At 70.4% G+C, this 81,524-nt stretch carries 93 protein-coding genes; 39 read left to right on the forward strand and 54 right to left on the reverse strand.

Annotation, left to right across the window (positions count from 1 at the left end; genetic code table 11):
- Nucleotides 1-496 precede the first annotated feature (496 nt).
- Nucleotides 497-1,330 (reverse strand): M48 family metallopeptidase, encoded by an 834-nt coding sequence (locus VGC13_RS16995; protein ID WP_331126472.1) that lies wholly within the window; start codon nucleotides 1,328-1,330, stop codon nucleotides 497-499.
- 283 nt (nucleotides 1,331-1,613) lie between these two features.
- The gene (locus VGC13_RS17000) at nucleotides 1,614-2,237 is read right to left on the reverse strand and encodes a hypothetical protein (RefSeq protein ID WP_331126473.1); all 624 of its coding nucleotides are present in this window, start codon (nucleotides 2,235-2,237) and stop codon (nucleotides 1,614-1,616) included.
- Between the two features lie 85 nt (nucleotides 2,238-2,322).
- On the opposite strand from VGC13_RS17000, the gene VGC13_RS17005 reads away from it, so the two are divergent.
- On the forward strand, nucleotides 2,323-3,825 hold the full coding sequence (locus VGC13_RS17005) for a class I SAM-dependent methyltransferase (RefSeq protein WP_331126474.1): 1,503 nt from the start codon (nucleotides 2,323-2,325) through the stop codon (nucleotides 3,823-3,825).
- An 81-nt stretch (nucleotides 3,826-3,906) separates the two neighbouring features.
- On the opposite strand, the gene VGC13_RS17010 is transcribed toward VGC13_RS17005, so the two are convergent.
- The 15 genes from VGC13_RS17010 to VGC13_RS17080 form a co-directional block, all read right to left on the reverse strand.
- Nucleotides 3,907-4,752 (reverse strand): prephenate dehydrogenase, encoded by an 846-nt coding sequence (locus tag VGC13_RS17010; protein WP_331126475.1) that lies wholly within the window; start codon nucleotides 4,750-4,752, stop codon nucleotides 3,907-3,909.
- Nucleotides 4,753-5,920: 1,168 nt separating this feature from the next.
- Entirely contained in the window at nucleotides 5,921-6,220 is a 300-nt protein-coding gene (locus VGC13_RS17015) for a chorismate mutase (protein ID WP_331126476.1), read from the reverse strand.
- A complete protein-coding gene (aroF, locus tag VGC13_RS17020; protein WP_331126477.1) occupies nucleotides 6,217-7,266 on the reverse strand; it encodes a 3-deoxy-7-phosphoheptulonate synthase in 1,050 nt (349 codons plus the stop codon). Before aroF ends, VGC13_RS17015 begins: the two co-directional genes overlap by 4 nt.
- A gap of 100 nt (nucleotides 7,267-7,366) precedes the next feature.
- Nucleotides 7,367-7,489, reverse strand: coding sequence for a hypothetical protein (locus VGC13_RS17025; RefSeq protein WP_331126478.1), 123 nt, complete (start codon nucleotides 7,487-7,489; stop codon nucleotides 7,367-7,369).
- A gap of 129 nt (nucleotides 7,490-7,618) precedes the next feature.
- Nucleotides 7,619-9,286, reverse strand: a complete 1,668-nt coding sequence (locus VGC13_RS17030) for an amidohydrolase (RefSeq protein WP_331126479.1) — start codon at nucleotides 9,284-9,286, stop codon at nucleotides 7,619-7,621.
- Nucleotides 9,287-9,592: 306 nt separating this feature from the next.
- Nucleotides 9,593-9,817 carry a hypothetical protein gene (locus VGC13_RS17035; protein ID WP_331126480.1) on the reverse strand — a complete coding sequence of 75 codons (225 nt, stop codon included), beginning with the start codon at nucleotides 9,815-9,817 and terminating at the stop codon, nucleotides 9,593-9,595.
- Nucleotides 9,818-9,921: 104 nt separating this feature from the next.
- Complete coding sequence (locus tag VGC13_RS17040) at nucleotides 9,922-10,146, reverse strand: hypothetical protein (RefSeq protein WP_331126481.1); 225 nt, start codon at nucleotides 10,144-10,146, stop codon at nucleotides 9,922-9,924.
- A 53-nt stretch (nucleotides 10,147-10,199) separates the two neighbouring features.
- The gene (locus VGC13_RS17045; protein ID WP_331126482.1) at nucleotides 10,200-11,378 is read right to left on the reverse strand and encodes a BF3164 family lipoprotein; all 1,179 of its coding nucleotides are present in this window, start codon (nucleotides 11,376-11,378) and stop codon (nucleotides 10,200-10,202) included.
- Nucleotides 11,379-11,629: 251 nt separating this feature from the next.
- Complete coding sequence (locus VGC13_RS17050) at nucleotides 11,630-12,142, reverse strand: hypothetical protein (RefSeq protein WP_331126483.1); 513 nt, start codon at nucleotides 12,140-12,142, stop codon at nucleotides 11,630-11,632.
- 994 nt (nucleotides 12,143-13,136) lie between these two features.
- A complete protein-coding gene (locus tag VGC13_RS17055; protein ID WP_331126484.1) occupies nucleotides 13,137-13,349 on the reverse strand; it encodes a hypothetical protein in 213 nt (70 codons plus the stop codon).
- A gap of 277 nt (nucleotides 13,350-13,626) precedes the next feature.
- Nucleotides 13,627-14,235, reverse strand: coding sequence for a hypothetical protein (locus tag VGC13_RS17060; RefSeq protein WP_331126485.1), 609 nt, complete (start codon nucleotides 14,233-14,235; stop codon nucleotides 13,627-13,629).
- Nucleotides 14,235-15,770: a pyridoxal phosphate-dependent decarboxylase family protein gene (locus VGC13_RS17065; RefSeq protein ID WP_331126486.1), complete on the reverse strand. Its 1,536-nt coding sequence runs from the start codon at nucleotides 15,768-15,770 to the stop codon at nucleotides 14,235-14,237. The genes VGC13_RS17060 and VGC13_RS17065 overlap by 1 nt, the downstream gene beginning before the upstream one ends.
- Entirely contained in the window at nucleotides 15,767-16,180 is a 414-nt protein-coding gene (locus tag VGC13_RS17070; protein ID WP_331126487.1) for a hypothetical protein, read from the reverse strand. Before VGC13_RS17070 ends, VGC13_RS17065 begins: the two co-directional genes overlap by 4 nt.
- 713 nt (nucleotides 16,181-16,893) lie before the next feature.
- Nucleotides 16,894-18,732: a M56 family metallopeptidase gene (locus VGC13_RS17075; RefSeq protein ID WP_331126488.1), complete on the reverse strand. Its 1,839-nt coding sequence runs from the start codon at nucleotides 18,730-18,732 to the stop codon at nucleotides 16,894-16,896.
- Complete coding sequence (locus tag VGC13_RS17080; protein ID WP_331126489.1) at nucleotides 18,729-19,130, reverse strand: BlaI/MecI/CopY family transcriptional regulator; 402 nt, start codon at nucleotides 19,128-19,130, stop codon at nucleotides 18,729-18,731. Before VGC13_RS17080 ends, VGC13_RS17075 begins: the two co-directional genes overlap by 4 nt.
- A gap of 221 nt (nucleotides 19,131-19,351) precedes the next feature.
- On the opposite strand from VGC13_RS17080, the gene VGC13_RS17085 reads away from it, so the two are divergent.
- Nucleotides 19,352-20,620: a hypothetical protein gene (locus tag VGC13_RS17085; protein ID WP_331126490.1), complete on the forward strand. Its 1,269-nt coding sequence runs from the start codon at nucleotides 19,352-19,354 to the stop codon at nucleotides 20,618-20,620.
- A 100-nt stretch (nucleotides 20,621-20,720) separates the two neighbouring features.
- Here VGC13_RS17085 and VGC13_RS33470 read toward each other — a convergent pair whose 3' ends face one another.
- From VGC13_RS33470 to VGC13_RS17095, 3 genes are all read right to left on the reverse strand, one after another.
- The gene (locus VGC13_RS33470) at nucleotides 20,721-20,855 is read right to left on the reverse strand and encodes a zinc ribbon-containing protein (RefSeq protein WP_349264231.1); all 135 of its coding nucleotides are present in this window, start codon (nucleotides 20,853-20,855) and stop codon (nucleotides 20,721-20,723) included.
- A 416-nt stretch (nucleotides 20,856-21,271) separates the two neighbouring features.
- The gene (locus tag VGC13_RS17090; RefSeq protein ID WP_331126491.1) at nucleotides 21,272-21,817 is read right to left on the reverse strand and encodes a zinc-ribbon domain-containing protein; all 546 of its coding nucleotides are present in this window, start codon (nucleotides 21,815-21,817) and stop codon (nucleotides 21,272-21,274) included.
- 176 nt (nucleotides 21,818-21,993) lie between these two features.
- Nucleotides 21,994-22,713: a hypothetical protein gene (locus VGC13_RS17095; RefSeq protein ID WP_331126492.1), complete on the reverse strand. Its 720-nt coding sequence runs from the start codon at nucleotides 22,711-22,713 to the stop codon at nucleotides 21,994-21,996.
- 287 nt (nucleotides 22,714-23,000) lie between these two features.
- Between VGC13_RS17095 and VGC13_RS17100 the strand changes: the two genes are divergently transcribed.
- From VGC13_RS17100 to VGC13_RS17110, 3 genes are all read left to right on the forward strand, one after another.
- Nucleotides 23,001-24,347, forward strand: a complete 1,347-nt coding sequence (locus VGC13_RS17100) for a DUF1343 domain-containing protein (RefSeq protein ID WP_331126493.1) — start codon at nucleotides 23,001-23,003, stop codon at nucleotides 24,345-24,347.
- A 508-nt stretch (nucleotides 24,348-24,855) separates the two neighbouring features.
- Entirely contained in the window at nucleotides 24,856-25,710 is an 855-nt protein-coding gene (locus VGC13_RS17105) for a hypothetical protein (RefSeq protein ID WP_331126494.1), read from the forward strand.
- A 31-nt stretch (nucleotides 25,711-25,741) separates the two neighbouring features.
- Nucleotides 25,742-26,161, forward strand: a complete 420-nt coding sequence (locus VGC13_RS17110; RefSeq protein WP_331126495.1) for a hypothetical protein — start codon at nucleotides 25,742-25,744, stop codon at nucleotides 26,159-26,161.
- Between the two features lie 157 nt (nucleotides 26,162-26,318).
- Here VGC13_RS17110 and VGC13_RS17115 read toward each other — a convergent pair whose 3' ends face one another.
- The gene (locus tag VGC13_RS17115; protein WP_331126496.1) at nucleotides 26,319-27,137 is read right to left on the reverse strand and encodes an SRPBCC domain-containing protein; all 819 of its coding nucleotides are present in this window, start codon (nucleotides 27,135-27,137) and stop codon (nucleotides 26,319-26,321) included.
- Between the two features lie 5 nt (nucleotides 27,138-27,142).
- The gene (locus VGC13_RS17120) at nucleotides 27,143-27,739 is read right to left on the reverse strand and encodes a helix-turn-helix domain-containing protein (RefSeq protein ID WP_331126497.1); all 597 of its coding nucleotides are present in this window, start codon (nucleotides 27,737-27,739) and stop codon (nucleotides 27,143-27,145) included.
- Nucleotides 27,740-28,076: 337 nt separating this feature from the next.
- Here VGC13_RS17120 and VGC13_RS17125 point away from each other — a divergent pair, with 337 nt between their 5' ends.
- The 3 genes from VGC13_RS17125 (at nucleotide 28,077) to VGC13_RS17135 (ending at nucleotide 30,758) form a co-directional block, all read left to right on the forward strand.
- Nucleotides 28,077-29,255, forward strand: coding sequence for a lamin tail domain-containing protein (locus VGC13_RS17125; protein ID WP_331126498.1), 1,179 nt, complete (start codon nucleotides 28,077-28,079; stop codon nucleotides 29,253-29,255).
- Between the two features lie 172 nt (nucleotides 29,256-29,427).
- The gene (locus VGC13_RS17130; RefSeq protein WP_331126499.1) at nucleotides 29,428-30,021 is read left to right on the forward strand and encodes a hypothetical protein; all 594 of its coding nucleotides are present in this window, start codon (nucleotides 29,428-29,430) and stop codon (nucleotides 30,019-30,021) included.
- A gap of 365 nt (nucleotides 30,022-30,386) precedes the next feature.
- Nucleotides 30,387-30,758: a hypothetical protein gene (locus VGC13_RS17135; protein ID WP_331126500.1), complete on the forward strand. Its 372-nt coding sequence runs from the start codon at nucleotides 30,387-30,389 to the stop codon at nucleotides 30,756-30,758.
- A 108-nt stretch (nucleotides 30,759-30,866) separates the two neighbouring features.
- On the opposite strand, the gene VGC13_RS17140 is transcribed toward VGC13_RS17135, so the two are convergent.
- From VGC13_RS17140 to VGC13_RS17185, 10 genes are all read right to left on the reverse strand, one after another.
- Nucleotides 30,867-31,352, reverse strand: coding sequence for a hypothetical protein (locus VGC13_RS17140; protein WP_331126501.1), 486 nt, complete (start codon nucleotides 31,350-31,352; stop codon nucleotides 30,867-30,869).
- 13 nt (nucleotides 31,353-31,365) lie between these two features.
- The gene (locus VGC13_RS17145) at nucleotides 31,366-32,994 is read right to left on the reverse strand and encodes a hybrid sensor histidine kinase/response regulator (protein WP_331126502.1); all 1,629 of its coding nucleotides are present in this window, start codon (nucleotides 32,992-32,994) and stop codon (nucleotides 31,366-31,368) included.
- The gene (gene cheB / locus VGC13_RS17150; RefSeq protein WP_331126503.1) at nucleotides 32,994-34,052 is read right to left on the reverse strand and encodes a chemotaxis-specific protein-glutamate methyltransferase CheB; all 1,059 of its coding nucleotides are present in this window, start codon (nucleotides 34,050-34,052) and stop codon (nucleotides 32,994-32,996) included. The genes VGC13_RS17145 and cheB overlap by 1 nt, the downstream gene beginning before the upstream one ends.
- On the reverse strand, nucleotides 34,049-34,891 hold the full coding sequence (locus tag VGC13_RS17155; protein ID WP_331126504.1) for a protein-glutamate O-methyltransferase CheR: 843 nt from the start codon (nucleotides 34,889-34,891) through the stop codon (nucleotides 34,049-34,051). Before VGC13_RS17155 ends, cheB begins: the two co-directional genes overlap by 4 nt.
- Complete coding sequence (locus tag VGC13_RS17160; RefSeq protein ID WP_331126505.1) at nucleotides 34,891-36,759, reverse strand: HEAT repeat domain-containing protein; 1,869 nt, start codon at nucleotides 36,757-36,759, stop codon at nucleotides 34,891-34,893. Before VGC13_RS17160 ends, VGC13_RS17155 begins: the two co-directional genes overlap by 1 nt.
- Nucleotides 36,752-38,734 (reverse strand): methyl-accepting chemotaxis protein, encoded by a 1,983-nt coding sequence (locus tag VGC13_RS17165; RefSeq protein WP_331126506.1) that lies wholly within the window; start codon nucleotides 38,732-38,734, stop codon nucleotides 36,752-36,754. The genes VGC13_RS17160 and VGC13_RS17165 overlap by 8 nt, the downstream gene beginning before the upstream one ends.
- The gene (locus VGC13_RS17170; RefSeq protein ID WP_331126507.1) at nucleotides 38,731-39,150 is read right to left on the reverse strand and encodes a chemotaxis protein CheW; all 420 of its coding nucleotides are present in this window, start codon (nucleotides 39,148-39,150) and stop codon (nucleotides 38,731-38,733) included. Before VGC13_RS17170 ends, VGC13_RS17165 begins: the two co-directional genes overlap by 4 nt.
- Nucleotides 39,147-39,533: a response regulator gene (locus VGC13_RS17175; RefSeq protein ID WP_331126508.1), complete on the reverse strand. Its 387-nt coding sequence runs from the start codon at nucleotides 39,531-39,533 to the stop codon at nucleotides 39,147-39,149. The genes VGC13_RS17170 and VGC13_RS17175 overlap by 4 nt, the downstream gene beginning before the upstream one ends.
- On the reverse strand, nucleotides 39,523-41,445 hold the full coding sequence (locus tag VGC13_RS17180) for a chemotaxis protein CheA (RefSeq protein ID WP_331126561.1): 1,923 nt from the start codon (nucleotides 41,443-41,445) through the stop codon (nucleotides 39,523-39,525). The genes VGC13_RS17175 and VGC13_RS17180 overlap by 11 nt, the downstream gene beginning before the upstream one ends.
- A gap of 459 nt (nucleotides 41,446-41,904) precedes the next feature.
- Nucleotides 41,905-42,036 carry a hypothetical protein gene (locus tag VGC13_RS17185; protein ID WP_331126509.1) on the reverse strand — a complete coding sequence of 44 codons (132 nt, stop codon included), beginning with the start codon at nucleotides 42,034-42,036 and terminating at the stop codon, nucleotides 41,905-41,907.
- A gap of 62 nt (nucleotides 42,037-42,098) precedes the next feature.
- Here VGC13_RS17185 and VGC13_RS17190 point away from each other — a divergent pair, with 62 nt between their 5' ends.
- The 11 genes from VGC13_RS17190 to VGC13_RS17240 all read left to right on the forward strand — a co-directional run bounded on the left by VGC13_RS17190 (nucleotide 42,099) and on the right by VGC13_RS17240 (nucleotide 48,650).
- Nucleotides 42,099-42,329 carry a hypothetical protein gene (locus VGC13_RS17190; protein ID WP_331126510.1) on the forward strand — a complete coding sequence of 77 codons (231 nt, stop codon included), beginning with the start codon at nucleotides 42,099-42,101 and terminating at the stop codon, nucleotides 42,327-42,329.
- 267 nt (nucleotides 42,330-42,596) lie between these two features.
- Nucleotides 42,597-42,950 (forward strand): metalloregulator ArsR/SmtB family transcription factor, encoded by a 354-nt coding sequence (locus VGC13_RS17195; RefSeq protein WP_331126511.1) that lies wholly within the window; start codon nucleotides 42,597-42,599, stop codon nucleotides 42,948-42,950.
- Nucleotides 42,931-43,449, forward strand: a complete 519-nt coding sequence (locus tag VGC13_RS17200) for an SRPBCC domain-containing protein (RefSeq protein WP_331126512.1) — start codon at nucleotides 42,931-42,933, stop codon at nucleotides 43,447-43,449. The genes VGC13_RS17195 and VGC13_RS17200 overlap by 20 nt, the downstream gene beginning before the upstream one ends.
- Complete coding sequence (locus tag VGC13_RS17205; RefSeq protein ID WP_331126513.1) at nucleotides 43,449-43,955, forward strand: SRPBCC family protein; 507 nt, start codon at nucleotides 43,449-43,451, stop codon at nucleotides 43,953-43,955. Before VGC13_RS17200 ends, VGC13_RS17205 begins: the two co-directional genes overlap by 1 nt.
- Nucleotides 43,956-43,998: 43 nt before the next feature.
- Entirely contained in the window at nucleotides 43,999-44,472 is a 474-nt protein-coding gene (locus VGC13_RS17210) for an SRPBCC family protein (RefSeq protein ID WP_331126514.1), read from the forward strand.
- 478 nt (nucleotides 44,473-44,950) lie between these two features.
- Nucleotides 44,951-45,403 carry a DoxX family protein gene (locus tag VGC13_RS17215; protein WP_331126515.1) on the forward strand — a complete coding sequence of 151 codons (453 nt, stop codon included), beginning with the start codon at nucleotides 44,951-44,953 and terminating at the stop codon, nucleotides 45,401-45,403.
- A 60-nt stretch (nucleotides 45,404-45,463) separates the two neighbouring features.
- On the forward strand, nucleotides 45,464-45,931 hold the full coding sequence (locus VGC13_RS17220; RefSeq protein ID WP_331126516.1) for a MarR family winged helix-turn-helix transcriptional regulator: 468 nt from the start codon (nucleotides 45,464-45,466) through the stop codon (nucleotides 45,929-45,931).
- Between the two features lie 61 nt (nucleotides 45,932-45,992).
- Nucleotides 45,993-46,751, forward strand: coding sequence for a DUF899 domain-containing protein (locus VGC13_RS17225; protein ID WP_331126517.1), 759 nt, complete (start codon nucleotides 45,993-45,995; stop codon nucleotides 46,749-46,751).
- 30 nt (nucleotides 46,752-46,781) lie between these two features.
- Complete coding sequence (locus VGC13_RS17230; RefSeq protein WP_331126518.1) at nucleotides 46,782-47,045, forward strand: hypothetical protein; 264 nt, start codon at nucleotides 46,782-46,784, stop codon at nucleotides 47,043-47,045.
- Nucleotides 47,046-47,455: 410 nt separating this feature from the next.
- Nucleotides 47,456-48,280: an alpha/beta hydrolase gene (locus tag VGC13_RS17235; protein WP_331126519.1), complete on the forward strand. Its 825-nt coding sequence runs from the start codon at nucleotides 47,456-47,458 to the stop codon at nucleotides 48,278-48,280.
- Nucleotides 48,273-48,650 (forward strand): nuclear transport factor 2 family protein, encoded by a 378-nt coding sequence (locus VGC13_RS17240; RefSeq protein WP_331126520.1) that lies wholly within the window; start codon nucleotides 48,273-48,275, stop codon nucleotides 48,648-48,650. Before VGC13_RS17235 ends, VGC13_RS17240 begins: the two co-directional genes overlap by 8 nt.
- 103 nt (nucleotides 48,651-48,753) lie before the next feature.
- Here the strand turns inward: VGC13_RS17240 and VGC13_RS17245 are convergent, their stop codons facing one another.
- Nucleotides 48,754-50,049 (reverse strand): PQQ-dependent sugar dehydrogenase, encoded by a 1,296-nt coding sequence (locus VGC13_RS17245; RefSeq protein ID WP_331126521.1) that lies wholly within the window; start codon nucleotides 50,047-50,049, stop codon nucleotides 48,754-48,756.
- A gap of 363 nt (nucleotides 50,050-50,412) precedes the next feature.
- Between VGC13_RS17245 and VGC13_RS17250 the strand changes: the two genes are divergently transcribed.
- The 10 genes from VGC13_RS17250 to VGC13_RS17295 all read left to right on the forward strand — a co-directional run bounded on the left by VGC13_RS17250 (nucleotide 50,413) and on the right by VGC13_RS17295 (nucleotide 57,597).
- Nucleotides 50,413-50,844, forward strand: coding sequence for a YciI family protein (locus tag VGC13_RS17250; protein ID WP_331126522.1), 432 nt, complete (start codon nucleotides 50,413-50,415; stop codon nucleotides 50,842-50,844).
- Nucleotides 50,845-51,029: 185 nt separating this feature from the next.
- Nucleotides 51,030-51,383: a YciI family protein gene (locus tag VGC13_RS17255; protein WP_331126523.1), complete on the forward strand. Its 354-nt coding sequence runs from the start codon at nucleotides 51,030-51,032 to the stop codon at nucleotides 51,381-51,383.
- Nucleotides 51,384-51,807: 424 nt separating this feature from the next.
- Nucleotides 51,808-52,269, forward strand: a complete 462-nt coding sequence (locus VGC13_RS17260; protein ID WP_331126524.1) for a hypothetical protein — start codon at nucleotides 51,808-51,810, stop codon at nucleotides 52,267-52,269.
- Nucleotides 52,270-52,473: 204 nt separating this feature from the next.
- Entirely contained in the window at nucleotides 52,474-52,890 is a 417-nt protein-coding gene (locus tag VGC13_RS17265) for a YciI family protein (RefSeq protein ID WP_331126525.1), read from the forward strand.
- Nucleotides 52,891-52,983: 93 nt separating this feature from the next.
- Nucleotides 52,984-53,391 carry a VOC family protein gene (locus VGC13_RS17270; protein ID WP_331126526.1) on the forward strand — a complete coding sequence of 136 codons (408 nt, stop codon included), beginning with the start codon at nucleotides 52,984-52,986 and terminating at the stop codon, nucleotides 53,389-53,391.
- 25 nt (nucleotides 53,392-53,416) lie between these two features.
- Complete coding sequence (locus VGC13_RS17275) at nucleotides 53,417-53,944, forward strand: SRPBCC family protein (protein ID WP_331126527.1); 528 nt, start codon at nucleotides 53,417-53,419, stop codon at nucleotides 53,942-53,944.
- Between the two features lie 37 nt (nucleotides 53,945-53,981).
- A complete protein-coding gene (locus VGC13_RS17280; RefSeq protein ID WP_331126528.1) occupies nucleotides 53,982-54,377 on the forward strand; it encodes a VOC family protein in 396 nt (131 codons plus the stop codon).
- A gap of 157 nt (nucleotides 54,378-54,534) precedes the next feature.
- The gene (locus VGC13_RS17285) at nucleotides 54,535-55,728 is read left to right on the forward strand and encodes a hypothetical protein (RefSeq protein WP_331126529.1); all 1,194 of its coding nucleotides are present in this window, start codon (nucleotides 54,535-54,537) and stop codon (nucleotides 55,726-55,728) included.
- A gap of 65 nt (nucleotides 55,729-55,793) precedes the next feature.
- Entirely contained in the window at nucleotides 55,794-57,092 is a 1,299-nt protein-coding gene (locus VGC13_RS17290; RefSeq protein WP_331126530.1) for an RNA polymerase sigma factor, read from the forward strand.
- Nucleotides 57,093-57,165: 73 nt separating this feature from the next.
- Nucleotides 57,166-57,597 (forward strand): organic hydroperoxide resistance protein, encoded by a 432-nt coding sequence (locus VGC13_RS17295; protein WP_331126531.1) that lies wholly within the window; start codon nucleotides 57,166-57,168, stop codon nucleotides 57,595-57,597.
- Between the two features lie 769 nt (nucleotides 57,598-58,366).
- Here VGC13_RS17295 and VGC13_RS17300 read toward each other — a convergent pair.
- The gene (locus VGC13_RS17300; protein ID WP_331126532.1) at nucleotides 58,367-58,891 is read right to left on the reverse strand and encodes a nuclear transport factor 2 family protein; all 525 of its coding nucleotides are present in this window, start codon (nucleotides 58,889-58,891) and stop codon (nucleotides 58,367-58,369) included.
- Nucleotides 58,892-59,128: 237 nt separating this feature from the next.
- Between VGC13_RS17300 and VGC13_RS17305 the strand changes: the two genes are divergently transcribed.
- On the forward strand, nucleotides 59,129-60,271 hold the full coding sequence (locus VGC13_RS17305; protein ID WP_331126533.1) for a zinc-dependent alcohol dehydrogenase: 1,143 nt from the start codon (nucleotides 59,129-59,131) through the stop codon (nucleotides 60,269-60,271).
- Nucleotides 60,272-60,282: 11 nt separating this feature from the next.
- A complete protein-coding gene (locus VGC13_RS33670; RefSeq protein WP_331126534.1) occupies nucleotides 60,283-61,053 on the forward strand; it encodes a hypothetical protein in 771 nt (256 codons plus the stop codon).
- A gap of 122 nt (nucleotides 61,054-61,175) precedes the next feature.
- On the opposite strand, the gene VGC13_RS17315 is transcribed toward VGC13_RS33670, so the two are convergent.
- Nucleotides 61,176-62,288 carry a hypothetical protein gene (locus VGC13_RS17315; RefSeq protein WP_331126535.1) on the reverse strand — a complete coding sequence of 371 codons (1,113 nt, stop codon included), beginning with the start codon at nucleotides 62,286-62,288 and terminating at the stop codon, nucleotides 61,176-61,178.
- Nucleotides 62,289-62,527: 239 nt separating this feature from the next.
- Here VGC13_RS17315 and VGC13_RS17320 point away from each other — a divergent pair, with 239 nt between their 5' ends.
- Nucleotides 62,528-62,779 (forward strand): hypothetical protein, encoded by a 252-nt coding sequence (locus VGC13_RS17320; RefSeq protein ID WP_331126536.1) that lies wholly within the window; start codon nucleotides 62,528-62,530, stop codon nucleotides 62,777-62,779.
- A gap of 270 nt (nucleotides 62,780-63,049) precedes the next feature.
- On the forward strand, nucleotides 63,050-63,448 hold the full coding sequence (locus tag VGC13_RS17325; RefSeq protein WP_331126537.1) for a hypothetical protein: 399 nt from the start codon (nucleotides 63,050-63,052) through the stop codon (nucleotides 63,446-63,448).
- Between the two features lie 219 nt (nucleotides 63,449-63,667).
- On the opposite strand, the gene VGC13_RS17330 is transcribed toward VGC13_RS17325, so the two are convergent.
- The 9 genes from VGC13_RS17330 to VGC13_RS17370 form a co-directional block, all read right to left on the reverse strand.
- Nucleotides 63,668-65,362, reverse strand: a complete 1,695-nt coding sequence (locus VGC13_RS17330; protein WP_331126538.1) for an acyl-CoA mutase large subunit family protein — start codon at nucleotides 65,360-65,362, stop codon at nucleotides 63,668-63,670.
- Between the two features lie 407 nt (nucleotides 65,363-65,769).
- Nucleotides 65,770-66,111, reverse strand: a complete 342-nt coding sequence (locus VGC13_RS17335) for a metalloregulator ArsR/SmtB family transcription factor (RefSeq protein WP_331126562.1) — start codon at nucleotides 66,109-66,111, stop codon at nucleotides 65,770-65,772.
- A gap of 2 nt (nucleotides 66,112-66,113) precedes the next feature.
- Nucleotides 66,114-66,560 carry an SRPBCC family protein gene (locus VGC13_RS17340; RefSeq protein ID WP_331126539.1) on the reverse strand — a complete coding sequence of 149 codons (447 nt, stop codon included), beginning with the start codon at nucleotides 66,558-66,560 and terminating at the stop codon, nucleotides 66,114-66,116.
- Nucleotides 66,561-66,739: 179 nt separating this feature from the next.
- A complete protein-coding gene (locus VGC13_RS17345; protein WP_331126540.1) occupies nucleotides 66,740-67,543 on the reverse strand; it encodes a mycofactocin-coupled SDR family oxidoreductase in 804 nt (267 codons plus the stop codon).
- Nucleotides 67,536-68,090, reverse strand: coding sequence for a hypothetical protein (locus tag VGC13_RS17350; RefSeq protein WP_331126541.1), 555 nt, complete (start codon nucleotides 68,088-68,090; stop codon nucleotides 67,536-67,538). The genes VGC13_RS17345 and VGC13_RS17350 overlap by 8 nt, the downstream gene beginning before the upstream one ends.
- 200 nt (nucleotides 68,091-68,290) lie before the next feature.
- The gene (locus VGC13_RS17355) at nucleotides 68,291-68,437 is read right to left on the reverse strand and encodes a hypothetical protein (protein ID WP_331126542.1); all 147 of its coding nucleotides are present in this window, start codon (nucleotides 68,435-68,437) and stop codon (nucleotides 68,291-68,293) included.
- A 2-nt stretch (nucleotides 68,438-68,439) separates the two neighbouring features.
- The gene (locus tag VGC13_RS17360) at nucleotides 68,440-68,898 is read right to left on the reverse strand and encodes a PadR family transcriptional regulator (RefSeq protein ID WP_331126543.1); all 459 of its coding nucleotides are present in this window, start codon (nucleotides 68,896-68,898) and stop codon (nucleotides 68,440-68,442) included.
- 411 nt (nucleotides 68,899-69,309) lie between these two features.
- Nucleotides 69,310-69,666, reverse strand: a complete 357-nt coding sequence (locus VGC13_RS17365; RefSeq protein WP_331126544.1) for a hypothetical protein — start codon at nucleotides 69,664-69,666, stop codon at nucleotides 69,310-69,312.
- A 33-nt stretch (nucleotides 69,667-69,699) separates the two neighbouring features.
- Nucleotides 69,700-70,197 carry a biotin/lipoyl-containing protein gene (locus VGC13_RS17370; protein WP_331126545.1) on the reverse strand — a complete coding sequence of 166 codons (498 nt, stop codon included), beginning with the start codon at nucleotides 70,195-70,197 and terminating at the stop codon, nucleotides 69,700-69,702.
- Between the two features lie 187 nt (nucleotides 70,198-70,384).
- Between VGC13_RS17370 and VGC13_RS17375 the strand changes: the two genes are divergently transcribed.
- Nucleotides 70,385-70,660, forward strand: a complete 276-nt coding sequence (locus VGC13_RS17375; protein ID WP_331126546.1) for a hypothetical protein — start codon at nucleotides 70,385-70,387, stop codon at nucleotides 70,658-70,660.
- Nucleotides 70,661-70,729: 69 nt separating this feature from the next.
- Nucleotides 70,730-70,936 (forward strand): pinensin family lanthipeptide, encoded by a 207-nt coding sequence (locus VGC13_RS17380; RefSeq protein ID WP_331126547.1) that lies wholly within the window; start codon nucleotides 70,730-70,732, stop codon nucleotides 70,934-70,936.
- A 76-nt stretch (nucleotides 70,937-71,012) separates the two neighbouring features.
- Here VGC13_RS17380 and VGC13_RS17385 read toward each other — a convergent pair whose 3' ends face one another.
- Nucleotides 71,013-71,318 (reverse strand): hypothetical protein, encoded by a 306-nt coding sequence (locus VGC13_RS17385; RefSeq protein ID WP_331126548.1) that lies wholly within the window; start codon nucleotides 71,316-71,318, stop codon nucleotides 71,013-71,015.
- Between the two features lie 110 nt (nucleotides 71,319-71,428).
- On the opposite strand from VGC13_RS17385, the gene VGC13_RS17390 reads away from it, so the two are divergent.
- Nucleotides 71,429-71,620: a hypothetical protein gene (locus VGC13_RS17390; protein WP_331126549.1), complete on the forward strand. Its 192-nt coding sequence runs from the start codon at nucleotides 71,429-71,431 to the stop codon at nucleotides 71,618-71,620.
- Nucleotides 71,621-71,719: 99 nt separating this feature from the next.
- On the opposite strand, the gene VGC13_RS17395 is transcribed toward VGC13_RS17390, so the two are convergent.
- From VGC13_RS17395 to VGC13_RS17410, 4 genes are all read right to left on the reverse strand, one after another.
- A complete protein-coding gene (locus VGC13_RS17395) occupies nucleotides 71,720-73,117 on the reverse strand; it encodes a class I SAM-dependent RNA methyltransferase (protein WP_331126550.1) in 1,398 nt (465 codons plus the stop codon).
- Nucleotides 73,114-74,631 carry an acetyl-CoA carboxylase biotin carboxylase subunit gene (gene accC, locus VGC13_RS17400; RefSeq protein WP_331126551.1) on the reverse strand — a complete coding sequence of 506 codons (1,518 nt, stop codon included), beginning with the start codon at nucleotides 74,629-74,631 and terminating at the stop codon, nucleotides 73,114-73,116. The genes VGC13_RS17395 and accC overlap by 4 nt, the downstream gene beginning before the upstream one ends.
- A 110-nt stretch (nucleotides 74,632-74,741) precedes the next feature.
- Entirely contained in the window at nucleotides 74,742-75,197 is a 456-nt protein-coding gene (locus VGC13_RS17405; RefSeq protein WP_331126552.1) for a type II toxin-antitoxin system VapC family toxin, read from the reverse strand.
- Nucleotides 75,185-75,415: an AbrB/MazE/SpoVT family DNA-binding domain-containing protein gene (locus tag VGC13_RS17410; RefSeq protein ID WP_331126553.1), complete on the reverse strand. Its 231-nt coding sequence runs from the start codon at nucleotides 75,413-75,415 to the stop codon at nucleotides 75,185-75,187. The genes VGC13_RS17405 and VGC13_RS17410 overlap by 13 nt, the downstream gene beginning before the upstream one ends.
- A 152-nt stretch (nucleotides 75,416-75,567) precedes the next feature.
- On the opposite strand from VGC13_RS17410, the gene VGC13_RS17415 reads away from it, so the two are divergent.
- From VGC13_RS17415 to VGC13_RS17425, 3 genes are read left to right on the forward strand one after another with little or no spacing between them, the layout of a single operon-like run.
- Nucleotides 75,568-76,785 (forward strand): serine hydrolase, encoded by a 1,218-nt coding sequence (locus VGC13_RS17415; RefSeq protein ID WP_331126563.1) that lies wholly within the window; start codon nucleotides 75,568-75,570, stop codon nucleotides 76,783-76,785.
- 27 nt (nucleotides 76,786-76,812) lie between these two features.
- Nucleotides 76,813-77,295 (forward strand): MgtC/SapB family protein, encoded by a 483-nt coding sequence (locus VGC13_RS17420; protein ID WP_331126554.1) that lies wholly within the window; start codon nucleotides 76,813-76,815, stop codon nucleotides 77,293-77,295.
- 45 nt (nucleotides 77,296-77,340) lie between these two features.
- Nucleotides 77,341-77,526 (forward strand): hypothetical protein, encoded by a 186-nt coding sequence (locus tag VGC13_RS17425; protein ID WP_331126555.1) that lies wholly within the window; start codon nucleotides 77,341-77,343, stop codon nucleotides 77,524-77,526.
- A gap of 7 nt (nucleotides 77,527-77,533) precedes the next feature.
- On the opposite strand, the gene VGC13_RS17430 is transcribed toward VGC13_RS17425, so the two are convergent.
- The 5 genes from VGC13_RS17430 to VGC13_RS17450 all read right to left on the reverse strand — a co-directional run.
- Complete coding sequence (locus VGC13_RS17430; protein WP_331126556.1) at nucleotides 77,534-78,214, reverse strand: cyclase family protein; 681 nt, start codon at nucleotides 78,212-78,214, stop codon at nucleotides 77,534-77,536.
- Nucleotides 78,207-78,533, reverse strand: a complete 327-nt coding sequence (locus tag VGC13_RS17435) for a type II toxin-antitoxin system RelE/ParE family toxin (RefSeq protein ID WP_331126557.1) — start codon at nucleotides 78,531-78,533, stop codon at nucleotides 78,207-78,209. Before VGC13_RS17435 ends, VGC13_RS17430 begins: the two co-directional genes overlap by 8 nt.
- Complete coding sequence (locus tag VGC13_RS17440) at nucleotides 78,533-78,991, reverse strand: DUF433 domain-containing protein (protein ID WP_331126558.1); 459 nt, start codon at nucleotides 78,989-78,991, stop codon at nucleotides 78,533-78,535. Before VGC13_RS17440 ends, VGC13_RS17435 begins: the two co-directional genes overlap by 1 nt.
- A gap of 279 nt (nucleotides 78,992-79,270) precedes the next feature.
- Nucleotides 79,271-80,821, reverse strand: coding sequence for an acyl-CoA carboxylase subunit beta (locus VGC13_RS17445; RefSeq protein WP_331126559.1), 1,551 nt, complete (start codon nucleotides 80,819-80,821; stop codon nucleotides 79,271-79,273).
- 180 nt (nucleotides 80,822-81,001) lie between these two features.
- The coding region (locus tag VGC13_RS17450; RefSeq protein ID WP_331126560.1) for a S8 family serine peptidase at nucleotides 81,002-81,524 on the reverse strand (523 nt) is incomplete at its 5' end.

Genomic DNA, 81,524 nt, shown 5'->3' on the forward strand with positions numbered 1-81,524 from the left:
GCGACCGAAGGACCCAGCCAGCAGAACAGCGGGGCTGGCTCCGCGACGCAGAGCCGGCCCCGCAGTGCCGGAGAGGAGATCCTTCGGTCGCGCGCAGGCGGTCGGGCTGCTTCAGGTTTCCCGGTGGGCGCTCCCTCAGGAAGTCATATCAAACGTGCGCGTGATTGCCAGGTTTGACATTACCGAACCACTTCATGATCACACCCCGCGAGTGACTTCCTGAGGGAGCGCACCACGTGGATCCATAAGCGGCACAACAGATTGCGCGCGACCGAAGGACCCAGCCAGCAGAACAGCGGGGCTGGCTCCGCGACGCAGAGCCGGCCCCGCAGTGCCGGAGAGGAGATCCTTCGGTCGCGCGCAGGCGGTCGGGCTGCTTCTGGTTCCCGGCGGGCGCTCCCTCAGGAAGTCAGACGTTCGAGTGACGATCCGCACGTCGCTGCTTCTGTGCGATTCACGGAATAGCGAACACCTTATCAGCCTCGTCGAAATCCGTTCACCGCGAGGCGCCGAGCTGGCGGACGCGGGCGCGGAAGGCCTGGTACTCGGGCGTGTCGTCGGTAAGGCGCGCGCGGTCCACGTTCAGGGTGCGGATCATGGTGCGGGCGTTCTGCACGCGCTCTTGGCTGGTGGGATGCGAGGCGAACCAGGTGTCGAGCAGGCCGGGCTCGCGCGCCTGCTGCCGCAGCAGGTCCTCGAAGAACGTAGCCACGCCCTCCGGATCGTACCCCGCGGCGGGAAGCGTCTGCACGGCGCGCTGGTCGGCCTCGCGCTCCGCCTGGCGGCCGTAGCGGGCGAACACCGCCGCGCCGCCGGCCTGGATGGCGACCTGCTCCACCACGCCGGGGTCGCGGCCCAGGACCACGTAGATCAGGGTGACCAGCGTGCCCGCGCCGCGCTGCTTCTTCATCTGCTCGATGCCGTGCCGCTCCGTCACGTGCGCGATCTCGTGCCCCAGAACGCCCGCGAACTCCGACGCCTGGTCGGCGGTCTCAATGAGCCCGCGGTTGACGAAGATGTGGCCGCCCGGGATGGCGAAGGCGTTCACCTCGTCCGAATCCACCAGGTAGAACGTGTAGTCCCGCTCCGTGGCGTCCGCCCGCGCCGCGAGCTGGTCACCGAAGCGGTTGAGGGTGGCGACCGCGGCGGGGTCCGTGATCAGCGTCACCTCGCGCTTTACCTCGGCGGCGTAGGCGGCGCCCAGCTCGGCCTCCTCGCGCAGGCTCATGTCGCCGCCGCACGCGGCCAGCATCGGCGCGAGCACCAGGGCCGCGGACCACGGGCCGCGGGCAGGGATGCGGAAGGGGCGTCGCTTGATCGATGTATCCATCGGCGTGTGATCGCGTTGGGCAGCAAGGGCACGGCATCGCATCTCTTCATGTTGCGCGCCAGCGGGCAAGGATCGGCGCGGAAGAACGACGACGTGCGCCCGGTCCGCGCGGGCCGGGCTTCGTGCTTCTACAGCGGTGGATCCATTCGCTCCCGGAGCCGCCGGCAGGCCGAGGGGCGGACAAGAAGCTTGACACTCGTGGCCGCGGCCACGCATCTAGGGAGGGACGACGCGGGGTGTCGTACCAACCGTTCATGGGATTGCATCTGATGCGCACGACACTTCACGCACCCGCGCGGCGGGAAACGGCGGGAAGCCGCGACCCCGCCAGATCGACGTCGCCCGGTGCGACGCGGCCGGGCGGGCCCACGTGGCAGCCGTCTGGCACGTCCCCGCCCCGCCACGACTTTGGCGCCGTGAGCGTGTGGCCCGCGGAGCGCGAGGCATTGCACGGCGGCCGATACGGATGGGCGGCGGGCGGCGGCGCCTCGGGATCCGGCCGGGAATCGCCTCCCGCGCCCGCCCTTGCCGCGGCTGCCGACGGGCCCATCCAGGCCTGCCGCAAGTGCGACGACGACTCGTGCGTGGACGAGGCCAACTGCAGCCACGAGCACGCGCCGGAGCCGCGGACTGATTCGGCGCCCCGGCCGGCCACGAGCAGCACCAGTGGGCCGATGGACGCGGCAGACGCGGCAGACGCGGCAGACGCGAAGGGCCAAGGCACCAAGCGGCGGCGGGACGAGTCCGACGAAGGCGACTCCTCCAGCGCGGCGGCGCCCGTCATGGCGCTGGCGAAGCCCCGCCAGCCGCGGCCTCCGGATGGGTGGCAAGCGCCCGCCCCCCCACACTCGTCGAGCGCCTCCACCGCCACGCCAGCCACCGCGGCGTCCGCGGCTACGCCGGCCAATCTGCCCCTGCGCGCCCGAGCGCAGAGACGGGCCGAAGCCCGGGCGCGAGCGGCCGAGGCCGCTCCGCAGGAACAGGCCGGTCCCATGGCGCTCCCGCAGCCGGTTTCGTCCAACGCACCCATGGTGACGCCCACCCTCGCCGCGCATGCGCCCGCGTCGGCCGCGACATCCACCCCGGTCGCGCCGCACGGATTCGTTCCGCCGGGGGACGCACCCAAGCGGAAGCCCCGCAAGCGCCGCCGCCGGCTGACCGGCGGCGAGCACGACGCCTCCCGGCCGGTTCCCTCGGAGTCGCTCATGGACCTCACTCCGTCCACCGGCGGCTCCACACCGGCGCCGGGGGCGCATTCAATGGACCTGGGACACGTACCCGCGCCCGAGGACCTGGCCGCCGCGTCCAGTGCTTCCAGCGGTGTGGCGCCACGGCTGCGCATGGTGGAAGTCGGGGCGGGGACCGGCAGGAACAGCGACTACATGCGCGACCTCGTGCTCAGACACCACACGAAGCGGGACCCATCCATTCGCCCGGAAGAGGTTCACTACACGGCCACGGACATCGCAAAGCAGGGAGGGCAGGGCGGGCACTTGATGGAGGCGCCCCATGGCATTGACACGAAGGACCAGGTAGACGCGAACGACCTGGGCAGCCACTTCGAACCCAACAGCCTGGACGCCGTGGTGGGCGCGAACCCATTCGGTGATTGGAAGACACCGGGGGCGAGCTACGGCCTTCGGAAGATCGACAAGCGCCACGCCGCGAATCACGAGATGACGTTCGACCACCGGTTTCTTCAGTCTGCGCACACGGTGCTCCGCGAGGGTGGCAAGGCACGAGTGTTCGCGCGTACGCAGATCCTGAAGCCCTCCACGCGGAACCCGGGGCCTTTCGCGAATGCTTCCGAGAGTGACCTGAGGAAGGCGTCCGAGCTTGGATTTGACGTGCACGTTCGCCGGGTGCACCCGGGCACCGGGCGCAAGTTCCAGCGGCCCGACACCCAGCACCACGACAAGAACCAGGATCTTGGCCCATTCAATACCGAGATGGTTTTCCGAAAGCGCAGCGGTCCTGGCGGCGTGAAGCTGCACCTGAACGAGAAGGAACCCGCAGAGGCCCTCGCCGTGGACAGCGACGAGGAGCTCGAGCCGTCCGGGACGTCGCAGATGCCGTCCTCGCATGCGGCGCCGCCGGCCGCCGCACCGCATGGGTACGCGTCATCGTCGCTCCCGTCGTATCCGCGCGCGTTGTCCTCGCGCGCGCCGACATCGGCGGCGGCAAGCACGCCGTGGCGCGTCAACGATGACCCCGGCTACGGCAGCCAGTATGGCGGCGGGTTCGGAGATGAACACACCGACACCTCACACCCGGCAGCGGCATACCAGGCAACGGCACGCCCGGCACCGGCATCCTCGGCGGCGGCATACGCGGTAGCGGCACACCCGGCGGCGGCATACGGGGCAGCGGCACACCGGGCAGCGGCGGAGCACGTCCAGGCGATGGATATGGAAAAGTCCCCCGAGGAAGAGAACGAGCGGTTCCGGCGACGCGATGCGCAAGACCAGGACGAGCGCGACGAGGACCCGGAGTAGTGACACCGACGCCCTTGCCCGCGTCGGCACGGGATGATGGGATCGATCAGGCAGGGGATGTCGGCCAGTGGAGGCCGGCGCTCAGCCGGCGTGCCATGATCGGCAGCCGGCGAGCAGGTCGCGGAGGCGGGCGTGGGAGCCGCTGTCGATGGCGTGCCGCATGGTCCGCAACTGATCCTCGGCGGCCTGCAGCGCGGCGGAAAGGCCGGCGGCGTTGTCGATGGCGATGTCGGCCCACATCTCCGGCGAGCTGCCGGCCAGGCGCGTGACGTCGCGGCCGCCCGGCCCCAGCTCGCCCCGGGCGATCCCCTGCCCCGCCAGCGCGGCGGCCAGCGCGGACGACACCATCTGCGGAAGATGGCTGGTCCACGCGAGCCGCCGGTCGTGTTCCGCCGCGTCCATCACCTCCGGGCGCGCGCCGGCCATCTCCCACAGCGCCGCCGCCATCCCCATCGCCTCATCCCCCGTCGAGTGCGTGCGGGAGAGGAAGACGCGCGCGCCGGCGAACAATCCCTCGCTCGACGCCGCCCATCCGCTCTGGTGGTCACCGGCCAGCGGGTGCGATCCCACGAACCGCTCCCCGATCCCCAGCCCCTCCGCCGCGCGGATGATCGACTGCTTGGTGCTCCCCGCGTCCGTGATCAGCCGCGCGCCGGGCGCCGCGCGGACCGCGCGCCGCAGCACGTCCGGCGCGGCGAGCACGGGAACGGCCAGCACCACCACGTCGGCCTGGTCCACGCCGCGCAGGTCGTCCGGGAGCGGGTGATGGACGGCGCCCGCATCCCCCGCCGCGCGCAGGCTTTCCTTGTCCGCGTCCCACCCCAGCACGCGAACGCCGCGCGCCGCCAGGTCGCGCGCCATCGATCCCCCGATCAGCCCCAGTCCGATGATGGCGGCGGTGCGGATATCCGAAAGTCGATCGTCCATCTTCTCCGTGAATCAGATGTCCCGCAGAACCGTATCGGCCGCGCCCGGACGTTCCACGCACATGCGAGTCCGCAAGCGTGAACCCGCCGGCCGCGTACCCGGGCGATTGAAATCGGGCGATTGAAATCGCGGCTGGGAAAACGCGATGTCGGCCTTCGCCGACGGGTTCGGGACGGCGGCAGGTGCGGTGCGTGAATCCGACCCCATCTTTCGGTCGCCGCACGGGCAGCGGGATTCGAACGACACCGGAGGATTCGCCCGATCCCCCGTCCCGGGCGATTGAAATCGCGGCTGGGAAAACGCGATGTCGGCCTTCGCCGACGGGTTCCGGGCGGCGGCAGGTGCCGTGCGTGAATCCGCACCCATCTTTCGGTCGCCGCACGGGCAGCGGGATTCGAACGACACCGGAGGATTCGCCCGATCCCCCGTCCCGGGCGATTGAAATCGCGGCTGGGGAAACGCGATGTCGGCCTTCGCCGACGGGTTCGGGGCGGCGGCAGGTGCGGTGCGTGAATCCGACCCCATCGTTCGGTCGCCGCACGGGCAGCGGGATTCGAACGACACCCGGAGGATTCGCCCGATCCCCGTCCCGGGCGATTGAAATCGCGGCTGGGAAAACGCGATGTCGGCCTTCGCCGACGGGTTCGGGGTGGCGGCAGGTGCCGTGCGTGAATCCAACCCCATCGTTCGGTCCCCGCACGGGCAGCGGGATTCGAACGACACCCGGGGGGTTCGCCCGATCCCCCGCCCCCAGGCGATTGAAATCGCGGCTGGGGAAACGCGATGTCGGCCTTCGCCGACGGGTTCGGGGCGGCGGCAGGTGCGGTGCGTGAATCCGACCCCATCGTTCGGTCCCCGCACGGGCCGCGGAATTCGAGCGACACCCGAGGGATTCGCCCGATCCCCGCCCCCGGGCGATTGAAATCGCGGCTGGGAGAACGCGATGTCGGCCTTCGCCGACGGGTTCGGGGGTGGCGGCGGTGCGGTGCGTGAATCCGACCCGCCGGCGTTCACCCGCTCACCCGCTCACCCGCTCACCCGCTCACCCGCTCACCCGCTCACCCGCTCACCCGCTCACCCCTTCACCCCGTCACCCCTTCACCCCTTCACCCCTTCACCCCTTCACCCCTTCACCCGCTCACCCCTTCACCCGCTCACCCGTTCACCCTCAATCCTCCGCCAGCTGCACCCGCCGGCTCAGCCCCACCAGGTGCCAGAACACGTACCGCACGTCCTCGTCGTCCAAGCCTGCCTCGCGGGCCAGCTCGCCGGCGCGGCGGACGATGGCGGCCTCGCGGGGAGGGTCCAGGATCGGCATCCCCAGCGCCTTCTTGGCGGGGCCCACCTGCCGCGCCAGCGCCACCCGCTCGGCGATCAGCCCCACCAGCGCGCGGTCCACGCGCTCGATCTCGCCGCGGATGCGCGCCAGCTCCGCGGCGGGCGCGTCGGGGATGGCGTCCACGCTCATGCGGCCTCCGCGCGTACCACGCGCGGCTCGGCCAGCGTGCGGCCGGCGGCGTGGGCAAAGGGGCGGATCGCGCGCATCAGCGCATCGAAGTTTTGCAGCGTGAGCGACTGGTCGCCGTCCGAAAGCGCTTCTTCGGGGCACGGATGCACCTCCACCAGCAGCCCGTCCGCGCCCGCGGCGATGGCGGCGAACGAGAGCGGCGCCACCAGGTCCGCGCGGCCGCCGGCGTGGCTGGGGTCCACCATCACCGGCAGGTGCGTCTCGGCCTTGAGCACGGGGATGGCGGCCACGTCCAGCGTGTTGCGCGTGGCCGTCTCGAAGGTGCGGATGCCCCGCTCGCACAGGATGACGTCGCGGTTGCCCTGCGCCATCACGTACTCCGCCGCCATCAGGAACTCCTTGAGCGTGGCCGACAGCCCGCGCTTGAGCAGCACCGGCCGCTGCACCCGCCCCACCTCGGAGAGCAGCGCAAAGTTCTGCATGTTGCGCGCGCCGATCTGCAGCACGTCGGCGTACTCGGCCACCAGCTCCACCTGGCGCGTGTCCATCACCTCCGTCACGATGGGCAGCCCGGTCTCGGCGCGCACCTCGGCCAGCATCTTGAGGCCGGCGAGGCCGAGCCCCTGGAAGGCGTACGGGCTGCTGCGCGGCTTGAAGGCGCCGCCACGCAGCATTCCCGCCCCCGCCGCGAGAACGGAGCGCGCCGTCTGCCGCAGCATGTCGCGCCCCTCCACCGAGCACGGGCCGGCGACGATGGCCAGCGCGCGCCCGCCCACCTCCGCCGCGTCGCCCACGCGGACGATGCTGGGCCCGGCCGTGAACTCGCGCGAGGCCAGCTTGTACGGCTTGAGCACGGGATGCACCGACTCCACGCCCGGCAGGCTGAGCAGCGCGGCCTCCTGCAGCAGCGACTCGTCGCCGATGCAGCCGATGATGGTGCGCTGCTCGCCGCGCGACAGGTGCGTGCGCATTCCCAGCGTCTCGATGCGCTCGCGGATGTGGTCCAGCTCGGCGTCGCTGACGCCCGGACGGGTGACGATGATCATCTGCGTTCTCCTGCGTGGGTGCGGCGGTGGCGGATTCGGGGCAAACAAAAAGGGCCCCCGGGATGATCCGGGAGCCCTCGGTTGCCTGTGGCGAGCGATCCTACACGCGCGCGGCAGCCTCCGGAGTCCCGTTGGGGAACCCGTAGTAGCGGTAGCCGCGGTAGCTGGTGCGCGCGTGGATGCTCATGGGATCAAGCGTAACACGGTTCGTGGCGGAGGGCAAGCGGCATGAAACGTGGCAGCCGACGGCCAAGCACAGAGAGCCCAACCTACGCTTCAAGCGGAGGCAGAGGAGAACCGTAAATTACGCCGCTCGTCCGTTTCTAGACTCACAAGTATGCCCGTTCTCCGGCTAACGCCGTTCAGTTACTTGGCCAGACAGTCCGTCGTGGACGACGGTGCCGCCGACGAGCGTGAGCACGCTGGTGGTGCCGGGGAGCGCGGGGGGCGGAATGGTGAAGATATCCTGCGACAGCACGGCCAGGTCCGCCAGCATCCCGGGCGCCAGCGTGCCCTTCTCCGCTTCGGCGAACTCCGCGTACGCGGAGCCGCGGGTGTAGGCGGTGACGGCCTGCTCCATCGTGAGCGCCTCGTCCGGGTGCGTGGGGTGGATGACGGCCAGCATCAGGTTCAGGAACGGGTTGTTGGGCCCGTCTGATCCGAACGCCAGCGGAACACCCGCCTCCAGCACGGAGCGTAGCGGCTGGAAGTCCGCGGGTACCTCGCCAAAGCGCTGCCGCAGCATGGCGGGGTCCAGCGCCAGGTGGGTGGGGTTCTGCACCAGGACGATGCCCAGCCGCCGGGCCACCGGGATCATCTCGCCGCCCAGCCAGTCGCCGTGCTCGATGCGCAGCCGGTGCGAACGCCACACGCTGTCCGGCGCCAGCGACTGCATGGCAGTGAACACCGCCCGCAGCGAGGCGTCGCCGGCCACGTGCAGCATCAGCTGCTCGCGGGTCGCGAGCGCCTCGGCCAGCATGGCGCGGAGGGTATCCACCGGAAAGTTCATCCGCCCGTACCACCCCGGCTGGTCCGCGTACGGCCGGCGCATGAACGCGTTGCGGTCGATGGGTGTTGCGTCGATGATCCACTTGGTCCCGGAGATGACGGAGCCCGGCGCGGGGTTCCGCTCCACGCCCCGCCACTCCGCCGTGCTCCGGCCGGATGCGCTGGTCATCATGAAGGGGATGGCGCGAAAGCGGATGGGGAGGCGCGCCTCGCGCAGCACCCGCACGGTCTTGGCGGGATCGAAGTAGCCGTTCATCGCCTGCACGGAGGTGATGCCCATCCCCGCCGCGCGGGCCGCGTAGCCACGCAGCGACGCCACCACCACGCTGTCGGCGAGCCCGGAGTGCAGCTGGCGGAGCGCCGCCCACTCCGCGTACTCGTGCATGGCGCCGGTCAGCCGCCCCGCCGCGTCGCGCTCGTACCAGCCGCCGGCGGGATCGCGGGCGTCGTCCGCGATGCCGAATCCGCGCAGCGCCGCCGTGTTCACCACCCCGCCGTGCCCCGTCCAGGCCCACAGCAGCACCGGGTGGCGGGGCGCCGCCAAGTCCAGGGCGGCCCGGCGGGCAGCCGTGTCCTGCAGAATGCGCATGCCGATGTCCGTGTGCAGCCACGTCCCCGGCGGGGTGCGGGCCGCAAGCGCGCGAACCGAGTCCAGCACCTGCGCGAACGGCGGGTCCGGCATGGGCGACGGGTCCGCGACGAACCGCGCACCGTACTCGCCGCCGCCCACGTGGTCGTGCGCGTCGTTGAAGCCGGGGACCACGACACGCCCCTCCAGCGCCACGGTTCGCGTGGACGCCCCCGCCAGCCGCCCCACCTCCGCCATCGTCCCCACCGCCACGATGCGATCGCCGCGAATCGCCACCGCCTCCGCCCAAGGCCGCGCCGGGTCGGCGGTGAACACCTTCCCGCCCGTGAGGATCAGGTCCGCCGCGCCCCCCTGCGTCGCGTGCCCCCGCACGCTGCAGGCGGCGAGCAGAACGCAAGCTGCGGCGAGTATCCATGGGCGCATCGCGTACCTCGGGAGGTGGGTGGCCGACGTGGGATGTGCCTGCGTGAGCAGGCGGGGGATGCGCGGAAGGGCACGCCCGGCATCCATCTACACGCTACGGGCGGACGCACAGTAAACCGGCGCTGCCGTCCAGGTCAAACACGGGCGGGGCGGGAGGGCTTTCAGGACGTGAACGCGCGCATGACGTGTCGTGGTTGGATTTTGCCCATCGTCTTGCCCGCCCTGATGTCAAACAAGAAGAAAAGCGAGAGCCCCAGCGCCAAGACGGTGCCGGGGCTCTTATACCATGTCAGCGACGGGGCTGCGTCAGGTTTCCTTGGTGCACCCTTTGGTGCACTTGTAGCCCAGCTTGTCACCATCGGCCTTGGAGCAGATGTGCGCGGACGACACCTCACAAGCCGTCGCCTGGCCGCACGCTTCATTCAGGCGGACCACGCCGTCCCTGCCCTGCAGGTTCAGGGTGAGCGGCGAAACGGCGGCGAGTACGGCGAGCACCGAGGGAAGGGTACGAAAGCGATTGCGCGTTTTCATGTTGGAGTCTTTCCTGGATGCACGGCGGTAGCAGGGCTGGCGGAAATGAGGGGCGAGCCGCGCAGCGGTCGAGTCAGGCGGACCCGGCGAGCGTCAAAGCCGGATCAGCTGGAAGAGGTGCATCCCTTGGAGCAGCGGTATCCCTGATGGTCGCCATGGTAGGTAGAGCAGATGTAGGCACTGGTGGAACGCTCGCACTCCGTTGCCTGGCCACACGCCTCGTTCAGGCGCACAACGCGCGGGCCATCATCGAAACGCAGGGTCACGGGCGCGAGGGCGGCAAGCGCGGTCAGCGCGCCCGCCAGCATCATTCTCGTCGAATTCTTCATTTGGTACTTTCCTCTCGTGAGAAATTGTGGTGTGCGGCTCGCCCTGCTTGCGTTCAGTCGTTCCGGCCGGCTGCATTCCCGGCCGCGGCCTGCGTTGGGGAAAACGGGGGCAGGCGCCACTCCCCTGCACCGGGGTACGGTGCCTCGAAGGTGGCGTAGAGCATTCGGTCATCGTCGGTCACGTCGAGCGCAGTGACCTGACGGTCGAACGCGAGCTCCGCGACAAAGTCCCCGTTCCAATCGAACACGTGGAGGTACGCGGGCATGTTCCCCTGCCCGGGAAAGCAGCCGCAGAACAGGGTGTAGACGTACCGCTCCGTCGCGTCCACCGTCCAGTACGCCATCTCGTTCTCGTCGTCTTCACCCCAGAAGAAGCGGTCCTGGCTGACCCTGAACACCGGCGTAGTCTCTCGCGGCCCTCGCACCGAGCCGATGCGCTCTCCCTGGATGGTGAAGAAATCCACCCGGCTCTTCCACTGGTACGTAAGCGCCAGCCGGGTGCGGGACGGGTTTGCGGCAAGGAAGCTCCGATTCAGCAATCGCCTGCCGGTGGCGTGCGGCATGTCGCGCTCCTTGAACGGCGGGTCCGCCGCCAGCCGTTCGATCACCCGGCCGTCTTGTCCCATGGTGAGGAGCGTGTAATCGGGAAACAGCCCGTTGGTGATGATGCGGTTTCCTGCCCACACGGGCCCGCTCAGCGAAACCCCGGCATCGAGCGGCACCTCGCGCACCACGGGCTGGCGCTGGTTGCCCGGATCGAGCAGGGTAAACCGCCGCCCCCCGAAGTCGTAGACCCACACCCGGTCCGGGTCGGCTTCATCACCCAGAAACCACAGTGGATCCAGCATCTCGCGCGGACCTTTGCCGTTGCGCCCGATCCGCTGCACCAGGCGGCCGTTCGCCAGTTCCCACACGGACAGGTGCGGATCCATGAACCGGTCCGAAACCACCAGGTGGCGCCCGACGCGCCGTACGCCGGTGGGGGTGCCAAAGACCGACGTGTCTCCGAACTGCCGTACCATGCGGAGCGTGTCCCGGGGCGCCGGATCGCCGCGCAGCCGGGGAATCTTGCCCGAGAACGCGTATCCTGCCGCCGATCCCGCCTCCCTCACCGTTGAAGCAGCCTGGGGGCTGGAGTCTATTGCCTGACCGCGTTCGCGCGAATCAGAGCAGCCGGGGAGCAGGGCCATGACTGCGAGTGCAACTGCGAACGAACGGTTCGGACGAGCCATGGAGGGGCGGAGGGAGGGAGCGTGCTGCCAAAGAATGTTCTTTTGTGCGCGGGCGTAGAAGGATGCGCCAGGGTAGGCGCCACTGTCAAGCATCGCGTGCCGAGACTTTGGCGACGCACGTTGAGAGTACGTCATTCTCGATTCTGTTCACGCCGACGGATCAGCACCCTGTTGTGATGCGGTTGATCAGCCGTGTGAGGAGCGAGAGCCCCGGCGCCAGGACGGCGCCGGGGCTCTCTTCACGAGGCGGGCTACGGGTTCGCGGAGCCGGGAGCCGGCGCCTGGGTGGAAAAGGGGACGGACCCGGCCGGCCCCTGCCCGCTGAATGCGGTAACGTCCTGCGGAATGCGCCCGGCCACCGGCGTGCCGCGCATGCAGGGCAGCTGGTCCAGCGCCTCGGCGGGCTGCTCCAGGTCGTAGACGTACTCCGTTCCGTCGTCCGGCACGCGGATCTCCAGGGTGCGCGCGCTCCTGGCGCGCTGGGTAAAGCGGACGACCTCTTCCGGGGGCAGGAACCACCGGCGGTAATCGGTCACCCCCTGCAGCGAGTCCGTCGCCAGGGCATCGTCATCGAACCGCCACTCCACGGGCCGATTCTCTCCGCTGCGGCCGGTGCCGGAGAGAATCACGCCCGCCCACACGCCGCCCCCGTCCGCGCACCGCCACAGGATCTGGCCCGTACGGTTGTCCCCGGTTTGGGCGCGGGGGCGGATGGAGGCTCCGCTGACGTCCTGCTTGGTGAAGTAATCCGTCGCCAACAGCACTTCAAAGCTCCCAACCCGCACCGACCGCAAGGGCTGGACGGTCGTGGCACCCGCCGGCGGCGCGGGACCCGCCGGCCGTACGGGCGCGGCACCCGCCGGCTGTGCGGGCGCGGCACCCGCCGGCTGTGCGTGCGCGGGACGCACCGCAGGCAACGCCAGGAAGAGCGCCGCGAGAGCCGCGCGCTGCACATGCTGCATGAACCATCTCCTCGGAAAAACAAGTTGCGGAAGGAGAGCAAAGGTAACGCGGAGATCCCGCCGGGCAAAGCGGGAACGGCTTATACGAATCTGTAAAAGACTCGTTCTCACACGGAGGGCACAGAGGCCACAGAGGAACCAAAAACCGCGCTCTCCGTGTGAGGCAATCGGTTGCTGATCACACCGGGTGTTTAGCCGGGTTCGGTTTCTGAGCGTGTGTCTAAGATCCCCTGCGCTCGCGCCAGTCTGTCATTTCGAAGGAGGCGCCACACCGCACCATCGGCTCGCATGAAATCTGGCGCGCCGACTGAGAAATCTACTGTCTGCTGCTGGTGGCCCGCTGCACCGCTCCGGTACTGGCCCTGTCCGCCCGTGTCGTAGCCGCAAGGTAAGCACGGGCTACCGCGTCTGCCCTCCAGCAATCCGACGGTAGATTCCTCGGCCCTGCAACCTCTGGTGTTAAGGCAGGCTACGGCGCGGCCGGGCCTCGGAATGACAGCGCTGGTGGATCTGCCTGGATGCGCAGCGTCGGATTCTCAAACACATTCTGAGTGGCTTCGGCCTGGTTCGCCGCGAGGGGCCGCCCGTTTCCGAAAGAGATTCTTCGGTCGGCACAACGGGCTGCGGCGCGTTTCGGACGGCGCGGGACGGGCGCCTTCCTCAGAATGACACGGATCATCCGAACGCAATTTCTGCGCGGATTGCGGTGCAACCGGCGAGAGCCCCGGCGCGCGGATGGCGCCGGGGCTCCCAGGTAAATGGTGATGGCGGCGGGCGGCTGCGCCCCCGCCCTGGCTCAGCAGCCCCCGGTGCCAGGGTAGCTGTACGGAATGGCATCCGGGCAGCGGCTGTACGTCATGCACAGCGCGTCCCAGGTGCAGTTGTTCTGCTGCGTGAACGGCACGCCGCTCATCTGGTAGGCGGGGACGGTGCCGCGCTCCGCAGGCGTGTCGGCGGCGACAAAGCTATCCACCCGCAGGGCATCGAGGTCGAGTTGGAGCTTCTTCATCGTGATCTCTCCATCGGAAGGTGTGTCAGGCCAGGTGGCCGCGGGCACCGGCCATCGGCACCCGCGGATGGAAAGTGGCCCTGCCCCGCGCAACGTCCGAGGGATGGAGCACGAATCCGCCGGATTCCGGAACGGACCGGGAACCCGGCGGAACGAGCCGGAAATCCTCTTCCATGGAACGCGTTCCGGAAGGCGATGCCGGCGATTCATCCGCACAAGCAAGAGCCCCGACGCGCGGACGGCGCCGGGGCTCTCGTTTGCCTTGCGGATACGGACTCTACCGGAAGATGCAGTTGATGCCGGCGAACATGATCTCCAGCTCGCTGGACGTGGTGGAGTCGGAAAAGACGCCGTACAGGTCGCCGGCGGCGAACTCGGTGCCCAAGGAGGTCTGGTCCACCGTGGCGGCGGGATAGGCCGCGCGAACCTGGCTCAGCGTGGAGCCGGGCCCGATCCCCTCCGCGGTGCGCAGGGGCGAATCCGGCTGCGTGGCCCATCCCACGAAGGCGCTGTCCTGAAAGACGAGCTGCACCGCGCCGAACGTGGTCTGGTAGAGCGGGCCGGCGGGACACTCCTCCTGCATCCCCCCGTTCCGCGGCGCGCCCAGCACCGCGCCCGCCTCCGCTAGCACCCGCGCCTGCGGCCCGCCGAACGCGATCAGCCCGGGCGCCGCGCCGCCGGTCACCTGCAGTCCGTCGGGCGCCAGCACGATTTTGGGATTAGCGCCCGCCGGCTGCGCCGTATCCACGGTTGCCGGCGCCGCCGCGGCCGCCACCGGGGCCGAATCCGGCGCGGCACCGCGGGCGGCATCCGCGGACGGCTCCTCCGATCCACAGGCGGCCAGCAGCAGGGCAGCCGCCAGCAGCACGCGCCACGATGCGTTCATCACGAGATCTCGACGTCGGGGGTGGAGTTCACGCGGGCCAGCTGCTCGCGGAGGATCTGGAGCGCCAGGTCGATGGTGCGGCGGTGGGTGCGAAAGGAGAGCGCCGCCATCCGCAGCGTGTACCGCCCGTCCAGCATGGTGGTGGAGAGAAAGACGCGGCCGTCGGCGCGCATGGCGTCGGCCAGCGCCTCGTTGACGGCGTTGGCGCGCTCCACGTCCACCCCCGCGGGCGCCCAGCGAAAGGTGGCGATGGACAGGTCCGGCTCTGGCCCCACCTCGAATCCCATCGCCCGCACCTCGTCGTAGAAGTAGCGCGCCAGCAGCAGCTTTTCTTCCAGCGCGGCGCGAAAGGGCGCGGTGCCCAGCAGCACCAGCGGCAGCCACATCCGCAGCGCCCGCCAGGGCCGCGAAAGCTCCGGCGACACGTCCGCGGGCGAGACCTCGCCGGGGTCGGCGCGCAGGGCGTCCTGCATGTAGCTGCCGGTGCCGGCGTGCGCATCGGCCATGGCGCCCACGTCGCGCACCAGCACCATCCCCGCGCCCCAGGGCAGAAACAGGCTCTTGTGCGGGTCCAGCACCACGGAATCGGAGCGCTCGATGCCGGCCAGCACCGCCCTGCCCTGCTCCGTCATCATGAAGAACCCGCCGTACGCCGCGTCCACGTGCAGCCAGCACCCCTCGCGCCCCGCCACGTCCGCCAGGGCGTTCAGCGGGTCCACCGCGCCCGTGTCCGTGGCCCCCGCCGCCGCGACCACCAGCCAGGGACGCAGCCCCGCCGCCCGGTCCTCGGCGATGGCCCGCGCCAGCGCGTCGGGGCGCATGCGGAAGCGCTCGTCGATCGGCACGTGCCGCACGGGCGCCTCGCCCATCCCGGCGATGCGCAGCGCCTTTTCGACCGCGTGGTGCGCCTGCGTGGTCAGGTAGACGACGGCGGTTGCGTAGTCGGCGCCGCGCAGGCCGTGCGCATCGCGGGCGGTGGTGACGGCGGTGAGAGTGGCCAGGCTGCCGCCGGAGGCGATGGTGCCGCCCGCCCCGGCCGGATACCCTACCAGGTCCGCCACCCAGCGCACCAGCTGGTTCTCCATGCGCACCGGCCCGGGGCCGGTAAAGAAGATCCCCGCGTACTTGTTGGTGACGGCGGCCAGGTAGTCGGCCAGGGCGCTGTGGTAGATGCCGCCGCCGGGGATGTACGCCAGGTGGCCCGGAGACGCGGGATGGCCGCCGGGGCGGATCGCCTCGCGCTCCAGCAGCTCCATCACCTCGTCCAGCGGCGCGGCGCGCTCGGCGATGGGCAGCTCCAGCAGCCCCGCCGCGTCCCCCGGCTGAAAGGCGTGCAGCCCATCCACCCGCCGCAGAAAGCGCTCGGACTGCGCCAGCACCGCGCGCCGCAGACGCTTGCGCACGGTGGTGCCGGGCTCCAGCGCCCGCGACGCCCGCTCCAGCCGGCGGATGCGCGCCAGCAGCTCCGCCCGCGCGTCGTCCGCGCCCCCGGCGGATGCCGCGGCCGGCGACTCCCGCTCGCCGCCCGCGCTCATCGAGGCCTCACGGACAGCTCGACGGGCGAGCGGCGGCCGGCGCCGTCCCACCGAAAGGCCACGGTCCACAGGATGTACATCTGCGCTTCCCAGCTGAATCCGATTTCCACCCGCTCGTACCGCGCATCGCAGAACACGCCGTGCACGTCCGGCCGCCCGCGCCCGATCCCCAGCCGCTCCGCGTCCGCGTACTTCCGCATGTGCTCCACCGCCTCGTCCATAATCGCGTCCAACGAAGAAAGAACCACCCCGGCAAAGGCCACGGACGCGGCGTCCGCCTCGCCCTCCGCGCCCTCAGGAACATGCAGGTCGTATCCCTCGTCCGCGATCGGCGCGAACCAGCGCACCGGGAGACGCGGGTTGCCTGGGTCGCGCTCGGGGCGGAACTGGTCGGCGGATGGGATCTGCATCGGCGGCGTGCGTGGTGGATGCGGAACGCGCGCCGAAGCTAACGCACGCCGTCGCCGCCGCACAATCCGGATCGGGGCCGATGCGAGGCTGGGTTCATGAGCGGCGAGAGCCTGCGGCGCGAGGATGGCACCGGGGCCCGCGGAGGTGTGGCTGTGAAGATCTACCGCATCCGGGGAAAAGCCTGTCATTCTGAGGAAGCGCCCACCCCGGCCTCTCGTGAAAACCGCGGAGCCAGTGGCGCGACCGAAGAATCTCCTTCCCCTCGCGCGGAACCCTCTCCCGGGCATCGCCTGGGAACACACCGTGACGGAAAGATCCTGCCGTTCCCAACAAAGAGTCTTCGGTCGGCGCCACGCTCCTGGGCGAAAGGAGAGCACTGCGCGGCGCCTCCCTCAGAATGACAGGTTTTGTCAGGTCTGGTGTAAACAAACCCCGGGAAACACCTGTCATTCTGAGGGAGCGCCCGCCCGGAATTCCGGGAAAGCCGCGAAGCCAGTTGGCGCGACCGAAGAATCTCCCGCCCCTCGCGCGGAGCCCTTCCCGGGCATCGCCCGGGAACACACCGCGACGGAAAGATCCTGCCGTTCCCGACAAAGATTCTTCGGTCGGCGCCATGCTCTTGGGCGAACGGAGAGCACTATGCGGCGCCTCCCTCAGAATGACAGGTTGTCCAGGTCTGGTATCGGACCGGCACGGACAGAGCACGCGCGGGTCAGCCGGGCAGGAGCGACGGGATGCGGGCGAGGGCGCGCTCGTAGCGGGAGACAGTGTGGATCTGCGCCGCATTGCGCGGGTCCACATCGAAGTTGTGCAGCCGCCGGGCCTCGCGCGCGGTCAGGCCGTGCAGCCCGGTAGCGCCCAGCGCGGCCACGAACTCCGCGGGGACCTTGTGAATGTGCATCTCCAGCACCTGGGCGGGATCGCGGAGGGGCAGGCCGGCGCGCGCCAGCTCCCGCACGTACGCCGGCCGCACGCCGTGGTTGTGCAGAACGCGGACGGGGCCCGCCCGCGACACGTCCACGCCCGCGTCGGCAAGCTCGCGGATGAACGCGGCGGGCACCTTGTGAATCCATAGCTCCACCGCATCGGCGGGCGCGTCCAGCGGCGTGCCGGCGCCGCGCACCTCGCGGACGAAGGCCGGTGTGACGCCCTGGACCCACAGCGAAACCGCCTCCGCCGGCAACTGCAGCCGCAGCCCGGCATCCCGCATCTCACGGACGTAGGCGGGCGTGACCCCCAGGTTCCGGAGCCGCTGGAGCGCCGGCGCGCTCATCTGCTGCAGCCCCGCCGCGGCCAGCTGCCGGCCGTACTCGGGGGTGTCGGTCGCCATACGCGCGTCGCCAGCGGGCACGTTCGGCGTCAGTGCGGTCGTGGCTATGGAGGCGGCTGCATCGGTGGACGGCAACGGGTCGGCATGGTCCGAGGCCGCGGCAGGCGCGGGCACCTCGGGAGATGGATCGGCGCCGGATTCGACACCGGGATGTCCGGCGACGACGCTCGCAACCGCCTCCGGTGCGGAGGAAGGAGACACGGAAGCCGGCCGCAGCGGCACGATGCAGCCGGCCGCCGCGACCAGGGCCAGGGGGAGCGCCGCCAGGGCCCGGCCTCCGCTGTTCGGCATAGCGGCAGCGTCCGTCAGCCGGCGCAGGCGCGCGGCCAGTTCGGAGCGGCCGCGGAAGAACGCGGGGGCCGCGTCGGCCGGCGGGTGCGCGTACAGGCGCGCGGTCTCCAGCAGCGCGCGGGCGTAGGCAAAGCGCTCGGCGCCCGTGCGGAGCACAAGGTCGTCCGCAGCCTGCTCCTGGGCCCGCAGGGCGGCGCGGCGCGCCAGCCACGCGCCGGGATGGAACCAGAACAGCGCGCAGGCGCATTCCGCCACCCCGCACCACAGCGCGTCGCGCCGCCGCACGTGGACGAGCTCGTGGTGCAGCACCGCATCCAGCCGGTCCCCGGGCCACTCCCGGGCCGAGACCGGAAGCACGATCACGGGCCGCAGCACCCCCCAGGTGGCCGGCACCGCATCCCGCACCATCCGCAACCGTGGCGTCCGCATCCCCAGCCGCGCCGCGATCCGCGCCAGCCGCTCGCGGCACGCGTCATCCTCTCCCGCAGCCGCCGCCTCACCGATGCGCCGCCGACGCCACGCGCCCGCCGCGACCCGCACGAACACCAGCACGGCGCCGCATGCCCAGACCGCCAGCAGCACCGTGTCCCACGGGATACGGCTGTACGGCGGAAGCGGCGCACGCGCGTCCGAGGCGTGGTCCGCGGGCGCGGCAGTCTCGACCGGCGGAGCCAGGACGGCGGATGGATGCGGGAGAGCCGGCGTCGCCCACTCCGGCACCGCGGGCGAGCGGAGCCACGCCGGGGTGCGCGCCGGGACGGCCAGGTGCAGGACCGGCAGAAGCATGAGCGCGGTGAGCACGGCGGTCCACAGCGCGTGCAGCACCCACGCGGGCGCGCGCCGGCCCACGCCGGCCAGCAGGGCGCCGGCCGCCAGGATCGCCGTCGCCTTCAGGATGATGAGAGTCAGGTGCACCACCGGCGCGCTCACGCGTCCCCGCCCCGCCGGGCACGCCGCTCGGCTTCGTCGATCTCGGCGGCCAGCCGGTCCAGCTCTTCGGGACGAAGCGCGGGATCGTCCAGGCGCAGCAGCGCGGCCATGGCCCGGCTGCGCGACCCGCCGAACACCGTGCGCACCAGGCGCGAGACGGCCGAGACCTGCGCATCCACCTGCGGCGTGGCCAGCTCGTACACGTAGCGCCGCCCGTCTTCGCCGTACTGCACCAGCCCCTTCTGCCGCAGCACCCGCAGCGCCGCGCGGACGGCATCGCCCGTGGCGCCGGGGAGCGCGCGCGTAATCTCGGCCACGCTGCCGCGCCCCACCCGCTCCAGCGCGTCCAGCACCGAGCGCTCGCGTTCCGTCAGGGAAAAGTAGAGGTCATCGGTCATGTGGATCCACGGACAGGCGGCGGGCGGCGATCGGCCGGACGTACGGCGGCGCCAAACGGCTCCTCGCGCACGCCATCCGCAGTGTGGTGGAAATTCCACCGATACGCAAGAGAGTCCCCGCCCCACGCGGAGATCGTTGACGGACGATCCCACCTGGTGTAATCTCCACCACATGGTGGATTTTCCACCACATAGTCCCACCCGTGGCGGAGAGCACGCGCATGCGGAACGGAATGCGGATGAGATGGGCGTGGATGATGGTGGCCGGCGTGGTGGCGGTGCACGCGGGCGCCGGGCCCGCGGGTGCCCAGGGAGTGCTGGACAGCCTGATCGCCGGCAACGTGCATCCGCTGCGGGTGGAGGCGGATGGACGGCTCGCCGGACCGGGCGCGGAGGTCATCGGGCGCGCGGCGCGGGGCGCGCACTTCGTGGCCGTGGGCGAGAACCACAACACGCGGGCCATCCCGGACTTCACCGTCGCGCTGTTCCGGATGCTGCACGAGCGCGAGGGGTTCGACTACCTGGCGCTGGAGGAAGGGCCGGAGATCGGACGGCTGCTTTCGCGGGCGGTGCGCGGCGGCGGCCCGGACGGGGCGTTCCGCCTGGGACTGCGCTACCCCTCGGCCTTTCACATGTACACGGAGGAGGAGCTGCGGATGATCGACCGCATCGCGGCGGTCTCCACCGCGCCGGCCGACCCGGTGTGGGGGTTGAACCAGGAGTTCGCGGCCGCGCACGTGCTGGAGCGGCTGGTGGCGCTGGCCCCGGACGCCGCCGCGCGGACGGTGGCACAGGCGCAGCACCGGCAGGCGCTGGAGTACGAGGCGGAGCGCTATGCGCAAAACGTCTCGTACCTTTCGGCCGTGGCCACCCCGGCCAGCTTCCAGGCGCTGCGCGAGGCGTTCTGCCCGGAGCCCGGCTCCGAGACGGACGGGCTCATCGGGCAGCTCGCCCTGTCACACCAGGTATGGTCCCCGTACAACACCACGCCTTCGCCCTCCTTTGCCGCGTTCCACGAGTCCGGCTGGCTGCGCGAGCAGAACATGAAGACGCTGTTCGCCACTGCGTACCGCGCGGCGCAGGCCGCGACCGGCCGGGCGCCGCGAGTGCTGGTGAAATCCGGCCACGTGCATCTGAACCGCGGCATCGGCCTCAACAACGAAGTCTTTACCCTGGGCAACTTTCTGTCGGAGCTGGCGACGTTTCAGGGCGGGCACTCGCTGCACCTGTACGTGGTGCTGAACTGGCCGGATCTGCCCGAGAGCTTTCTTGCCCCGTTCGTGAAGCACGTTCCTGTTGGGCAGGACGTGCTGTTCGATCTGCGTCCGCTGCAGCCGTGGACCGCCCACGGCCAGATCCCGCAGCTTGACGCGCGGCTCCGCCGCGTGCTGATGGGCTACGACGCGCTCATCATCCTGCGCGATACCACGCGCGGCTCCGTCGAGGCGCTGCGGACGCCGCGCTTCCGTCCCTACCTCGAAGGGAACTGACATGACACATCCGACGCAGCTGCCCACGTGAGCAGCCAGAGCCCCGGCGCATCCGCGCGCGCCGGGGCTCTCTGGAATGATGTCAGCAGGATCAGCTTGCCTACGGCCTGAACTCCGTATGGCTGCACCTGGGACAGGGCGGAAGCGTGTCCGACGAGTTGTCCAGCACGACTCCCTGCCCGCACTTCTGGCAGGTGTACGTGCCCTTTCCCGGCTTCTCTCCCGTGGTCGACATAGCAGCGTCTCCGTCGAAGTGTCAGACGAGCGGCCGGCAGGCGCAGGACTGGTTCACGCCTGCACTCGTGCCTGCGCACTGCAACTGACGGACAGGTGAGGCGGGAATTCCCGTCGATTCTGTCTTCGTGTTATCTCATCCCGCGCAGGCGCAGCCGCCGGGAGTACGGCAGGTCTTGTTTTTAGCGATACAAGAATCCCCGCAGGGCTGGCCGGTGCGGCACACGCGGCAGCAGCCGGATCCGGTCGGAGTGGAACTGTCGCTGCACGCAGAGAGATTCGGCACCGAGGCTCCCAGCGCCAGGCAGGCGGCGAGCGGCAGGACAAAGCGGAAGCGGCGACGCTGCATGAAGACCTCCAATCATTGTGGTGGAAGTGGAGCCAGGTTCAACCTGAGCAACCTGCCCGAACCGGGAATCAGAACACGAGACTTCCAGCCGCCGCCAGAAAGCCCAGCCACAGCAAAACCGCTCCCGCGCAACCCTGCGGGATCTGCTTGATCGTGACGAGTTTGATATGACGGCCGACGCTCAAGTTCTGAACGATGGTCAGCCGGCCCTGAATGGATGAAAAGGCCGCAAGGTCCTTGGACCGAAGCTCGAAGTCTTCGTTTCGTTTACGGGTGAACTCAATGAGGTCGTCCCGCCCGTCCAGTGTTTCGACTCGTACTGAAAACGAGCGTTGATTCAGCTTCTTTTGGCCGGTGGACCTCTTGGACCGAACGCGAACGACGCTGGTGTCGAACACGTTGCCGCACTCGGCGCACGTGAGCTGGCCAACACCGTGGGACGGCATCGTGAAGAGGGCTTGGCGCTCACAATGGGGACAGATCAGTTGCACGCTCTCGTTGCGAGGGACGACCTGATTTCTGGCCAGGTCGCCCGCCGTTACGGGATCGCCGCACGCGGGGCAGAAGCGGGAGCCGTCCGAAATCGAAGTACTGCAGCGGTTGCAGATCAGCATCGAGTGCAGGGAGCTGGGGGCCGTCTGGTCAGCGCGTCACGTTCGGCTCGCGCACGATCAACAGACGGACGGCGGGTCCGGGAATTCCCCGCGCTCCGAGGAGAGCGACGAGAGCCCCGGCGCGCGGGTGGCGCCGGGGCTCCGTCGTACGCTGTCGGGAAACTGGCGCCGGCGCGCTACTCGCCCTGGCCCGCGGTCTCGGAGGAGATGGGAGGGAGCAGCCGGTCCAGCTCGGCGAGCGCCGCGGCCTCGCACTGGGGGCAGTACCCGTGGGACACGAAGAGGCCGTTGCCCGCCAGGAACTGGATCAACGGCTCCCAGCGCTCCTCGCTCTCCGGCTCCGGCGTGCTGGGCACCCGGTGGCACACCGCGCAGATGCGGAGATGCTCCTGGATCTTCCGGATGTGCCAGTGCGACGTCCGCAGTTCCGCCAGCGTGCTCTCCAGCCGCGCGGCGAGCTTGGCCCGGTCGCGGCTCAGGCGCGCCAGCTCGCTGGTCAGCGCCAGCAGCTCTTCGTTCATCCGCTGCTCGCGCCCCACCGGCTGCTCACCGAACAGGTGGCAAACGTCGCCCATCCAGTACAGGGCGCACGAGAGGGTGAACGCAAAAGTTTCCCCGTCCGTGAACGTCAGCAGGCAGCGGACGGGGTGCGACCGCGCCTCCTCCATGCTGGCGCGGAGCAGCGACGCGCTGTTCTCGGCAAGCAGCCCCCACACCGGCTCGCCGTCCCGCAGCTCCACGTGGCTGCCCAGGCCTGCACGTGCGGCCTGGTTCCACTGCAGAAGGCTGCCGCTGCCCGATAGAACCAGAAGCTGCACGGTTTCCGCGTCCCAGGAGAACTCGCCCACGGGAGAGCGGGCGGTGTGTGGAAGGGAGACGGAAGAATGGAAGGGCATGATGCTGAATCCTTCGCGCCTGCGGGAGGGAGTACCGTCCGGTCAAAAGATAACACATCCATCGGGTCTTCCCAAGAAAAAAGGCCCCTCCCGGCCCGGCCGTACATGGTGGACAAGGCTGCCGGCGGCACCAGGGAGGCAAAGGATCGCTCCGGCACCCGCCCGCGCGCGGCGGCGCGCGATTCGCGGGAAGGGCGATCGATCGCCGCATCCGCGCGGGCGGCATCCGGTTTACGATGCCGCGCCGGACGGACGGCGGCAGCTCTTCACCCAGCGGACGCAGACTGATGCATCGCCAACGACGTTTTCTTTCCCATGCCGGCGTCCTGCTGCTGGCCGCGCTGGCGGCGGGCGCCTGCCGCACCGGGTCGCCGCCGCAGGCCGCCGGCGGCGAGGCGGATTCCGCTTCCGGCCCCGCGCCCGCCGCCGCGGCGGAGCCCACGCAGGCCCGCAGTGAGGGCGTGATCCCGGGGATCGAGGTGCTGCTGCGCGATTCCATGCACCTGGTGCGCGGCAAGCGCGTGGGGCTCATCACCAACCCCAGCGCCGTGACGCGCTCCGGCGAGCTGGGGGCGGACGTGCTGGCGCGCACCCCCGGCGTAACGCTGGCGGCGCTCTTTGGCCCCGAGCACGGCATCCGCGGCGACCTCGAGGCGGGCGCCACCTTCGTGGGCGGCCGCGACACGCGCACCGGCGTTCCCGTCTACTCGCTGTACGACCGCACCCAGCGCCCCACCGCGCAGGAGCTGGCGGGGATCGACGTCCTGGTCTTCGACATCCAGGACATCGGGGCGCGCGTCTACACCTTCGTGTGGACGATGGCGATGGCGATGGAAGAGGCCGCGAAACGGGGCATCCCCTTCGTCGTCCTCGACCGGCCCAACCCCATCACCGACGCGCAGGACGGGCCGGTGATGGACATGGACGTGCGCGAGGTCACGCAGGTGATCACCGGCTACTACAGCGTGCCGCTGCGCCACGGGATGACGGCCGGCGAGATCGCCCGCTACTTCAACGAGACGGCCAACGTGGGCGCCGACCTGCACGTGGTGCCGGTGGATGGATGGCGCCCGGACATGTGGTTCGAAGAGACGGGGCTGCGCTTCATCCCTCCCAGCCCCAACATCCGCTCGGTGGACGCGGAGCTCAAGTTCAGCGGCCTGGTGCTGGGCGAGGGCACCAACGTGCACGTGGGGCGCGGCACCGACTCGCCCTTCAACTACGTGGGCGCGCCCTGGCTTGACGCCAACCGCCTGCGCGACGCGGTGGCCGCCTACAACCTTCCCGGCGTGCGGCTGACCCCGGTACAGATCACCCCCACCCGCGATCCCAAGGTGGATACGCAGTACCGAGGGCAGACCTTTACCACGCTGCGGCTGGACGTGACCGACCGCGCCGCCTTTCGCCCCGCCTACACCGCGCTGGTGCTGCTGAGCGAGGCGAAGAAGCAGAACCCGGCGCAGTTCCGCGTGATGAACGCCGGGTTCACGCAGATGATCGGCTCGCGCTGGGCCCGCGCGGCCTTTGACCGCGGCGACGACCCGCGCGAGATCGACCGCCGCTGGACGCAGGAGCGCACCGCGTGGAACGCCATCCGCGAGCGCTACCGCATCTACCCGCGCGCGACCCGCTGAAAGAGACGCCTCACGCGGAGACGCGGAGAGAGGATGAGCGAGAGCCCCGGCGCAAAAGCGCCGGGGCTCTCGTGTTTTCATCATGCTTTCGATGCCGGTCGATGGCTGGGGTCAAACCAACATCCGCACACGCTTCTTGTTGGCAGATGATAGCCTTGCCTCACACGGGACGGGCATCCGCTCCGGGCCCGTCCCGATCAGCCGATCCAGGGCCCGGCAGGAGCCCGATGCCGGTTCCGCCCTTCTTTTAGTCGAAGAGTGCCCTCCTATCGCCGCTCGTTTTCGCTCTTTAGATTTGGTAAATCCACGGTAGGGGACCGGATGATCCTCAACGCGGCGGAAAAGAGTGGATACGGGGCAGAAAGATGTCGGATGGAGCTTTGCAGTTGAACAACCATTGGCCGGTGCGACGGAGCTACCCATGATACGAGCCATATTCCTCCGACAAGCGGCGATCCTCTTGCCGCTTGTGCTCGCCGCTTGTGGCGATCTACCCACGGCACGCCCGATGCCGGACCTCTCGGACGCCGGGCCGGCGCTGTCGGGCGATTGCACCAGGCAGGCTGACGGGTCGTACCGCTGCCCGCCGATTTCCTCCGACCCCGGGGACGAATGCGATCCATACCACTACGACTGCGGTGGGGATGACTGTATCGCCTCGACGGGGCCGGGCGACCTGGAGGATGCGACCGTGCAGGGCTGCACCGGCGGCGGTGGTAGTGGTGGTGGCGGCACGATCGGCGACCCGAACGATCCCGGCGGGGATGGCGGCGGCGGGGGCGGCGGCGGGGGCGGCGGAACCAGGCCTGCGCCACAATGCCCGGATTGGGATCCTGATTGCGGCTACGAAGAACCTGAACCTGACACGTGTGTAACCAACGATCCGGTAATCAACGATCCGGTCGTCGAAACCGCATTCGCGGAATTGTGGGCGAACAGCAACCCCAGCGCCCCGCAGCACCAGCGGGTGGAGCAAGCAGCGTGGATCGTGCAGACCGCATCCGGGCTGAACGTCGTCACGTGGACGAATGCTGATTTCGGGCCGTGTACGATCTCGCCGCACATCGGGACCTTCTCCATCCCCACGGACGCAATTGCGTGGATTCACACGCACCCGTTTACGGAAGGGGAAGTGCAAACGAGTTGCGAACCGATCGGTTTCGATGCCAATGGCCAACCGATTCACGGAACGTATGACAAGTTTCCAAACGAGGACGACATTGAGCTGGCTGGGCTGATGAACCAGAGCCTCGGACGTAACATCGACGCGTATACCATCGACCAGGGTAACATCGTGCGATTCCTTGCCACGGGTACAACGACGGTGTCGTCCTACGCGCCCTACGGCCGCTGCGGCTACTGAACGCGCGCCACAAATGCCAGGAGAACCAGCGATGAGTCTGCACGTTCTGCTTCTGCTGCTTAGCCTGAGCGCAAGCGCAGACGCTCCGGCGCGCTCCGCGGACAAGGGGTGTCCCGCGGGCTCGCCACGCCAGGCCGCGTATGTGCGGCAGTTCTTCGCCGCCTCTGAGAGCAGGCCCTTCCGCGACCGGTACGGCCTGCTGGGCGTCAGGCCCGGAGACGTGCGCCCGCTCACGGATGAACACGACGCGGAGGTCTGCCGGCAGATGGCACGCGCGGTGACGCTGGCGCAAACAGGGCCGTATCCGAAAACCTGGAGAGGGTATCTGGCGGGCGACTTCTACGTCATGGCGGTGACGCGAGAACTGCCGCCCGGTGTGCTCTACCACGGCGGCGGAACAGGTCTGATCGTGCTGGACGCGGAAATGCGCGTGATCGCGGCGGCATCATAGGCGGTGGGTGGGGCTTCCCCGATGCCCCGCGGTGGGAACCCGCAATGCGCACGGAAGCCCCGCCGGACACGTGTACTGGCGGGGCTTCGATGTTTCCGCTCCTCCTCTCCCGGCGTTCACTCCGTGTGAGGCCGGTTCCTTTTTCAGGATCTCGAGGTCAGGCCGGCACGGCGACCGGGGCGAAGTGCTCGTGGAGCCACGCCTGCCACGCGGTCCCGGCCTCCGCCGCGGCGGCGGGAGCGTCGTCGCCGTACAGGTACAGGCGCATCGTCAGGTACACCTGGCCACCCATGGCGTGCGGAACCAGGTGCGCGATGCCGGGCGCCGGCGCGTCCAGGCGAATCAGCAGCTCCTCGGGCCACGCGGGCTGGCCCGCCCACTCCACCGTCCCCGCCAGGCGCGGCGCATCCGCCGGCGTCTGCACCCGCTGGCCCACCGCTGCGCCGTACAGGCCCAGCGGGCGCGTCCACGCCTCCCACGCGGCGTCCCTGGGCTCCGGCGCGACCCCCATCACCTGCACGGGCGCGCCGGACTGGCCGCGAAAACCGGCCAGGTACAGCCGCAGCACGCGGAAGAACGAGACCCAGCCGTGCGTGTGCCCCTCGTACTGCGCGTCCCACGCGTCGCCGTCCATGAACCAGCGGTGCACCACCCGCACCACGCAGCGGCCGCCGTCGCGCGCCTCCACGATCCACTCCGTGGCCACCGTGGGATCGTCCGGCCCCAGGCCGTCGCGGCTGTCGGCCACGAAGCGCCGGGGCGGGTCCCATTCCGTGATCTTGCTGAGCGAATCCATCCCCGGCCCGAAGTTGCAGACCACCTCGCCGCCCACCCGCCCGTCCACCTGGCTGGGCACGAACCACGACGTGATGCCGGGCCCGGTGGCGATGGCCTCCCACACCTCTTCGGGGGTGCCGGGCACCTCTGCCTCGGCCTGCACGTAGCGGTTTCCGGACTCGTCCTTGTGCACGGGCATGGCGGCTACTCCTGCGGCTGGGGGTCGATGGGAAGCGGGTGCGCCACGACCACCAGCCGGTGCGGCCGGCCGCCGGGCGCGTGCTCGTCGTGGTAGCGCGCGGCCAGCGCGGCCACGGCCTGCGCGAGCTCGCCCGTGAACGCGGCGCGCTCCGCGGGCGAGCGAAAGCGGATCTCGGTGTCGATGGCGAGCGTCGCCAAGTGCTTGCCCGCCGCCTCGGCGCCGCGCACCAGGCCGGCGACCTCGCGGACGATGCGGGCGCCCAAGGCGATGAGGTACGCGGCGGACAGGCGGTCCGCCCGGCGCACGGGGTCGCCCGCGGCGGGCCCCAGCGCCCCTGGCGACACCACGTACGAGGCCGCGCTGGCCACCAGCATGCGCTCGGTGATCCCGCCCCAGCGGCGCGTATCGGCCACTTCGACCAGTCCGTGCGCCTCCAGCGCGCGCAGGTGGTAGTTCACCTTCTGCCGCGGAATGCCCACGCGGCTGGCCAGCGCCGCCGCGGACGCCGGCCGCGACAGCTCCGCCAGCAGGCGGCTGCGCACCGGCTCCAGCGCGGCCGCCGCGGCGGCCGGATCGTCGATCACCTGTACGTCGAGCATGCCGTAATCCTAGCCTTGACAAATTTTATTGTCAAGAATGGCGTGCGCGATGAAAACGGCTGAAACGTGCACGGCGGGCCCGCGGCGACGGGGTGGCACCTGGGGCTGGCGGCATCTGCCCCGGACGGGGGAGAAAGACCCGGGTGCGGCCGTGCGCGGGGGGGGAAAAGAAACGCAACCGTTGCCCCGGAGGTGCCGAGGTGCGACATTGGGTGGAGCAGGTGCACGATGGGAACCGGTCCGCCCCGCTTCGGGCCGGTCAGCCGCCAGACAGTCGAGGCGGTTAAGCACCCTGCGGACCGGGCCTTTCGCGGTCACGTGGGCAAGATCGACAGGCATGGCGGCAGCCGTGCCTTCCTCCGTCCCCACGTACGTCGACAAGAGCATGCGCAGCCCCACCTCTCGGGCCGCCCGTCCGGGCCGGCTTCTGTTTTCCGCTGTTGTCTGCACCATGGCGCTGGGCGCCTGCTCCGACCAGCCCGTCGGCACGCGCACGCCGCAGCCGGTGCTTCCGGTGGGTGCGCTGCAGGCCTTCGACTGCACCGTGACCGTCGGCGAGGGGATGCGCTGCGCGGCCGCCACGCCCGGCACCGGGCAGGCGCGGGGCGTGCTGATCGGCGGGCAGAACCAGTACGTGACGCTCACCTCCAGCAACATCCAGTACGACGCCGGCACGCAGACCTACAGCATCGACGTCACCGTCCAGAACCTGCTGAACGAGGCCATCGGCACGCCGGACGGCGTAACGCCCGATCCCGAGGGGATCCGGGTGTTCTTCTTCGAGCCGCCCAAGACCATCGGCGCCGGCGGCGAGGTCACGGTGGCCAACGCGGACGGTGCGGCCACCTTCAACAAGGCGGCCCAGCCGTACTTCCAGTATACCGAGATCCTGTCGAAGGACGAGGTGTCGGCGAGCAAGACGTGGCAGTTCAACAAGCCCCCGGAGGTCAACGCGTTCCAGATCCGGGTGCTCATCTCCACCGAGGTGCAGCCGCTGCTGGTGATCAACGAGGTCCTGGTGAACCCGGGCGGCACCATCGCCGACGCCAGCGGCGAGTGGTTCGAGCTGTACAACGCCGGCACCCTGGCCGTAGACCTGCAGGACATGGTCATCACCGACTCGGCGGCCTCGGGGCGCCGGCCGTACCACCTGATCAGCTCCTCGGTGCCGGTGGCGCCCGGCGCCTACGTGGTCCTGGGCAATACCACCAACACCACCAACAATGGCGGGGTGCCGGTGGATTACGCGTACGGGGGGGCATTGTTCTTCCAGAACAGCCTGGACGCCGTCAAGATCTCGCGGGTGTTCGGACAGGACACGCTCACCATCGACCGCACCCAGTTCGCCTCCGCCGCGATCAGCGCCCAGAACGGCGTCAGCCGCGAGCTGTTGAACCCGGCGCTGGACAACAGCAACATGGACGGAAGCAACTGGGCCGACGCGCTGGTCACGGCGGTGTACGGCCCCGGTGGCCGCGGCACCCCCAAGGCGCAGAACTCCACCTACACGCCCTGACGCCCGGCCCCTTCGGCCGCACGAACGCCGCCCGCCGTTCCCTTGTGGAGCGGCGGGCGGTTCTGCATCAGCGCTTGCCGCGCACCGGGGGATGAAAACCGTTGCTCCCGGCCGCATTGCCCGCCAGCTTGCTGCCGTGTATCCAGCGAACACCGCACGCGTGGGGGGGATGATGCAGGGAATTCTTCCGGGCGAGGTCGCCTGGTACGTAACTGGCCGCTTCTACGCCGCCGACGACAAAGATCGCACGCTGCGCGACGCCGGCTACTTTCTGCACCTGCAGGGGATCGATACACCCCTGTTCAGCGGCGCGCCGGGCGAAGCGACGGCGTACCTGACCTTTCTCGCCGATCCGTTCACCGCCTCCACCCTGCGGAACGGCGGCCTGGCGCTGGGGATGGATGCCGTGGGCGACTTCAGCGTCTACCTGAACCGTCAGCCGGGCGCCACCTTCGACGATCCCGCCTCCTTTGGCGCGGGCGAGGAAGTCGCCCGGTTCCGGCGCGTGGCCGTGGTGACGGGCGCCACGGTGGGCGTCGGCGCCAATGACCGGCCGATCTTGGGGCTGAACGTGTTTTCCGCCCGGCTGGTCTCCAGCCGTCCCTTCGAGCTGGGCGGCCGCCGGTACGACCTGGGCCGGCTGATGCCGAACGGGATCACCCAGTGGGGCACCTCCGCCGCCGCGGCCGCCGCGGAGCTGTCGGGCTACACCAGCATCGTCCCCTTCGCCGGCTCCGCCATCGCCATCGGAGGCCCGTCCATTTGATACCGTTCCGCGGAAACGCCTGTCATTCTGAGGGGTTGCGAAACCTCAAATCCCATAACGAAGCGGTGACTTCCTGAGGGAGCGCATCACGTGTAACGAGAAGTCACACTACAGATTGCGCGCGACCGAAGGACCTCGTCTCAGTGGCGCAGGGGCCAGATCAGGGCACGGGACCAGCTCCGTCGTTCTGCTGGCGAGGTCCTTCGGTCGGCGCCAGGGTGCAGTGTACGAGCGAGTTGCGGGGCGGCGCCTCCCTCAGAATGACATTTTTGGCGAAACCAGTATGAATCCTCCGCTCAGGGCTGAACGCATCGATCACGATCGATGGGCATCCCGCGCCACCGGGGCACCTGTGGCTGCCGGAGATGAGCCTGAGCAGCGCGCGCACCGGCCGCCGCGCCGCGACGTACGCGCTGTCCGTCGATGCGGCGGGACTGCTGGACGTGCTGCGGGAGCCGTACGCGGAGTACGTCCGCCAGGCAAAGGAGGACGACGCGCTCACGGGGAGCACGGACGACCTGGGGCGGGCCGGCTATCCGCCGCTGGAGCAGCTGCTGGCCGCGCCCGCGCTGCTGACGGACGTGCTGGAGTTCTTCATCCATCCGGAGGAGGTGCTGGGCCCCATGCTGCTCGCCCCGCCCGCCGACGTCGCCGGCACCTGGGCCGTGGACACGGTGGATTCCGCGCGGTGCGAGGACGGCACGGTGGTCATCGAAGGATGCTGCTACCTGTTCTGATCACCTGAAAAAGAATAATCGTACAGAGGAACAGGGTCAGACAGAGAACGCCCTCTGTCTGACTCTGTTCCTCTGTACCCATAAAGGTGTTGTTTTCCGGATTCGGGATCAGTCGTTGGCGGCGGGGCCGCGGGCGGTGCGGTCGATCTGGCGGATGGCGCCCACGTGGTAGGCCAGGTGCGCAATGCTGCCGATCATCCCGTTCAGCTCGATGGGCGCCACCTCCCGCGGCGCCCGCACGGTCGACAGCCAGCGGTGCGCCTCGTCGCGCAGGTCGGCCCGCAGCTGCGCCCACTCCGCGTCCGTGACCGAGGTGCGGTGCCAGGCGGCGCTCCAGTCCGCGTCGCGGAACGGGTTCTCGCCGCCGGACCAGCGGTTCATCAGCGACAGCCCATAGCGCAGGTGCTCCACGTGCGCCGCGATCGGCGCCCCGCCGTCCGGCGAGGCCGACGCGGCTTCGGCGGAAAGCCGGTCCAGCGAGCGGAGCAGTCCGGGATCGCCGCCGTTCAGCATGTACGCGCCACCCTCCGGCGCGCCGTCCACCAGCTCCGCCAGCAGCGTGGCCAGGGAGCCGGCGATCTCTCGCGTGTTCATGCGCCTCCGTGGTTCAGGGGGATGACGATGGGCGTCCATCCAGCGCCTGCGCGGGCGCGTCGCCCAGGAGCTCCGTGGGCGGGGTCAGGGGGAGGCGCAGGGTAAAGGTGGATCCCTCGCCGGGGGTGCTCCGCAGGGCAAGGCTTCCGCCCAGCAGCCCCGCCAGCCGCCGCGAGATCGGCAGCCCCAGCCCCGTGCCCCCGCGGCCCGCCGCGCTCGGCGCCTGCTCGAACTCCTGGAACACCCGCTCCTGGTCCGCCGCGTCGATGCCGCCGCCCGTGTCCTCCACCCGCACCTCGGCCCAGCGCCCGAACGACGAGAGCACCACCCGCACCGCCCCCTCGTCCGTGAACTTGACCGCGTTGGAAAGCAGGTTCAGCACGATCTGCCGCACCCGGCCGGGGTCGGTGACCACGGTGACGTCGTCGTCCAGCCGCAGCTCCAGCGCCAGCCCCCGCTCGCGCGCCTGCAGCTCGACGGTGGCCGCGATCTCGCGCAGCAGCGCGCCCAGCGGCACCGGCTCGGGCATCATCTCCAGCTTGCCGGCCTCCATCTTGGAGATGTCGAGCACGTCGTTCACCAGCTCCAGCAGGTGGTGCCCGCTGCGCACCACCCGGTCCAGCGCCCCCGACTGCTTTTCGGACAGGTCGCCGTACACCCCCTCCAGCAGCAGGTCGCCGTACCCCAGGATGGCGTTGATGGGGGTGCGCAGCTCGTGGCTCATGCTGGCGAAAAAGCGCGACCGCTCCGTCATCACCCGCGCCAGCGCCGCCGCCTGCTCCTCCAGCGCCTGCGCCTGCTGGCGCGTCTGCGCGTGGAGCACCGCGTTGTCCAGCGCCAGCGTGGCCTGCCGCCCCAGCAGGGCCAGCAGCGCCAGGTCCTCGTCGCCAAAAGGCACCGCGTCCGCGCGAAAGGCGGCCAGCACGGCGGGGCCGCCGCTGGAGCGCGGCACGCACACCCCCGCCCCGGCGCCGAACGCGTTGGGCCACACCTCCGCCGGCTGCAGCGCCACCGCGGGCGCGCCGGGGCGGCACGACAGCCGCTCCAGCACCAGGTCCAGCATCACGAACCAGTGCGGGTCCGGCGGCACCACCCCGCAGCCCGCGCGCACCTCGGCCACCGAGGGGTCGCCGGGCAGGTGCAGCAGCACCGCGTCCGCGCGAAAGGTGCGCGCCACCTGCCCCGCCACCCCGTCCCCCAGCGCCTGCAGGTCCCCCGCCTCCAGCGCCAGCCCGGACACGCGCGCCACGGAAGACAGCTCGTCGTAGCCGCGCTTGATGCGCGCCATCACCCCCACGCGCGCCAGCAGCTCGGCCCGGCTGCACCCCTTGTTCAGGAAGTCGTAGGCGCCCAGCGCCAGCCCGCGCACCACCAGCTCGTCGCTGGGGGCCTGCGCCGTCAGCAGCAGGATGGGGATGGGGGCGGTGGATGCGTCCTGCTTCAAGCGCTCCACCACCTCGAAGCCGTCCATCCCCGGCATCTGCACGTCCAGCACGATCACGTCCGGCCCGGCGGCGCGGGCGCGCTCGATCCCCTCCGGCCCCGACGCCGCCCCCTCCACCGTGTGCCCGGCGCTGGAAAGGATGGCGGCCACCGTGGCCCGCGACACCCTCTGGTCGTCCACCACCAGCACGCGCGCCATCAGGCCACTCCCACGAGCTGGGCCAGCACGCCGGCCATCTCGTCCAGGTCCACCTCGCGCTCCGCCGCGCCCCGCGCGGCGGCGGGCATGCCGTTGATCACCGCCGTGCGCGCGCTCTCCACCAGGGCGCGCGCGCCCGCCGCGCGCATGCACGCCAGCCCCGCCGCGCCGTCGCTTCCCATCCCCGTCAGCACCACGCCCACGGCCGCGGCGCCCACGGCGTGCGCCACGGACTCGAAGAGCACGTCCACGCTGGGCTTGTGCAGGCTGGCGCGGTCGTCCCATACGCGCACGGACAGCCTGCCGTCCGCCCCCCGCACCACCTTGATCTGCCGCCCGCCGGGGGCGATGAGCACGGTGCCGGGAAGGACCGCGTCGCCGTCGCGCGCCTCGGCCACCCGCACGGCGCTGCGCCGGTCCAGCCGCTCCGCCAGCGTTTCCGTAAAGCCGAACGGCATGTGCTGCGCGACCACCACCGCCGCCGCGAAGCCGGCGGGGAGGGCGGGGATCAGCTCCGCCAGCGCCCGCGGCCCCCCGGTGGACGAGCCGATGGCCACCACCTGGTAGCGCCCCGCGTGCACCGCCGGCGCGGGGGTGAAGGGCGCGGGCCCATCCCCGCGCGCCGGCACCGGCGGGGGCGGCAGGGGGACGGCGCGGGCGCGCAGCACGGCGGCCACCTTTTCGCGCAGCACGGGCGCCAGGGCGTGGATGTCCATCGACGTCCCCGCGCCCCCCTTGTCCATGAAGTCCACCGCGCCGGCCTCCAGCGCGCGCAGGGTGACCTCCGCCCCCGCCTGGGTGTGGGAGGACAGGAGGAGCACCGGCGTGGGGCAGTCGCGCATGATCCCCTCCAGCGCGGCCAGCCCGTCCATCCCCGGCATGTCCACGTCCATGATCACCAGGTCCGGCCGCAGCGCCCGCACCTGGGCTAGCGCCTCCTCCCCGTCCCGCGCCGTGCCCACCACGGCGACGCCGGCCAGCGGGGCCAGCATGCGCTCGGTGGCGCGGCGGACGAAGGCGCTGTCGTCCACCAGCAGCACGCGTGCGGAGCCGCTCACGCGCCCTCCAGCGGGCGGCGGTAGAAGAGCGAGCCGGGGCGGCGGTGCAGCTCGAAGGGGACGGGGACGTGGCGCAGGCTCTCGGCGTGCCCCAGGAACAGGTATCCGCCGGGGGCCAGCGCCTCCCACAGCCCGCGCGCCGCCCGCAGCACGCTCGCTTCGTCGAAGTAGATCATCACGTTCCTGCAGAGGACCAGGTGCTGGGGCGCGAGTCCGCGCCACCAGCCGTCCTGGACCAGGTTCCCGGCGCGAAAGCGCACGGGCTCGCGCACGGCCGGACGCACCTCCCACGTCTTCTCGTCCTGCGGGGTAAAGAAGCGCTCGCGCCAGGGAAGCTCCGTGCCGCGGAAGGCGTGCTCGCCGTACACGCCGGCCCGGGCGCGCTCCAGCGCCTGCGGGTCCACGTCCACCCCCGTCACCCGCAGGCTTCCCGGCGCGGTGAACAGCCCGCGCTCCCGGGCCAGGATCGAGAGGGTGTACGCCTCTTCGCCGGTGGCGCAGGCGGCGCTCATCACCTGCGCCTGCGCCCCGCCCAGCCGCTTCGCCAGCTCCGGCATCACCTCGCCGGCGATCACGTCCAGGCTCCCCCGCTCGCGGCAGAAGTAGCTCTCGTTGTTGGTCAGGTGCGGCAGCAGCCGCTCCCGCTCCGCCTCGCGCTCAGGGTGAAAGCGCAGGTGAAAGAGGAGCGCGTCGAAGCTGTCCAGCCCCAGCGCCGCGCGGCGCGGCTCCAGCCGGGTGCGCAGGATCCCCCGCCGCTCGGGGCCCCAGCGGTGGCCGAACTCCTCCGCCAGCCACTCGGCCCACAGGCGGAACTCCTCGTCCGTAAAGGCGACCGCCATCAGCCCGCCAGCGCGCGCTTGGCCGCGCGCCGCACCAGCGCGTCGGCGTCGTGCTCCGCCGCCGCCCGTAGCGCGCCGGCCGCCTCGGGCGCGTGGACGCGCTCCAGCGTGCGCACGGCGGCCAGGCGCACCCGCCAGTCCGCGTCGCCCAGGGCGCGCACCAGCCGCTCCGCCGCGCCCTCCGGCGCCATCTTCCGCAGCGCCACGGCGGCCACGCGGCGCAGGTCGCGGTCGTCCCCCTCCAGCCGCGCGGCGGCGGCGTCCGCGCCGCGGGGGTCGCCCAGCTCGCCCAGCGCCTGCAGCGCCGCCGCCTCCACGCCGGGGTCCCCCGCCCCGGCCAGCACCTCCAGCAGCACCTCCAGCGCGTCCGGCGCGCCCGTGCGCCCCAGCGCCCGCACCGCGGCGAAGCGCGCCCCCGCGTCCTCCCCCCGCGCCAGCGCGGCCAGGGGCGCCACCGCCCCCGTTCCCCCCGTGGCCGCCAGCGCGGCGGCCAGGGCGCGGACGGTGGCCGGGTCCGTCTCCCGCCCCAGCGCGGTCGCCACCTCCGCCGCCGCGCCGCCCTCCGGGCAGCGGGCGATCCCCTCCGCCGCCGCCCGCCGCACCTCCGCGGACGCGTCCGCCAGCAGGGGGACCAGCAGGGCGCAGTCGCCGCCGGGAAGGCGGCCCAGCGCCAGCGCCGCGCCCATCCGCCGCGCCGGATCCGCCAGCGCCTCGGCGAGCAGGCCGCGGACCTCCGCCTCCGGCCGCGCGCGCCCCAGCGCCTCCGCCGCCGTCGCCCGCACTTCCGGGTCCGCGTCCCCCAGCAGCGCCGCCACCCGCGCGGCGGATGCGCGGTCCGGCAGCGGGGGGAGCGCGGCCAGCAATTCCTCGCGCATCTCCCCCTCCGCCGTCTCCACGCGCGGAAGGAGGACGGCCAGCGCCACCTCCGCCGGCAGCAGCCCCAGCGCGCCCGCGGCGGCCGGCCCGCGCTCCGGGTCGCCCAGCGCGTCCGCCAGCAGCGCCGCCGCCTGTTCCGTCCCCGCCGCGCCCAGCAGCACCGCCGCGCAGTCGTCCACCGACGCCCCGCCGGTGAAGCGCGCGGCGAGGTCCGCCCCGTCCGCCCGCGCCGCCGCCCGCAGCCACTCCGGCGGCGGAGGCGGCGCGCCGGGAAGGAGCCCCGCGGCGGCGGCCAGCGCGGCGCGCCGCAGCTCCGCATCGTCCGAAGCCGCCGGCTCCCGCAGCGCGTCCAGCCCCGCGGGGTCGCCCAGCTCGCCGATGGCCTCCACCGCCGCGCCGGCCAGCATGGGGTCCTCCGCGGCGGCGGCCAGCGCCGGCAGCGCCCGCGCCGCGCCGATGCGGCCCAGCGCGAAGACCGCCGCCAGCGCGCGCCAGGGATCGCCCGAGGCCACCACGGCCGCGAGCGCCTCCACCGAGCGGGGGTCGCGCAGGGTGCCCAGCGCGTCGGCGGCGGCGGCGGCCACGTTGGCCTCCGCGTCCGCCAGCGCCGCCTCCAGCCCCGGCCGCGCGGCGGGGTTGGCGGACTCGCCCAGCGCCGAGGCGGCCAGCAGGCGCACGTCCGGGTCGCCGTCGTGGCGCGCCAGCCGGTCCAGCAGCCGCAGCGCCACCGGCAGGGCGTCCGGCCCCGCCAGCGCGGCCAGCGCCGAGCGCGCCGCGTTGCGCCGCCCCGCGTCGCCCCCGTCGCGCAGGGCCGCCTCGAAGGCGGGGAGCAGGAGGCGGGCCTGCCGCAGCCGGGGGAGCGCGGCCAGCGTTCCCTTCCGCATCCAGGGGCGCTCGTCCGCGGCGGCGGCCAGCGCCTGCGCGGCGGCCTCGTCGCCCCGCCCCGCGGCGAGGAGCTGGGCCAGGGTGTCGGCGGCGCCGGGATCAGACACGGAAGCGGCTCACCAGCTCGGTCAGCTGCGCCGCCTGCGCCGCCACGTCCTCGGCCGCGCGCTGCGCCTCGCGGACGGAGGTCTGCGCGGCACGCGCGCCCTGCGCGATGTTCTCCGTCGCCTGCAGGATCATCTCGCCTCCCCGCTTCTGCTCGCCGGTGGCGGCGAACACTTCCTGCGTCTGCTGGTTCATGTTCTCCGTGGCCTGGACGATCTGGCGGCTGGCCAGCGACTGCTCGCGGGTGGCGATGCGAACCTCGTCGGCCACCCGCTGGATGTGCTGCGTGGCCTGCTGCGCCTGCCCCGCCGCCATGATCTGCTGCTCGGTGGCCATCGCCACCTCCTGCATCAGCTGGCTGGTGCGCGCGGCGGAGGCGACGATGCGCTCCAGCGCCGCGGACGCCGCCTCGGCCAGCCCGATCCCCTGCTGGGTGCGCTCGGCCAGCGCGCCGCTGCTCTCGGTCGCCGCGTCCACCCCGCCGCGGACGGCGCGGATGGTCTGCCCGATCTCGCGCGCCGACTCCACCGCGCGCTCGGCCAGCCGGCGGATCTCCTGCGCCACCACCGCGAAGCCGCGCCCGTGCTCGCCGGCGCGGGCGGCCTCGATGGCGGCGTTCAGGGCCAGCAGGTTGGTCTGGTCGGCGATGTCCTCGATGGTCTCGGAGATCTGCCCCACCGACTGTCCCTGCCCGCCCAGCACGCGCATGCGCTCCGTAAGCCGGTTCACCTCGTCGTGGATGCGGCGCATGCCGTCCACCGCCTGCCCCACCGTCGCACCCCCCTGCGTGGCCGCGCCCTCCGCCTCGGCGGCGATGCGGCGCGTTTCGTCCACGTGCCGCCCCACCTGCTGAATGCTGGCCGCCATCTCCTCGATGGTGGCGGACGTCTCTTCCACCGCCGAGCCCAGCGTGTCGGCGCTGGCGGCGGTGTGCTCGATGGACTGCCCCATCTGCGCGATGGAGCTGGAGGTCTGCTCCACCGACGCCGCCAGCGACTCGGCGCTGGCGGCCACGCGGGTGATCTGCGAGGCGATCTCCTCCATGGAGGTCGACGTCTGCTCGGTGGCGGCCACCTGATCGTCCACCGTCTCGGCCAGGCGGCGCGAGGTGGCGGCGATCTGGTCGGCGGCGGCGGCGGTCTGCGCGGCGGCGGTGTTCACGCCCCCGAACGCCTCGCGCAGGTCGCCCGACATGCGATTGAGGGTGACGATGAGCTGCCCGGGCTCGTCGCGCTGGTCGGTGTGCACCTGGCGGGTCAGGTCGCCCTCCGACACGCCCACGGCAAAGTCGACCGCCTGCTGCAGGGGGCGGCTGATGCGGCTGGCCAGCAGCCACGCCGCCCCCAGGGAAAGCAGGATCCCCAGCGCGGTGAGCCCGATGGCGAAGTCGCGCGCGCGGGTGGTGGCCGCCCGCACCTCGTCGCGCCGCTCCGCCGCAAGCGCCTGCGCCCGCTCGTCGAAGCGGGCCAGCACGGCGCGGGCGCGGTTGGCGCCGCGCCGGCCCACGCCGCTCTGGAAAAAGCGGACGACGCTGTCGATCCCCGGCCCGCCCGGCTGCAGGGTGGCCCGCCGCAGGGCCATCCCCGGCGTGGCGACGGAGTCCACCCAGTTGGCGGCGAGGACCGCGGCGCTGTCCAGCCGCGCCTTCTGCACCGGGTCGCGAACCAGGCCGCGGGCGGCGTCCAGGCGCTGCCGCACGCGCCCGTCCGCCTCGGCGTACATCGCCAGCGCCGTGTCCTGGCCGCTGAGCAGGTAGTCGCGCAGCGCCAGGGTGCGGTCGGCCAGGGCGATCTCCAGGTCCACCGCCTCGCGCTGCACCGCCTCGGCGCGGCGCGACTCGGCGTCGAGCGCCGCCACCCGCCGCCCCTGCGCCGCCACCGCCAGCGCGATGAGGGACATCAGCAGCAGCACGGGCGCAAAGCCCAGCATGATCTTGTTGCGCACCCGCATGTGGCCGAACCATTCCGCCAGGCTCATGTCGCCTCTTCGCCCAGGACGCGTTCCAGGTGCAGCAGCGCCACGCGGCGCCCGGGGGCGGGCACGGACACGCCGGCCAGCCATCCGGGCGGCAGCGCCGCCTCCGCCTCGTCGGGGGGGAGCTCGTCCCCGCCCTCATCCACCAGCCCCACCACGCGGTCCACCAGCAGCCCCACCGCCTCGCGGCCGCGCCCCCACACCACCACCAGCCGCCCGGCGGCGCCCACCGGGCCCATCCCCAGCCGCGCGCCCAGGTCCACCACGGCCAGCACCGTCCCCCGCACCTGCGCCACGCCGCACACGCCGTCCGGCGGAAACGGCACCCGGGTGAGGGGCGGCGGGCGCAGCACCTCGCGCACGCGCCCGGCGGGAAGCCCGAACTCGGCCCCGCCCACCCGCACGGCCAGGGTGCTCACGCCGCCCCCCGGCGCAGCTGGGCCTCGACCGCCGTCAGCAGCTCCGCCGGCTGCCAGGGCTTGGGCAGAAAGCCGTTGGCCCCCGCCTCGCGGGCGGCGGCCTGGTCGGCCTCGCCCGCCTCGGTGGAGCAGACCAGCACGGGAACGTCCGTCATCCCCAGCTCCCCCCGCAGCCGGCGGATGAACTCCAGCCCGTCCATCCCGGGCATGTTGATGTCCACCACGACCGCGTCCAGCGCGGGCTCGCGGGCGGCGGCGTCCAGCCCCTCGGCGCCGTCGGCGGCCAGGGCCAGCTCGTAGCGCGGGCCCAGGACCATCTTGTACATGCGCACCATCATGGGGCTGTCCTCCACCACCAGCACCCGCCGCCGTTCATCCCCCACCCGTCCCTCCGCGGTACAGGTCCACGTTCATCTCCAGCATCTCTCCGGGGTCCAGCAGCAGCACCACGCGGCCGCGCGCGTCCACCACCGCGCCCGACACGCCCCGCGGGCCGCCCAGCGCGGCCGGCAGCGCGCGCACGGCGGCCGCGTCCTGCGCCAGCAGCCGGTCGGCGCCCAGCGCCGCGGCGCGCGCCCCGCGCCGCAGGACCAGGACGAAGCGCGGGTCCGGCGCCGGGTCCCAGCCAAAGACGCGGTCCAGGCGCACCAGCGGCAGCGCCTCGTCGCGCACGTCCACCGTCTCCGCCGGGCCCACGCGGCCGGGGGCGCCGGCGCGCAGCGTCTCCTCGACGTCCAGCGCGGGAATGGCGAAGGTCTCGCCCGCGGCCTGAAAGAAGAGGACGGGGACCAGCGCCACCGTCAGCGGGACGAGGAGGACGAAGCGGGTGCCGCCCTCCTCGCCGTCCTCCACCCGCACCTGGCCGCGCAGCCGCTGCACGGCGTCGCGCACCACGTCCAGCCCCACGCCGCGCCCCGACACCTCGTCCGCCTGCAGCCGCGTGCTGAAGCCGGGGACGAAGAGCAGGTCGTCGGTCTCTTCCGCGTCCGGCTGGTCCTCCACCGCCACCAGCCCCAGCTGCCGCGCCCGGGCCAGGATGCGCGCGCGGTCCAGCCCGCGGCCGTCGTCCTCCACCTCGATGCGCACGCGGTCGCCCTCCTGCGCGGCGGACAGGCGGATGGTCGCCGTCTCCGGCTTTCCCGCCGCGCGGCGCTCCTCGGGCGGCTCCACCCCGTGGTCCACGGCGTTGCGCACCAGGTGCAGAAGCGGGTCCAGCAGCGCGTCGGCCGTCGCCTTGTCCAGCTCCGTCCCCTCGCCGTGCAGCTCCACGCGCACGCGCTTGCCGCGCTCGCGGGCCAGGTCGGCGGCCAGCGGGGGAAAGCGCGAGAACACGCGCTCCACGGGGATCAGGCGCAGCGCGGTGGCGCTCCGGCGCACGGCCGAGGCGGCGGTGTCCAGCTCTTCCAGCCGCTCGCCCAGCCCGCGGCGCAGGCCGGCGTCGCGCAGCGCCTCCGCGCGCTCCGCCATCCAGGCGCGCAGCCCCTCGACGGCGCGGGCCAGGTCGTCCACCTGGCTCAGCAGCGGGTCCAGCCGGGCAAAGGGGATGCGCAGCGTTTCTTCGCGCACCCCGCTCCACGCGTCCCCCCGCCGCGTGGCCTCGGCCAGCGGCGTCGCGGCCGCCACGGCGGCGGCCTCGGTCTCCGCCGTCGGCGCCGCGGCCTCGGGATCGTAGGGCGCCTCGGCACCGCCTTCGGCGAGCGCGGCGTCGGCGGCGTCGGCGAGCGCGGCGGATGCGGTCGCATCGCCCCCATCCTCCCGCGCGTCTTCCGGATCGTCCCGCGCGCCTTCGTCCGCGGCATCGGGGACGGCGGATGCGGGCGATGGATCCGGCTCGTCCACCGCGGGACCGTCGCCAGGCGCGACCGCATCCGCCGACGAAGCGGCTTCGGACGCGGCGGGCGGCGCGGGGGCCGCGAGCGCGTCGGCCAGCGCGGCGCGAAGGGCGGGGAGCGGCGCGAACACCTCGTCCTGGTTGGGCGCGCCGGCGGCTTCGAGCGCGTGGCGCAGGGCGGTGGCGGTGCGGTGCAGCGCGTCCAGCGGCAGCACGGCGGGCTCGGGCGCGCGCTTGAAGGCGTCCTCCACCCCGTGCACCAGCTCCTGCATGGGGCGCAGGCCCAGCATGGCCGCGTTTCCCTTGAGCGTGTGCAGCGCGCGCATGAGCTCCGTCCGCTGCGCCTCGTCCGGCTCCTGGCCGGCTTCCAGCGCCTGCAGCACGGCATCGAGCCGCGCCAGCTGGGCGCGGCCCTCGTCGCGAAAGTCGCCGAAGAGCTCGGATAGGTCCAGCAGGTCCGACAGTGCGTCCGCCTCTGCGTGTGGGTCCCGCGCGCGGGGAAACGGTTTTCGCTATGCAAAGCTTCGACCACAGGCGCGGTTCACCCCGGTCCACCGTGCCCACGGCGGGTCAGGCGCCCGGCTGATCGGGTTGTATTCATGCAGGGTGCCCGCCGCCGCCGGACCCCGTCGGCGCAGGCCGACATCGCGTTTTCCCAGCCGCGATTTCAATTCAATTCAATCGCCCGGGCCGACCCGCGGACACACACGCCCCCAACACGCACATCCGTTGCTGCGGTGCCGATGCACTCCGCGCCGGGTGCGGCCGAACAATCCGCTCGTATTCACGCACGGCACCCTGCCGCCGCCCCGAACCCCATCGGCGCAGGCTGACATCGCGTTTTCCCAGCCGCGATTTCAATCGCCCGATTTCAATTGCCCGGTTCAATCGCCCGGTTCAATCGCCCGGTTCAATCACCCGGTTCAATCACCCGGTTCAATCGCCAGATTCCAATTGCCCGATTCGATGGCCCGGACCGAGGCACGGAAAACGGCCGGATCATCGCGCGGGCCCCCGGCGGCATTCAGCAATTCGCGACGGAATGTTATCTTCATCGTCCATGCTCGATCCTCGGATGCGGAGCGAGCGACGTCCCCCCGGTCCAAGAGAAATCTCCATGCAGAAGAAGCTGAAGCTGGAAGACCTGACCGTCACCTCGTTCGACACCGCTCCCAACGGGCCGCAGGCGCGCGGAACCGTGGATGCGTACGCCAAGCCCGTCCCGCCGGAGTCCCGGCTCGGCCCCTGCTACCCGACCGATCCCAACTTCGACTGCACCTACGGCTGCTCGCGCGACACCGGCTGTCCGGACCAGTGCGTGATGATCAGCGAGTTCAACTGCATCTGATCCGGTTTCCTTTGGCCGCCGCGCGCGCACTTCCGCCGCGGTAGCCGGGATGGATGACGCACAGGGGCCGGCCTCCACGCGGAGGCCGGCCCCTGTTTCGTGCGCCGAGCTTCCCGCCCTTATACCAGCTCCGGCAAAAGATTCAGCATCAGCCTCCTCAGGACGTCACGGTGGCGGGTGAATCATCATCGAACCGAATCTCTTGACGGGCGATGCCGCGTTCTTTACTTTACCGCCAGGTTAAGTAACCAAACGGTTAAACGTGCCATGCCCGACGATCCGCTCAGCGCCACCTTCTCCGCACTCGCCGACCCCACCCGGCGGGCGATCCTGGCGCGCCTGGCACAGGGCGAGGCCACGGTGACGGAACTGGCCGAGCCGTTCGACATGAGCATGCCGGCCATCAGCAAGCACCTCAAGGTGCTGGAGCGCGCGGGGCTCATCGAGCGGGGGCGCGAGGCGCAGTGGCGGCCCTGCAGGCTGCAGGCGGAACCGCTGCGCAGGGTGGACGACTGGGTGGAGCAGTACCGCAGGCACTGGGAAGAGCGGTTCGACCGGCTGGACGTGTACCTCAAGCAACTTCAGGCACGGGAGAAGAACGATGACGGCAGCGGCGAGTAGCGGAGGCACCGCCTCCACGCGGATCGGGTGGGAGGGCGCCGAGCTCGTGATGACCCGCGTATTCCAGGCCCCGCGCGAGCTGGTGTTTCGCGCGTGGACGGACGAGGAGCACTGGGCGCGCTGGTTCGGGCCGCACGGCTCCACCCTGCCCTTCTGCCGGCTGGACGCGCGCCCCGGCGGCACGCTGCACTACCAGCATCACTTCGCCGACTACCCGGACGTCTGGATCCGCGGCACCTACACCGACGTGGCGCCGCCGGAGCGCGTCTCGTTCACCTGCCATTTCTCGGACCCGGCGGGCGGCCACGTGGAGCGACCCGGCTTTCCCGGCGAGATGACCATCACCGTCCACTTTTCCGAGCACGCGGACGGCACCGAGGTCACCATCCGCCAGACCGGCCTGGTCACCGACCAGGGCGAGCTGCAGGGCTGGACCGAATCGCTGGACCGCCTGGCCAGCCTGCTGGCCGATTCCCACACCCAGACCGGAGCAGAGTGATGATCGCCACCCTTGCCGGCGCCGGCCCGGCGCCCGCCAGCGACGCCCCCGACAACCGCGAGGCCGTCGCCACCCGCGTCTTCGACGCGCCCCGCGAGCTGGTCTTTCGCGCGATGACGGAGCCCGAGCACGTGATGCGGTGGTACGGCCCGCGCGACACGCGGCTGGTCTCGTGCGAGATCGACCTGCGGGTGGGCGGACGCTTTCGCTTCGTGATGCAGGGACCGGGCGGGACCGAGTTCGCCTTCTCGGGCACGTACAGGGAGGTCGATCCGCCGTCCCGCATCGTCAACACCTGGTGCTTCGAACCGTACCCGGACGCCGAGGCGGTGGAGACGGCGACGTGGGAGGAGCACGACGGGCGCACGACGGTGCGGCTGAGCATCGTCTTTCCCACCCCGCAGGACTACGCCGGGTGGGCCGGCTCCGGCGCGTTCGGCGGCTGGGCCCAGTCGCTGGACCGCCTGGCCGAGCGCATCGCTGAAATCGCCGCCGGCCGCGCCTGATCCGCCGGCATCCATCCACCTTCTACAGCAGAGCAGACCGATGATGACCGCAGACGCACCCACCTCCGACACGGCGGACCGCGAGATCGTCCTTTCGCGCGAGTTCGACGCGCCGCGCGAGCTGGTGTTCCAGGCGTACACCGACCCGCGGCACCTGCCCGTCTGGTGGGGGCCGGACGGCTTCGTCAACACCGTGCACCACATCGACGTGCGCCCCGGCGGCATGTGGCGCTTTACCATGCACGGCCCCGACGGAAAGGACTGGCCCAACCGCATCGCCTACCGCGAGGTCGTGCCCAACGAGCGCCTTGAGTTCCTGCACGGCGACGACGTGGACGACGATCCCGGCGCCTTTCAGGTGACTGTGCGCTTCGAGGACCTGGGCGGCCGCACCCGCGTAACCCAGCGGATGCTCTTCGCCACCGCCGCGCAGCGCGCGGGCGTGATCCAGTTTGGCGCGGTGGAGCTGGGCAACCAGACCATGGCCAAGCTGGCCGAGTACCTGAAGACGATGTGAACGCGGAGGGGGTGTTGCTAAACCTTTCGTAGCGATTGACTTCCTGAGGGAGGCGCCGCTCCGTACCCCGCCCGTACGATGCACTCTGGCGCCGACCGAAGGACCTCGCCGGCAGAAGAGTGGGGCTGGTCCCGTGCCCTGATCTGGCCTCTACGCCACCAAGACGAGGTCCTTCGGTCGCGCGCAACCTATCGTACGTTGGCTAGTTACACGTGGTGCGCTCCCTCAGGAAGTCAACGCTCTGTTGCTGGCGGGAGGTTTAGCGCCACCCTGCTCATGCAGTCACGGCCGCGGAGGTGAGGGAGAAACGTCGGAAACACACCGCTTTTCCTCCACGCGCTTCCGCGCGAAACCGCTGGACCGTCATCCACGACGAACAGCTTGTCGAAATCGCGCAGCCCCGTTCGTCGCCCTGTCAGAGAGCAGGAATCACGCGGCGGATCCACCGATCCACCCATCCCAACCAGGAGAGAACGCCATGTCAATCCACGAGCCCGCCAACCCCGTCTGGACCAGCCGCATGCTGGCCATCCTCCGCATCGTCGCGGGGCTGATGTTCTTTCAGGCCGGCACCATGAAGCTGCTGGGATTCCCGGCCAACCCCATGCCCAACATGCCCCCCATCGAGCTGATGTCGCAGGTGGGGATCGGAGGATTGATGGAGATCGTGGGCGGCATCGCCATCATGCTGGGGCTGTACACGCGCCCCGTCGCCTTCGTCCTGGCGGGCGAGATGGCGGTGGCGTACTTCCAGTTCCACCAGCCGAATGGGTTCTGGCCCAGCACCAACGGCGGCGTGCCCGCGGTGATGTACTGCTTCTTCTTCCTGTACCTGACGGCGGCCGGCGCGGGCGCGTGGAGCCTGGATTCGGTGCTCGCCCGCGTGCGCGGCCGCGAGCGTGCGCCAGCGCTGCGGACGAGCGTCGCGTAGGCGGGCGAAAGCGCACGAAGAGGCTTGCGCGGGTGGTGGTGCATGCATATACATGTGTACGTGAACAAAAACCGAAAGTCCGCCGCCGAGATCATGACCGCCGGGTGCCTGTGCTTCAGGGCCCGGCGCGTCTCGCGCGCGCTTACGCGCATGTACGACGAGGCGCTGCGCCCGCTGGGCATCGCCGCCACGCAGCTCACCCTGCTGAACGCCGTGGCCATGACGCGCGGCCAGGGCACCGTAAGCCGGCTGGCCGACATCCTGGCCATGGACCAGACCACCCTCTCCCGCGCCCTGCGCCCGCTGGAAAAGGCGGGCCTCGTCCAGACGGAGCGGCTGCCGGAAGACCGGCGGATGCGCGTCGCGCGGCTCACGCCCGCGGGCGAGCAGGCGGTAGACGACGCGCTGCCGCTGTGGACGCAGGCGCACCAGCGCGTGGTCGCCGCCCTGGGCGTGGACGCCGCCGCCGAGCTGCTCGAGCGCTTCGACGCCGCGTCGGCCGCGGCGCATCCATCTGCCAGAGCCTGAACGCATTCCGGTGCCCGCCGGGCGCCATCCACCCCACCCTCCCCTCGCTGGAGCGTTCGTGATGATGGAAAGCATGGAAGGCCTGCCGGAGGTGGTCTCGCGCGACGCGTGGCTGGCCGCGCGCAGGGAGCTCCTGGCGCGGGAGAAGGAGCTGACGAAGCAGCGCGACGCCCTGGCCGCCGACCGGCGCCGCCTTCCCATGGTGCGGGTGGAAAAGGACTACGTCTTCACCGGGCCGGAGGGCGAGGTTCGCCTGGCGGACCTGTTCCACGGACGCCGGCAGCTGATGGTGGGCCACTTCATGTTTCGTCCGGACTGGGATACCGGCTGCCCCAGCTGCTCCGCCGGCGCGGACGAGATGTCGGAGGGCCACCTGCGGCACCTGGCCACCCGCGACACCACCTTCGTCTACGTCTCGCGCGCGCCCATCGAGAAGATCGAGGCGTACACGGCGCAAAAGGGGTGGACGTTTCCCTGGTACTCGTCGTACGGCGGCGACTTCAACTACGACTTCGACGTTACGCTGGACGAGTCGGTAAAGCCCATCGTCTACAACTACCGCACGGCGGAAGAATACGCGGCGATGGGACAGGGCGGCTTCGAGGGCGACCAGCCGCTGGAGCGCCCGGGCCGCAGCTGCTTCCTGCGTGTGGGCGACGACGTGTTCCACACCTATTCCGTGTACGCGCGCGGGCTCGAGACCATCGGCGGGTCGTACTACATGCTGGACGAGACGGCGCTGGGGCGGCAGGAGGACTGGGAAGAGCCCAGGGGCCGCGCCGCCGCCGCGCGCGGGGCCGTTCCCGACTTCGCCAGCTGATCCGCGCCACGCAACCGGAGCGAACTGAGCATGATGGTGATCGAAGGCGCCCTGCCCCTGACCCGTGCCGCCGCCGTGGGCCCGCTGCGCCCCTGCCCCTTCTGCGGCGGCGCGGCCGTGGTGGAGCCCAGCCCCTGGCTGCGCGAGAGCGTGCGCATTGCCTGCGGCAACGAGGCCTGCCGGGTAACGCCCAGGACCGAGTACCTGCTGCTGGGCTATGCCGACGAGCTGTGCACCGCCTGGAACGGCCGCGCCGCGCCCGCGGATTCCCGCCCGGAGCCGGCGCGTGACTGACGGCGGCGTGATGGAGGACGGCGCGGCGCACGCCGCCGGCCGTGGAGATCGAGGGCACCGGGGCGCTTCGGCAGGTTGAAATCGAGATGGTGGGCCGCCCCCCTCCCCGGCTCTCCCCCGCAAACCGCGCGGGGGAGGGTGACGCGCCCGACACGGTGTCCGAAGCGGTATCGAATTCTCCTCTCCCCCATGCAGTTTATGGGGGAGAGGCCGGGAGAGGGGGGGCGCCCGCCGACGCAGTTCGACCCGTGTTCGCAGCGGGACCGAATTCTCCCCTCTCCGTGAGGAACGAACGGGGAGGGGCCGGGGGAGGGGCACCCCGGCGGGCGCAGCCCCGATGCCTTTCGTCAATCCGCCGTCTACCGAACTCCGCGCGGACCGCATCCACCCACCACACCCGCACGCGTTCGATGAGCACGTCCACCGAAGCCGCGGAACCCACCGAGCACTACGCCGACGCCGGCGATCTGCGGATCTTCTACCGCGAGCAGGGTGCGGGGCCGCCGCTCATCCTGCTCCACGGCGGCCTGGCCACCGGCGAGATCATGTGGAATCCCGCCGTGGTAGCGGAGCTGGCGCGGGAGCACCGCGTGCTCATCCCCGACTCCCGCGGCCACGGCGGCACCGGCAACCCCGCCGGGTGGATGCGCTACGACCAGATGGCGGACGACGTGGCCGCGTTCTGCGCGGCGCTGGGGCTGGAGCGGCCGACCGTCGTGGGATACAGCGACGGCGCGCAGGTCGCGCTGGAGATCGGGCTGCGGCACCCCGCGCTGGCCCGGGCAATGGTGATGGGCGGCGTGGTCACGCGGCCGGCGGAAGGGTACCTGGAGCTGCTGCGCTCCATGGGCTTCCCGGGATCGGGCGCCATCGACCTGGCGGAGGTGGAGCGCGCGATGGGCGACTTCTATCCCACCATCCAGGCGGCGCACCTGCACTACCCGGGGCCGGACGCCTCGCGGGACTACCTCACGCAGATCTCGGAGCTGTGGTACAGCGTCCCCGCCTACAGCGACGAGCAGCTGGCGTCCATCGCCGTCCCCTCGCTGGTGATCGTCGGCGACCGCGACGACCCCTCGCTGGACGAGTCGCTGCGGCTGTACCGTCTGCTCCCGCACGGAGAGCTCGCCGTCATCCCCAACGCCGACCACGGCGCCGGTGGGCTCCCTCTTTTCTGGGAGTCCGTCCACGACTTTCTCGCCCGCCACGCCCACAGGGAGAACGCCGATGCATGATGGAGGAATCGCGGAGATCGCCCGCCGGTACTACGAGGTCTACCAGGCGGTCGACCGCGAGGGGATGGAGGCGCTGCTGGCGGACGACTTCACCTTTACCAGCCCGTGGGACGACCACATCGACCGGGCCACGTACTTCAGCCACTGCTGGCCGCACGCCGGCGAGTTCCGCTTCCGCCTCCCCATGAAGGTCTTCGTGCAGGGCGATGAAGCCGTCGCCGTCTACGAGACCGAGGGCAAGCAGGGCGGCACCTTTCACAACGCCGAGCTGCTGCGCTTCGCCAGCGGCCGCATCCGCTCCATCGACGTCTTCTTCGGCTTCATCCCCGGCGCCCGCGACACCAAGGCCGCGGCGGAGGAAGCAGGCTGACCAAAAAGACGTGGGGGTACAGAGGAAGAGGAGACAGAGGACCACACGACGGTTTTCCTCTGTCTCCTCTGTTCCTCTGTACCCCCTATCTTTTCCTGCCGTTCTACCGGCGCGGGCTGATGCGCCAGAGCTCGGCGTTGTCCTCGTCGGTGACGATGTAGAGGGCGCCGTCGGGGCCCTGGCGCACGTCGCGGATGCGCTTGTTGCGGTCCGTGAGCAGGTGCTCCTCGCCGGTCACGCGGTCGTTCTCGATCACCAGCCGCACCAGGCGCATGGACGCCAGCCCGCCGATGAACAGGCTGTTGCGCCACGCCGGGAACGCGCTTCCCGTGTAGAACTGCGCGCCGGAGGGCGCGATCACCGGGTCCCAGTAGTACACGGGCTGCTCGGTGCCCGGCCGCGTGGTCGCCGCTTCACCCAGCGCCGAGGTGATGGCCGCGCCCTGGTACTCGATGCCGTACGCGGCGATCGGCCAGCCGTAGTTCTTTCCCGCCTCCACGCGGTTCAGCTCGTCCCCGCCCCGCGTGCCGTGCTCGATGACCCAGAAGCGCCCCTGCCCGTCGAAGGCGGCGGCCTGGATGTTCCGGTGGCCCATCGACCAGATCTCCGGCAGCGCGCCGGCCCGCCCCGCCAGCGGGTTGCCCTGCGGCACCGAGCCGTCGGGGCTGATGCGCAGCGTCTTGCCCAGGTGGCTCCCCGGCTCCTGCGCCTGCGGCCGCGTTTCGCGCGCCGAGCGCTCGCCCATCGTCACGTACAGCATCCCGTCCGGCCCGAAGGCCAGCCGCGAGCCAAAGTGCATGTTGTTGTTGTACGTGGGCCGCGTGTGCAGGATCACCCGCACCTGCTCCAGCCGCGCGCGATCGGCCGACAGCACGCCGCGCGCGACGCTGGTGCCGTTGCCGCCCTCGCGCGGCTCCGTAAAGCTCCAGAAGACGGTGCGGTCCGTGGCGAAATTGGGGCTGAGCGCCGCGTCCAGCAGGCCGCCCTGCCCGCGCGCGTCCACCGGCGTCACCCCCGCGACCGGCTGGCCGATCTGCCCCGTCGCCGAGACGATGCGCATGGTGCCGCCCTTTTCCGTCACCAGCAACGCGCCGTCGGGGAGCGGCTCCACGGACCAGGGCTTGTTGAGCCCGCGCGCCACCACCTGCACGTCGAAGGCGACGTTGCTGCGCACGCCGCACGCGCGCGTCTGCCCCCGCGCGGCGGGCTGCTGGCCGGCGCCGTTGGCGTCGCGCGTCTCCAGGGGCGTGCAGGGCTGCGATCCGGACTGTCCGCCGCCGGCCACCTGCGGCGTGTCCGCGGGAGCCGCGTCGGCGGAGGCGCCGGTCTGGGGCGAGCAGCCCGCCAGCAGCGCGGACGCAAGAAGGGGTACGGCAAGCACGGCTCTGGTCTGGCGCATTGGTCGGGTTCGAAAAAGTTTGTTCGCGTTCGGGCGGCATGGGCAGACCGGGATCGATCCGCGCACGCCCCGCTGTTCAGCGTTCGTACAGGGCGCCCTTCGATGCAAGAACCGGGCATCGGGACGCAGGCGGGGCGAATCGAGCGGGGATCGTCACCCCCCTTCACTTTGTTTACGTTGGATGAAGAACGCGAGCAGCGGCGCCGCGATCCATCCATCTTCAAGCGATGGCGATGCGGGGCGGCAGAAATTTCTTCATCGGCCGTGTCGATTTGGGGATGCCCCGTTCGTCACCATCACAGAAGCAAGGGAGCGGCACCCGGCCGGCCCGCTTTCGAACCCCGAGAACAGGGAGATACGACGATGCGCTTCATGATCCTGGTCAAGGCCTCCGAGGATTCCGAGGCGGGCGTGATGCCCGGCGAAGAGCTGCTCGCCGAAATGGGCCGGTACAACGAAGAGCTGGTGAAGGCCGGCGTGCTGCTGGCCGGCGAGGGGCTGCACCCCAGCTCGCGCGGCACCCGGGTCCGCTTTTCCGGCAGCCAGCGTACCGTGATCGACGGGCCGTTCGCCGAAACCAAGGAGCTGCTGGCGGGCTTCTGGCTCATCCAGGTGAAGTCGAAGGAAGAGGCGATCGAGTGGGTGAAGCGCGCGCCCAACCCCATGCCCGGCACCGAAGCGGAGATCGAGATCCGCCAGGTGTTCGACGCCGAGGACTTTGCCGAGAGCGACCCCAGCGGCGAGCTGCGCGCCGCCGAACAGCGCCTGCGCCAGCAGGTCGCCGCGCAGGCCTGACCGTCATCCACGGCTGGTGGAGCGGGCCGGCGGACGTCACGGGTCCGCCAGCCCGTTCGTGTTCGTTCGCGCCGTGGCCGCAAGCGTTTGCGGCTGGCGGATCGTGCTCCGGCGCCGCAGAATACCGGTCCAGATCGTCCGGGCGCCCGGCGCCGAACACGGAAGAACCAGACGGAGGCAGACGGATGCGGTACATGATCATGTTCAAGGCCGACAAGGACACGGAAGACGCGGCGCCCGCGTGCATCCTGCTTCCCGAGATGGGCCGCTTCATCACGCAGCTGCGCGAGGAGGGCGTGGTGATCGCCACCGAGGCGCTGCAGCCCAGCAAGCGCAACGCCGCGCGGCTGCGGCGCTCCGGCGGCAAGGTCACGCTCACCGACGGGCCGTTCGCGGAAGCCAAGGAGCTGGTCGCCGGCTTCGTGCTGGTGGAGGTCCCCTCGCACCAGGCGGCGATGGAGCTTGCCGAGCGCTTCCTTGCCATCGCCGGCGACTCCGCCGCCGAAGTCCGCGAAGTATTCGACGTCCCCCACGCATAGTCAGGCTCCCTCGCGGGAGCAGTGACTACCACCACGCACACGAAAGCAGTGACTTCCTGAGGGAGCGCACCACGTGTAACCAGCAGCCACACAACCGCCTGCGCGCGACCGAAGGACCTCGCCGGCACCACGAACGGGCCGGCTTCAGGACGCGAAACCAGCCCCCACGGTTCTGCCAGCGAGGTCCTTCAGTCGGCGCACAGGCGGTTGTGGCAGGGCCAGGTTCCGCGCGGCGCCTCCTTCAGGAAGTCACTCTGGTAGCGGCGGAGTCAACGCATACCAGTTCGCGCCTCCGTTGATTCCGGTGCTCCGGCTGTGGAGGGATCGTGGTACGGGTGTAACGCACGCGTCTCCTGCAGCACCCGCGCGGAGACATCTACTTAGCCCATTGTTGCTGTACCACACTCAATTCTGGAGGTAAGGCATGGAGCCCGAAGTTCTCGTCGCTGTGCTCGCACTGGTCGTGTCTGTGATAACCTTCGTTTGGACTTTGCGCTCACACTCCATCCAGGCGAAGCATGCAACGCTCCAGGCGAACATGGCCGTACTTGTCGAGGTGTGGGGCGCGCTCGCCAAGAACCCATCGCTGTTACGGTTCCACGGCATTAGCCCAGCAGAGTTGCAAGAGGTCGGCGTTGATGCTGAGGAACTGGCATACCTCGTTGCCAGCTTTGAAGCCGCAAGCGTGTATTATCGCTATTTCGAGAATACCCCGAACCCGTTTCCAGAGGGTTCGTTGCGGCAGAGGATGTGCGCGAGTGAGGCAACACAGAGGGCTTGGCCCCTGCTCCAGCGCTTCTTTGCCGGTGACACCAACTACTTGTCTAAAATCCAGGCGACGATAGACCGTAGCAAGTCGCTCCCACTACCCAACGAAGAACCTTAAGCGCACCCGCAGGTGGGTCCCGGGGGGCGTGGCGCGGGTGTGATACCCTCACCATCACCCCATCGGGATCATCTGGTGGCCATCGCTGCCCCATCTCTAGGCCAGAGCAGCTCCCTCCCCTGGCACCACCGCCTGTCGAAATCGCGCCCGCTCGTTCGACGTATGGGCAGAGCGACGATCCACACCCCAAAACGCGAGACGACGATGCGCTTCATGATCATCCGCAAGGCCGACGCGGACACCGAGGCGGGAATGATGCCCAGCCAGGAGCTGATCACCGCCATGGCCGCCTACAACCAGGAGATGGTCGACGCCGGCGTGATGCTGTCCGGCGACGGGCTGAAGCCCAGCGCCAACGGCGCCCGCGTCAGCTTTTCCGGCGGCAGGCCCACCGTGATCGACGGGCCGTTCACCGAGGCCAAGGAGCTGATCGCCGGCGTCTCCATCATCGAGGTCGCGTCGAAGGAAGAGGCGATCGAGTGGGTAAAGCGCTGGCCCCGGATCGACGGCGGCGGAAACGTGCAGATCGAGATCCGCCCGCTGTACGAGTTCGAGGACTTCGGCGGCGACGAGGAGATCGCGGACCTGGTCGCGCTGCGGGAGCAGATGGCGAACCGGTAACTGCGGTTTGTCGATCCGCCGGCACCCCGTTCGTCGCGTATGCAGAGACCGGCTCATGAGCCGCACGTCATCATCAACCCCGTGGAGCAGACCATGTCCGACATCCCTACCCTCCGGAACGGCGTCACCCCGTACCTCACCGTCCACGGCGCCTCGGAGGCGTCGGCGTGGTACCAGCGCGCGTTCGGCGCGCAGGAGCTGATGCGCCAGGCGGACCAGGACGGCACGCGCCTCATCCACTGCCACCTGCGCATCAACGACGCCGACGTGATGATGTCGGACGACTACCCCGAGCACGGCTTCGGGCTGCCGGAGGGCGGGCCCGCCGGCGTGACGCTGCACCTGCACGTGGACGACGCCGACCAGTGGTGGGAGCGCGCGGTCGCGGCCGGCGCCACCATCACCATGCCCATCGCCGACCAGTTCTGGGGCGACCGCTACGGCCAGGTGCGCGACCCCTATGGCCACACCTGGTCCATCGGCTCGTCCAAGAAGAACTGACATCATCCATCCGCACGAGAGCGCCATGCTTCCGATCATCGCCCTGGCCGTCGCCGCGCCCGTCGCGGGCGTGCTGGGCTACGCCGCCACCCGGCCCGGCACCTTTCGCACGGAGCGCACGACGACCATCGCCGCGCCGCCGGAGACCATCCTGCCCCTGATCACCGACTTTCGCCGCTGGGCCGACTGGTCGCCGTACGAAAGGCTGGACCCGGCGATGAAAAAGACGTTCAGCGGCGCGGCCAGCGGAACGGGCGCCGTCTACGAGTGGTCCGGCAACGGCAAGGCGGGCACGGGGCGGATGGAGATCACGGAAGTGTCGCCGTCGCGCGTCACCCTGGACCTGCGGTTCGAAAAGCCGTTCAAGGCCCGCAACGTGTCCGAGTTCATCCTGCAGCCGCGGGGTGCGCAGACCGAAGTCACCTGGGCCACGTACGGGCCCCAGCCGTTCATCAGCAAGGTGATGTGCATCTTCATCAACATGGACGAGCTGATCGGCAGGGACTTCGCCGCCGGCCTCGCCACCCTCAAGGCCATCGCGGAATCGCGCTGACCACACGTAATCCACCGGAAAACCTGGAGAGCTTCCCATGATCGCCTACATCCACAACACGCTCGTCATCGTCTCCGACCAGGAGCGCGCGCTGGACTTCTACGTCAACACGCTGGGCTGGGAAAAGCGCATCGACGTGTTGATGGGGAACTACCGCTTCCTGACCGTGGCGCCCGTCGGCGGGCAGACGGAGCTGGCGCTGGGCCCCACGCACATCTTCAAGGCCGAGCCGGGAACCGGGATCGGCGCGGGCCCCGGCATGCCCGGGCAGACGGGGATCACCTTTGGCGTGGACGACGTGGAGGAGACGTACCGCACGCTGGTGGAGCGCGGTGTGCGCTTCAGCGGGCCGCTCGAAGAGATGCCGTGGGGTGACAAGGCCACCTGGCTGTTCGATCCCGACGGCAACGGCTTCTTCTTCACAGGCTGCTAGGAGCAGGAACGGAGAATCGCGCAGCATCAGGCGCGGGCGGGGCGTGAGAATTTAGCTGGCTACGTCCATCCAACGATGTGCGTAGCCGGTGATCCGGAACGAGGCGCTATGCCCACCCCGATGCTGCGCGACTCCCCACCTCGGCCTAGGCATCCTCATGAAAACGAAGGTCTCGCTTCTACTGCTAGCTCTGCTCGCGCTCGGCGCCTCGGGTGCATCGTCCCCACAGGTTCAACTGTGCGGACCCGTCGACGGGAGTTTTCAGAACGACCTTTGCTGGATCCGCTCCTTCTCAGTGGGAAACTACGGTCTGACGCCGGCCCGGATCAATGAATTTCGCGCGTATGACCACGGAGCAAGCCGACACACAGTAAGTGCGAGCAAAGCGCCGTGGGGTGGCGACTATTTCGCTTGGATTTACGGAGGGATCGCGACACGTTGGCAGCCCGGGAATGCAGAGGCACATCCCACTGCGGCTACATTGAGCTGGAACGCCGTGGTGAGCATGGATTCAGCGCAGATCTCGCGCCTGTCACCGGCGGAGAAGCTGGACATCCTTGCGGGCAACCAGAACTTCCAGATCACGAACCACGAGCTTCGTTTTCGTGGCCCCCCGGCGACCCCCCAGCATTGGGAAGGGTTCTGCAACGGGATCCGGGCGGCTGGCGCACTAACCCCCGAGCCCCGGCGGTCGGTCCGGCGCCTAAGCCCGAACGGCACCCCGATCGTGTTCGAGACGACGGACATCAAGGCAATTCTCGGAGCCGCGTTCTTTTTTCTCGGAGAGCGCAACAACTACGCGTACATCGGCGACAATCGCACGACGGTCGATCCCAATCCCGGTGCGTTCGATATCGCACTGCGAATGCTGCTCGGGGGCTCCGACCGCGTGTTCTTCATGGATGTCGCGCCCGGCACGCAGATTTTCAATCACACCATCGTCGGGTATGATCGGAAGCTGGTGCGACGGTCGCCGCCCCGCCGTGACGGATCGCGCAGCCTCACGTTCGAGACGACCGTGCACCACATGGGTGAGCTCAGCCTGTACCAGATGGGCCGTGAAACCAGCAGCCGTGTGGCTGCCCTCGATCCTGACTTCATCTCGACCCACCGTTATTCGTACGAGCTCACGGTCGATCGCAATCGGCGGATCATTGATGGACGGTGGATTGAATCTCCGGGGTCTCCTCGTAACTGGCCGGATGCCGTGTGGTTCGGCTCCGGGCAGGGCGACGACCGCAACCACACTCCCTTTACCCAGCAGGGTATCGAAAACAACTGGAAAGGGAACCCGCACCTCACGTACGACCTGCTGATGGAACTGCTGCGGGAGTCTGCCGGAACCACCTGACCGTATCGCACGCGACGGCGCCGACGGCTTGCGCTCGCGGGGACGGACGCTCATAGTCCGTCCCCGTGAGCACATCTACCAATGAGACGCACCGCGCCATCGACGCGGTCTGGAGAATCGAGTCGGCCCGGGTCATCGCCGGGCTGGCGCGCATGGTGGGCGACGTGGGCCTGGCCGAGGACCTGGCGCAGGACGCGCTGGTGGCGGCGCTGGAGCGCTGGCCCCAGACGGGCGTCCCCGACAACCCCGGCGCCTGGCTGATGCAGACCGCCAAGCGCCGCGCCATCGACCAGTTTCGCCGCAGCAAGCTGCTGGAGCGCAAGCACCAGCTGCTGGCGCCCGAGTTGGAAGCGCAGATCGAGGCGGCGGTGCCGGACCTGGACGCGGCGCTGGACGACCCCATCGGCGACGACCTGCTGCGCCTGGTGTTCACCTGCTGCCACCCGGTGCTCACCACCGAGGCGCGGGTGGCGCTCACGCTGCGCATGCTGGGCGGATTGACCACGGAAGAGATCGCCCGCGCCTTCCTGGTCCCCGTCCCCACCGTGGCGCAGCGGATCGTCCGCGCCAAGAAGACGCTGGCCGAGGCGAAAGTCCCGTTCGAGGTGCCGCGCGGCGCCGAGCTGGCCGCGCGACTCTCGTCCGTTCTCGGCGTCGTGTACCTGATCTTCAACGAGGGCTACTCCGCCACCGCCGGCGACGACTGGATGCGCCCGGCGCTGTGCGAGGACGCGCTGCGGCTGGGGCGCATCCTTGCCGAGCTGGTGCCCGGCGAGCCGGAGGTGCACGGGCTGGTGGCGCTGATGGAGATCCAGGCGTCGCGGCTGCGGGCGCGCACCGGGCCGTCGGGCGAGCCGGTGCTGCTGCTGGACCAGGACCGCGGCCGCTGGGACCAGCTGCTCATTCGCCGCGGCCTGGCCGCGCTGGCACGCGCCGAGGCGCTGGGGGGCGCCTTTGGCCCGTACGCGCTGCAGGCCGCCATCGCCGCCTGCCACGCCCGCGCCCGCACGCCGGACGAGACGGAGTGGCCACGCATCGCCGCGCTGTACGCCGCGCTGGCGCAGCTGACGCCGTCGCCGGTGGTGGAGCTGAACCGGGCGGTGGCGCTGGGGATGGCCTTCGGTCCGGAGGCGGGGCTGCAGCTGGTGGACGAGCTGATGGACGAGCCGTCGCTCAAGGCCTACCACCTGCTCCCCAGCGTGCGCGGCGACCTGCTGTTCAAGCTGGGCCGGCTGGACGAGGCGCGCGCAGAGTTCGAGCGTGCCGCGTCGCTTACGCAGAACGCCCGCGAGCGCGACCTGCTGCTGTCCCGCGCCGCCGCCTGCGCGCACCCGCAGGCCGAGCGCGGCACGCACGCGGCCTGATCCCATCGGCCTCACAGCCGGAAACGTCGCTCCGTTCGAGGAGCCCACGATTCACTATCCTGAAGGAACCCGGATGCCGATCAGCAAGATTCTGTACACCGCCTCCGCCACGGTAACGGGCGGCCGCGAGGGCCGGGCGACCTCGTCCGACAACGCGCTGGACGTGAAGCTCGCCACGCCGCGGGAGATGGGTGGACCGGGCGGGGAGGGCACCAACCCCGAGCAGCTGTTCGCGGCCGGATACGGGTCGTGCTTCCTCAGCGCGCTGAACCTGGTCGCCACGCGGGCCAAGACGCCGCTCCCCGCGGACACCTCGCTGGAGGCGCGCGTGGGATTCGGTCCGGCGGAAGGCGGCGGCGGATACGGGCTGCAGGTGGAACTCAGGATCGACGCGCCGGGCGTGGAGCGTACGCAGGTCGAGGAGCTGGTGCAGAAGGCGCACGCCGTCTGCCCCTACTCCAACGCCACTCGCGGCAACATCGACGTGACGCTGACGGTCGTCTGAGGATCGTCCAGACGGGATGGAAAGCCCCCGCTCGGCAGAAACCGGCGGGGGCTTTTTCGCGCCCATCACTGCTCCGTCGATCCACCAGATCCGCAAACAGATTGGCCTCACACGGAGTCAACGGAGTCAACGGAGTTTTCTCGTGCCGCTTCGACTGCTCTCACAGTGCGGCGCATGGGGGAGATGTGAGCGGAGGCATGGCGCGCCGGTCGACGAGGCACGAGCCGGCGTGGTCTGTCGGGAACGGGAAGGAGATGGAATGCGGCAGGGGGCCATGAGAATATTTTTTGAGGAGGATGCGGATCGGCGGATGATCTCCGAGACGGGCAGGATTTGGCCGTCCGCACCACCTGATGCGCGATCTTTAGAACCATCCCCCACCCCACGCTCGAGGCGCCGGTTGAGGCCTTCAGAGTGCGGTCAAGTCTCCGAATTGCCAGACCCAAAGCGCTTGACTTCCTGAGAGGGTGTTGCTACCCCCCCAAATCACAAAGAAGCGCTGACTTCCTGAGGGAGCGCACCACGTGTAACCTGATTCCACACAATCGCCTGCGCGCAACCGAAGGACCTGCTCTCCGGCGAGGCGGGGCCGGCTTCATCCCGCGGGACCAGCCCTGTCGTTCTGCTGGCGAGGTCCTTCAGTCGGCGCCAAGGTGAAGTGTACAAACGAGGTACGGGGTGGCGCCTCCCTCAGGAAGTCAATCACGCCAGGAGGTTTGGCAACACCCTCTCAGGGAGTCAAAGCGGCCAGGCTGATTCCTGAATACCCTCAGTCCGGCGACGCACCGCCCGACGCGGCGTCCACGCGGTGGTCGTAGCTGATGACGCGCGTCACCTTCCACCCGCCGTCCACGCGGCGCCACAGGTGCACGAACATGGCGGTGGTCGCCGGCTCGCCGCCGCGCTGGACGAAGCGGTGGGTCCCCGTCTGCACCGCGCCGTAGTCGTTCATGGGATACACCCGCAGGCTTTCCCGCACCAGCTCGCGCGTCACCCCCATCCCGCGCGGACAGTTGCCGGTGAGCCGCTCGAACTGCGCCCGCACCTGCGGCCCCTGCGCCATCCCGGTGACGTCGTGGTAGAACTCCACGTCGTCGGCCATCATCGCGTTCACCTTCGCCGCGTCGCAGGTGACGAACGCCGCGTCGAAGAGCAGGCTGTCCTGGCGCGCCAGCTCTTCGTACAGCGGGCCGGAGGCGGCCGGGTCGGGCGGCGCGGCCTGCGCGTGCACGGCGGCGGGCGCGGCGGCCAGCAGAACGGCGAGCGCCACCAGGCGCGGCGCTATCGTGGTCATCAGGGCTTGCATGGGCTCGTGTCCATCGGTGGGATGCGGACGGGGATCCTGCTCCGTTGCCTGGAGCGTACGGCGGCGGCGGGACAGGGTTTCAGCCGCCCGATCCCCACCCGCCAAAGAAGCCCCGGACACGCGTATCCAGACGCTCGTGACGCCGGTGGGCCCGCCGCGGCATCCGGATTGCCCGGTCCCCCGCCCCGGAAGTGACGCAACCGACTGAACCAGGGGAGGCGGACGATGCGAGCGATGGTGTACCGCGGGCCGTACAAGATCCGGGTGGAGGAAAAGGACATCCCGCCCATCGAGCATCCCAACGACGCCATCGTGCGGGTGACTCGGGCGGCGATCTGCGGCTCGGACCTGCACATCTACCACGGGATGATGCCCGACACCCGCGTGGGGCAGACCTTCGGGCACGAGTTCATCGGGATCGTCGAAGAGGTGGGCTCCAGCGTGCAGACCCTGAAGCGCGGCGACCGGGTGATGGTGCCGTTCAACATCTTCTGCGGCACCTGCTTCTTCTGCTCGCGAAAGCTGTACGCCAACTGCCACAACGTGAACCCCAACGCCACCGCCGTGGGCGGCATCTACGGATACTCGCACACCACCGGCGGCTACGACGGCGGCCAGGCCGAGTTCGTCCGCGTTCCCTTCGCCGACGTGGGGCCCAGCCTGATCCCCGAGTGGATGCACGAGGAAGACGCCGTGCTGCTGACCGACGCGCTTCCCACCGGCTACTTTGGCGCGCAGCTGGGCGACATCCAGGAGGGCGACGTGGTGGTGGTGTTCGGCGCGGGGCCGGTGGGGCTGTTCGCGGCCAAGTCGGCGTGGCTGATGGGTGCCGGCCGGGTGATCGTCATCGACCACCTGGACTACCGGCTCGAAAAGGCGCGCGAGTTCGCCCACGCGGAGGTGTACAACTTCGCGGAGTACGACGACATCATCATGCACATGAAGAAGATCACGGACTGGCTGGGCGCCGACGTGGCCATCGACGCCGTGGGCGCCGAGGCCGACGGGGCGTTCTTCCAGCACGTGACGGCGGCCAAGTTCAAGATGCAGGGCGGCAGCCCGGTGGCGCTCAACTGGTGCATCGACAGCGTGCGCAAGGGCGGCACGGTCTCGGTGGTGGGCGCGTACGGGCCGCTGTTCAGCGCCGTCAAGTTCGGCGACGCCATGAACAAGGGGCTCACCATCCGCACCAACCAGTGCAGCGTAAAGCGCCACTGGCCGCGGCTGTTCGAGCACGTGAAGAACGGCGTGCTGCGGCCGCGCGACATCATCACGCACCGCATTCCGCTGGAGCACATCGCCGAGGGCTACCACATGTTCAGCGCCAAGCTGGACAACTGCATCAAGCCCATCGTGGTCCCCAACTGAGGAGACGGACGATGCCAGACCATACGGAAGGGCCGCGGAACACGCCGGCGGCGGGCGAGGATCTCCCCATCGCCTACTGGGCGGCCACCACGCGCGCCACGGCGCCGATGGACGAGGTGCGCCGCACCATCCCCGGCTGGGGGGTGGACCTGGACTACGAGGACCGGCCGGCGGTGCCCATGGAGCAGTTCGACCCAGGCGCCACCAACGCGCACTGGCACTTTCCCGAGCGGCAGCCGGAAAAGTGGCCGCGCGAGATGTCGCCGGAGCATGGCGTTCTGCCCCCGGTGTTCGGCACCGCGTGCCCGCCGCGCGGCGTCTCGGGCGCCATCCGCAAGTACGCGTACACGCTGAGCGAAGGCCGCACCTCGCACTGGATGCTGCTGATGCTGGCGGACCGCATCGACGTGATGGAGAGCCGCGTGGAGGCGGTGCGCGAGGGCCGGCCCGACAACCCGCTCTCCGAGACCGGGGTGATCGCCGAGTTCAAGCGGCACGGCGTGCGCTCGCGCGTGGGGCAGCACCGCACGGACCTGAAGCACCAGTGGATGGACCCGCTGATGGTAGCCGCGCCCTGGCTGATCGGCGGATACGTGGCGTACCGTGCCGGCCGCGCCCTGATGGGCACCGCCGCCGACCTTCCCCGCCCCCGCCGCGCCTCCCGCGCGGGCGGATCCGGCGCGGAGATGGACTACGGATACGCGGAGCCCCCGCGGCAGCCCGCTTACCGGCGCGACCCCGGCCGCCTGGAGGTGCGCCGCCAGCCCATGGGCGAGCTGTAGCAAAGAAATCTTACACGGAGGGCACGGAGGTCACGAGGTCTTTGTTCCTCTGTGGCCTCTGTGCCCTCTGGGTGAGACTTCTTTTTCGGACGCACGCCGCTCGGCACAAATCCAGCCCCGTGCTACTTCGGCTTGCCCTGCTCGCGTGCGGCCAGGCGGGCCGCTCCGGCGGCGCGCGCGGCGCGCAGGGCGTCCAGCTTTTCCTCCACGGGCGGCGACAGGGGGAGCGCGTCGGCGATGGCGGCCCACTCTTCCGCCTCGCGCCAGTGCCGCTCCAGCTCCGCCAACTCGCCCTGCATGGCGCGGCGCTCCGCGTCCTCGTGCGCGGCCATCTCCATCGCCAGCCGGATCTCTACGGGCATGTCCCACACGTCGCGGTAGCCGGCGCCCTGCGCCCGCGCCTGGCCCTCCGCGACCGCCAGAAAGCCCTCGGCCGTGCGCGCCCGCTCGATGCGCCGCACCGCCAGCCCCACGTGGTACCGCCCCGCGCCGCCCCCGTTGGCGTGGGCCAGCATCACCCCCAGCGCGCGCAGCCCCGCCGCGCCCGTAAGCACGTGCGTCACGGGGTCGACCCGTACGAAGTGGCCGGTGTCGGCCTCCACGACCCGCGCCGTGCGCACCAGCAGCTCCCACGCGTTGCCCCTGGTGCGCTCGTGCTCCGGCTGCATGCGCACCCGGTCGACGACGCGGTCGCCGGTGACCATCACCTGGCCCGCGTTGTCGCGCAGGCGGCGCTGGGCCTGCAGCGTCTCGAAGAACCCCGCCCCGCGGGGAAGCGACCGCTTCCACAGCTCCGCCGCCCCCAGCGCCGGAAGCCCCACCAGCAGCGACGCCGGCCCGAACGCCAGCATCCCCGCGGCGATCCCCGCCACCGAGACGCCCGTGATCACCGCGCGCTTCTGCCGCCCCGCGAACTCGCGCCCGTAGCGCCACGCCGCGAACTCCGGCCGCAGCGGCCGGCCGATGCGCACCAGCTCCGTTCCGTCCGGCAGCCGCGCCAAGCCGATGTTCTCGGTGGAGGTGCGCAGGGTGGTTCCGCGAAAGCGGCGCTCGCACTCTTCCACCGCCTCCCAGCGCTCCTCCAGCGGCGACAGGTTCCAGCGCACGCAGGTGGGGCACACGGCCCACAGCCGCCCCTTCTCCGCGTCGAACGCCAGCCGGCTCCCCACCTGAAAGTGTTCGATACTCTCGTTTGCGCCCAGCTCGCCGTGGCAGAAAATGCAGGTGGAATACATGCGCCGTTGGATGATCGTGGTTGCCGCGGGTAGAGCGATCCCCCCGCACGGCATGATACGCGAGCGGCTGGCCGGATGTTGCGAGTTGCTGCTGCAGGATGGATGGCGGGCCCGGAGCGGGAAGGGGCGTGTGGAACCCGACAGAATGCTTGCACCTGATTCACCCTACCACTACCCTGTCATGTACCCGTACGTTTTCTTGACGGCCGGATGAAACTCACCGCAGCCAGGAGTAGAGCATGCGCACCATCGGAAACCGCATCGCCACACCGCTGTTCGCCCTGCTGTTCGCTGCGTCGCTCGCGTTCGGCGTAAGCAGCTCGTTCGCGCAGGCCCAGCAGGAGGGTGCGTGCCCGGACGACGGGTGGAGCATCAACGCCGGCCGGTGCACCACCCCGGAGTACTGCAACCTGAAGTGCCAGGGCCGCTGGTTCGAAGGTGGCGACTGCATCACCGGCATCGAAGGAAACTGCTGCGTCTGCCGCGCCTGACCGCGCCACCGCAGGCATGACGACGAGGGCCCCGCCGACGCCGGCGGGGCCCTCGCTGTTCATCCGGATATTGTTCAGCCCCGTTGCGGCCAACGCGCATCGACGCCCCTGCAAGCGCCCGCTGGATCCTTACGCGATTCCCCAACAAGGTTTGTGCCCTGACCAAGGGAAATCCACGGAGCACGACCATCTACCTCAACAACTCCGCGGGTCCCGGAGTGCCCTGTCGCGCCGACAGGAGGGCCTACCAATCTCCTTTCGGAGGTGTTTATGAGACGTCTCCTCTCCTGCGTAGCCGGCACCCTGCTCCTCGCTTCTTTGACCGCAGCAACTCCCGTAAAAACGGGCGCGGTAGCGAGCCTGTACACCGGCGAACTGTACGAACGTGAGTCGGGCACCTTGGACCTAGTGCTGTATCGCGGCACACAGTACAGCTACTCCGGTGCGTGCGACATGGACTGCCGCGATCTGGACTTCGTGCTTCACGAGTGGGTTCCACCGTACAACGGGCGCCGCGGGTACTGGAGGTTCGTGATCTCGGACCGCGCCGCGAACGACACCCCAGGGTTCACGGTGACACCCGGCTACGACACCACATTCAGGCTGTCCATCTTCATGGCACGTTGTAACGTGGAACCGTGCGGGTACGAGGTGGATGTGGGCTGGTGACCGCACCGCCTTCGGCGCTGACTGAGACGTCTCCACGCCTCAACCGCGACGAAGCCACCTGCGGCAACGGCAGCCCTGTACTCCCTCCAGCCTGGAACCCCGAAGCACGAACGACGGCTGCCCGACCACATCTTCCGATCGCCTGACCCTAGGCGTAACGCAAAGGACGCCCCGCCATCGCCAGCGGGGCGTCCTGTTTGTTGCCTACTCCACTCTGCCTCACGCCGGGCGGTACGTGCCCCACTCGGCGCGCAGGGCGTCGCTGATCTCGCCGAGCGTCACCATGGCCTTTACCGCGTCGATGATGCGCGGCATCAGGTTCTCGGTGCCGCGGGCGGCGGCGCGGATGGCCTCAAGCCGCGCGCGCACCTCGGCGTCGTCGCGCTCGGCGCGCACGCGGGCCAGCTGCGTGCGCTGCGACTGCTCCAGCGCGCTGAAGTCGGGCTGCGCCAGGTCCAGCGGCTCCGCCTGCGCGCTGCCGAACTTGTTGACGCCGATGATGGTGCGGTCCCCGCGCTCCACCGCGATCTGGTGCTCGTACGCCGCGCGGTGAATCTCTTCCTGCATGTACACGATGGCCTCGGACGCGCCGCCCATCTCGTCGATGCGCTCCAGGTACTCGCGCGCCTTTTCCTCGAGCGCGGTGGTGAGCGCCTCCACGTAGTAGCTGCCGGCCAGCGGGTCCACCGTATCGCCCACGCCGCTTTCGTACGCCAGGATCTGCTGCGTGCGCAGCGCCAGCGTGGCCGCCTGCGCCGTGGGCAGCGACAGCGCCTCGTCGTAGCCGTTGGTGTGCAGCGACTGCGTGCCGCCCAGCGCCGCCGCCAGCGCCTGCACCGTCACGCGCACCACGTTGTTCAGCGGCTGCTGCGCCTGCAGCGTCACCCCGCCCGTCTGCGTGTGAAAGCGCAGTTTGGCCGCCTCGTCCGACGCACCGAAGCGCTCGCGCATGAGCCGCGCGTACAGGCGCCGCGCCGCGCGGAACTTGGCCGCCTCCTCGAACAGGTCGTTGTGGCTGGCAAAGAAGAACGACAGGCGCGGCGCGAACCTGTCGATGGGCAGCCCGGCGGCTAGCGCGCGCTTCACGTACTCCATCGCGTTGGCAAAGGTGAAGGCGATCTCCTGCGCCGCCGTGGCGCCCGCCTCGCGGATGTGGTAGCCGCTGATGGAGATGGTGTTCCAGCGCGGCACCTCGGTGTTGCAGAAGGCAAAGATGTCGGTGATCATCCGCAGCGACGGCTCCACGGGAAACACGTACGTCCCGCGGGCGATGTACTCCTTGAGGATGTCGTTCTGGATGGTCCCCGACAGCTTCGAGCGCGGGATCCCCTGCTCGTCCGCGACGGCCACGTAGAACGCCAGGAGGATGCTGGCCGTGGCGTTGATGGTCATGGACGTGGACACCTGGTCCAGCGGAATCCCCGCCAGCAGCGTGCGCATGTCGGCCAGCGAGTCGATGGCCACGCCCACGCGCCCCACCTCGCCCGCGGCCATGCCGTGGTCGCTGTCGTACCCCATCTGCGTCGGCAGGTCGAACGCCGTCGAAAGCCCCGTCTGCCCCGCCTGCAGCAGCAGCTTGAAGCGCGTGTTGGTCTCCTCCGCCGTGCCGAAGCCCGCGTACTGGCGCATGGTCCAGAAGCGGCCGCGGTACATCGTCGGCTGAATTCCGCGCGTGAACGGAAATTCGCCGGGCCACCCCAGGTCCGCGGTGTAGTCCATCGCCGCCACGTCTTCGGGCGCGTACAGCCGCTCCACCTCTACGCCGCTGGTGGATTCGAAGCGCTCGCGCCGCTCGGGGTGCTTGCCCAGCGCGGGCGCCACCAGCCGCTCCGTCCACGACCGCTTGCCAGTGTCCGCGGGCCCCGTGCTGCCGGAGTCCTCGCCCAGGTTGGTGGATGCCAGCGTATCGCTCATCGAAACCAAGTGCGTGAGTGCGGTAGTGCGTCAGTGCGGGAGTGCCGCGCTTTCTCGGCGACAACATAATGCCGACGGACGCGCGCGGCATCCGTCGGCGGGTTTTTCGGCTGGGGGCGGCACCGGAAGGGATGGATGGTTGACCCCCGGTGGTCCGGCACCGTCGGCAAGGGCGAATGAATTCGCTGCAACAACGACACGAAGTCTGCCTTCGCAGACTGGAGAGTTTGGAGAAGATTGCCAGCCTCGTGCACGCCTCCGCTTCAGCAAAAGCCGGGGCGCGCACCGCATTCCTCCCCTACCCCACGGCTTCCAATCCCCGCAGGGGGATTTCGTGTGTTTGTTGCAGCGAATTCATTCGCCATTGGGCCCAGCCCATATCACCTGGGCCCGGCTCATATCACCCCTTACTCCGCCGCCTCCGCGATGCGCTTGATGGCGGCCAGGCGCGCATCCCACTCCGTCGCGACGGCGGCCAGCCAGCGCGCGGTGGCGTCCAGCCGCTCGGGGCGCACCCTGAAGCGCACCTCGCGCCCGCTGCGCCGCCCCTGCACCAGCCCCGCGCGGTCCAGCACGTTCAGGTGCTTGATGACGGCCGGCCGGCTGACGGGCATCTGCGCCGCCAGCGTGGTGGCCGTGCCCTCGCCCCGCGCGGCGAGCAGCGCCAGCACCTGCCACCGCGTAGGGTCCGCCAGCGCGGTGAAGACGTCGGCGGCCTCCGCGGCGGACGCGGCCGCCCGCACATCCATCCTCACGCGGCCACGCCGGCGACGTACGCCGCCAGCTCCTCCGTCTTGATCCGCCACCCCTCCACGTTCCCCTCCGCCTGCCTGATCGCCTCCTCGGCGGGGATCTCCAGCGTGGCGAAGCCGCTCTCAACCACGCGCAGCCGCGTCTGGCCGCCCTCCTGGGCCAGCGTAAACTCCACGAGGGTGGAGTTGCCCGGGCGCACCTCGGCGTGCCCGATCAGCGCGCCGCGCCAGGCGAACACGTGCGGTGGCTCCACCCGCTCCACGATCCCGTATCCGGTGCCGTAGTCCTTCCAGCGGATGATGATCGCGCCGCCGGGGCGCAGGTCGATCTCTGCTCCCGCGTCGCCAAACCAGCTGCCCACGTGCTCCGCCTGCGTGATGGTCGCCCACACCCGCTCGATGGGCGCCGCGATCATCACCTCGCGCTCGATCCGGTCCGGTACCATCCGCCTGCCTCCGTGAAAGAAGGATGACCCTACGTGTAACCCAAGGGTAACTCGTCAGGACGTGATGCGCAGCCCGGCGGTTACGCATCATTACAAAAAGAATGGCCTCACACAGAGTCAACGGAGTCAGCAGAGGAACTTGCACTCTGCTGACTCTGTTGACTCTGTGTGAGACCAAATCACCGCGTCAGGAGTCCCGCGTCCAGCACCAGCTGCGTGCCGGTAACGAAGCGGGCACGGTCGCTGGCCAGGTACAGCACCGCCTCGGCCACGTCCTCGGGCTCGATCCAGGGGATGGGGAGCAGGTTGCCGGCGCTGGCCTCGGCGATCTGCTCGGGCGTCTTGCCCTCCAGCCACGCCAGCCCGTCGTTCATGGGCGTGTTGACGCCGGTGGGGTGGATGGAGTTCACCCGCACCCCGTGGGGCGCCAGCTCGATGGCCCACGACTTGGTGAGCCCCGTGAGCCCCCACTTGCTGGCGGCGTAGTGGCTCAGCCGCCCCATCCCGCGCAGCCCCGCCACCGACGAGTTGTTGATGATGACGCCGGACTTCTGCGCGATCATCACCGGGATCACGCGGCGGGCCACCAGCCAGGCGCCCTTCAGGTTGATGTCGACCATCGCGTCCCACGCCTCTTCCGTCAGCTCGTGGGCCAGGCCGTATCCGCAGATCCCCGCGTTGTTGAACAGGATGTCGATGCGCCCCAGCCGCTCCACCGTCGCGTCCACCGCGCGGGTGATGGCGCCGTCGTCGCGCACGTCGCCGGCGAACGCGAGACAGGCGGCGCCGATCGCCTCACACTCCGCCACGAGGGACTCCAAGTCGGCCGAGGTCCCCATCCCGTAGCCCGGATACTCCAGCGGCCGCGCCACGTCGTACGCCGCGATGCTGGCGCCCGCCTCCGCCAGCGCGAGCGCCGTCGCGCGCCCCTGCCCGTGCGCCGCGCCGGTGATGAACGCGACGCGCCCGGAAAGCTCAGCCATGGGCCACCACCCCTTCCGCGGCCGCGGGCTGCCTGCGGTACGGCTGCAGGTAATCATCCAGCGGCACCTGAAGGGCGTTGTTCACCACGTTGGTGGCCACCATCAGCGCCCCGAACGCCACCAGCGCCACCATCTGCTCGTCGCTGAAATGCGCCGCTACGCGGTCGTAGACGTCGTCCGGCATGCGGTGCGGCGTCACCGCCAGGGCGCGGCCCAATGCGACAACGGCCGCCTCGCGCTCGTCCATCGCCAGCTGGTCCGGGTCCTCGCCCCAATCGATGAGGATGCGGCGAAAAAAGGTGGAGCAGATCAGGCAGTCCGTCTCGCTGCTGACCGCGTGGGCGAACAGCGTCGTCAGCCGCTCGCCCAGGAACGGCTGCACGGTGTCGCGAAGCGGGTACCACGTCATCAGCGCCTGGAACGCCGGCACCGAGTGCAGCAGCGTACGCTTCATGTTGGTGATGCGCGCCGTTTGCAGGTGCTCGTCGTGCGCGGCCTGCGCCTCGGGCGGCATCTCTGCGTAGTCCAGCGGGGCGATTCGGGGCATGCGGCTCGCCGGTCTGCTGTAGGGAAGGGTTCGGATGCGGTCGGGATTGGAAGATATTCCGGACCCGCTCCATCCAGCAATCGTCCGCCCCAGAACTTCAACAGCCATGTGTACAGAGGAACAGAGAACAGCCAGAGGAACAGAGGGATGCGTCCTCTGTTCCTCTGGCTGTTCCCTGCTCCTCTGTACCCCACGCCGTTCTAGTGCTCGACGCCCGCGGCGGACCCGGCGGCAACGGGCTCGGCGTCCTCTTCCTCCGCCGTGAACCGCGGCCACAGGCCGTAGAACGCGCTGGCGGGGTGGACGGGCCAGCGGTCCGCGTCCGGCGGGTCCTCGTCCGCGTCCATCGTCAGTTCAGTCCCTCGAGGTCGCGGGCGGCGCGCTCCAGGATCTCACGCGCGCGCTGCACCCACTGCTCGTCGCCCTGGTGGCGCATGGCGCTGCGGAACCCGGCGCGGCCCAGCTCGGCGAACGCGCGCCCCAGCACCGACATCGCCGGGCCGAACATGAACGACCCGAACTCGTCCACCCGGCCAAAGATGCCGTCCACCACCGACTGGTTCTCCTGCAGGTACGCCCGCCCCTCGTCGGTGATCTCGTAGACCTTGCGACTGCTTCCCTCTTCGCTGGTGGCGCGGGCGTATCCCAGGTCCTCCAGCAGCGAGAGCGTGGGATACACCGTCCCCGGGCTGGGCGAGTACGCGCCGCCGAAGCGGTCTTCCATCTCGCGGATGATCTCGTAGCCGTGGCGCGGCTTTTCGGCCATCAGGCTAAGGATCACGAACTTCAGGTCGCCGTGGCCGAACATCCTGCCCCGCCCCGGCCCGCGGCCGCCCTGGAACGGCCCGCCCGGTCCGCCGGGCCCCCCGGGACCGCCCGGCCCCCATCCAAATCCCCAGGGCCCACCGCCGCCGCGCGGCCCCCGCGGCCCGAACTGCCATCCGCCCCCGCAATGATGCCTTCCGAACATCTCCGCCTCCCCGTGTACGAGACGACTGCACTTGCGATGTATCGCAAGATATAACTCGTGATACATCGCAACGCAAGATATATCGCAAGATGCATCGCGACTGGGGGTCACACGGAGGTTGCGGCGGGAAAAAACGAGGACGCGGAGGATGGATTCTCCGCGCCCTCGCTCGTTTTCTGCGCCAGACGCAGCACGCGCCGGTGGACGGGGATCGTCCACCGGCGCGCGTCGTCACCCATCTGGTTCGATCTACTCCGACTGAGGCCACTCGTGGTGCAGGTAGCCGAGCAACGGGCCGTCCGGCGCGGTGTAGAGCTCGATCCGGTGGCGCATCCGGCACTGCCGAAAGACATCGGAGAGCTCACCCAGCATCCGGAGCGCGGCATCCGGATCGGCCGACACCGTCCCCGAGAACAGCTTCAGCGTCCCCTGGCCCGCCGACATGTCGATGTGCACGGGCCCGGCCGAGGCGCGCAGAAGGTCCGTGCCGTCGTATCCCGAGCGGCGGATCTCCACCGGCCACGAGCACCCGGGCAGCATCGTAGCCAGCGCGCGCAGTCCCTCGGGCGCGATGAACTCGCCGCAGAACCACAGATCGTCATTCACGTCCACACGCACCGGCGCACTCCCGCACGCCGCCTACTCCAGCGTGATCAGCGTGGCGCCCTTGTCCACCGTCTGGCCGGGCTGCACCGAGATGCTGGCCACCACGCCGTCCGCCGGCGCCTTGAGCTCGTTCTCCATCTTCATCGCCTCCACGACGATCACGCCCTGCCCCGCGCGCACCGCCTGCCCCACCTCTACCTCCACCTTCAGCACCAGGCCGGGCATGGGCGCCACGATGGTCTTGTCGGCCACGTCCTCGCCGGCGCCCGTCATCTCGCGGATGGCGCGCGTGCGCTCGTCCACCGCGTCGGCCGTGAACCGCTCCGCGCCAATGCCGATGCTCCACCGCCCGCGGCGGTCGCCGGCCGCGGCGGCGAGCGTGTACGAGCGGCCGTCCACCAGCAGGTGGCGCGTCTGCGTCCCCGGCAGCTGCGTCAGGTGGGCCTCGACGGGGGTGCCGTCCACCACCGGATGGGCGCCGGTGAGGTCCACCTCCATCTCGCGGCCGGCGATCGTAACGAAGTAGCGCATGCGTTCAGGTCACGGTCGAAATCAAACCTCGGTCAGAGTGCAGCAAGGTGTACCGGCCCCTTCCCGCCCGCAAGCCCGTGACGGCTCCGTATCCGGACCGGTTGACGTGAACGCCTAAAATCGTCACCTTACCCGACACAACAAGCACGACGGCACAGGTCCTCTCACCACGAAAGGAGCAAACCGGATGCGCAAGCTCTCGCTGAACCCGGATGACCTGCGGGTGGACTCGTTCGAGACCGGTGACGGCCAGGATGCGCGGAAGGGCACCGTCCGCGGATACTGGACCGCGGCGTGTCCCGTGACCGTCCGCAAGACCGAAGATGCCACCTGTCCGCAAACCTGCGACGACGGCACCTGCGTGGGCAGCTGCCAGGGCACGTCGTGCTACCTGCCGGCCTGCAACACCTGCAATACGTGCGCGGACGGCTGCATCCCCCAGACCGGCACGTGCACCGACTGACGCTGTCTCCTGTGCGCCCGCCTCGACCTCACGAGGCGGGCGATTTTCATCCGCCACCCGGAGCATCCCATGCAGAAGCTGAAGCTGGAGTCCCTGTCCGTCGAGTCGTTCGAAACCTCGCAGTCGGACGACGCCGCCCGCGGCACCGTGCGCGCGCACGACGCCTCGGTCTACACCTATGACTACTATGAGCGGACGTGCGGCGGCGTGAGCTGCCAGGTCGCGTGCCGCACCCGGTATCAGAACACCTGCGAAACCGCTTGCTACGCGGCGTAGGGTGCACGCAACAGCAAGGGCCGCCGAACTCCCATTCGGCGCCCTTTTCTCGTGCCGATTGAAGAGCCGGCTCGCGCTACGCCCCGGTGCCCACCAGCAGCGCCACGCTCTCGACGTGCGCCGTCTGGGGAAACAGGTCGAAGGAGCGGATGGATTCCAGCCGGTACGCCGCGCTCATCCGCTTGAGGTCGCGGGCGAGCGTGGCGGGGTTGCAGGAGATGTAGAGGATGCGGCCCGACGGCGCCGCCACCAGCGCGTCCGCCGCCTCCGCCGCGATCCCCGCGCGCGGCGGGTTCAGGATCACCAAGTCCGCCGGCAGGTGCTCGGCGATCAGCGCCTCCACCGGCCTCGACGGACACCACGCCTCAATTTCCGATCTCATGGTGACACTTTACACGAATTCCGCCGAGTTTTAGATTTGCCATCCGCAAGCCAGCAAACACGACGTGGTTGCGCTACGCCGGTCCGCCGTCATCCACACCAGGAGAAACGATGAAGAAGCTGAAGCTGGATTCCCTTTCCGTCGAGACGTTCAGGACCTCGCGTGCGGAGGACGCCACCCGCGGCACCGTGCAGGCGCACGACTGGACGCGGCTCGGGGAACAGACCTGCGGCGGCATGAGTTGCGATTATGCGTGCATCACCGTGTACGATGACACCTGCCGCAACGTTTGCATCTCGTAGGAAGGCCGTCCTGCAGGTGATCGTGTTTTCCTGACCAGAATCGACGGAGGGCGGCCGCGATACACGGCCGCCCTTCGTCTTTCCTGCACCCCGGCGGAGTTACACCGCCACCAGAAGCGCCACGCTCTCCACGTGCGCCGTCTGGGGAAACAGGTCGAAGGAGCGGATGGATTCCAGGCGATAGGCGCCGCTCATCCGCTTGAGGTCGCGGGCGAGCGTGGCGGGGTTGCAGGAGATGTAGAGGATGCGGCCCGAAGGCGCCGCCACCAGCGCGTCCGCCGCCTCCGCCGCGATCCCCGCGCGCGGCGGATTCAGGATCACCAGATCCGCCGGCAGGTGCTCGGCGATCAGCGCCTCCACCGGCCCCTCCACGAACACCGCCCCCTCCGGCGCGCTCCGCCGCGCCTCCGCCACCGCGTCCGGGTCCAGCTCGATCCCCGTGACGACGGCCCCCGCGCGCGCCAGCCGCCGCGCATGGAGGCCGATGCCGCAATAGGCATCGACCACGCGCAGGCCAGCCACGTCGCCGGCCAGCTCCATGGCGTACGCCTCCAGCAGCGCCGCCGCGGCCCGGTTCACCTGCAGGAACGCGGCGCCGCTCAGCTCCACCGTCTCGTCGCCCCACGTCTCCGGCAGCCCCGGCGCCCCCGCGATCAGCTCCGCGTTCGCTTCACGCGGGCGGTGCCAGACGGAGACCAGCCCCGGCACCGCGTCGATCAGCTCCTGCGGCCGGCCGGGAAGAAAGCCGCCCTCCACCAGCAGCGACACCTCGCCCGCCGCGTTGGTCCGCAGCGTCAGCCGCAGCTGCTCGCCGGAGGGAAGCCGGCGCGCGTCCGGACCCCAACTGGCGCGGATGCCGTCCCACACCCGCCCGATCGCCTCTTCGAACAGCAGGCAGGCGCCGTCCAGGTCCACGATCTCGTCCGGCGCGCCGATGGCGTGAAAGCCGGCCACCACCCGCCCGTGCTCCATCCGCCGCAACGCGAACGACACCCGGTTGCGGTAGCGGAACTCGCTGGGCGACGGCACCACCTCCGGCGCCTCCACCGGCACCCCGCCGATGCGCGCCAGCGCGTCCGCCACGATGCGCCCCTTGGCCCGCAGCTGCGCGTCGTACTGCATGTGCTCCAGCGTGCACCCGCCGCAGCGCGCGTAGAACGGGCACGGCGCCTCGCGCCGCTCCGGCGACGGCTCCAGCACGCGCAGCAGCTGCCCGCGCGTCCAGCGGTCCTTTGTTTCCGTCAGGACGATCTGCGCCAGGTCGCCCGGGGCCGTGCGGTGCACGAACGTCACGCGCCCGTCCGGCAGCCGCCCCACCCCCTCCCCGCCGGCGGCGATGGAGTCGATGCGCACCGTCACCGGCGCGGGCGGCCGCCGCGGCCCCGGCCGTCCGGGTCCCGCCGATCCGCCCCGCCCGCGTCCCCCGGCACCGGACCGGCCGCCGCCTCCGCGCCCACCTCCCGTGGAGCCCCGCCGCCCGCCGCGGCCTTCGCTCACCGCCCTCTCCAGCCGCCCGCGCGGCCGCGCCACGCGCCGCCGCCCGCCGCGCCGGACGCGGACGCCGATCCCGCCTGCACCCGCGGCACTGCCCGCTGGTTGCGCCGCTCCTCCTCAAGCAGCGCCGCCGCCAGGGCCGCGGCGCGCAGCAGCGCCTCGTCCGGCTCGGTGGCCAGCAGGTCCGCGTGCGTGTCAAGGTACTTGATGTCGATGGTACCCGCGCGAAAGTCCGGCTCGTCCATCACCCGCAGGTGAAAGGGAACGGCCGTGTCCACCCCCTCCACGCGCAGCTCCAGCAGCGCGCGCTTCATCCGCTCGATCGCCTCGATGCGCGTGGGCGCGTGGACGATCAGCTTGGCCAGCATGGGATCGTACGACAGCCCCACCTCGAACCCCGGCGTGATCCCCCCGTCCCAGCGCACCCCCGGGCCGCTGGGGACCACCAGGTTGCGGATGCGCCCGGTGGACGGCAGGAACGAGTTGGCGGGGTCTTCGGAGGTGATGCGGCACTCGATGGCGTGCCCCCGCCAGCGCACGTCGTCCTGCGTGAACGGCAGCGCCTCGCCCGCGGCAATGCGGATCTGCCACTGCACCAGGTCCACCCCCGTCACCAGCTCCGTGACGGGGTGCTCCACCTGGATGCGCGTGTTCATCTCCAGGAAGTAGAACTCGCCGTTCTGGTACAGGCACTCCACCGTCCCCGCGCCCTCGTAGTTCACCGCCCGCGCCGCGGCCACGGCCATGGCGCCCATCGCCGCGCGCTCCTCGGGCGTCAGCACGGCGGACGGCGCCTCTTCGATCAGCTTCTGGTGGCGGCGCTGGATGCTGCACTCGCGCTCGCCCAGGTGCAGCGTGTTGCCGTGCCGGTCGGCCAGCAGCTGGATCTCGATGTGGCGCGGCCCCTCCAGGTACTTTTCGATGTACACGGAGCGGTCGCCGAACGCCGCCTGCGCCTCGTTCCCCGCCGCGTCGAAGGCCTTCTCGATCTCCGCCTCGGAGGCGACGATGCGCATCCCTTTGCCGCCGCCGCCCGCCGCGGCCTTCAGCAGCACGGGGTAGCCGATCTCCCCCGCCACCCGCCGCGCCTCGGCCGCGTCCACCAGCGCCTGCGCCGTGCCGGGGACCACGGGCACCCCCGCGTCGATCATCCGCGAGCGCGCCGCCGTCTTGTCGCCCATCGCCGTCACCGCGTCGGGCGACGGGCCGATGAAGACGAGCCCCGCGTCGCGCACCGCCTGGATGAACGGCGCGCGCTCCGACAGGAAGCCGTAGCCGGGGTGGATGGCCTCCGCGCCCGACTTCTTCGCGACTTCGATCAGCACGTCGGCGCGCAGGTAGCTCTGCGCGCTGGGCGCCGGGCCGATGAGGTACGCCTCGTCGGCGGCCATCACGTGCGGCGCCAGGCGGTCGGCCTCGGAGTACACGGCCACGGCCTGCACCCCCAGTTCGTGCGCCGCGCGGATCACCCGCAGGGCGATCTCGCCCCGGTTGGCTACAAGGATCTTCTTGAACACGCTGCCTCAGGCGGAGTGGTACCAGTGTCACCGCGCTTGCCGGCATCCGTCCGGCGAGAGCGCCCCAAACTACAACCGGCCCGCCGCGTTGGCGAGCCGGTGCGGGTGGATCAGTTCACGTGATCGTCGAATAGCCAGACGCGGATCCCCTCCGCCTCCACGCGGCGGAGCCGGTGATCGTTGGTGACGATCCACTCGGCCCCCTCGCCGAGCGCCGTCGCCACGTGCAGCGCGTCGGGCGTCCGCAGGTTGTGCTCGGCGCGCAGCCGCGCGGCCACGTCGCTGACGGCGGCGGTCACCTGCAGCAGCTCGAAGTTCGGAATGCGCTCCAGCGCGGCGCGCGCCTGTCGCGCCGCGGCCGCGTTCCCTGCGCGGTACGCGGGGACCAGCACCTCCGCCAGCAGCAGTGCCGACGCGGCGGCGGTGAGCCGTCCGGCGTTCACCCGCTCCATCCACTCCGCCGCCGCCGCGAAGTACCGGGGATTCCGCTCGATGTAGTAGACGATCGAGACGGAATCCAGCAGGATGCGGCTGCCGTCCGGCACACGGGAGGTCAGCCGTCCCATTCGTCGCGCGCGCGCTGGATCTCGTCGGCCGCGCCGGCCCAGATCTCGGCCGGGAGCGATCGGAGCTCGTCGAGCGCCGAGCCGGTGTTCTTGAGCAGCACGATGCGGTCTTCCTGAAAATCCATGAGGAGCTCCTCTCCGGGTTCCACGCCCAGCCGCCGGCGGTAGTCGGCAGGCAGGGTGATCTGGGACTTGCTGCTCAGACGGGTTCTGCGCATGTGCACCTCGCGGGAGTTCGCTTTACCGAAAGGTAAAGCAAAAATCCGTCCGCGTAAATGGTGCATCCACCGGAACGCTTGCCCGTCCCTCTTTTCACCGCTATGTAACTCCATCGTCCACGATCCTGTCACGAGAAGAACACGTGCGCCGCATGCGAGTCCTCTCCCTTCTGGCCGCCCTGCTCGTCACCGCCGCCGCGCATGGGCAGCGCACCACCGTCTACGTTCCCGGCCCCGGCGACGACTGGGAGCGCCGCGCGCCCGCGCAGGTGGGGATGGACCCCGTGCTCCTCGACTCCGCCGTGGCGTTCGCCGTCGCCAGCGAGAGCCGCGCGCCGCGCGACCTGGAGCTGGCGCACTACCAGACCTTCGGCCGCGAGCCCTTCGGCGAGGCCGTGGGTCCGTTCGCGGAGCGCGGGGAGCCCACGGGCATCGTCATCCGCCGCGGCTACATCGTCGCGGAGTGGGGCGATCCGCGGCGGGTGGACATGACCTTCAGCGTCACCAAGAGCTTTCTCTCCACCGTCGTGGGGCTGGCCGTGGACCGCGGGCTGATCCGCGGCGTCCACGACCCGGTGGACCCGTACGTGGGCCTCGTCTTCGTGCTGGCGCCGGAAGGCGGCGGCCGGCACCCGGGCGGCCTGGGCGAAGGGCGGCCGCTGCGGCTGTTCGACACGGACCGCGAGCGGCGCATCACCTGGGACCACCTGCTGCGCCAGACCAGCGATTGGGAAGGCACCCTCTGGGGCAAGCCCGACTGGGCCGACCGGCCGCTGCAGAACCCGCAGGAGTGGCTCACCCGCCCGCGCGGCGAGCCCGGCGCCGCGTACGAGTACAACGACGTGCGGGTGAACCTGCTGGCGCTGGCGGCGCTCAACGTCTGGCGGCGGCCGCTGCCGCAGGTGCTGCGCGAGCACGTGATGGACCCCATCGGCGCGTCACCCACGTGGCGCTGGACGGGCTACGAGAACTCGTGGGTGCTGATGGACGGCCTGCCCGTGCAGTCGGTGAGCGGCGGCGGCCACTGGGGCGGCGGCATGTTCATCAGCGCCCGCGACATGGCCCGCTTTGGCCTGCTGACGCTGCGGCGCGGGCGCTGGGGCGACCGGCAGGTCCTGTCGGAGGCGTGGGTGCGCATGGCGCTTACTCCCACCCCGGCAGAGCCCACCTACGGCTTCATGAACTGGTTCCTGAACACCGGCCGCACGTACCTGGCGAGCGCGCCTGCGTCCGCCTTCGTCCACGTGGGCAACGGCACCAACGTCATCTACGCCGATCCCGAGAACGACCTGGTGATCGTGGCCCGGTGGATCTCCAACCCCGCGGTGGACGGGCTGGTGCAGCGCGTCATCGCGTCGGTGCAGCGGTAGCCGCCACTCTCCCACCCGCCGCAACGGATGAACTTCACCACGGAGTACCAGCAGTTCCCGTTCACGGAGATCCTGTTCCGCCTGGGCGCCGCAACCCTGATCGGCTGCGCGCTGGGGCTGAACCGCGAGATTCGCGGCAAGCCCGCCGGCATGCGCACGCACGCGCTGGTGGCGCTGGGCACCGCGCTGGTGACGCTCACCGGCATCTCCCTGGCCGCGCACGACGGCGAGTTCGACAGCAACTCGGTGTCACGCGTCATCCAGGGCATCGTGGCGGGGATCGGCTTTCTGGGCGGCGGCACCATCCTCAAGTCCGACTCCGGCGAGCAGATCTCCGGGCTCACCACGGCGGCCAGCCTGTGGGTGGTCGCCTGCCTGGGCATTGCATGCGGCGTGGGCCTGTGGCGCATGGCGCTGGTGGCGCTGGGCCTCGCCCTGCTGGTGCTGATCGCCGGCGAGGCCGTGGAACGGGTACTGCACCGGCTGCTGGGCTCCCGGGGTGAAGGATGAAGCATCAGCCGCCACCCCGCCGACCCTTCTGCAGCGGAAGAAACGATGCGCGAATCCGACGCTCCCCCGCCCGGCGACCCCGCCAGCCGCCGCAGCCGCGTCTGGGCGCTGGTGTTCATCGCGGGGATCCTGCTGTTCCTCGTCTGGTTCGCCGTGGAAAACTGGGACGTCCGCCGCCCCGGCGGCGGAGACACCAGTGGACCGGGCCCGAACCCCCAGGCCAACGAGTGACGCAGCCTCAGCCCACCGCGGCGAACGCGCGCACGGGAAAGGTGCCGAAGCCCTTCACCTTCACGGGAACCGCGTAGAAGCGGAACCCGGCGTCCGGCAGCTGCTCAAGCCCGCGCAGGTGCTCCGCCACCGGGATCTCGGCGCCCAGCAGCACGGTGTGCACCGGGCGCGCGGCATCGTCCGTGTCGTCGATGTTCAGCGAGTCGATGCCCACCAGCCGCGCGCCGGCGTCCCGCAGGTGCTCGGCGGCGGCGCGGGTGAGGTACGGATGGCCTTCGAAGTACGCGTCCGTCCCCCAGTGCGCCGCGTGCCCGGTGTGCACCAGCACCGCCTTTCCGGCGACGTCCAGCCCCGCGAACGCCTCGGGCCCGATCCCCCGCCCCGCCCGCTCCGTCGCGCGCACCACAACCCCCTCCAGGTCCGCCACCCACTCCAGCGGCAGCTCCGACAGGTCCTTGCCGTCCGCGTAGCGGTGGAACGGCGCGTCCACGTACGTCCCCGTGTTGGCGATCATGTCGATACGGCCGATGTGGAACTCCGTGCCTTCGGCGTAGATCGCGCGCGATGCCTCGCGGCTCAGGTAGTCGCAGATGATGGGCGCCGGAAAGCCCTTGAGCGTCACCGTGCCGTGCTCGATCACGTGGCTCAGGTCCACCAGCCGCCGTTCCCGCGGATTCTCGTCAGCCATTCCAGACCCTGTCCCAGGGAAGCTCGGGACGGAGATCGTACCCCGTCACCTCTTCGCTGCAGTGCTTTACCGTCACGATCAGGATGCGCTCTTCTTGGGGAAGGTAGATGATGCGGTGAACGCCCACGATGACCTCCCGCACCGGCTCATCCTCGAAGTCGGGCAGCCGCCTGCCGCGGAGCGGAAACTTCGGAAGCTTCCGGAGCGCCTCCGCGACCCGGTCCAGGAAGGGGCCCGCGGCGCCGGGGCGGTTCTCCGCGAGCCATTCCGCCTTTTCCTCCAGCTCGCGGGTGGCGCGCCGCGTCCAGTCCACCCGCATCAGGCAAAGCGGGCGCGAAGCCGCGCGAACAGCTCGTCGTGGGGAACCACGTCGCCCGCCGCGCCCTGCGCCAGCCCGTCGCGAATGCTGTCGATGAGGTCCAGCCGGTACGCCGACCGGTCGCGCTCCCGCTCCGCGCTTTGCAGCGCGCCGTGCACGTCGGGGAGCGGCGGCGCCGCCGAAGCGCGCGGCGGCGCGTACGCCGGTGCCGGCTCGCGCGCCGTCATCACGCCATTGCGCGGCATCTGGGGCGTGCGCGCCCCGCCCCGCTGCACCGCCACCCGCGCAAAGCGCAGTGCCGCCTCGATGTCCTCGGGGAGCAGCCCGGGGTGCGCGCGCAGCACGTCGTCGCGCGTATCGCCGGCCTGCAGCGCTTCGAGGATGGTGTCTACCGGCGTGCCGGTGGCGGCGACGATCGCCTGCCCGGTTGCGCCGTCCCGCACGATGTCTCCCGCCATGTCAGCCTCCCGTCCAGAGTGTCCGAGGAGAGAAGCTAATCAGGCGAAATCCCCGGCGGAATCCCACGCCACAACTCCGCCACCCGCGGCACCACCATCCGCGGGCACATCCCGGACGAGCGTGGCACCGCCGTCATCCATGAATTGACGAGGCGGCACCTCACGAATGTGAGAAGGCTCCGTCACCGGAGCCTTCTCCCTGCCCGTCCCACGCGGGCCATCCGCCGGTCCTCACCGCCACAACTCCGCCACCTCCGGTACAACGCCCATCGGGAACCGTCAGAGCGGGATGTTGCCGTGCTTGCGGGGCGGGTTGCTGTCGCGCTTGTTCTGCAGCATGTCGAAGGCGCTGATCACGCGCGCGCGCGTCTCGCGCGGATCGATCACGTCGTCCACGTAGCCGCGCGCGGCGGCGGCGAACGGGTTGGCGAAGCGGTCCTCGTAGTCCTTCTGCCGGGCCGCCGCCTCGGCGGCCGGGTCCTCCGCGGCGCCGATCTCGCGGCGGTACAGGATCTCCACCGCCCCCTTGGCGCCCATCACGGCGATCTCGGCCGTAGGCCAGGCGTAGTTCACGTCGCCGCGGATGTGCTTGGAGCTCATCACGTCGTACGCGCCGCCGTACGCCTTGCGGGTGATGATGGTCACCTTGGGGACCGTGGCCTCGCAGAAGGCGTACAGCAGCTTGGCGCCGTGGCGGATGATGCCGCCGTGCTCCTGCGCCACCCCGGGAAGGAAGCCGGGCACGTCCTCGAAGGTCAGCAGTGGGACGTTGAACGAGTCGCAGAAGCGGACGAAGCGCGCCGCCTTGACCGCCGCGTCGATGTCCAGCACGCCGGCCAGCACCGCCGGCTGGTTGGCCACGATCCCGATGCTGTGCCCGCCCACGTGCGCGAAGCCGCAGAGGATGTTCCCCGCGTAGTCGGCGTGCACCTCGTAGAACTCGCCGTCGTCCACCACGCGGCGGATGACGTCGTGCATGTCGTACGGGCGGCCGGGGTGGTCGGGGACGATGTCCAGCAGCTCCTCGTCCGCCCGGTCGAACGGGTCGTCCGTGGGCTTGCGGGGCGGGTCCTCGGCGTTGTTCTGGGGGATGAACTCGAACAGGTGGCGAATGCGGTGCAGGCACTCCACCTCGCTCTTCAGGGCGAAATGCGCCACGCCCGACTTGGCCGCATGGGTGGCGGCGCCGCCCAGCTCCTCCATGGTCACGTCCTCGTGCGTCACCGTCTTCACCACGTTGGGGCCGGTGACGAACATGTAGCTCGTCCCCTGCACCATGTAGATGAAGTCGGTGATGGCGGGCGAGTAGACCGCCCCTCCGGCGCACGGGCCCAGGATGGCGCTGATCTGCGGGACGACGCCGGACGCCATGGTGTTGCGCAGGAAGATGTCGGCGTAGCCGCCCAGCGACACCACGCCCTCCTGGATGCGCGCGCCGCCGGAGTCGTTCAATCCCACCACCGGCGCGCCGTTCTTGAGCGCCAGGTCCATGATCTTGACGATCTTGGCCGCGTGCGTCTCGGACAGCGAGCCGCCGAAGACGGTGAAGTCCTGCGAGAAGACGTAGATCAGCCGGCCGTGGATGGTCCCGTAGCCGGTCACCACGCCGTCGCCCAGGTACTTCTCCTTGTCCAGCCCGAACTCGGTGGCGCGGTGGACCACGAAGCGGTCCAGCTCCACGAACGAGCCCTCGTCCAGCAGCACGTCCAGGCGCTCGCGGGCGGTCAGCTTGCCGCGCTCGTGCTGCGCCTTGATGCGCTTTTCCCCGCCGCCCATCTCCGCCTGCCGGCGAAGCTCCTCCAGCTGCTCCAGCTTCTCCCGCATCGACATCGAACGTTCCGCCCGTGGTCTGCTGGTGTCGGGTTCACGCGGGATCCCCCGCCCGGAGCCCGGAAAGGCGCCCAATCTAACAGCCCGTGCCCAACTCCGCACGGGTGCGGCCGTCGTCCGATATGCAGGCGGGCGGAGCCTACACCGGCCCCGCCCGCTCATTCCAGGATTTCACTGAAGTCAAGGCGACGGCCAGCCGGGCGGGCAGTAGATCTCGCGGTATTCCGTAACCGACGTACCGTTGCTGTCCGTTACGGTTGCAAACACGTCAACGGGAAAGACATAGTAGCCGTCGTAGTAACATTCCGCCGTCGCGTTGCTCCATCCATTGCTGTCGTTCATCTCGTAGGCGTTTGCCCAAGTGAAGCTGTACCCGGTGCCACTCCCACCGGAAGCCACTGCCTCGCAGTATCCAAGGCCTGCGCTGTAAGGCTGGCACGTCAGGGAGAGGCTGAGCGGTGCGATGAGCAGCGCATTCAGCAGGCGGTTGGGCGAGCCGGAGCCGATGCCGGTGAGCTTGTTCACGAACGCCGCATTGATGATGGCGGAGTTCACCGTGGAGGGCGTGGCGGTGGTGTTGTTCTGCAGGTACAGCGCGGCCACGCCGGCCACGTGCGGCGACGCCATCGAGGTCCCGCTCAGGGTGGCGGTGGCCGTGCTGCTGGTGTAGTAGGCGGAAACGATGTTCGTTCCCGGCGCAAAC

Origin of the sequence: Longimicrobium sp. (assembly GCF_036399255.1) — a bacterium.
Lineage (GTDB): Bacteria > Gemmatimonadota > Gemmatimonadetes > Longimicrobiales > Longimicrobiaceae > Longimicrobium.

Bases quoted from the DNA above. Each gene is read 5' to 3' on its own strand.
- VGC13_RS16995 (WP_331126472.1), bottom strand. From the start codon at position 1,330: ATGGATACATCGATCAAGCGACGCCCCTTCCGCATCCCTGCCCGCGGC.
- VGC13_RS17005 (WP_331126474.1), top strand. From the start codon at position 2,323: ATGGCGCTCCCGCAGCCGGTTTCGTCCAACGCACCCATGGTGACGCCC.
- VGC13_RS17010 (WP_331126475.1), bottom strand. From the start codon at position 4,752: ATGGACGATCGACTTTCGGATATCCGCACCGCCGCCATCATCGGACTG.
- VGC13_RS17015 (WP_331126476.1), bottom strand. From the start codon at position 6,220: ATGAGCGTGGACGCCATCCCCGACGCGCCCGCCGCGGAGCTGGCGCGC.
- aroF (WP_331126477.1), bottom strand. From the start codon at position 7,266: ATGATCATCGTCACCCGTCCGGGCGTCAGCGACGCCGAGCTGGACCAC.
- VGC13_RS17030 (WP_331126479.1), bottom strand. From the start codon at position 9,286: ATGCGCCCATGGATACTCGCCGCAGCTTGCGTTCTGCTCGCCGCCTGC.
- VGC13_RS17035 (WP_331126480.1), bottom strand. From the start codon at position 9,817: ATGAAAACGCGCAATCGCTTTCGTACCCTTCCCTCGGTGCTCGCCGTA.
- VGC13_RS17040 (WP_331126481.1), bottom strand. From the start codon at position 10,146: ATGAAGAATTCGACGAGAATGATGCTGGCGGGCGCGCTGACCGCGCTT.
- VGC13_RS17045 (WP_331126482.1), bottom strand. From the start codon at position 11,378: ATGGCTCGTCCGAACCGTTCGTTCGCAGTTGCACTCGCAGTCATGGCC.
- VGC13_RS17055 (WP_331126484.1), bottom strand. From the start codon at position 13,349: ATGAAGAAGCTCCAACTCGACCTCGATGCCCTGCGGGTGGATAGCTTT.
- VGC13_RS17060 (WP_331126485.1), bottom strand. From the start codon at position 14,235: ATGAACGCATCGTGGCGCGTGCTGCTGGCGGCTGCCCTGCTGCTGGCC.
- VGC13_RS17065 (WP_331126486.1), bottom strand. From the start codon at position 15,770: ATGAGCGCGGGCGGCGAGCGGGAGTCGCCGGCCGCGGCATCCGCCGGG.
- VGC13_RS17070 (WP_331126487.1), bottom strand. From the start codon at position 16,180: ATGCAGATCCCATCCGCCGACCAGTTCCGCCCCGAGCGCGACCCAGGC.
- VGC13_RS17080 (WP_331126489.1), bottom strand. From the start codon at position 19,130: ATGACCGATGACCTCTACTTTTCCCTGACGGAACGCGAGCGCTCGGTG.
- VGC13_RS17085 (WP_331126490.1), top strand. From the start codon at position 19,352: ATGCGGAACGGAATGCGGATGAGATGGGCGTGGATGATGGTGGCCGGC.
- VGC13_RS33470 (WP_349264231.1), bottom strand. From the start codon at position 20,855: ATGTCGACCACGGGAGAGAAGCCGGGAAAGGGCACGTACACCTGCCAG.
- VGC13_RS17090 (WP_331126491.1), bottom strand. From the start codon at position 21,817: ATGCTGATCTGCAACCGCTGCAGTACTTCGATTTCGGACGGCTCCCGC.
- VGC13_RS17095 (WP_331126492.1), bottom strand. From the start codon at position 22,713: ATGCCCTTCCATTCTTCCGTCTCCCTTCCACACACCGCCCGCTCTCCC.
- VGC13_RS17100 (WP_331126493.1), top strand. From the start codon at position 23,001: ATGCATCGCCAACGACGTTTTCTTTCCCATGCCGGCGTCCTGCTGCTG.
- VGC13_RS17105 (WP_331126494.1), top strand. From the start codon at position 24,856: ATGCCGGACCTCTCGGACGCCGGGCCGGCGCTGTCGGGCGATTGCACC.
- VGC13_RS17110 (WP_331126495.1), top strand. From the start codon at position 25,742: ATGAGTCTGCACGTTCTGCTTCTGCTGCTTAGCCTGAGCGCAAGCGCA.
- VGC13_RS17115 (WP_331126496.1), bottom strand. From the start codon at position 27,137: ATGCCCGTGCACAAGGACGAGTCCGGAAACCGCTACGTGCAGGCCGAG.
- VGC13_RS17120 (WP_331126497.1), bottom strand. From the start codon at position 27,739: ATGCTCGACGTACAGGTGATCGACGATCCGGCCGCCGCGGCGGCCGCG.
- VGC13_RS17125 (WP_331126498.1), top strand. From the start codon at position 28,077: ATGGCGGCAGCCGTGCCTTCCTCCGTCCCCACGTACGTCGACAAGAGC.
- VGC13_RS17130 (WP_331126499.1), top strand. From the start codon at position 29,428: ATGCAGGGAATTCTTCCGGGCGAGGTCGCCTGGTACGTAACTGGCCGC.
- VGC13_RS17135 (WP_331126500.1), top strand. From the start codon at position 30,387: ATGAGCCTGAGCAGCGCGCGCACCGGCCGCCGCGCCGCGACGTACGCG.
- VGC13_RS17140 (WP_331126501.1), bottom strand. From the start codon at position 31,352: ATGAACACGCGAGAGATCGCCGGCTCCCTGGCCACGCTGCTGGCGGAG.
- VGC13_RS17145 (WP_331126502.1), bottom strand. From the start codon at position 32,994: ATGGCGCGCGTGCTGGTGGTGGACGACCAGAGGGTGTCGCGGGCCACG.
- VGC13_RS17155 (WP_331126504.1), bottom strand. From the start codon at position 34,891: ATGGCGGTCGCCTTTACGGACGAGGAGTTCCGCCTGTGGGCCGAGTGG.
- VGC13_RS17165 (WP_331126506.1), bottom strand. From the start codon at position 38,734: ATGAGCCTGGCGGAATGGTTCGGCCACATGCGGGTGCGCAACAAGATC.
- VGC13_RS17185 (WP_331126509.1), bottom strand. From the start codon at position 42,036: ATGAAGATAACATTCCGTCGCGAATTGCTGAATGCCGCCGGGGGCCCG.
- VGC13_RS17190 (WP_331126510.1), top strand. From the start codon at position 42,099: ATGCAGAAGAAGCTGAAGCTGGAAGACCTGACCGTCACCTCGTTCGAC.
- VGC13_RS17195 (WP_331126511.1), top strand. From the start codon at position 42,597: ATGCCCGACGATCCGCTCAGCGCCACCTTCTCCGCACTCGCCGACCCC.
- VGC13_RS17200 (WP_331126512.1), top strand. From the start codon at position 42,931: ATGACGGCAGCGGCGAGTAGCGGAGGCACCGCCTCCACGCGGATCGGG.
- VGC13_RS17205 (WP_331126513.1), top strand. From the start codon at position 43,449: ATGATCGCCACCCTTGCCGGCGCCGGCCCGGCGCCCGCCAGCGACGCC.
- VGC13_RS17210 (WP_331126514.1), top strand. From the start codon at position 43,999: ATGACCGCAGACGCACCCACCTCCGACACGGCGGACCGCGAGATCGTC.
- VGC13_RS17215 (WP_331126515.1), top strand. From the start codon at position 44,951: ATGTCAATCCACGAGCCCGCCAACCCCGTCTGGACCAGCCGCATGCTG.
- VGC13_RS17225 (WP_331126517.1), top strand. From the start codon at position 45,993: ATGATGGAAAGCATGGAAGGCCTGCCGGAGGTGGTCTCGCGCGACGCG.
- VGC13_RS17230 (WP_331126518.1), top strand. From the start codon at position 46,782: ATGATGGTGATCGAAGGCGCCCTGCCCCTGACCCGTGCCGCCGCCGTG.
- VGC13_RS17235 (WP_331126519.1), top strand. From the start codon at position 47,456: ATGAGCACGTCCACCGAAGCCGCGGAACCCACCGAGCACTACGCCGAC.
- VGC13_RS17240 (WP_331126520.1), top strand. From the start codon at position 48,273: ATGCATGATGGAGGAATCGCGGAGATCGCCCGCCGGTACTACGAGGTC.
- VGC13_RS17245 (WP_331126521.1), bottom strand. From the start codon at position 50,049: ATGCGCCAGACCAGAGCCGTGCTTGCCGTACCCCTTCTTGCGTCCGCG.
- VGC13_RS17250 (WP_331126522.1), top strand. From the start codon at position 50,413: ATGCGCTTCATGATCCTGGTCAAGGCCTCCGAGGATTCCGAGGCGGGC.
- VGC13_RS17255 (WP_331126523.1), top strand. From the start codon at position 51,030: ATGCGGTACATGATCATGTTCAAGGCCGACAAGGACACGGAAGACGCG.
- VGC13_RS17260 (WP_331126524.1), top strand. From the start codon at position 51,808: ATGGAGCCCGAAGTTCTCGTCGCTGTGCTCGCACTGGTCGTGTCTGTG.
- VGC13_RS17265 (WP_331126525.1), top strand. From the start codon at position 52,474: ATGCGCTTCATGATCATCCGCAAGGCCGACGCGGACACCGAGGCGGGA.
- VGC13_RS17270 (WP_331126526.1), top strand. From the start codon at position 52,984: ATGTCCGACATCCCTACCCTCCGGAACGGCGTCACCCCGTACCTCACC.
- VGC13_RS17275 (WP_331126527.1), top strand. From the start codon at position 53,417: ATGCTTCCGATCATCGCCCTGGCCGTCGCCGCGCCCGTCGCGGGCGTG.
- VGC13_RS17280 (WP_331126528.1), top strand. From the start codon at position 53,982: ATGATCGCCTACATCCACAACACGCTCGTCATCGTCTCCGACCAGGAG.
- VGC13_RS17285 (WP_331126529.1), top strand. From the start codon at position 54,535: ATGAAAACGAAGGTCTCGCTTCTACTGCTAGCTCTGCTCGCGCTCGGC.
- VGC13_RS17295 (WP_331126531.1), top strand. From the start codon at position 57,166: ATGCCGATCAGCAAGATTCTGTACACCGCCTCCGCCACGGTAACGGGC.
- VGC13_RS17300 (WP_331126532.1), bottom strand. From the start codon at position 58,891: ATGACCACGATAGCGCCGCGCCTGGTGGCGCTCGCCGTTCTGCTGGCC.
- VGC13_RS17305 (WP_331126533.1), top strand. From the start codon at position 59,129: ATGCGAGCGATGGTGTACCGCGGGCCGTACAAGATCCGGGTGGAGGAA.
- VGC13_RS33670 (WP_331126534.1), top strand. From the start codon at position 60,283: ATGCCAGACCATACGGAAGGGCCGCGGAACACGCCGGCGGCGGGCGAG.
- VGC13_RS17315 (WP_331126535.1), bottom strand. From the start codon at position 62,288: ATGTATTCCACCTGCATTTTCTGCCACGGCGAGCTGGGCGCAAACGAG.
- VGC13_RS17320 (WP_331126536.1), top strand. From the start codon at position 62,528: ATGCGCACCATCGGAAACCGCATCGCCACACCGCTGTTCGCCCTGCTG.
- VGC13_RS17325 (WP_331126537.1), top strand. From the start codon at position 63,050: ATGAGACGTCTCCTCTCCTGCGTAGCCGGCACCCTGCTCCTCGCTTCT.
- VGC13_RS17330 (WP_331126538.1), bottom strand. From the start codon at position 65,362: ATGAGCGATACGCTGGCATCCACCAACCTGGGCGAGGACTCCGGCAGC.
- VGC13_RS17335 (WP_331126562.1), bottom strand. From the start codon at position 66,111: ATGGATGTGCGGGCGGCCGCGTCCGCCGCGGAGGCCGCCGACGTCTTC.
- VGC13_RS17340 (WP_331126539.1), bottom strand. From the start codon at position 66,560: ATGGTACCGGACCGGATCGAGCGCGAGGTGATGATCGCGGCGCCCATC.
- VGC13_RS17345 (WP_331126540.1), bottom strand. From the start codon at position 67,543: ATGGCTGAGCTTTCCGGGCGCGTCGCGTTCATCACCGGCGCGGCGCAC.
- VGC13_RS17350 (WP_331126541.1), bottom strand. From the start codon at position 68,090: ATGCCCCGAATCGCCCCGCTGGACTACGCAGAGATGCCGCCCGAGGCG.
- VGC13_RS17355 (WP_331126542.1), bottom strand. From the start codon at position 68,437: ATGGACGCGGACGAGGACCCGCCGGACGCGGACCGCTGGCCCGTCCAC.
- VGC13_RS17360 (WP_331126543.1), bottom strand. From the start codon at position 68,898: ATGTTCGGCCACGGCGACCTGAAGTTCGTGATCCTTAGCCTGATGGCC.
- VGC13_RS17370 (WP_331126545.1), bottom strand. From the start codon at position 70,197: ATGCGCTACTTCGTTACGATCGCCGGCCGCGAGATGGAGGTGGACCTC.
- VGC13_RS17375 (WP_331126546.1), top strand. From the start codon at position 70,385: ATGCGCAAGCTCTCGCTGAACCCGGATGACCTGCGGGTGGACTCGTTC.
- VGC13_RS17380 (WP_331126547.1), top strand. From the start codon at position 70,730: ATGCAGAAGCTGAAGCTGGAGTCCCTGTCCGTCGAGTCGTTCGAAACC.
- VGC13_RS17385 (WP_331126548.1), bottom strand. From the start codon at position 71,318: ATGAGATCGGAAATTGAGGCGTGGTGTCCGTCGAGGCCGGTGGAGGCG.
- VGC13_RS17390 (WP_331126549.1), top strand. From the start codon at position 71,429: ATGAAGAAGCTGAAGCTGGATTCCCTTTCCGTCGAGACGTTCAGGACC.
- VGC13_RS17405 (WP_331126552.1), bottom strand. From the start codon at position 75,197: ATGGGACGGCTGACCTCCCGTGTGCCGGACGGCAGCCGCATCCTGCTG.
- VGC13_RS17410 (WP_331126553.1), bottom strand. From the start codon at position 75,415: ATGCGCAGAACCCGTCTGAGCAGCAAGTCCCAGATCACCCTGCCTGCC.
- VGC13_RS17415 (WP_331126563.1), top strand. From the start codon at position 75,568: ATGCGAGTCCTCTCCCTTCTGGCCGCCCTGCTCGTCACCGCCGCCGCG.
- VGC13_RS17420 (WP_331126554.1), top strand. From the start codon at position 76,813: ATGAACTTCACCACGGAGTACCAGCAGTTCCCGTTCACGGAGATCCTG.
- VGC13_RS17425 (WP_331126555.1), top strand. From the start codon at position 77,341: ATGCGCGAATCCGACGCTCCCCCGCCCGGCGACCCCGCCAGCCGCCGC.
- VGC13_RS17430 (WP_331126556.1), bottom strand. From the start codon at position 78,214: ATGGCTGACGAGAATCCGCGGGAACGGCGGCTGGTGGACCTGAGCCAC.
- VGC13_RS17435 (WP_331126557.1), bottom strand. From the start codon at position 78,533: ATGCGGGTGGACTGGACGCGGCGCGCCACCCGCGAGCTGGAGGAAAAG.
- VGC13_RS17440 (WP_331126558.1), bottom strand. From the start codon at position 78,991: ATGGCGGGAGACATCGTGCGGGACGGCGCAACCGGGCAGGCGATCGTC.
- VGC13_RS17445 (WP_331126559.1), bottom strand. From the start codon at position 80,821: ATGTCGATGCGGGAGAAGCTGGAGCAGCTGGAGGAGCTTCGCCGGCAG.